This window comes from Frigoribacterium sp. AC759, from assembly GCF_979256015.1.
The window spans coordinates 365,948-479,316 of sequence record NZ_CEEDMT010000001.1 but is presented as its reverse complement, the minus strand read 5'-3'; the positions used below and the strand labels follow the sequence as shown (position 1 = coordinate 479,316).

Annotated in this window: 102 protein-coding genes, 1 tRNA gene and 3 pseudogenes (1 of these 106 cut by a window edge); 42 read left to right on the top strand and 64 right to left on the bottom strand. The window is 71.0% G+C overall.

Annotated elements, in window-relative coordinates; translation table 11 throughout:
* Together ACZ6JE_RS02225 and ACZ6JE_RS02220 are read right to left on the bottom strand one after the other, a co-directional pair.
* Positions 1–280: the 5' end (the start) of a metallophosphoesterase family protein gene (locus tag ACZ6JE_RS02225; RefSeq protein ID WP_464318073.1), read on the bottom strand. 560 nt of this gene lie to the left of the window's left edge; only the first 280 of its 840 coding nucleotides appear in the window; its start codon is at positions 278–280; its stop codon lies off the left edge, out of view.
* A gap of 235 nt (positions 281–515) precedes the next feature.
* Positions 516–1,034, bottom strand: coding sequence for a hypothetical protein (locus tag ACZ6JE_RS02220; protein WP_464318072.1), 519 nt, complete (start codon positions 1,032–1,034; stop codon positions 516–518).
* A 213-nt stretch (positions 1,035–1,247) separates the two neighbouring features.
* Between ACZ6JE_RS02220 and ACZ6JE_RS02215 the strand changes: the two genes are divergently transcribed.
* Positions 1,248–1,544 (top strand): helix-turn-helix domain-containing protein, encoded by a 297-nt coding sequence (locus tag ACZ6JE_RS02215; RefSeq protein ID WP_464318071.1) that lies wholly within the window; start codon positions 1,248–1,250, stop codon positions 1,542–1,544.
* A 654-nt stretch (positions 1,545–2,198) separates the two neighbouring features.
* On the opposite strand, the gene istB is transcribed toward ACZ6JE_RS02215, so the two are convergent.
* From istB to ACZ6JE_RS02180, 7 genes and pseudogenes are all read right to left on the bottom strand, one after another.
* Positions 2,199–2,978, bottom strand: coding sequence for an IS21-like element helper ATPase IstB (gene istB / locus ACZ6JE_RS02210; RefSeq protein ID WP_464318070.1), 780 nt, complete (start codon positions 2,976–2,978; stop codon positions 2,199–2,201).
* A pseudogene (gene istA / locus ACZ6JE_RS02205) lies at positions 2,978–4,196 on the bottom strand (IS21 family transposase). Before istA ends, istB begins: the two are co-directional and overlap by 1 nt.
* 1,098 nt (positions 4,197–5,294) lie before the next feature.
* A complete protein-coding gene (locus ACZ6JE_RS02200) occupies positions 5,295–5,513 on the bottom strand; it encodes a type IV toxin-antitoxin system AbiEi family antitoxin domain-containing protein (protein WP_464318069.1) in 219 nt (72 codons plus the stop codon).
* Between the two features lie 225 nt (positions 5,514–5,738).
* Positions 5,739–7,403: an ATP-binding protein gene (locus tag ACZ6JE_RS02195; protein ID WP_464318068.1), complete on the bottom strand. Its 1,665-nt coding sequence runs from the start codon at positions 7,401–7,403 to the stop codon at positions 5,739–5,741.
* A 5-nt stretch (positions 7,404–7,408) separates the two neighbouring features.
* Positions 7,409–8,545 (bottom strand): SIR2 family protein, encoded by a 1,137-nt coding sequence (locus tag ACZ6JE_RS02190; protein ID WP_464318067.1) that lies wholly within the window; start codon positions 8,543–8,545, stop codon positions 7,409–7,411.
* A 51-nt stretch (positions 8,546–8,596) separates the two neighbouring features.
* Positions 8,597–9,337 carry an FAD-dependent thymidylate synthase gene (thyX, locus tag ACZ6JE_RS02185; protein ID WP_464318066.1) on the bottom strand — a complete coding sequence of 247 codons (741 nt, stop codon included), beginning with the start codon at positions 9,335–9,337 and terminating at the stop codon, positions 8,597–8,599.
* A gap of 59 nt (positions 9,338–9,396) precedes the next feature.
* A pseudogene (locus ACZ6JE_RS02180) lies at positions 9,397–9,729 on the bottom strand (FAD-dependent thymidylate synthase); the annotation flags it as partial.
* A gap of 152 nt (positions 9,730–9,881) precedes the next feature.
* Here ACZ6JE_RS02180 and ACZ6JE_RS02175 point away from each other — a divergent pair.
* The gene (locus tag ACZ6JE_RS02175; RefSeq protein ID WP_192060129.1) at positions 9,882–10,787 is read left to right on the top strand and encodes a TIGR01777 family oxidoreductase; all 906 of its coding nucleotides are present in this window, start codon (positions 9,882–9,884) and stop codon (positions 10,785–10,787) included.
* A gap of 45 nt (positions 10,788–10,832) precedes the next feature.
* Here the strand turns inward: ACZ6JE_RS02175 and ACZ6JE_RS02170 are convergent, their stop codons facing one another.
* Both ACZ6JE_RS02170 and dapB read right to left on the bottom strand, forming a co-directional pair.
* Complete coding sequence (locus tag ACZ6JE_RS02170; protein WP_371740706.1) at positions 10,833–11,279, bottom strand: tetratricopeptide repeat protein; 447 nt, start codon at positions 11,277–11,279, stop codon at positions 10,833–10,835.
* A gap of 49 nt (positions 11,280–11,328) precedes the next feature.
* Complete coding sequence (dapB, locus tag ACZ6JE_RS02165; protein WP_243213780.1) at positions 11,329–12,060, bottom strand: 4-hydroxy-tetrahydrodipicolinate reductase; 732 nt, start codon at positions 12,058–12,060, stop codon at positions 11,329–11,331.
* A gap of 44 nt (positions 12,061–12,104) precedes the next feature.
* Here dapB and ACZ6JE_RS02160 point away from each other — a divergent pair, with 44 nt between their 5' ends.
* Positions 12,105–12,641: a GNAT family N-acetyltransferase gene (locus tag ACZ6JE_RS02160; RefSeq protein ID WP_464318065.1), complete on the top strand. Its 537-nt coding sequence runs from the start codon at positions 12,105–12,107 to the stop codon at positions 12,639–12,641.
* A gap of 55 nt (positions 12,642–12,696) precedes the next feature.
* Here ACZ6JE_RS02160 and ACZ6JE_RS02155 read toward each other — a convergent pair whose 3' ends face one another.
* Positions 12,697–13,299 carry a histidine phosphatase family protein gene (locus tag ACZ6JE_RS02155; protein WP_192060126.1) on the bottom strand — a complete coding sequence of 201 codons (603 nt, stop codon included), beginning with the start codon at positions 13,297–13,299 and terminating at the stop codon, positions 12,697–12,699.
* A 14-nt stretch (positions 13,300–13,313) separates the two neighbouring features.
* The gene (locus tag ACZ6JE_RS02150; protein WP_464318064.1) at positions 13,314–14,684 is read right to left on the bottom strand and encodes a M16 family metallopeptidase; all 1,371 of its coding nucleotides are present in this window, start codon (positions 14,682–14,684) and stop codon (positions 13,314–13,316) included.
* Between the two features lie 220 nt (positions 14,685–14,904).
* On the opposite strand from ACZ6JE_RS02150, the gene ACZ6JE_RS02145 reads away from it, so the two are divergent.
* A complete protein-coding gene (locus ACZ6JE_RS02145; RefSeq protein WP_320478023.1) occupies positions 14,905–15,519 on the top strand; it encodes a TetR/AcrR family transcriptional regulator in 615 nt (204 codons plus the stop codon).
* A gap of 290 nt (positions 15,520–15,809) precedes the next feature.
* Here the strand turns inward: ACZ6JE_RS02145 and ACZ6JE_RS02140 are convergent, their stop codons facing one another.
* From ACZ6JE_RS02140 to ACZ6JE_RS02125, 4 genes are all read right to left on the bottom strand, one after another.
* Positions 15,810–16,886: an aldo/keto reductase gene (locus ACZ6JE_RS02140; protein WP_464318063.1), complete on the bottom strand. Its 1,077-nt coding sequence runs from the start codon at positions 16,884–16,886 to the stop codon at positions 15,810–15,812.
* A 237-nt stretch (positions 16,887–17,123) separates the two neighbouring features.
* The gene (locus ACZ6JE_RS02135) at positions 17,124–19,397 is read right to left on the bottom strand and encodes a polyribonucleotide nucleotidyltransferase (RefSeq protein ID WP_192060123.1); all 2,274 of its coding nucleotides are present in this window, start codon (positions 19,395–19,397) and stop codon (positions 17,124–17,126) included.
* A 386-nt stretch (positions 19,398–19,783) separates the two neighbouring features.
* The gene (gene rpsO / locus ACZ6JE_RS02130) at positions 19,784–20,053 is read right to left on the bottom strand and encodes a 30S ribosomal protein S15 (RefSeq protein WP_192060122.1); all 270 of its coding nucleotides are present in this window, start codon (positions 20,051–20,053) and stop codon (positions 19,784–19,786) included.
* A gap of 93 nt (positions 20,054–20,146) precedes the next feature.
* Entirely contained in the window at positions 20,147–20,599 is a 453-nt protein-coding gene (locus ACZ6JE_RS02125) for a VanZ family protein (protein ID WP_192060121.1), read from the bottom strand.
* 150 nt (positions 20,600–20,749) lie between these two features.
* On the opposite strand from ACZ6JE_RS02125, the gene ACZ6JE_RS02120 reads away from it, so the two are divergent.
* Positions 20,750–21,484, top strand: a complete 735-nt coding sequence (locus ACZ6JE_RS02120; RefSeq protein ID WP_192060120.1) for a M50 family metallopeptidase — start codon at positions 20,750–20,752, stop codon at positions 21,482–21,484.
* Between the two features lie 80 nt (positions 21,485–21,564).
* Here ACZ6JE_RS02120 and ACZ6JE_RS02115 read toward each other — a convergent pair whose 3' ends face one another.
* Positions 21,565–22,104, bottom strand: coding sequence for an adenine phosphoribosyltransferase (locus ACZ6JE_RS02115; RefSeq protein WP_243213789.1), 540 nt, complete (start codon positions 22,102–22,104; stop codon positions 21,565–21,567).
* Positions 22,105–22,136: 32 nt separating this feature from the next.
* On the opposite strand from ACZ6JE_RS02115, the gene ACZ6JE_RS02110 reads away from it, so the two are divergent.
* The gene (locus tag ACZ6JE_RS02110; protein ID WP_320478757.1) at positions 22,137–22,742 is read left to right on the top strand and encodes a hypothetical protein; all 606 of its coding nucleotides are present in this window, start codon (positions 22,137–22,139) and stop codon (positions 22,740–22,742) included.
* Positions 22,743–22,761: 19 nt separating this feature from the next.
* Here the strand turns inward: ACZ6JE_RS02110 and ACZ6JE_RS02105 are convergent, their stop codons facing one another.
* A complete protein-coding gene (locus tag ACZ6JE_RS02105) occupies positions 22,762–23,751 on the bottom strand; it encodes a LacI family DNA-binding transcriptional regulator (protein WP_464318062.1) in 990 nt (329 codons plus the stop codon).
* Positions 23,752–23,979: 228 nt separating this feature from the next.
* Here ACZ6JE_RS02105 and ACZ6JE_RS02100 point away from each other — a divergent pair, with 228 nt between their 5' ends.
* The 5 genes from ACZ6JE_RS02100 (at position 23,980) to ACZ6JE_RS02080 (ending at position 28,915) form a co-directional block, all read left to right on the top strand.
* On the top strand, positions 23,980–24,804 hold the full coding sequence (locus ACZ6JE_RS02100) for an ABC transporter permease (RefSeq protein ID WP_464318061.1): 825 nt from the start codon (positions 23,980–23,982) through the stop codon (positions 24,802–24,804).
* Entirely contained in the window at positions 24,801–25,598 is a 798-nt protein-coding gene (locus ACZ6JE_RS02095; RefSeq protein ID WP_320478015.1) for an ABC transporter permease, read from the top strand. The genes ACZ6JE_RS02100 and ACZ6JE_RS02095 overlap by 4 nt, the downstream gene beginning before the upstream one ends.
* Complete coding sequence (locus ACZ6JE_RS02090) at positions 25,595–26,605, top strand: ABC transporter ATP-binding protein (protein WP_464318060.1); 1,011 nt, start codon at positions 25,595–25,597, stop codon at positions 26,603–26,605. Before ACZ6JE_RS02095 ends, ACZ6JE_RS02090 begins: the two co-directional genes overlap by 4 nt.
* Before the next feature lie 109 nt (positions 26,606–26,714).
* The gene (locus tag ACZ6JE_RS02085) at positions 26,715–27,782 is read left to right on the top strand and encodes an extracellular solute-binding protein (RefSeq protein ID WP_464318059.1); all 1,068 of its coding nucleotides are present in this window, start codon (positions 26,715–26,717) and stop codon (positions 27,780–27,782) included.
* Positions 27,782–28,915: an adenosine deaminase family protein gene (locus ACZ6JE_RS02080; RefSeq protein ID WP_464318176.1), complete on the top strand. Its 1,134-nt coding sequence runs from the start codon at positions 27,782–27,784 to the stop codon at positions 28,913–28,915. The genes ACZ6JE_RS02085 and ACZ6JE_RS02080 overlap by 1 nt, the downstream gene beginning before the upstream one ends.
* Before the next feature lie 15 nt (positions 28,916–28,930).
* Here the strand turns inward: ACZ6JE_RS02080 and ACZ6JE_RS02075 are convergent.
* From ACZ6JE_RS02075 to ACZ6JE_RS02065, 3 genes and pseudogenes are all read right to left on the bottom strand, one after another.
* A pseudogene (locus ACZ6JE_RS02075) lies at positions 28,931–31,222 on the bottom strand (HelD family protein); the annotation flags it as partial.
* Between the two features lie 107 nt (positions 31,223–31,329).
* The gene (locus tag ACZ6JE_RS02070) at positions 31,330–32,169 is read right to left on the bottom strand and encodes an aldo/keto reductase (protein WP_464318058.1); all 840 of its coding nucleotides are present in this window, start codon (positions 32,167–32,169) and stop codon (positions 31,330–31,332) included.
* Positions 32,169–32,543 (bottom strand): FKBP-type peptidyl-prolyl cis-trans isomerase, encoded by a 375-nt coding sequence (locus tag ACZ6JE_RS02065; RefSeq protein ID WP_192060110.1) that lies wholly within the window; start codon positions 32,541–32,543, stop codon positions 32,169–32,171. Before ACZ6JE_RS02065 ends, ACZ6JE_RS02070 begins: the two co-directional genes overlap by 1 nt.
* A gap of 179 nt (positions 32,544–32,722) precedes the next feature.
* On the opposite strand from ACZ6JE_RS02065, the gene ACZ6JE_RS02060 reads away from it, so the two are divergent.
* Complete coding sequence (locus tag ACZ6JE_RS02060; RefSeq protein ID WP_464318057.1) at positions 32,723–34,039, top strand: MFS transporter; 1,317 nt, start codon at positions 32,723–32,725, stop codon at positions 34,037–34,039.
* A 76-nt stretch (positions 34,040–34,115) separates the two neighbouring features.
* On the opposite strand, the gene ACZ6JE_RS02055 is transcribed toward ACZ6JE_RS02060, so the two are convergent.
* Positions 34,116–35,489 (bottom strand): PrsW family intramembrane metalloprotease, encoded by a 1,374-nt coding sequence (locus tag ACZ6JE_RS02055; RefSeq protein ID WP_320478753.1) that lies wholly within the window; start codon positions 35,487–35,489, stop codon positions 34,116–34,118.
* Between the two features lie 73 nt (positions 35,490–35,562).
* Here ACZ6JE_RS02055 and ACZ6JE_RS02050 point away from each other — a divergent pair, with 73 nt between their 5' ends.
* Positions 35,563–36,705 carry a YihY/virulence factor BrkB family protein gene (locus ACZ6JE_RS02050; RefSeq protein ID WP_464318056.1) on the top strand — a complete coding sequence of 381 codons (1,143 nt, stop codon included), beginning with the start codon at positions 35,563–35,565 and terminating at the stop codon, positions 36,703–36,705.
* Positions 36,706–36,839: 134 nt separating this feature from the next.
* Here ACZ6JE_RS02050 and ACZ6JE_RS02045 read toward each other — a convergent pair whose 3' ends face one another.
* The 4 genes from ACZ6JE_RS02045 to ACZ6JE_RS02030 form a co-directional block, all read right to left on the bottom strand.
* Complete coding sequence (locus ACZ6JE_RS02045) at positions 36,840–38,357, bottom strand: aspartate ammonia-lyase (RefSeq protein WP_192060104.1); 1,518 nt, start codon at positions 38,355–38,357, stop codon at positions 36,840–36,842.
* Between the two features lie 127 nt (positions 38,358–38,484).
* The gene (locus ACZ6JE_RS02040; RefSeq protein WP_463464575.1) at positions 38,485–38,694 is read right to left on the bottom strand and encodes a hypothetical protein; all 210 of its coding nucleotides are present in this window, start codon (positions 38,692–38,694) and stop codon (positions 38,485–38,487) included.
* Positions 38,691–39,971 (bottom strand): anion permease, encoded by a 1,281-nt coding sequence (locus tag ACZ6JE_RS02035; RefSeq protein ID WP_464318055.1) that lies wholly within the window; start codon positions 39,969–39,971, stop codon positions 38,691–38,693. The genes ACZ6JE_RS02040 and ACZ6JE_RS02035 overlap by 4 nt, the downstream gene beginning before the upstream one ends.
* A 91-nt stretch (positions 39,972–40,062) precedes the next feature.
* A complete protein-coding gene (locus ACZ6JE_RS02030; protein ID WP_464318054.1) occupies positions 40,063–41,604 on the bottom strand; it encodes a carboxylesterase/lipase family protein in 1,542 nt (513 codons plus the stop codon).
* 144 nt (positions 41,605–41,748) lie between these two features.
* Here ACZ6JE_RS02030 and ACZ6JE_RS02025 point away from each other — a divergent pair, with 144 nt between their 5' ends.
* From ACZ6JE_RS02025 to ACZ6JE_RS02015, 3 genes are all read left to right on the top strand, one after another.
* On the top strand, positions 41,749–43,497 hold the full coding sequence (locus ACZ6JE_RS02025; RefSeq protein ID WP_192060095.1) for a cation:proton antiporter: 1,749 nt from the start codon (positions 41,749–41,751) through the stop codon (positions 43,495–43,497).
* A 65-nt stretch (positions 43,498–43,562) separates the two neighbouring features.
* Positions 43,563–44,894: an ABC transporter permease gene (locus ACZ6JE_RS02020; protein ID WP_320478006.1), complete on the top strand. Its 1,332-nt coding sequence runs from the start codon at positions 43,563–43,565 to the stop codon at positions 44,892–44,894.
* An 11-nt stretch (positions 44,895–44,905) separates the two neighbouring features.
* The gene (locus tag ACZ6JE_RS02015) at positions 44,906–45,133 is read left to right on the top strand and encodes a hypothetical protein (protein WP_192060091.1); all 228 of its coding nucleotides are present in this window, start codon (positions 44,906–44,908) and stop codon (positions 45,131–45,133) included.
* Between the two features lie 10 nt (positions 45,134–45,143).
* On the opposite strand, the gene ACZ6JE_RS02010 is transcribed toward ACZ6JE_RS02015, so the two are convergent.
* Positions 45,144–45,653, bottom strand: a complete 510-nt coding sequence (locus tag ACZ6JE_RS02010; RefSeq protein ID WP_243215740.1) for an 8-oxo-dGTP diphosphatase — start codon at positions 45,651–45,653, stop codon at positions 45,144–45,146.
* A 56-nt stretch (positions 45,654–45,709) separates the two neighbouring features.
* Here ACZ6JE_RS02010 and ACZ6JE_RS02005 point away from each other — a divergent pair, with 56 nt between their 5' ends.
* Together ACZ6JE_RS02005 and ACZ6JE_RS02000 are read left to right on the top strand one after the other, a co-directional pair.
* The gene (locus ACZ6JE_RS02005; RefSeq protein ID WP_192060087.1) at positions 45,710–46,060 is read left to right on the top strand and encodes a hypothetical protein; all 351 of its coding nucleotides are present in this window, start codon (positions 45,710–45,712) and stop codon (positions 46,058–46,060) included.
* Between the two features lie 32 nt (positions 46,061–46,092).
* Positions 46,093–48,201 (top strand): S9 family peptidase, encoded by a 2,109-nt coding sequence (locus ACZ6JE_RS02000; protein WP_464318053.1) that lies wholly within the window; start codon positions 46,093–46,095, stop codon positions 48,199–48,201.
* Between the two features lie 79 nt (positions 48,202–48,280).
* Here ACZ6JE_RS02000 and ACZ6JE_RS01995 read toward each other — a convergent pair whose 3' ends face one another.
* Complete coding sequence (locus ACZ6JE_RS01995; RefSeq protein WP_192060082.1) at positions 48,281–48,919, bottom strand: CYTH domain-containing protein; 639 nt, start codon at positions 48,917–48,919, stop codon at positions 48,281–48,283.
* Between the two features lie 140 nt (positions 48,920–49,059).
* On the opposite strand from ACZ6JE_RS01995, the gene ACZ6JE_RS01990 reads away from it, so the two are divergent.
* Positions 49,060–50,415: a maltokinase N-terminal cap-like domain-containing protein gene (locus ACZ6JE_RS01990; protein WP_464318052.1), complete on the top strand. Its 1,356-nt coding sequence runs from the start codon at positions 49,060–49,062 to the stop codon at positions 50,413–50,415.
* Positions 50,416–50,821: 406 nt separating this feature from the next.
* On the opposite strand, the gene ACZ6JE_RS01985 is transcribed toward ACZ6JE_RS01990, so the two are convergent.
* A complete protein-coding gene (locus ACZ6JE_RS01985; protein ID WP_464318051.1) occupies positions 50,822–52,579 on the bottom strand; it encodes a pyruvate dehydrogenase in 1,758 nt (585 codons plus the stop codon).
* Positions 52,580–52,662: 83 nt separating this feature from the next.
* Between ACZ6JE_RS01985 and ACZ6JE_RS01980 the strand changes: the two genes are divergently transcribed.
* The gene (locus ACZ6JE_RS01980; protein ID WP_055794805.1) at positions 52,663–52,935 is read left to right on the top strand and encodes a mycoredoxin; all 273 of its coding nucleotides are present in this window, start codon (positions 52,663–52,665) and stop codon (positions 52,933–52,935) included.
* Positions 52,936–53,056: 121 nt separating this feature from the next.
* Here ACZ6JE_RS01980 and ACZ6JE_RS01975 read toward each other — a convergent pair whose 3' ends face one another.
* From ACZ6JE_RS01975 to ACZ6JE_RS01965, 3 genes are all read right to left on the bottom strand, one after another.
* Positions 53,057–53,452 carry a VOC family protein gene (locus tag ACZ6JE_RS01975; RefSeq protein WP_192060075.1) on the bottom strand — a complete coding sequence of 132 codons (396 nt, stop codon included), beginning with the start codon at positions 53,450–53,452 and terminating at the stop codon, positions 53,057–53,059.
* Positions 53,453–53,571: 119 nt separating this feature from the next.
* Entirely contained in the window at positions 53,572–55,704 is a 2,133-nt protein-coding gene (locus ACZ6JE_RS01970) for a DEAD/DEAH box helicase (protein WP_192060073.1), read from the bottom strand.
* A gap of 306 nt (positions 55,705–56,010) precedes the next feature.
* Positions 56,011–57,228 (bottom strand): phosphotransferase family protein, encoded by a 1,218-nt coding sequence (locus ACZ6JE_RS01965; protein ID WP_464318050.1) that lies wholly within the window; start codon positions 57,226–57,228, stop codon positions 56,011–56,013.
* A gap of 151 nt (positions 57,229–57,379) precedes the next feature.
* On the opposite strand from ACZ6JE_RS01965, the gene ACZ6JE_RS01960 reads away from it, so the two are divergent.
* Entirely contained in the window at positions 57,380–58,429 is a 1,050-nt protein-coding gene (locus ACZ6JE_RS01960) for an FUSC family protein (RefSeq protein ID WP_464318049.1), read from the top strand.
* Here the strand turns inward: ACZ6JE_RS01960 and ACZ6JE_RS01955 are convergent.
* On the bottom strand, positions 58,419–59,162 hold the full coding sequence (locus ACZ6JE_RS01955; protein ID WP_464318048.1) for an esterase/lipase family protein: 744 nt from the start codon (positions 59,160–59,162) through the stop codon (positions 58,419–58,421). The two genes, ACZ6JE_RS01960 and ACZ6JE_RS01955, sit on opposite strands and share 11 nt — an antisense overlap.
* A 34-nt stretch (positions 59,163–59,196) precedes the next feature.
* Positions 59,197–59,538: a hypothetical protein gene (locus tag ACZ6JE_RS01950; protein WP_192060067.1), complete on the bottom strand. Its 342-nt coding sequence runs from the start codon at positions 59,536–59,538 to the stop codon at positions 59,197–59,199.
* 299 nt (positions 59,539–59,837) lie between these two features.
* On the opposite strand from ACZ6JE_RS01950, the gene ACZ6JE_RS01945 reads away from it, so the two are divergent.
* Entirely contained in the window at positions 59,838–60,377 is a 540-nt protein-coding gene (locus tag ACZ6JE_RS01945) for a Dps family protein (protein ID WP_192060065.1), read from the top strand.
* Positions 60,378–60,463: 86 nt separating this feature from the next.
* Complete coding sequence (locus ACZ6JE_RS01940; protein ID WP_464318047.1) at positions 60,464–61,642, top strand: NAD(P)/FAD-dependent oxidoreductase; 1,179 nt, start codon at positions 60,464–60,466, stop codon at positions 61,640–61,642.
* Between the two features lie 148 nt (positions 61,643–61,790).
* On the opposite strand, the gene ACZ6JE_RS01935 is transcribed toward ACZ6JE_RS01940, so the two are convergent.
* Positions 61,791–62,666 carry an SMP-30/gluconolactonase/LRE family protein gene (locus ACZ6JE_RS01935; protein ID WP_244636933.1) on the bottom strand — a complete coding sequence of 292 codons (876 nt, stop codon included), beginning with the start codon at positions 62,664–62,666 and terminating at the stop codon, positions 61,791–61,793.
* A gap of 238 nt (positions 62,667–62,904) precedes the next feature.
* Here ACZ6JE_RS01935 and ACZ6JE_RS01930 point away from each other — a divergent pair, with 238 nt between their 5' ends.
* The 3 genes from ACZ6JE_RS01930 to ACZ6JE_RS01920 are packed head-to-tail and all read left to right on the top strand — an operon-like array spanning position 62,905 to position 67,441.
* Positions 62,905–64,725, top strand: a complete 1,821-nt coding sequence (locus tag ACZ6JE_RS01930; protein ID WP_464318175.1) for a glycoside hydrolase family 15 protein — start codon at positions 62,905–62,907, stop codon at positions 64,723–64,725.
* A complete protein-coding gene (locus tag ACZ6JE_RS01925; protein WP_464318046.1) occupies positions 64,722–67,121 on the top strand; it encodes a phosphoketolase family protein in 2,400 nt (799 codons plus the stop codon). The genes ACZ6JE_RS01930 and ACZ6JE_RS01925 overlap by 4 nt, the downstream gene beginning before the upstream one ends.
* Positions 67,122–67,162: 41 nt before the next feature.
* Positions 67,163–67,441 (top strand): DUF7218 family protein, encoded by a 279-nt coding sequence (locus ACZ6JE_RS01920; protein WP_192060057.1) that lies wholly within the window; start codon positions 67,163–67,165, stop codon positions 67,439–67,441.
* A gap of 9 nt (positions 67,442–67,450) precedes the next feature.
* On the opposite strand, the gene ku is transcribed toward ACZ6JE_RS01920, so the two are convergent.
* Entirely contained in the window at positions 67,451–68,461 is a 1,011-nt protein-coding gene (gene ku, locus ACZ6JE_RS01915; protein WP_192060055.1) for a non-homologous end joining protein Ku, read from the bottom strand.
* Positions 68,462–68,553: 92 nt separating this feature from the next.
* Between ku and ACZ6JE_RS01910 the strand changes: the two genes are divergently transcribed.
* From ACZ6JE_RS01910 to ACZ6JE_RS01900, 3 genes are all read left to right on the top strand, one after another.
* Positions 68,554–69,441: an SDR family oxidoreductase gene (locus ACZ6JE_RS01910; protein ID WP_464318045.1), complete on the top strand. Its 888-nt coding sequence runs from the start codon at positions 68,554–68,556 to the stop codon at positions 69,439–69,441.
* A 184-nt stretch (positions 69,442–69,625) separates the two neighbouring features.
* Entirely contained in the window at positions 69,626–72,307 is a 2,682-nt protein-coding gene (locus ACZ6JE_RS01905) for an ATP-dependent DNA ligase (protein ID WP_464318044.1), read from the top strand.
* 182 nt (positions 72,308–72,489) lie between these two features.
* Positions 72,490–73,917 (top strand): MFS transporter, encoded by a 1,428-nt coding sequence (locus ACZ6JE_RS01900; RefSeq protein WP_464318043.1) that lies wholly within the window; start codon positions 72,490–72,492, stop codon positions 73,915–73,917.
* A gap of 53 nt (positions 73,918–73,970) precedes the next feature.
* Here the strand turns inward: ACZ6JE_RS01900 and ACZ6JE_RS01895 are convergent, their stop codons facing one another.
* Positions 73,971–74,579, bottom strand: coding sequence for a MerR family transcriptional regulator (locus ACZ6JE_RS01895; protein ID WP_464318042.1), 609 nt, complete (start codon positions 74,577–74,579; stop codon positions 73,971–73,973).
* A 71-nt stretch (positions 74,580–74,650) separates the two neighbouring features.
* On the opposite strand from ACZ6JE_RS01895, the gene ACZ6JE_RS01890 reads away from it, so the two are divergent.
* On the top strand, positions 74,651–75,166 hold the full coding sequence (locus ACZ6JE_RS01890; protein WP_464318041.1) for a DUF4188 domain-containing protein: 516 nt from the start codon (positions 74,651–74,653) through the stop codon (positions 75,164–75,166).
* 63 nt (positions 75,167–75,229) lie between these two features.
* The gene (locus tag ACZ6JE_RS01885; protein ID WP_192060043.1) at positions 75,230–75,703 is read left to right on the top strand and encodes a 2'-5' RNA ligase family protein; all 474 of its coding nucleotides are present in this window, start codon (positions 75,230–75,232) and stop codon (positions 75,701–75,703) included.
* 67 nt (positions 75,704–75,770) lie between these two features.
* On the opposite strand, the gene ACZ6JE_RS01880 is transcribed toward ACZ6JE_RS01885, so the two are convergent.
* Positions 75,771–76,322 (bottom strand): gluconokinase, encoded by a 552-nt coding sequence (locus ACZ6JE_RS01880; RefSeq protein WP_192060041.1) that lies wholly within the window; start codon positions 76,320–76,322, stop codon positions 75,771–75,773.
* A 294-nt stretch (positions 76,323–76,616) separates the two neighbouring features.
* Between ACZ6JE_RS01880 and ACZ6JE_RS01875 the strand changes: the two genes are divergently transcribed.
* Positions 76,617–77,351 carry a FadR/GntR family transcriptional regulator gene (locus tag ACZ6JE_RS01875; RefSeq protein WP_192060039.1) on the top strand — a complete coding sequence of 245 codons (735 nt, stop codon included), beginning with the start codon at positions 76,617–76,619 and terminating at the stop codon, positions 77,349–77,351.
* A gap of 18 nt (positions 77,352–77,369) precedes the next feature.
* Here ACZ6JE_RS01875 and ACZ6JE_RS01870 read toward each other — a convergent pair whose 3' ends face one another.
* Positions 77,370–78,839 (bottom strand): fibronectin type III domain-containing protein, encoded by a 1,470-nt coding sequence (locus ACZ6JE_RS01870; RefSeq protein ID WP_464318040.1) that lies wholly within the window; start codon positions 78,837–78,839, stop codon positions 77,370–77,372.
* 178 nt (positions 78,840–79,017) lie between these two features.
* On the opposite strand from ACZ6JE_RS01870, the gene ACZ6JE_RS01865 reads away from it, so the two are divergent.
* Entirely contained in the window at positions 79,018–79,329 is a 312-nt protein-coding gene (locus ACZ6JE_RS01865; RefSeq protein WP_192060035.1) for a hypothetical protein, read from the top strand.
* Between the two features lie 58 nt (positions 79,330–79,387).
* On the opposite strand, the gene ACZ6JE_RS01860 is transcribed toward ACZ6JE_RS01865, so the two are convergent.
* The 13 genes from ACZ6JE_RS01860 to rplU form a co-directional block, all read right to left on the bottom strand.
* On the bottom strand, positions 79,388–79,873 hold the full coding sequence (locus tag ACZ6JE_RS01860) for a MarR family winged helix-turn-helix transcriptional regulator (RefSeq protein ID WP_464318039.1): 486 nt from the start codon (positions 79,871–79,873) through the stop codon (positions 79,388–79,390).
* Positions 79,870–80,130: a hypothetical protein gene (locus tag ACZ6JE_RS01855; protein WP_192060033.1), complete on the bottom strand. Its 261-nt coding sequence runs from the start codon at positions 80,128–80,130 to the stop codon at positions 79,870–79,872. Before ACZ6JE_RS01855 ends, ACZ6JE_RS01860 begins: the two co-directional genes overlap by 4 nt.
* Before the next feature lie 104 nt (positions 80,131–80,234).
* Complete coding sequence (locus ACZ6JE_RS01850) at positions 80,235–81,011, bottom strand: YflT domain-containing protein (RefSeq protein ID WP_464318038.1); 777 nt, start codon at positions 81,009–81,011, stop codon at positions 80,235–80,237.
* 145 nt (positions 81,012–81,156) lie between these two features.
* Positions 81,157–81,232: transfer RNA gene (locus tag ACZ6JE_RS01845), tRNA-Ala, on the bottom strand.
* Between the two features lie 219 nt (positions 81,233–81,451).
* Entirely contained in the window at positions 81,452–81,832 is a 381-nt protein-coding gene (gene rsfS, locus ACZ6JE_RS01840) for a ribosome silencing factor (protein WP_192060030.1), read from the bottom strand.
* A gap of 39 nt (positions 81,833–81,871) precedes the next feature.
* Positions 81,872–83,122: a DNA polymerase III subunit gamma/tau domain-containing protein gene (locus ACZ6JE_RS01835; protein WP_464318037.1), complete on the bottom strand. Its 1,251-nt coding sequence runs from the start codon at positions 83,120–83,122 to the stop codon at positions 81,872–81,874.
* Positions 83,119–83,769, bottom strand: a complete 651-nt coding sequence (gene nadD, locus ACZ6JE_RS01830) for a nicotinate-nucleotide adenylyltransferase (protein ID WP_464318174.1) — start codon at positions 83,767–83,769, stop codon at positions 83,119–83,121. Before nadD ends, ACZ6JE_RS01835 begins: the two co-directional genes overlap by 4 nt.
* Positions 83,770–83,807: 38 nt before the next feature.
* On the bottom strand, positions 83,808–84,026 hold the full coding sequence (locus ACZ6JE_RS01825) for a hypothetical protein (RefSeq protein WP_192060026.1): 219 nt from the start codon (positions 84,024–84,026) through the stop codon (positions 83,808–83,810).
* Between the two features lie 35 nt (positions 84,027–84,061).
* The gene (locus ACZ6JE_RS01820; protein ID WP_464318036.1) at positions 84,062–85,330 is read right to left on the bottom strand and encodes a glutamate-5-semialdehyde dehydrogenase; all 1,269 of its coding nucleotides are present in this window, start codon (positions 85,328–85,330) and stop codon (positions 84,062–84,064) included.
* Positions 85,331–85,340: 10 nt separating this feature from the next.
* The gene (gene proB, locus ACZ6JE_RS01815; RefSeq protein WP_320477988.1) at positions 85,341–86,165 is read right to left on the bottom strand and encodes a glutamate 5-kinase; all 825 of its coding nucleotides are present in this window, start codon (positions 86,163–86,165) and stop codon (positions 85,341–85,343) included.
* Complete coding sequence (gene obgE / locus ACZ6JE_RS01810) at positions 86,162–87,697, bottom strand: GTPase ObgE (RefSeq protein ID WP_192060019.1); 1,536 nt, start codon at positions 87,695–87,697, stop codon at positions 86,162–86,164. Before obgE ends, proB begins: the two co-directional genes overlap by 4 nt.
* Before the next feature lie 121 nt (positions 87,698–87,818).
* Positions 87,819–88,073 (bottom strand): 50S ribosomal protein L27, encoded by a 255-nt coding sequence (gene rpmA / locus ACZ6JE_RS01805; protein ID WP_243215165.1) that lies wholly within the window; start codon positions 88,071–88,073, stop codon positions 87,819–87,821.
* A 12-nt stretch (positions 88,074–88,085) separates the two neighbouring features.
* A complete protein-coding gene (rplU, locus tag ACZ6JE_RS01800) occupies positions 88,086–88,394 on the bottom strand; it encodes a 50S ribosomal protein L21 (protein ID WP_192060015.1) in 309 nt (102 codons plus the stop codon).
* Between the two features lie 199 nt (positions 88,395–88,593).
* Here rplU and ACZ6JE_RS01795 point away from each other — a divergent pair, with 199 nt between their 5' ends.
* A complete protein-coding gene (locus ACZ6JE_RS01795) occupies positions 88,594–88,872 on the top strand; it encodes a DUF4031 domain-containing protein (protein ID WP_192060013.1) in 279 nt (92 codons plus the stop codon).
* Between the two features lie 25 nt (positions 88,873–88,897).
* Here ACZ6JE_RS01795 and ACZ6JE_RS01790 read toward each other — a convergent pair whose 3' ends face one another.
* The 5 genes from ACZ6JE_RS01790 to ACZ6JE_RS01770 are packed head-to-tail and all read right to left on the bottom strand — an operon-like array spanning position 88,898 to position 95,903.
* Complete coding sequence (locus tag ACZ6JE_RS01790) at positions 88,898–90,328, bottom strand: WD40 repeat domain-containing protein (protein ID WP_464318035.1); 1,431 nt, start codon at positions 90,326–90,328, stop codon at positions 88,898–88,900.
* Positions 90,309–91,097 (bottom strand): TIGR03943 family putative permease subunit, encoded by a 789-nt coding sequence (locus ACZ6JE_RS01785; RefSeq protein WP_243215163.1) that lies wholly within the window; start codon positions 91,095–91,097, stop codon positions 90,309–90,311. The genes ACZ6JE_RS01790 and ACZ6JE_RS01785 overlap by 20 nt, the downstream gene beginning before the upstream one ends.
* Before the next feature lie 55 nt (positions 91,098–91,152).
* Positions 91,153–92,205 (bottom strand): permease, encoded by a 1,053-nt coding sequence (locus tag ACZ6JE_RS01780; protein WP_308196222.1) that lies wholly within the window; start codon positions 92,203–92,205, stop codon positions 91,153–91,155.
* Positions 92,202–92,966 carry a hypothetical protein gene (locus ACZ6JE_RS01775; RefSeq protein WP_464318034.1) on the bottom strand — a complete coding sequence of 255 codons (765 nt, stop codon included), beginning with the start codon at positions 92,964–92,966 and terminating at the stop codon, positions 92,202–92,204. Before ACZ6JE_RS01775 ends, ACZ6JE_RS01780 begins: the two co-directional genes overlap by 4 nt.
* 18 nt (positions 92,967–92,984) lie before the next feature.
* Positions 92,985–95,903 carry an Rne/Rng family ribonuclease gene (locus ACZ6JE_RS01770; RefSeq protein WP_464318033.1) on the bottom strand — a complete coding sequence of 973 codons (2,919 nt, stop codon included), beginning with the start codon at positions 95,901–95,903 and terminating at the stop codon, positions 92,985–92,987.
* Between the two features lie 399 nt (positions 95,904–96,302).
* Here ACZ6JE_RS01770 and ACZ6JE_RS01765 point away from each other — a divergent pair, with 399 nt between their 5' ends.
* Together ACZ6JE_RS01765 and ACZ6JE_RS01760 are read left to right on the top strand one after the other, a co-directional pair.
* On the top strand, positions 96,303–96,932 hold the full coding sequence (locus ACZ6JE_RS01765; protein ID WP_320478511.1) for a vitamin K epoxide reductase family protein: 630 nt from the start codon (positions 96,303–96,305) through the stop codon (positions 96,930–96,932).
* A gap of 73 nt (positions 96,933–97,005) precedes the next feature.
* Positions 97,006–97,926, top strand: a complete 921-nt coding sequence (locus ACZ6JE_RS01760) for a DsbA family protein (protein ID WP_464318032.1) — start codon at positions 97,006–97,008, stop codon at positions 97,924–97,926.
* Positions 97,927–98,016: 90 nt separating this feature from the next.
* On the opposite strand, the gene ndk is transcribed toward ACZ6JE_RS01760, so the two are convergent.
* The 4 genes from ndk to ileS form a co-directional block, all read right to left on the bottom strand.
* Positions 98,017–98,433, bottom strand: coding sequence for a nucleoside-diphosphate kinase (gene ndk, locus ACZ6JE_RS01755; RefSeq protein ID WP_243215317.1), 417 nt, complete (start codon positions 98,431–98,433; stop codon positions 98,017–98,019).
* A gap of 89 nt (positions 98,434–98,522) precedes the next feature.
* Positions 98,523–98,936, bottom strand: a complete 414-nt coding sequence (locus ACZ6JE_RS01750; protein ID WP_464318031.1) for a DUF4233 domain-containing protein — start codon at positions 98,934–98,936, stop codon at positions 98,523–98,525.
* A complete protein-coding gene (locus tag ACZ6JE_RS01745) occupies positions 98,933–100,333 on the bottom strand; it encodes a bifunctional folylpolyglutamate synthase/dihydrofolate synthase (RefSeq protein ID WP_463464531.1) in 1,401 nt (466 codons plus the stop codon). Before ACZ6JE_RS01745 ends, ACZ6JE_RS01750 begins: the two co-directional genes overlap by 4 nt.
* Positions 100,330–103,611 (bottom strand): isoleucine--tRNA ligase, encoded by a 3,282-nt coding sequence (gene ileS, locus ACZ6JE_RS01740; RefSeq protein ID WP_464318030.1) that lies wholly within the window; start codon positions 103,609–103,611, stop codon positions 100,330–100,332. The genes ACZ6JE_RS01745 and ileS overlap by 4 nt, the downstream gene beginning before the upstream one ends.
* 276 nt (positions 103,612–103,887) lie before the next feature.
* Between ileS and ACZ6JE_RS01735 the strand changes: the two genes are divergently transcribed.
* A complete protein-coding gene (locus tag ACZ6JE_RS01735) occupies positions 103,888–104,874 on the top strand; it encodes a cation diffusion facilitator family transporter (RefSeq protein WP_243215321.1) in 987 nt (328 codons plus the stop codon).
* On the opposite strand, the gene ACZ6JE_RS01730 is transcribed toward ACZ6JE_RS01735, so the two are convergent.
* Entirely contained in the window at positions 104,867–106,483 is a 1,617-nt protein-coding gene (locus ACZ6JE_RS01730) for a hypothetical protein (protein ID WP_464318029.1), read from the bottom strand. The genes ACZ6JE_RS01735 and ACZ6JE_RS01730 overlap by 8 nt on opposite strands.
* A 294-nt stretch (positions 106,484–106,777) precedes the next feature.
* Here ACZ6JE_RS01730 and ACZ6JE_RS01725 point away from each other — a divergent pair, with 294 nt between their 5' ends.
* A complete protein-coding gene (locus tag ACZ6JE_RS01725; protein ID WP_197981795.1) occupies positions 106,778–107,287 on the top strand; it encodes a GtrA family protein in 510 nt (169 codons plus the stop codon).
* A 22-nt stretch (positions 107,288–107,309) separates the two neighbouring features.
* Here ACZ6JE_RS01725 and ACZ6JE_RS01720 read toward each other — a convergent pair whose 3' ends face one another.
* A complete protein-coding gene (locus ACZ6JE_RS01720; protein WP_320478725.1) occupies positions 107,310–107,933 on the bottom strand; it encodes a TetR/AcrR family transcriptional regulator in 624 nt (207 codons plus the stop codon).
* 142 nt (positions 107,934–108,075) lie between these two features.
* On the opposite strand from ACZ6JE_RS01720, the gene ACZ6JE_RS01715 reads away from it, so the two are divergent.
* From ACZ6JE_RS01715 to ACZ6JE_RS01700, 4 genes are read left to right on the top strand one after another with little or no spacing between them, the layout of a single operon-like run.
* Positions 108,076–109,713 carry an ABC transporter substrate-binding protein gene (locus tag ACZ6JE_RS01715; RefSeq protein ID WP_192059985.1) on the top strand — a complete coding sequence of 546 codons (1,638 nt, stop codon included), beginning with the start codon at positions 108,076–108,078 and terminating at the stop codon, positions 109,711–109,713.
* Between the two features lie 55 nt (positions 109,714–109,768).
* Positions 109,769–110,704, top strand: coding sequence for an ABC transporter permease (locus ACZ6JE_RS01710; RefSeq protein WP_243215325.1), 936 nt, complete (start codon positions 109,769–109,771; stop codon positions 110,702–110,704).
* Positions 110,701–111,576, top strand: a complete 876-nt coding sequence (locus tag ACZ6JE_RS01705; RefSeq protein ID WP_464318028.1) for an ABC transporter permease — start codon at positions 110,701–110,703, stop codon at positions 111,574–111,576. The genes ACZ6JE_RS01710 and ACZ6JE_RS01705 overlap by 4 nt, the downstream gene beginning before the upstream one ends.
* Positions 111,573–113,279 (top strand): dipeptide ABC transporter ATP-binding protein, encoded by a 1,707-nt coding sequence (locus ACZ6JE_RS01700; protein ID WP_464318027.1) that lies wholly within the window; start codon positions 111,573–111,575, stop codon positions 113,277–113,279. The genes ACZ6JE_RS01705 and ACZ6JE_RS01700 overlap by 4 nt, the downstream gene beginning before the upstream one ends.
* Positions 113,280–113,369: the final 90 nt, after the last annotated feature.

The window sequence follows — 113,369 nt, the reverse complement described above, 5'->3', positions numbered from 1 at the left end:
GCGTAATGAGAATGCGCTTAATATTGAACTCGCGCATCAGGCCGGAAAGGGTCGCTTTATAGTCAGCCCAGGGCCGATTGGAGCCCAAGTTAAAGTCTCCGAGGTGCAGTATCGTGCGCACATCGGGTGCTTGCTGATGAAGTTTCTTGAAAACCGTTCGGACCCATGGTCGGTTGCTGTGCCAGTCGCCGGCGATGGCGACGCGCTCCTCATCGAGGCCCGTCGTCTGCAGCGCACTCGTTAGCGGTGGCGGCAGTTGGCTGTCGTCGATGGCTGTCACTTCGGGACCTTGACCGCATTGAGCATCTGAGCACCCACCGATGGGAAGTCAGTCGCGGAGTCTCGACTCATCTTCTCGCTCCATGACAAGTTCAAGGATGTGACCGACCCGCTCAGAGTCACGTACGGGATCGTGTCGGTGTCGTGCATGCGTAGGGTGCCCACTGCCCCCACCGTGAATCGAGGCCAGCCTAATTCGATGGGTTGGCAGTCCCGCGCGTGGTTAGGTTGCGGGTTCACAGGCCGAGGAACCGATCGAGCGACCCTTCAAGGAAGTAAGAGAGAGTAGCAGCAACGGGCCGGTAAGATCCGCCCTCCAAGAGGTGTTGGCGAGGGGACGCGGGCATACCCTTTCGTTTCGGAATCATGGGATTTTCGAGAGTCATCACTGCTCTGACCAGGCCTGGGACAGCCTCGACAGGGATCGAGGCGATGATTGGGGCGAGAGCGTCGCTGATTGGCGCGGCTCTGCTTCCAGAAGGGTCGACTGTGAACTGCCAGTCTGGGAAGACAAGCTCCCGACTCGTCTCGAATGCGTAAAGCGAACCTGCCGACGCCATGCCGCTTACGTCTGAGGTGCGCAACTTGAGCATGGCGGCTGTCTTCTCGGCGGTGTAGGCGGTTCCTCGGTCGATTATGGACATCCGGGCCAGAACAATTTGCAGCTCCTGCGTGGACAGGTGCATGCCAGTTTCAACTGGGCGATCCATCATGCCGAGACGTTCGAGCGCTAGAAATCGGTGGGTCGACTTCATGCGTGAGCGCTCTTGCATAGCCCTGACTACGGCTGCCACCTCGAGGACAAACTCGGCGGGGTTCTGCCATCCAGCGGTGGCTAGAGCGTCTTTCAAATCATCCGTGGACTGAGTCCAGCCAGTCGGGTCGATTGGGGGATCACTGGTTGCGACCATGCGCATGCCTTCCTTGCTTCGCGTTGCCGTTTTACCAACCTATTGGCAATTTAGCTAATGCTTTTGAGGCTCACCATAGACACGATGGATCGAGTGACGGTCCCCCCTCCGAACTTCCCGGCCATGGCGGCTGAAGCTCGGCGTCTCAGGGTGGCGCGGGCCCTGAGCTTCACGGATATGGCGCGAGAGTCCGGACTTGACGCGGCAAACGTTTTCCGACTTCTTAACGGCCAGGGGCGCGGGACGCTCAAGAGCTGGCATGCCGTTGCTCACGCTCTCGACTGTCCTCTCGGTGAACTAGTGGCCAGGCTTGACGACCCTTGGGTATCCGTCTCCGACGACGCAAGCACCTAGATCTACCATCACGCGGGTGCCAGTTGAGGCCTGAGATCGAAGCAGATGCAACTCGCGCACACTGTTTTGACGGCCATGCGAGTTCGTCCTTTTGAGTGGGGCATCGCGGGTATGACGCTCGTCGCTTTGGATCGCGTCAGGGCCCATGTCCTAGAAGGCTTCGCGACGGTGGAGGCCTGGAGTCGAGCGGTCCCTCTAGGGCTCCTCGATTCGACCCCAGGTTCACTACCTTCCAGGCGCGGATTCGGTTTGGACGCGCTCGGAGTGCTGGAGGTCTCGAAGCAGGCCTTTGAGGCCGAGCCGAAGACCCCTTTATGACCTTGTCTTTGATCTGGCCTGGCAGGCCCAGCAGGGGCGCAGGGCGCAGATCGCGTCTAATGGGCTGTCGAGGGCATCAGTCCAGGTTGCGGAACTTGGACCCTGACGCCGTGAACGGTCAAGGTCGGGGTTAAAATATTCGATGGCGGTGGCAGCTAGGAAGAACTAAGAAGAAGAAGAAGAAGACGGAACGGCGGTTGACCTGCTCCGGGTGGAACATAGAGACGCCGCAAAGGCGCGAAAGCTGGCGCGAGTCATCGCAGAGGTTGATGGTGTCAGCGCTCGTTCAATTTAGGCCAGTTTCGCTCGTCGAAAGTTAGGCCACGAGTTGTTTGTTTAGTGTGCCTGGTTCTCGGCTCGGGCTGAAGGCAGCGTCTCGATCTGGCTGTTCTTGAGCCGATAACTGGAGCCCTTGAGGGTGATGACGTCGGCGTGGTGGACGATGCGGTCGATCATGGCGGCGGCGACGACTTGGTCGGAGAACACGTCGGCCCATTTTGCGAACGGCAGGTTCGAGGTCAGGATCAACGACGCGTGCTCGTAACGACTCGAGACGAGTTGGAAGAAAAGGTTTGCGGCGTCTTGCTCGAAGGGGATGTAGCCGACTTCGTCGATGATGATCAGGCCGTAGCGTCGCAGCTTCGCCAGCTCTGCGGGAAGGCGGCCCTGGGTGTGAGCGGTCTGCAGTCGGGTCACCCATTCCGTCGCCGTGGCGAACAGGACTCGGTGTCCAGCGTTCGTGGCTCTGAATCCGAGAGCCATCGCGAGGTGCGTTTTGCCGGTTCCGGGAGGCCCGAGGAGGACCACGTTCCCGGCGTCAGCGAGATAGGCGCCTCCGGTGAGATGGGCGATGGTGTCCCGTTTCAGGGCGGGTTGGTGGTCGAAGATGAAGTCCTCGATCGTCTTCCGTGCTGGGAACCCGGCGGCGCGGATGCGGAGGTTCGCCCCGGACGCGTCGCGGGCTGAGACTTCCCGGTCGAGGACGGCTGCTAGGTAGTGCTCGTGCGACCAGCCGGCCTCTCTTGCCTGGGCAGCGAGGCGCTCGGCGGCGTCCTGGATGCGGGGCGCCTTGGGGACTCGGGCAAGGAACTGGATCTGTTTCAGGTCGTCGTCCATCAGGCGCTGATCCCGTCGATGTGAGCACCGAACGCGGTGTCGTAGTCCGTCGGGTCCCGCAGCAGGTCCGTGTCTGCAGGGACGGGCCTCGGGTTTTGGAACTGCTCGCGCAGGCGCCGCGCTTCGATGACGTGGCCGGGGTCGGTGATCTTTTGGGTCGAGCCCCAGGCGCGCGCATGAGAGGCGACTTGTCGGCCGTCGAGGGTGACGGCCACGTGCTCGAGGTCAGCTGCGACGGCCACCATCCGGCAGATCACGGTCGGGTCGACGGAGTAGTCGTTACCGAGGACACCGACGTAGTATTGCCCGCGGCAACCGCACCTGCTCGTCAAACCCGACCGCCGGCGCAACCGGCGGCAACGGCAGCATCCGGTCCCGGTCCAGGCCGATCAAAGACGTCGGCTTCGCCCACAACGCCCTCACCGCCCGGCTGTTCGCGGTGAGGAGCCAAGCCCGCAGCTGCGCGATAAAGTCAGCTGGAGAGGTGAAGGTCCGGCCGGGCAGGAACGACGTCTCCAGGAACTCGTTCGCGCGTTCGACAATGCCCTGGGACTCTGGATCGAGAGGCTTCAGCTGCACCAGCTTCGTCGCGAGCGTCCCGCAGAACTCGGGCACCCCGTGGGCGAGGCTGTTCCGCCGTCCGATGTCAGCTTCGTTGTCTCAGATCAGCCGGCGCGGGACCGCGCCGAGCTGCTCACGAAGCAGCGACCGCATTCCCGCCAACGAGTCTGCGGTCGTCCGTGACGGGATCATCCTCGCGGTAATGAACCGCGAATACGACGCCACGATCACCAGCACCGGAAACACCACCGGGCCCGCCGGCGTCATCACCGGTGTCGCCGGGAACCAGAGATCGCACTGCGCTTGGTCACCGGCCGCGAACGACAACCGGTCCGCGGGGTCCTTCGGCTCGTACTCGGGCCGCAGTAACGCGACCTTCTTCCGGAACCACGACACCGACCCCGACCAGCCGACCCGTTCCGCGATCACGGTCGCCGGCATCGCCGGGAACTCCGCCAGCAGCTGCCGCACCCGGACCTCGAACTCGTCGAACGCCGACGGGACCACGGGTCTCGAATACGACGGCGGACCCTCCAAGGCCAACGCCTTCGTGACCGTGTCCCGCGCGATTCCGAGATGCTTCGCGATCGCCCTGACCGACAGCCCCTCGCTGCCGTGCAGGTGCCGGATCTCCGCCCATTCCTTCACTGTGATCACCCAACCAATCTGTCTGGGTGGCCAAGTTATCGAAGAGCCTTACTGGCCTAGATTTCGAAGAGCGTAGACAGAATGCCTCGATTCGTCCGTGTCTCAGCACTGGTATGAACCGCTCGACGCTGCCCTGCACGGATTGGCGTCGACCAAGGATTCCGGTCTTCCGCGAGGAGAACGAGTGGCGCCCGTACGCACGTTCTCAAGGTACGTTCACGCTTGCGAAACACCGCGCTTTGCCCAACGGTGCCATCGCCCCGTACATCGAAGTGCCGTTACCGCTTACCGCCCTCAAGCGCATTGTCATAGGACCTGGGGCATTCAGCCCCGCCGACATCAGACCCCCGTTTACGTGGCACGAGCAGACCTTGAGTCGCGTCCATGCCCCGGACGACGCCATTCACAGGCTGGTTCGGCAGCACGGACTCAACATCTTTCCCGAACGATCTACCATCCCCTACCGGACCTAGACTTTGGGGCTTTTCGGCCCCAAGCTTCCCGCGGCTGGAGCAGACCGCATGGTCTGTTCCGGATCGCTGATCTTAAGGGGAATGGTCGCGGCCAAGGCCGGGACGCTCTTCGTCACCTTCGCGACGAACGCCTCGATTCCCGGCAGCCGGGTCTGAGATCGCAAGACCCGATCGAGTGCCCGGCTCGCGTCAGGCACAGCATCCGCGCCTGCCGTGACCATGAGGTGCGCAACCGCATTTGCCCCATCGCCGGGGGCCTGCCCGAGTCGCTTCGCATAGGGCCCAACAGGGCCGCTAGGCGCGTCTCGTCGAGGTCGTACGCGCCCCGCAGCGCATCGCGCAGGGCGTCTGCCGCGAGGAAGACATCGCCTTCGTCTGCAAGTAGATCGACGACCGTCCGCTCACGCGTAGTCACAGTCATGCCGTCGAGGATCTCCACGTCAAGCGAGTCCAGAACGCGCCAGGAGTAAGCAATGCCATCTCTCGTGCTCTGACGACGGGAAGGAACGATCATCAAGTAGGGGGCTGGGTAAACGTCCCCCATGCCGTGGACCACCGCTGCTGCCGCGGAGGCCACGACGACGTCGGGCTTCGGCGCTTGTGTACGATCTGGCGCGAGCGCTTCGGCGTTTGTCTACAACCATGCCGCTCGAAGATTATCTAGGTGGCTTGTCGGGGCGGCTGCGAGGCGGTAGACGCCATAGTGGTCGGTCCGCTCAAGCGTGCCCAAGCGCACGCGGTGAGCAAGGTTCGCCCGTGCGACACCGTGAACGCGTGCTTGCGCAGTCGTGATCATGCCCCACTGGCACGCTGCGATGTCAGCGAGGCGCTGGTCCACGGATGCACGATGCATGCTCTAAGAGTATCAAGCAGCGATCCGCTGGAGCATCGCCTGGTCTCAAGGACGAATCCGACGCTCCCACACAAGTCTTTAGAACGGTTGGATCTGTCGGACGGCCACGATGTCGTCTTACTCGCTCCGTATGGACTCGCCGACTGGAAAAGCGCCAACCGGGGGTCTCGAGGAAATCAGCCGTTAGCAGTGTCGCAGTGCGCCACAGGGACTACGTGCCCCGCGTCACCGTCCGATGCCCCACCCTGACGAATAATTTGGACCGTCGGATCGAGGCGGACAGTCTGGCCGCTGCATTCGAACGGCGACGGGAACAGGTAGATCGACGCCCATGACTACCGCCTCACCCTGACGCAGACCCGGAAGCAGCTGCAAGGAGGACACGTCCATCTCCGCGGCCGCCGCTGCGACCATCTGCCTGTCCTGCCCGTCGGCAATGCGGTGAATGATCATCATCCCGACCTGGCTCAACATGCCGGCGGGTAGGTCGGATGGGCGTTGCGTAGCGATGCAGAGGGTCAGCCCGTACTTCCTCCCTTCCTTGGCAATGAGTTCGAAGGCATCGAGCCGAGAAGAGGTGCTGTCATCCCCGATTGTTCGTCCGAGGAACTGATGCGCTTCGTCAATGGAGACGACCAGTGGAATGTCAGCAAAGAGTCCCTCGCGTGCTCGACGAAGGAGGTGGTGGCCCAAGATGTTGACCACTATCTCTCGCAGGTTGTATGAGGCGGGAACGTACTTGAGGGAGATGCAGAGGACATTTGAAGAGGCGTCCGCAAACCACTTTTCAAGCTCAGAAAGGACGTCTTCTTGAATCGTCGAGCCAATCACGTTCATGACCTCAGTGCTCTGGAGAACGTCGTCGATTCTCGTGATGAGCGACCCAACGTGCCCAACTGCCGAGGTGTCTACGGCTCCGAACCTGCTCCCCGTGCCCGGCTTCACACACTCGTGACGTATCTGAACGCTCAGCCTTGTCAGATCAAACGGGCCGTACGGGTCCTCGACGGCCTTGGAGTGGAGGGTGAAGGCGGCATCGAAGTCGGCGGACGATCCTTCGGGCGGCTTGACGATCGCACCGTCTTCGAGACAGTCCAATTCCGGGCTGTGTACTTCAGCATGGTGGGCAAGCCGTAAGGAGCGGACAGCAGCATGCATTTTAGGAAGCTGTGTTCCCGACGACGGCAGAAACAGTGCATTGCGATCTGTCTCGCGCATGAGGTGATGAGGAACACCCACCTGGAGGACGTCATGGTCGACTTTGCCTGACCCCACGGACAGGTGCGTGACACCTTCGTCCAGGCTTCGGAACTCCCCCGTGGGGTCGAGGACGATCATTTTGCCGCCTAGCGAGACGGTTGTCTCTGCCAGATGAGCTACCGTCCAGCTCTTCCCCGAGCCGGTGGCACCCACGACGGCCAGATGTCGACCGAACAGATCGTCCACATTCACGCGGGTATAGATTTCGCCCACGGAGAGCTTTCCAAGATGCGCAGTGTTCTTACCGCTCTGCACCGCGATGGCCTTCTTGACCGCGTCCTCGCTCGCATCGAAGATTCGATCACCGACGGTTGGGTATCGGGCGATGCCTCGGTCCGATGATCCGTTCCGATCGAGTGTGCCCAAGAGCTGCACGCGACCTTGTGCCATTGGCTCCGCCTGGGGGTCTCCAAGCTTGCGCAAATCGGCAGCGAGAACTGCGATGGAGATGAGCCGGCCCAGGACGGCTTCAGGCCCGACCTGGATGAGCAAAAATTGCCCCACTTCTCCCCTGCGCAACCTGCGCCCATGCAAGTTCGATGAACCCGCCGCGGCCATGGGCAGTGTCACCGAGACGCTCGAGCCATCGACCGCGTGGACAACACCCACGAACCTGTCCTCGGAAAACATGGCGTCTAGTCCTCGTCCAGGACCCGCTCGACACGACGAACGTGGTCTGCTAGCTCATCCCGCTGCCGGATGTCGGGGAGCAAAGCGATCCCGTCCTCAAACTTCCGCGCAATCAGGGCCACTCGCTCGTCCCCGTCCTCGACCAAGCTTGCGAGTTTTCCGCCGAATTCACTGCGGTCGGTGGTGTTTAGCGCCGGATCTATGACGGCCATCTTAAGACCGGTGTTCGCTCGCAGAGCAGCTTCAATGGGAGCCGTGATGTGGTTGTCGCGGAACCCAAACCCGATGACGAGGAGGCCAACATCGGTTCCTCTGAGCGCCATCTGAAATCGCGACATTATCTCTTGGTATGGCTGCGCATAAGACAATTCGTACTTGTTCTGAGCGGGGTAAATGAGGACAGGATTGTCTGGAATCTCGCTTGTGCGCACGATTCGGCCGTTCCGCTTCGACCAGTCAACAGAACCGTGCATCTTAAAGAGCTGCACGACGTTTGGTTCGGCAATAGTTGTTTCATTGGCCCGTCGTCGAACGAAGTCGATGTCGAACCAAGATCCATCGAAGAACGCCGAGCCCCCCAACCCAAAACCATCGACGATCGTGGTCCGCGTTGTCGCCGCCGAGACTTCGAAGGCCTGGTCGTAGTTGGTCGTGAAGATTTGGGCACGCCGTCCCCTGGGTGAACGCCGGGCCAGCTTGCGCATCAAACGCTCATGCGTAGGAAGCCTGCTGGTTGACTCGACAAATCGGCACTTGGCCAGCACCACCGCCTCCGCGGCTGTGATGAAATCTTCAAGTTGTGGCGCTGGGTCAAGACGTTGGCGGAGGATAGCCTCTGAAAGCAGAGCTTCTAGGTCGTTGTTGGCCGACTCGTTAGGAAGCAGGGGAGCTGCATAAGCAAATTCCGGCAGATGGGCAATTGCGTCCCACAGGTCCCGCATAGAGGGTGCTTTACCCAGGTCAGTCTGCACACCCAGGGACGTCCCGAGACCGGCAAGAACAATCAGTGTCTCGGCCTGCAGAACTTCACCTAGGAAGTCTTGAGCACGCGCGCGAACCGAAGACGCGTCCTCGTCCCCAGACAGGCTGTTCTCCCAACCCGTCGATCCCAGCAACACATCGCCATCACCCAAAGTCGGCACTTTCCCCCTGAAGCATCGATCACGCGGCCCCACCACTTACTGAGGCGCGTGCTACGGCGCGACTCGTCCCGAATCCACGAATGCCTGGTACGTGATCGGCATCAACTTTGCGAACTCTGCTTCCATTTGCTCAGCTACCATTTCGATCTCCCTCTGCGGGAAAGACGGGAACTTCGCATCATCGCTGTGGACCCTGAGCGACAGGAAAGACATGAGCGAGCGTGCGTTGCACGTCGCATACATCGAGCTGTAAGTGGCCACTGGGAGAACTCCTCGGGCGACTTCGCGTGCAACACCGGCCTCGAGCATCTGGGCATAGGCGTCATAGGCCGTAGAGCAAGCACGCCGCGTCGCTGAACTCACGAGGACAAACTGTTCCGCGGTGCCTTCAACGAACGTGTAGTGACCTGGCTTTCCCACCTGCACTAGCGGCCTCGAAGAGTTGGGCTCGTAGAAGATGGGAGCGAGGCGGCGGTAACGACCGCTCTCCTCATTATAGGACCATCCCACGCGATGACGCATGAACTCTCGGAAGACAAAAATCGGTGCCGTGATGAAGAAGGTCATGGAGTTGTGCTCAAACGGCGTCCCGTGGCGATCGCGCATCAGGTACCTGATGAGGCCTGCCGATCGCTCGGCATCGCTGTTGACGGCCTCGAGGGATTTCTCGCCTGCCGTCGACACTCGAGCCGCCCAGATGACGTCTGAGTCTTGCGCTGCTGAGCGAACAAGCTCGACGTCAACATCACTTCTGAAAACAGGACCAGAGTCCTGGGTCAACTCGTCAGCCATTAGCAAGCCCCCTTCAGAGACAGATTGAAGCAATTGAGGCGGTTCTCAACGGCCGGATAATCTTCGTTGTAGCTCGCCATGCGGTGCCGCATGAACTCGCGGAAGACGAAGATCGGCGCCTGGACGTAGAAGGTCATCGAGTTGTGCTCGAACGGCGAACCGTGGCGGTCGCGCATCAGGTAGTTGATGAGCCCGGCGCCCTTGGTCGCCTGGGCGCCGTCGGCGGACGCCTGCGCGCCGTCGAGGGTCAGCTCGCCCATGGTCGAGACGCGGGCGGCGAAGAGGACGTCGGAGTCGTGGGCGCTCGACCGGACCAGCTCGACGGTCACGTCGGAGCGGAACTCGACGGCGGATTCGGGGGTGGACGGGGCGAGGGGTTCGGCATCGGTCACGGCGTCGACTCTACAACCGGTGACGGGGTGCTCCGAGGGCGACCGACGGACCCGCACCGCGCCTCCTCGGCACCCGGTCGACACCGAGGAGGCGCGCCTAGGCTCTCGAGGAGGGCGCGGTCGCGCCTCGCCGCCGATCGAGAGCAGGACCCATGAACGACGCCCCCCGGACGGTCCTGATCGCCGGAGCATCCGGCCTGATCGGCACCGAGCTCTCGACCCAGCTGCGAGCCGCCGGTCACACCGTGCTCTCGCTCGTCCGCGGCGAGCCGCGCGACGACACGCAGTTCACCTGGATCCCCTCGGCCGGAGTCGTCGACACGACCCTGTTCGATCGGGCGGACGTCGTCGTGAACCTGTCGGGCGCCTCCTTGGGCCGTCTGCCCTGGACCCGCGGTTACAAGCGCGAGATCGTCGGCTCGAGGGTCGACGCCACCCGGACTCTCGTCGCGGGCATGCGCGCCGCGTCGACGCCGCCCACGGTGCTCCTCAGCGGCTCGGCCGTGGGGATCTACGGCGACCGCCCCGGCGACCGGCTCACCGAGTCGAGCCCGCGCGGCACCGGGTTCCTCAGCGATGTCGTCGCCGAATGGGAGCGGACCGCGCTGACCGCACCCGACGGCGTGCGGGTCGCGCTGATGCGGACCGGTCTCGTCGTGGGCCCCGGCGGCGCGCTCGCGCCCCTTCTCCCCCTCACCCGCTTCGGCCTCGGGTCTAGACTCGGCACCGGCGACCAGTTCTGGCCGTGGATCAGCCTGCACGACGAGGCGGCCGCGTTCGTCCACGTGATGGCCTCCGACCTCGACGGCCCGATCAACCTGGCCGGCCCCACCCCGGCGACGAGCGACGCCCTGACGCGTCGACTCGCGCACGACCTGTCGAAGCCGTACGCCCTCACCGTGCCCGAGTTCGTCATCTCGACCGCGATGCAGGAGGCCGGTCGCGAACTGCTGCTGCCGAGCCAGCAGGTCGTGCCCGAGAAGCTGCTCGCCGACGGCTTCGTGTTCCGTCACCGGACGGTCGACGAGGCCGTCGACGCGCTCGCCGCCGGTCTCTGACGAGCCGACCACGAGGCGCAGGCCGGAGAGCCGAGGAGGCGCGGGTCAGGCCCTGCCGCGCCGACGCAGCGTGATGGCCCAGCGGATCGCCTGTCGCGCCCGACGTCGATCACCGCAGGCGTCGTAGGCGAGACCTAGCCGGAACCAGGCGCGGTAGTCGTCGGGGGCCTGCTCGACCGCCTCGCGGTAGGCCGGGAAGGCCTCGTCGGCGGCGGCGCGGTCGTACCGGCCCGAGGGCCTGCGCGGCACGTCGTCGACGGGCAGCTGGTCGGCGGCGCCCAGCTCGCGCACGATCGCCTGGGTCGCCAGGCCGAAGCGGATCTCGGCCACGAGGGCGAAGACCCCGAGGAGCGGCAGGACCACGAGACCCACGCCGAGACCGACGGCGACCGCCTCGCCCGTGGCGAAGAGGGCCACGGCACGCTGACCGACGAGCACGATGTAGAGCACGAGCAGGGCGGCCATCACGAGGGCCGCGACACGGCCCTTCACGGGCAGGCGCGCATCGGTCGGCGGGCGCGCAGGGGTCGGCGGGCGCGCATCAGTCGAGGGGCAGGACGCTGTCGAGCCCCACGACGACACCGCTGACGGTCGGCGCGGCCGACATCGCGACGAGCAGCCCCTGCTCGTAGGCGCGCTGGGACAGCGTGTCGTGCGTGAGGGTGAGGGTCTCGCCCTCGCCGCCGAAGACGACCTCCTGCTTGGCGACGACCCCGCGGAGGCGGAGGCTGTGCACCGGCACGCTCGCCACCTGCTGCCCGCGGGCCCTCTGGTCGGACGAGGGGGCCGAGACCGGCCCGAGATCGCGACGCGCCTCGGCGATCAGCTCGGCGGTGCGCACCGCCGTGCCCGACGGGGAGTCGACCTTGCCCTGGTGGTGGGTCTCGACGATCTCGACCGACTCGTAGAACCGGGCGGCCATCGTGGCGAACCGGGTCGCGAGCACCGACCCGAGCGAGAAGTTGGGGACGACCAGGACACCGGGGCCGTCGACGTCGGCGACGATCGTCGAGAGGCGGGCGATGCGCTCGGCGCTCCAGCCCGACGTGCCGACGAGCACGGGGATGCCCGCCCGCACGACGTGCTCGACGATGCCGGGGCTCACGGCCGGGTGCGTGACGTCGACGACGAGATCGGCCCCGACGACGCGGTCGAGATCGTCTCGGGACGAGAGCCCGGCGTGGAGCTCGAGGTCGGGCGTGCGCTCGATGAGATCGACGATGAAGCCCCCGAGCGTGCCCGTGGCCCCGACGACGGCGATGCGGGAAGTCATTGGTCAAACCTACCGGGCGACGGACCGTCGAATACGATCGGGGGATGCCTCGATTCCGCGAGATGCCCGTGAGCTCGACCCCCGCCTCCTCGTTGCTGTCGGAGTACTTCGACGAGCGGGCCGCGACGTTCCCGGTCGCGCAGGGCAGCTATCACACGGCCACGCCGGTCGACGCGACCTTCACTCCCCCGGCCGGCGTGTTCGTCGTGGCCGTCGCCGACGGGGCGGCCGACGCGAGCGTCCGCGACGCGGGAGGCGTCGGCGACGTCACACCCGACGGCGACGACGCGCTGGCCTGCGGCGGTGTCCGCCGACTCGAGCCGGGCGCCGACGGTCGGGTCCGCTACGAGGTCAAGCACCTCTTCGTGCGACCCGTCGCCCGCGGTCGGGGTCTCGGTCGTCTCGTGCTCGCCGAGCTCGAGCGCCGCGCGATGGACCTCGGCGCCGAGCAGCTCGTGCTCGACACGAACGACAGCCTGGAGGCGGCCGGCGGCCTCTACCGCGCAGCGGGCTACTCGCTGATCGAGCCGTACAACGACAACCCGAACGCGACCGCGTGGTACGGCAAGACCGCCCGCTGACCGGTCGGTCGAGCGATCGGACCGAGGGCTCTGACCGACCGCTCGGACCGTTCGGTCAGATCGACTGGTCGACGGGCAGGCCCGTCCGCAGCTCGACGGGCAGGTGCCCGAGGTCGTTGTGGGTGACCAGCTCGGGCGGCTTCGCCGAGCGCACGCGGATGATCGTCAGACCGGCATTGGCCTGGTTGACGCCCATCCAGCGCCAGGCCGGCGCCCCGAAGACCTCGCGGACGAACCAGCCGATGACGAAGTTGTGGGTGATCAGCAGATCGTGCCGGTCGTCGCGCGCGGGCGTCAGCCACTCGGAGACGGCGTCGGCCATCTGCGCCTGACCGGCTTCGATCTCGTCTTCGGTGACTCCGCCGAAGAACGGCTTGTACGCCGCCGGCATGTCGGGGGTCGGCCCCGACGGCACGCAGTCGAAGAGCAGCGTCGACGGCTGGGATTCGAGGGCGGGCAGTCGCTCGGTCATGATGCGCGCGGTCTCGGCCGCCCGCTCGAGGGGCGAATGCCAGGCCGCGTCGAACGGCACGCCGCCGAGCCGCTCGGCGATGAGTCGCGCCTGACGCTTGCCGCGCTCGGAGAGCGGACCGTCGGGCAGCCCGTGCTCGGCGTCCTGCTGTTCGCCGTGGCGCACGAGGTAGAGGTAGTGGGACACCGTCGTCTCCTGGTTCATCGGATGGAGGACGACGTCGGGACCGTCGCCGCTCGGGTGGGGAGCGTCGTCTCGTCGACCTCGCCGACGACCACGGTCGACAGCGGGCCCGAGCGCAGGGCGGCGGCCAGGTCGCGGACGTCGTCGGTCGGCACGGCCGCGAGTCGGGCCAGCGAGGCGTCGAGATCGACGAACTCGCCCATCGACAGCTCGGCGCGACCGAGGCGGTTCATCCGGGTGTCGCTGTCTTCGAGAGCGAGAGCCGCGGCGCCGCCCAGCTGACCGAGCGCACGGCGGTGCTCGTCGGCCGTGATGCCGTCGGTCGCGACCTCGTCGAGCTGCTCGAGCATCAGGCGGGCCACGTCGCCCGCGTTGGCCGGCGCGCACCCCGCGTAGAGGCCGAACAGACCGGCGTCGGAGTAGCTCGGGGCGAACGAATACACCGAGTAGGCCAGACCGCGGCGCTCTCGCACCTCTTGGAAGAGCCTCGAGGACATGCCGCCGCCGAGCACGGAGTTCAGCACGGCCATGGCCGAGCGGCGGTCGTCGGTCACCGGGAGGCCCGGGAAGCCGAGGAGGAGCGTCGTCTGCTCGAGGGGTCGGCGCACGATGACGAGGGGCTCGCCCTGCTGCGGGGCCGTCTCGGCGCCGGTCGCCGGACGACGGGGCACAGGAGGCGCGGTGACGGTGGACCAGTCGGACCGCCCGATCGCGGCCTGGAGACGCTCGACGAGGTGATCGTGGTCGACGGCGCCCGCGACCGTCACGACGAGGTCGCGCGGGCGGTACGTGCGGAGGTAGTGCCGGTGGACCTCGTCTCGTGAGGCCCTCCGGATGCTGTCGGGCGACCCGCCGATCGGTCGACCGAGCGAGTGGTCGCCGAAGACCGACTCGAAGAGACGCTCGCCCCCGACGTCGCTCGGGTCGTCGTCGGCCATCGCGAGCTCGTCGAGGATGACGCCGCGCTCGGTCTCGAACTCGAGGGGATCGAGGACCGACGAGGTCACCATGTCGGCGAGGGAGTCGACCGCGTCGTCGAGGTCGACGTCGCGGACCCTGGCGTAATAGCAGGTGCTCTCTTTGCCGGTGGCAGCGTTGTGCTCGCCCCCGACGGACTCGAAGGCCACGGCGATGTCGAGGGCCGACCGGGTGGGTGTGCCCTTGAAGAGCAGATGCTCGAGGAAGTGGGTCGACCCCCGGTCGCCGTCGCCCTCGTCACGGCTGCCGACGGCGACCCAGAAGCCGACCGTGGCGCTGCGGGCCCCGGGCATGCTCTCGCTGAGGATGCGCACCCCCGTGGGGAGCACCGTCCGCCGCACGAGCGAGCCGCCCGCCGCCTCGAAGGAGAGCTCGACCTCGTCGAGGGGCAGTGCGACCGGTCCGTTCATCGTGGTGAGCCTACCGCCCGCCCCTGACACCCGAATTGGGGGACGGAATGCGGACAAACAGACGGGTTGGTCTGTCCTCATCGGTGTTACAGTCGTCACACCGCAGTCGACCCGTCCCCCCACGAGAGACGGCTGCGGCGGCTGGTCGGACATCATCGCAAGGTCCGGAGCGCGCGTCCCCCACGCGGCTCTAAGCCGATATGTTCCAAGGAGCCACGCTGTGACGGTCGATTCCCCCCAACCGGCCGTCCAGCGTCTCCCTGGCCGACCCCGCGCCGACCAGAAGACGCCCGGCGCCCGCGCCCGCGTCCTCACGACCGCCGATCGCCTCTTCTACGACGAGGGCATCCGCGTCGTGGGCGTCGACCGCCTCATCGCCGAGTCGTCGGTCACGAAGGCGACCTTCTACAAGCACTTCGGCGCGAAGGACACCCTCGTACTCCAGTTCCTCGCCGTGCGGCACGATCGCGACGTGGCCGCTCTCGCCGAGACCGTGTCGTCCGCTCCCGACGGCGTCGCCGCCGTCCGCAGCTTCGTCGACGCCTTCGCGACCCGACTCCAGGAGCCCGGCTTCAGAGGCTCCGCCTACGCCAACGCGGCGGCCGAGTTCAGCGACCCGACCCACCCCGTCCGCGTCGCCATCAGCGAGCACCGCGAATGGCTCACCGACGCGCTCGTCGAGCTCTTCAAGAACGCCGGCCACCCGATGCCGGGCGATGCCGCCGACGACTTCCAGCTCGCACTCGACGGCGCCGAGGTCGGCGCCTACGCCGGGGACGCCATCGCCGCCTCCGCGTCGTTGCGCCGCACCGCGGACCGCCTGCTCGACGCCTGACGCGCGCCGCACCTCCTCGGCCCTCTGCGAGCCGCTCCCCCGCTCACGGCACGCGATCCCGCGCCTGACCGGAGGCGTGTGCAGATCGCGACCGTTTCGCCTCGCGAGGGGGCTCAGGGCGCTGCTGGTCGGTGTTTTCGGCACGATCGGTCGGGTTCGGCACGCCGGAGCGAGCCGCGCCGGTCGGGTTCGGCACACCGAAGCGCCTGGCGAGGGTTCGCCTCTGTGAGCCGACGCCGGAACCGCCGGTGCACCCCGGGAGCGGACCGTGCCCGAGGTGGGCGGTCGTCTTACGCGGAGACCCGATCGAGGTCGAGCACCTGGAGGCGCGTCAACTGCACGCGGACGGCCTGCGCCAGCTCGTACACCTGCTTCGCATTCGTCGCGCTCGCGACCGGGGCCACGACGTTGGGCTTCGTGAGCAGCCAGGCCAACGAGATCGCGGCGGTCGACACCTCGTGCACCGAGGCGATCCGGTCGAGCTCGTGCAGGATGCGCAGCCCGCGTTTGGTCAGCTGCTTCGCGAGATCAGGACGACGCTGCGACCCGGCGAAGTCGGCACGGGTGCGGTACTTGCCGGAGAGGAATCCGCTCGCCAGGGCGAAGCGCGGCATCACACCGAGACCCAGCTGACCGGCCACTCGGGCGAGACCCTTCTCGTACTCGCCGCGGTTGAGCAGGTTGTACTGGTTCTGGAGCGCGACCATCGGCGCGACCCCGAGCATTCCCGCGGCGATCCGGGCCTCGTAGAGCCGGTTGCCCGAATGATGGGAACCGCCGAAGTACCGGACCTTGCCGGCGCGGATCAGGTGGTCGACGGCGAGGAGGGTGCGCTCGAACGCCACCTCGGTGTCGTCGACGTGGAGGTACAGCAGATCGATGCGATCGGTGCCGAGGCGCTCGAGCGAGGCCTCGACGGCGCGCTCGATCGCCTTCGGCGTGAGACCCGGGTTGTCGGCGCTCTTGCCGACCTTCGTCGAGACGACCATGTCGTCACGCGATCGGCGATCGCGCATCCAGGAGCCGATCATGATCTCGCTGCGCCCCCCGGCGTACGAGTCGGCGGTGTCGACGAAGTTGCCGCCGAGATCGAAGTAGGTGTCGAGGACCGCGCGCGTCTCGGTCTGGTCGGCCGTCCAGCCGAAGACGTTCCCGCCGAGCGCGAGGGGGAACACCCGGAGATCGGACGTGCCGAGTCGACGGCGCGGCTGGATGATGCCCAGATCCACCGGAACGGTGGCCTGGTCCAACGCCGAGGCGTGCTGCGACCCCGGGCGGACGGCACCGGAGGGGACGGCTCGCGAGCGGACGGCCGCGTCGGGCTCGGCGGCGGCCGCCTGTGCGGTCGTGGCCGTCGAGTCGGTCACCGACAGTCCTCCTCCGCTGGCGCACCCTCACCCGTCTGAGCTGGACGGATGCCAGGGTCTGCGCCTCATCGTCAGAATACGACCCCGGCCCTCGTCGCGCGCGCCGCCGCACCGAATCGTTACGTGAAGAATCGTCCTATTCCGATTCGAGCCTGAGACGACTCCCTCGCCGGCCCGGAACGCCGACGAGCCCGCCGCGACACGAGGTCGCGACGGGCTCGTCGGTTCAGGCGGGTGCTACGCGTCGACCGACTCGTCGGTCGACGTCTCGGTGGCGCCGCTCGAGTCGGTGTCGGCCGACTCGGCGACGACCGGAGCGAGCGAGAGCTTGCCGCGGTCGTCCGTCTTCGTGATCTCGACCAGGATCTTCTGGCCGACTCCGAGCACGTCCTCGACGTTCTCGACGCGCTTGCCACCGGCGAGCTTGCGGACCTCGCTGATGTGCAGCAGGCCGTCCTTGCCGGGGAGGAGCGAGACGAAGGCACCGAACGACGCGATCTTGACGACGGTTCCGAGGAACTGCTCGCCGACCTCGGGGTTGGTGGGGTTCGCGATCGCGTTCACCTGGGCACGAGCAGCCTCGGCCGACGGGCCGTCGACGGCACCGATGTAGACGGTTCCGTCTTCTTCGATGCTGATGTCGGCGCCGGTGGTGTCCTGGATGGAGTTGATCGTCTTGCCCTTCGGGCCGATCAGCTCGCCGATCTTGTCCTGCGGGATCTGGACCGAGATCACGCGGGGCGCGGTCGGGGCCATCTCGTCGGGAGCGTCGATCGCGGAGTTCAGGACGCCGAGGATGGCGGTGCGCGCCTCCTTGGCCTGCTTCAGCGCGGCGTCGAGGACGGCGGTCGGCAGACCGTCGAGCTTCGTGTCGAGCTGGATGGCCGTGACGAACTCGGACGTGCCGGCGACCTTGAAGTCCATGTCGCCCAGGGCGTCTTCGGCGCCGAGGATGTCGGTCAGCGCCGCGTAGCGCGTCTGGCCGTCGACCTCGTCGGAGACGAGGCCCATGGCGATGCCGGCGACGGGGGCCTTGAGGGGCACACCGGCGTTCAGCAGCGACAGGGTCGAGGCGCAGACGGAGCCCATCGACGTCGAACCGTTCGAACCGAGGGCCTCGGACACCTGACGGATGGCGTAGGGGAACTCCTCGCGGCTCGGCAGCACCGGCACGAGGGCGCGCTCGGCCAGGAAGCCGTGCCCGATCTCGCGACGCTTCGGCGAACCGACGCGGCCGGTCTCACCGGTCGAGTAGGGCGGGAAGTTGTAGTGGTGCAGGTAGCGCTTCTTGGTGACCGGGCTCAGCGAGTCGATCTGCTGCTCCATTTTGAGCATGTTCAGCGTGGTGACGCCCATGATCTGGGTCTCGCCGCGCTGGAAGATGGCCGAGCCGTGCACGCGCGGGATGACCTGGACCTCGGCGTCGAGCGGGCGGATGTCGGCCAGGCCGCGCCCGTCCATGCGGATCTGCTCGGTGAGGATGCGGTCGCGGACGACCTTCTTCGTCGCCGACTTGTAGGCGGCGCCCACCTGGCCGTTGGCCGTCTCGGGCAGCTCGCCCGCGGCGACCTTGGCCGCGATGGCGTCCTTGACGGTCGCCTTGAGGGCGTCGTCGGCGTCCTGGCGCTCGATCTTGCCGGCGATCTTGTAGACCTCGGCGAGCTCGGTGCCCGCGGCGGCCGTGACGGCCTCGAGGACCTCGTCGGTGTAGGGCAGAAAGACCGGGTAGTCGGCGATCTCCTTGGCGGCCTGCGCGGCCATCGTGGCCTGGGCCTCGACGAGCTGCTTGAGGAACGGCTTGGCGGCTTCGAGACCCTGGGCGACGACGGCCTCGTCGGGCTTCGTCGCGCCGCCCTGGATGAGACCCCAGGCGTGCTCGGTGGCCTCGGCCTCGACCATCATGATCGCGACGTCGTCGTTGCCGGCGGCGTCGGTGACGACGCGACCCGCGACCGTGAGGTCGAAGACGGCGTCGGCCAGCTGCGAGGCCTTCGGGAAGGCGACCCACTGGTCGCCGATCAGCGCGAGGCGCACACCGGCGATGGGGCCGGAGAACGGCAGACCGGAGATCTGGGTGGAGGCGCTGGCCGCGTTGATCGCGAGAGCGTCGTAGAACTCGTCGGGAGCGATGCTGAGCACCGTGATGACGACCTGGACCTCGTTGCGGAGACCCTCGACGAACGAGGGACGCAGGGGCCGGTCGATGAGACGGCAGACGAGGATGGCCTCGGTCGAGGGGCGGCCCTCGCGACGGAAGAACGAGCCGGGGATCTTGCCCGCGGCGTACGAGCGCTCTTCGACGTCGATGGTCAGCGGGAAGAAGTCGAAGTTGTCTTTCGGCTTCTTGCTGGCGCTGGTGGCGGACAGCAGCATGGTGTCGTCGTCGAGGTAGGCGGCGACGGCTCCCTGGGCCTGCTGGGCGAGACGACCGGTCTCGAATCGGATGGTGCGCTTGCCGAACTTGCCGTTGTCGAGCACGGCTTCGCCGAACTTGATCTCTGGACCCTCCATGTGGGGGTTTCTCCTCTTTGTTTTGAATCGATGCCCCGTGTGGGCCTCGATGTCGTACCGGGAGCGGGCGGCGTGGGCGGCATGAGGACATGCACGTGCAGCAACGCGACGGAGGCGGTGGCACGTCTGGCCAACAGTGAAGACGGTCGGACCCCGCCTCCGATCGCGACTCGATGCGTCGATCGGGGCATTCCGCCTGCCACCACCGGTGACCAGCAGCCGTACCGGCCTGCTCCGAGCGCGATCCTAGCACCCGGGTGTGATCGCCTCACGGAGCCGGAGCGGGCGGCGCGCCCCGAGGACGCGGAACGACCCGAGGACGAAGAACGGCCCCCGTCCTGCTGAGCAGGACGGGGGCCGTCGTCGAGACGTTCGGAGCGCGAAGACTAGCGGCGCAGGCCGAGACGACCGATGAGCGTGCGGTAGCGCTCGATGTCGACCCGGGACAGGTAGCCCAGGAGTCGGCGGCGCTGACCCACGAGGAGCAGCAGACCACGACGCGAGTGGTGGTCGTGCTTGTGCTCTTTGAGGTGCTCGGTGAGGTCGAGGATGCGCTGCGTCATCATGGCGACCTGGACCTCGGGGGATCCGGTGTCGCCGGGGTGGGTCGCGTATTCTTCGATGATCCGGGTCTTGACGTCAGGTGCGAGTGCCATAGGTGGATCCCCTTTCAGTTCGTTGCGCGGTGCCCGTCACCGGATGTGCGAGCTCTCTTATTCCGCGGCCGTTCAGACGGCAACCTGAGGAGCCTACCAGACAGGGGCGGCGGACCGGGCGCCCGCGGGTCGACGCCGGCGGCGACGGGGCAGGGCCAGACCCACGAACACCGCGCCGATGACCGCGCCCAGCGTGTTCATGACCAGGTCTTGCGGGTCGGAGAACCGGGTGGCCGACAGATAGGCCGCCTGGTACCACTCGATGCCCACGGTCGCCGCGAAGCCGACCACGATGCCGACCCACCAGAACCGCCTGGGCAGCAGCAGCGCCGGGAACATGCCCATCGGCACGAACATGGCGACGTTCGCCGCGGCCTCGACCCGGGCGAAGGTGATCCACGACGTCTCGTCGTGCCGGGCGAAGAGATCGAGGGCGCGCCAGAGCAGCTCGGTCGTGCCGGGCCCGTAGACGCTGGGGCGCAGCGTCATCCACGCGACACCCGCCAGATAGACGAGGGTGAGCAGGAGGAGGACGGCACGACGCATGACTCCATGGTGACGGACGCGACCTGGGGATAGGGGCCGCGCCGGCGGAGTTCATCCTCCAGGACGACGCCGGGCGGGCGGGTGCGGGGCCGGCGACCCGAGGAGGTGCGGTGCCAGGGAGCCGCGCACCGCGCCTCCTAGGCTCGTCGCGTGGACCTCGTCGCCGAACTCTGGAGCCGCGTCAGCCTCGTGGCGCAGCCGCTCCCCCTCCCCTGGCTGCTCGCCGCCGTCGCCGCCGGCCTCGCCGCCGTGCTCGTGCCGGGCGCCTGGCACACCGTGCGGCACGCCGTGACCGTCGTGCACGAGGGCGGCCACGGACTCGCCGCGGTGCTCACGGGGCGGCGGCTGTCGGGGATCCGCCTGCACTCGGACACCTCGGGGCTGACCGTGTCGCGCGGGCCGCGCACCGGCCCCGGCATGGTGCTGACGCTGCTCGCGGGCTACACCGCGCCGGCGATCGCGTCGCTCGGCGCGGCCTGGCTGCTGTCGGCCGGCTACGCCGCCGGGCTGCTCTGGGCGCTCCTGCTGCTGCTGGCGCTGATGCTCGTGCAGATCCGCAACTGGTTCGGACTCTGGGTGGTGCTCGTCGGGGCGGCCATCGTCGTCGCCGTCACCTTCTTCGCCTCGGCGCCCTGGCAGAGCGCCTTCGGCGTCGCCCTGACGGCCGTGCTCGGCTTCGGCGCCCTGCGGACCTCGCTCGAGCTGCAGCGGAGTCGCCGCCGCTCGCGCACGACGGGGTCGGACGCGGACCAGCTGGCCGCCCTGACCCGCGTGCCCGGGGTCGTCTGGGTCGGCGTGTTCGTGATCGTCGCCCTGGTCTGCCTGGCCGGCTCGGCCGGGCTGATCTTCCCCCAGACGATCGAGCTGGCGCGCTCGCTCGGCTGAGCCGGGTCTCCGGCGGCTGAGTCGGGTCTCGGCCGCTCGGGTCAGGCCGGGCGGGTCGGGCCGGGCCGGGCCGGCGCGGATCAGGCCGGGGCGGAGCCGAGCGCGTGGACGGGGAGGCGCGGCGCCAGGCGGTCGCGCCCGCCGAGACCGTCCAGCTCGAGCAGCACGGCCAGCCCGACGACCTCGTACCCGGCGCGCTCGAGCAGCGTGACGGTCGCCTCGGCGGTGCCGCCGGTGGCCAGGACGTCGTCGACGACCAGCACCCGCGTGCCCTTCGGCAGCTGACTGGGGCGCAGCTCGAGGGTCGCCTCGCCGTACTCGAGGGCGTAGCTCTCGCTCAGCACCTCGCCGGGCAGCTTGCCCGCCTTGCGGACGGTGAGGACGCCGACGCCCTGCTCGATCGCGATGCCGCCGGCGAGTGCGAAGCCGCGGGCCTCGATGCCGGCGACCGCCTGGAACGACCCGTCGAACGGTTCGCTGAGGGCCGTGGTGACGGTCGCGAAGGCGTCGGCGTGGGAGAAGAGCGGGGTCACGTCGCGGAAGAGGATGCCCGGTTTCGGGAAGTCGGGGACGACGGCGATCAGGTCGTCGAGGAGGGCGGAGACGTCGGTGGTGGACATTCACACGAATGTACCGGGCGTAGCATCGCGCCATGAATGTGGGACAGTCCCCCCGCCTGCTGGGCCTCGTCGCCGCCGCCGTCGTCATCGCCGGCGGCGTCGCGATCGTCGTCGTCCAGTCCGGCCTGCCGAACCGGGTCTCGGGTGCGGACACCGCGCCTCCCTGGCCGGTTCCCGCCGTGGCCGATCGACCCGCCCGCGCGGCGGCGGCCGGTCTGACGAACGTCTGGGGCGAGGACCTCGCGATGCACGTGCACAGCCACCTGTCGATCACGGTCGACGGCGAGCCCGTCACCCTGCCCGGCGACATCGGCCACGACGCCGATACGAAGTTCGCGGCGCCGCTGCACACCCACGACACGACGGGCATCGTCCACGTCGAGTCGCCCCGGCGGGAGACCCTCGTGCTCGGGCAGCTCTTCACCGAGTGGGACGTCGACCTCGACGCGACGAGCATCGGCTCGCTGGGCGCGGACGACGGGTACGCGCTGACGACATTCGTCGGTGGTTCCCGCTACCCGGGCGACCCGGCGGGCATCCCCCTCGGCGACTTCGACGACATCGCTCTGGTGCTCGCGCCGACGGGCGAGACCGTCACCGCGCCTCCCGCCTTCGACTGGCCCGACGAGTACCGCTGACGCCCGCCGCCGCCCGGCCTCACCCGGGGCCGGGAGCGCCGGGCCAGCGGACCGGGACGGGGAGACGGAGCGGCGTCGCCTCGGCGGGCGCACCGGAGGCGATCGCCGCGATGAGTCGTGAGGCGGCGACACGGCCGAGGTGCTCGCCGTCGACGTCGATCGCGGGGACGCCCTGCAGACCGAGGGCGTCGACGACCATCCGCTCGGAGCTGACGACGGGCGCCGCGGCGACGCCTGCCCCTCCGCCGCGGAGGACGAACATCACGCCGAGGCCGATGGCCGTGGCGTAGGGCACGACGGCATCGGCGCCCGAGGCCATGACGTCGGCCGCCGCCCGCACGCCGGCCTCGAACGTCGCCGGGTACGGACCGTGCACGGTCAGCTCGGCCCGGCCCCGGGCGGCCTCGACGACCGCGGCCGTCCGCTGCAGGTTCTGCCACGAGCCGTCGGGGCCGCCGAGGTAGACGATGCGCCGGCGGCCCTCGTCGGCGAACCGCGAGACGAGCGATCCGAAGGCCGTGGCCGTGTCGGCGACCACCGAGGAGGCGCCGGTCACCTCCCGATCGACCAGCACGGTGGGCTTGTGGGCGATCGCCGCCCGCACGACGTCGTCGGGCCCGCGGGGCGCCACGACGATGAATCCGTCGACCTGGTGCGACAGGCGCTCGAACGCCGTGAGCTCGGCGACCCCGGCGAGGGGGTGCACGGCCACCGTGAGCTGCAGGTCGGCCTCGCCCGCCTCGGCCTGAGCCCCGGCGATGATGGGGGTGAAGAACGCGTTGTCGAGCGTGGGCACGACGACCGCGACGACGCCCGTGCGACCGCGGGCGAGCTGGCGGGCCGCGCGGTTGGGCACGAACCCGAGCTTCTGGGCCGCCGACAGCACCCTGGCCGCGGTCTCGGGGGCCACGAGCTCGGGGCGGCTCAGCACCCGCGAGGCGGTCGCCTTCGAGACCCCGGCGAGCGTCGCGACGTCGGCGAGCGTCGCCAGTCGCCCCGGGCCGCTCATCGCCCGCCCCCGCCGCTCGCGCGCCACCCCGTCGTCATGCCGTCAGCCTAGGGCGTCGGCTGAAACCGGTCTCGCAGGGTGCGTCGCGGGTTTTACACGTTGTTTACACGGACGGGACGGTTCGGGCGCCGCACGCCCCTAGGGTCGATGTAACCGGTTGCATCGCTCGAACGCCCGAGCGGCGAGCCTGACACCGGCCGCACCCGCCACACCGATCGGAGGCACCCCGTGACGTCCCGCAAACCCGCGCTGCTCCTGCTGCTGCCGGGTCTCCTCCTGCTCGTCGTGGGGTTCGCCGTGCCGTCCCTCGCGATGCTGTTCGCGCCTCCCGGGGTCACCGCCGTCGAGATCGTCGGTCGCCTCGGCGGGATGCTCACCGACCCCTACGATCTCCGCATCATCGGTCGCACGGTCGGGCTCGGCCTGATCGTCACGGCGATCTGCGTCTCGCTCGGTTTCCCGATCGCGTACCTGCTCACCCGCTCGACGTCGCGCTGGTCGGGCGTGCTGCTGGCCCTCGCGATCTTCCCCCTGCTGCTGAGCAACGTCGTCCGCACCTTCGGCTGGCTCGTGCTGCTCGGCAAGAACGGTGCCATCGGGCAGCTGCTGACCACCCTCGGACTCGTCGACGAGGCGCCGCAGCTGCTCTACACCGAGCTCGCCATCGTGCTCGGCCTGACGCAGCTCTTCCTGCCGCTCGCGATCATCTCGTGCTACTCGGCGGTGGCCCAGGTCGACCCCGGTCTCGACGACGCCGCGCGCGGTCTCGGCGCGAGCCGCATCCGCACCTTCTGGAGCATCGTCGTGCCGTTGTCCCTGCCGGGGGTCGTCGTCGCCGCGACCCTCGTCTTCGCCGGTTCGGTGACGGCGTACACGACGCCCTACCTGCTCGGGGGCTCCGGTCAGCGGATGCTCGCCACCCAGCTCTTCTCGTACTCGAGCGTCACGATCGACTGGGCCGGCGCCTCCGCCACCGCCCTGATCATGACCGTGCTCGTCTTCGCCGTCTCGGGGCTGTCGACCCTCGTCGCCCGGAAGGGAGCCACCTCGTGAAGACCCGCCGCCCCGTCGCCGGTTCGCTCGCCGTCGCCGGCTACGTCGTCATGATCGTTCCGATCCTGTTCGTCGTCGCCACCGCCTTCACCTCGGGCAGCACGCTGAGGTTCCCGCCGCAGGGCTTCTCGCTGCGCTGGTTCGAGGCCGCACTCGGATACGACCCGTTCGTCTCGGCGCTGCTGTCGAGCCTGCAGCTCGCCCTCGTCGCCACCGTGCTCGCGCTCGCCGTCGGCGTGCCCGCGACGCTGGCGATCCACCGCGGCCGACTGCCCGGCAAGGGGCTGGTCGAGGGGCTGTTCCTGTCGCCGCTGATCGTGCCCGAGCTCGTCGTCGGGCTCGCGCTCTACCAGCAGCTCGTGATCGGGTTCCGGCTCGACAACTTCCCGGTGCTGCTGATCGGGCACACCGTGCTGATGCTGCCCTACGCCGTGCGGGTGACCGGGGCCTCGCTCGCCCTCGCCGACCCGGCGCTCGAGGAGGCCGCCCGCGGTCTCGGCGCCTCGCCCCTCCGCGCCTTCTTCACCGTGACGCTGCCCCTGCTGCGACCCGGCATCTTCTCCGCCGCGCTGCTCAGCTTCGTCACGTCGTTCAACAACGTGCCGCTGTCGCTGCTGCTGCAGAGCCGCGACTTCCGCACCCTTCCCGTCACGATGCTCGACTACGTGCAGCAGAGCTACGACCCCATGGTCGCGGCGATGGCCACGCTGATCCTCGCGGGCACCGTCGTCATCGCCGTCATCGCCGAACGCACCGTCGGCTTCGCCAAGATCTTCGGAGGCATCAACAGATGAGCACCGCAGCAGAATTCGTCGCCGTGAGCCAGGTCTTCGGCGACTTCACCGCCGTCGACTCGATCGACCTCGCCATCTCCGAGGGCAGGCTCACCACGCTGCTCGGCCCGAGCGGCTGCGGCAAGACCACGAGCCTCCGCATGCTCGCCGGCTACTCGGCGCCGACGTCGGGCACGATCAGGATCGGCGGGGTCGACAGCACCCGCACCCCGCCCGAGAAGCGCGACCTCGGCATGGTGTTCCAGTCGTACGCGCTGTTCCCCCACCTGTCGGTCGCCGAGAACGTCGGGTACGGCCTCAAGCTGCGCGGCGTCGACACCGCTGAACGCCGTCGGCGCGTGATGGAGACCCTCGACCTCGTCGGGCTCGCGCACCTCGCGGGCAGCAAGCCGAAGAAGCTGTCCGGCGGTCAGCAGCAGCGCGTGGCGCTGGCCCGGGCCATCGCGATCCGCCCGAAGCTGCTGCTGCTCGACGAGCCGCTCTCGAACCTCGACGCCCGGCTGCGGGTGCAGATGCGGGCCGAGATCCGCCGCATCCAGGGCGAGACCGGTCTCACCGTCGTGCTCGTCACCCACGATCAGGACGAAGCGCTCGAGATGAGCGACGACATGGTGCTGATGCGCGCCGGTCGCATCATGCAGCAGGGCGCCCCGCAGCAGGTGTTCCCGAACCCCGCGAACCGCTTCGTCGCCGAGTTCCTCGGCTACGAGAACTTCGTCACGGCCGCCGACGGCACCTCGCTCGCCGTCCGGCCCGAGCACCTCGCGGTCACCCCCGGCGGCCCTGCAGGAGGCGCGGCGCACGACGGTCTGCAGCTCGCCGGCCGCGTCACCGACGTCGCGTACCGCGGGGTGGACGTCCTGGTGACCGTGCAGGCCGTCGACGCCGCCGGAGCGGACGTCCGACTCGTCTCCGACGTCCGCAGCACCGGGGTGGAGACGATCGCGATCGGCGACCCGGTGACCGTCTCGGCGCCGGTCGGGCGACTCGTCGCGGTCGCCGACTGACACCCGGGGCTGCGGGGCCGACCCGCGCCTCCTCGGCTCCCCCTCCCTCTGCTCTTCAGCGTTCCCCTCCCGACCGGTCTCACCGAGACCGCCCCGAAAGGACACGACCATGACCACCACCATCCGCACCCGCCTGGCGCTCGTCGCCGGCGTCGCCGTCACCACCCTCGTGCTCGCCGGCTGCTCGTCGAGCGGCGACGAGCCCGACGCGAACAGCATCACCGTCAGCACCTTCCCGTTCGGGGTGGAGGAGTTCCAGGAGGCGGTGATCGACCCGTTCACGGAGGAGACCGGCATCGAGGTCGTCGTCGACACCGGATCGAACTCCGACCGCCTGTCGCAGCTGCAGCTCGCCGGCGGCGAGCCCGAGGTCGACGTGATGCTGATCTCGGACTACTACGCGGCGCTCGGGCAGGAGGACGAGCTCTTCCAGCAGGTCGACGCCTCGGCCGTCCCGTCGCTCGACGAGATCGCCGACTTCGCGACGGAGGAGGAGTACGTCGGGCCGGCCTACAGCTACCAGCTGAACGGCACGATGTACTCGACCGACGAGCTGACCGCCGACGAGGCCGCCTCGTGGGGCCTCTACGGCGACGACGACCTGTCGGGCCGGGTCGCCCTGCCCGACATCTCGGTCACCGCCGGCCAGCTGATGGTCTCGGGCGTCGCCGACGAGTACGGCGACGGACCCTACGACATCGACGCCGCCCTCGAGCAGCTCGGCGAGTGGGCCCCCGGCGTGCTGCAGTTCTACAGCTCGTCGACCGAGGTCACGAACCTGCTGACCCAGGGCGAGATCGTCGCGGCCGACTCGCTGAGCGGGTTCGCGACCGACCTCGTCGCCTCGGGCGAGCCCGTCGCCTGGACCGCCCCCGAGACAGGGCGCTACATGGCGACCAACCGCGCGATGATCCCCACCGGCGCCGAGAACGTGGACGGCGCGAACCGCTTCATCGACTACCTGCTGTCGGAGGAGGCGCAGACCGCGTCCGCCGAGATCGTCGGCGACCTGCCCGTCAACCCGTCGGCCACGGTGCCCGACTCGATCGAGGCCGTCGTGGGCGACATCGCCGCCGACCCCGTCGCCGCCGGCTACTCGACCCTCGACCCCACCGAGCTGGTGCCGACCCGCTCGGAGTGGGTCGACCGCTTCGCCCGCGAGGTGACGTCGCGCTGATGGGTGAGACCGCACTGCCCGGACGCGACCTGCCCGGGGCCTACCTCGACCGGCTGCCGAAGACCGATCTGCACTGCCACCTGATCGGCACGGTGCGGGCCGGCACGTTCGCCGAGCTCGCCCGTCGCGAGGGGCTCGCCCTGCCGGCCGAGCCCGAGCGCATCTTCGCCGACATCAACTCGCTGCCGCCCGACCCGGCCCTGTACCGCGACACCCGCATCCCGGTGCCGCAGGGGCGGAGCGCCGACGAGCCCGAGGTGTCGTACTCGCTGTTCCAGGCGTCGAACTGGGTCGTCGAGGTGCTGCGCGATGCCGACGACCTGACGCGCATCGTCTACGAGGCCTTCGAGGACGCCCACCGCAGCAGCTCGACGCGTCATCTCGAGCTGTTCTTCGACGCGGTGCCGCCGCACCTGGAGTCGCTCGGGTACGCGGGCTCGGTCGAGGCGTACGCCGAGGGCATCCGGATGGCCGAGCGCGACTTCGGCATGACCGGGCGGATGATCCAGGGCATCGACCGCAGCCGGAGCGGCGAGCACGCGCTCGCCCTCGTGCGGCAGGTGGTCGACAACCCGCACGAGTACGTCGCGGGCATCGGTCTCGACAACCTCGAGACCTCGGGCCCGCCCGAGCGGTTCGTCGACGCCTACCGGCTCGCGGGCGAGGCCGGGCTCGGCCGGACGGCGCACTCGTCGGAGCACTCCCCCACGGCCGTCAACACCCTCACCTGCCTCGATCTGCTCGGCTGCGACCGCATCGACCACGGGTACTACGTGCTCGAGGACGACGACGTCGTGGCGCGGATGCGCGACGAGCAGGTGGCCTTCACCGTCGTCTCGACCACGTCGCGTCGCTCGTGGCGACCGTGGCGACGCGCCTCGATCGAGGCGATGCTCGCCGCGGGCCTGAACGTCGTGCCCGCGTCGGACGACCCGGGCATGTTCCCGACGACCCTCGCCGCCGAGTACCGCATCGTGCACGAGCAGATCGGCGCCACCGCCGACCAGGTGCGGGCCATGGCCCTCGCCGGGGTCGACGCGAGCTGGCTGCCCGCCGCCGAGAAGAAGACGCTGCGCGCGGACTTCGAGCGCGACATCGCCGCGCTCGACAGCGAGTTCGCGCTCGTCGGCTGACGAGGCGAGCGCTCGTCGGCTGACGACGGTCAGACGCTGGGTGGGGCGCGTCATCGCCACGTACAGGCTGGCGTTGCCCCGCTCGGCACCGGTCCGGATGCGCTCGGGGTCGACGACGACGACGGAGTCGAACTCGAGGCCCTTCGCGGTCGCCGGGCTGAGCACCGAGACCGGCTTGGTCAGCGAGGCCGTGCCCGCGGCGACCAGGCCGGGCAGCGCCGCCGACAACGCGTCGACGAGCGTCGCGACGGCCTGCGCGGGGGCGACGACCGCGAGGGTCCCGTCGCCGTCGATCTCGCGGTCGGCCCGGACGGCGTCGACCGTGGCGCGGACGAAGTCGTCTCTCGAGGAGGCGCCGGTCACCTCGAGCACCGGCCACTCGCTCGAGCGCACCGACCTGCTCGGGGTGATGCGCAGACCGGTCGCCTTCGCGACGTCCTCGGCGTACTGCACGATCTGCGTCGGGGTCCGGTAGTTGACCGTGAGCTCTTCGAGAGTCCATGGGGCGCTGGTCGGGGCCTCGGTACCGCGACGACGACGACCCAGGAGGCTCTGCAGGGCGCGGTCCCACGAGTCGGCCGACGCCGGGCTCGACGCCTGCGCGATGTCGCCGACGACGGTGAACGACCGCAGCGGGCACCGACGCGACAGCAGACGCCACTGCATCGGCGAGAGCTCCTGCGCCTCGTCGACCACCACGTGGCCGAAGGCCCAGGTGCGGTCGCCGGCCGCACGCTCGGCCGTGGTCATCGAGGCGGCCCGTTCGGCGAACCCGCCCGCGATCTGCTCGGCCGACACCATGCCCTCGACGCCCATGTTCTCGATCGCGCGCTCGGCGTTCTCGATGTCGCGCTTGCGCTGCTGCTTGCGCGCCAGCTTGTCGGGGTCCACGCCTGCCTGGAACTCGCCGAGCAGCTCGGCCGCCTCGTCGAGGAGGGGGACGTCGGAGATCGTGAACTCCGAACCCCGGGGGCGCTGCAGCAGGGCGCGCTCGGCGGGGCTCCAGCGCGGGGTCAACGACGCCAGCCAGTTCGGCCGGGCGTAGAGGTCTTCGACGAGCTTCTCGGCCGAGAGCGGCATCCACGCCGTGTTCAGCAGCACCCGCACGTCGTACGACTGGCGGATGTCCTCGCGGAGCACCGCCTCGTCCGATTCGTCGACGGTCGTGCCGTGCTCGCGCATCTGAGCGACGAGCAACCGGGTGAGGGCCGACAGGGCGCCCTTGTTGAACGTGACGCGAGCCTCGTTGTGCGGCTTGCCCCGTTCTTGGGCACGACGCATCGCGTCGCCCACGAGATCGGGCTGGACGACGAGGCGCTCGCCGTTGATGTCGATCGTCGTCGACTCGGTCGGGCGCACCTGCCGCGACCGGACCGCACGGCGGATCAGATCGGCCATCTCGGCGCGGCCCTTGACGGCCGCCGTCTCGGGCGCGTCGTCGAGCTGGGTCTCGAGACCCGGGTAGAGACCGCCGAGGCTCGACAGCACGACGCCGCTCTCGCCGAGCGACGGCAGCACCTGCTCGATGTACCGGAGGAACGACCGCGACGGGCCGACCACGAGCACACCCGAGCCGCGGAGGCGCTCGCGGTGCGAGTAGAGGAGGTACGCGGCGCGGTGCAGCGCGACGGCGGTCTTGCCCGTGCCCGGTCCGCCCTGGACGACGAGCACGCCGTCGAGCGGTGCGCGGATGATGCGGTCCTGCTCGGCCTGGATGGTCGCCACGATGTCGGTCATGCGCCCGGTGCGCTGCGCGGTGAGGGCGGCCATGAGCGCGCCCTCGCCCTGCAGCTGCACGTCGTCGCGGTCGAGCAGGTCGGGGTCGAAGACCTCGTCCTCGAGCCGGGTCACGGTGCGCCCGTCGAGGGTCAGGTGACGCCGGGCCCGGACGCCCTGCGGCGTCGCCGCGGTCGCCTGGTAGAAGGCGGCCGCACCCGGCACGCGCCAGTCGAGCAGGATCGGGTGGTGCGACCGGTCGCGGAGGCCGATGCGGCCGATGTAGCGGTACCGACCGCCCTCGCCGGCCTCGGCCGGGGCGTCGACGTCGCCGCTCTGACCGAGCTCGTCGGGCTCCTCCAGCTCGAGGCGCCCGAAGGCGAGCCGCTCGTCGACGGCGCCGAGCTGGGCGATCGTGTCCTCGTAGAGCCGCGCGTACGAGTCGCGCTCGCTGCGGCTCTGGTGATTGCCCCCGACGGTCTCGCGCCGCACGGTCTCGAGACGCCCTCGGGCGTCGGCTTTCAACTCGTCGAGTCGCGAGTAGAGCGTGCCCACGTAGGCGCGTTCGCGGTCCAGCTCAGAAGACAACAGTCACTCAACCCTTCGGGAAAGTCGGCGTGTCAGTCTACCTGCCGCCGGACGACCGAACGCCCCCGCCGGGTGGCTGGGGGCGCTCGGTCGACACGGCGTTGTGCCGGTCAGAACTCCTCGTGGGTCTCGGGGTCGCCGTCCCACAGCCGACCGCGCTCGAGGCCGCTGATGGCCTCGACCTCGGCCGCCGACAGCTCGAAGTCGAAGACGTCGAGGTTCTCGCGCTGGCGACCGGGGTCGGCCGACTTCGGCACCGGGACGGCGCCGAGCTGGACGTGCCAGCGGAGCACGACCTGCGTCGGGGTCTTCCCGTGCGCGGCAGCGATGTCCGTGATGACCGTCTCACTGAGCAGCTCGCTCTGCTTCGCGAGGGGGCTCCAGCTCTCGGTCACGATGCCCATGCGCTCGTGGACGGCCCGGAGGCCGGCCTGCGGGAAGTACGGGTGCAGCTCGATCTGGTTGACCGCCGGCACGACGCCGGTCTCGTCGGCCAGCCGCTGGAGGTGAGCCTCGGTGAAGTTCGAGACGCCGACGGACGAGACGAGGCCGTCCTCCTGCAGCTTCACGAAGGCGCGGAACGAGTCGACGTACTTGTCGACCCGCGGCAGCGGCCAGTGGATCAGGTAGAGATCGACCCGCTCGAGACCGAGGGTGCCGAGGCTCTCGTGGAAGCTCGCGATGGTCTCGTCGTAACCGTGGTGCCGACCGGGCAGCTTGGTCGTGATCACGAGCTCGTCGCGGGGCACGTCGACCCGACGGACGGCCTCGGCCACGGCGTCTTCGTTGCCGTAGTTGAGCGCCGTGTCGATCAGGCGGTAACCCGAATCGATGGCCGTGGCGATCTGCCCGGCGCCCTCGGCGCCGTTCATCCCGTACGTGCCGAGCCCGATGCTCGGGAGGGTGCGACCGTCGTTCAACCCGACGGAGGGTGCCGAGGCCGCCGTCATCAGCTGACGCCGAGCAGGTCGATCACGAAGATGAGGGTCTTGCCCGAGAGCGAGTGACCGCCGCCGGCGGGGCCGTAGGCGAGGTGCGGGGGGAGGACGAGCTTGCGACGTCCGCCGACCTTCATGCCGGGGATGCCCTCCTGCCAGCCGAGCACGAGCGCCGCGAGCGGGAAGTTGATCGGCTCGCCGCGGCTCCACGACGAGTCGAACTCCTCGCCGGAGTCGTACTCGACGCCGAGGTAGTGCACGTTGACGGTCGAACCGGCCGTCGCCTCGTCGCCGTCACCGACGGTGATGTCGACGATCTGCAGCTCGGTGGGGGCGGGGCCCTCGGGGGCGTCGATCTCGGGCTTGATGCTGGGGTCGTGAGTCATACCGACCATCCAACCACCGACGGACCCGACCAGACGAAGGAGGGTCGACCGCTCGTGTCCTCCCTGCGAGGCTCGAGTGGTCGACCCACCGTCCGTTCGCACCGAGATCTGCTCATCGATGCGAACGAATGGACGATACCTCCGCTCCCGGGCCGCGCAAAATCGACGATGATGGAGTCTTGTCCACTCCTCCCGGCGCACCGCGACGACCGCTCTTCGTCGACCTGACGCCCCTCCGCGCGAGCCCCGCCTTCGCCCGGCTCTTCGTCGGCAACACCGTCAGCGGCATCGGCACGCAGCTCACCGTCGTCGCCGTCGGCCTCGAGGTCTACGACATCACCCGCTCGACCTTCGCCGTGGCCCTCGTCGGCGTGTTCTCGCTCGTGCCGATGATCGTGGCGGGCCTCTACGGCGGGATGCTCTCCGACGCGTTCGACCGCCGGAAGGTGGCCCTCGTCGCGGCCGTCTTCGCCTGGCTGTCGACGGCGGCGATCGCCCTGCACGCCTGGCTCGGGGTCCGCGAGGTCGCGCTGCTCTACCTGCTCGCCTGCGTCAACGCCGTCGCCGGGACGATGATCGCGACCTCGCGGGCGGCGATCGTGCCCCGCCTGCTGCCCACGCGCCTCCTGCCGGCCGCCGCGGCCCTCGGCGGCATCGGCACCGGCCTGATGCTGACGGTCGGCCCCGCTCTGGCCGGGGTGCTGGTCGCAGGGGTGGGGTTCCCGCTCACGTACAGCGTCGACGTCGTGCTCTTCTCCTTCGCCTTCGTCGGCATCCTCACGCTGCCGCCCATCCGACCCGAGGGCGAGACCAGCCGACCCGGCCTGTCGTCGCTCGCCCAGGGCCTGCGGTTCCTGCGGAGCTCGCCGAACATCCGCACCACGTTCGTCGTCGACCTGATCGCCATGACCTTCGGACAGCCGCGGGTGCTGTACCCGGTCGTCGGCACCCTGGTGATCGGAGGAGGCGCGGTGACCGTCGGAGCCCTCACCGCCTCCTACGCCGTCGGCTCGCTGCTCAGCAGCGTGTTCTCCGGCCGTCTGGGGCAGGTGCGGCTGCAGGGCCGGGCGGTGAACCGCTCCATCGCGGTCTACGGCGCGTTCATCGCGGCCTTCGGGGTCGTCCTGGCGCTGACGCCGATGCGAGCCGGCGGCGGTCTCGGCGACGGTCTGGCCGACGCCCGACCGGTCGCCCTCGTCGCGGCAGCGATCGCCTTGGCCGGGGCGGGTGCGGCCGACAACGTCAGCTCGATCTTCCGCTCGACGATCCTGCAGGCCGCGGCGCCCGACTCGATGCGCGGGCGCCTGCAGGGGATCTTCATCGTCGTCGTCACCGGCGGGCCCCGCCTCGGCGACCTGTTCGTCGGACTCGTCGCCGCCGTCGGCGTCGCCTGGCCGCCGCTGCTCGGCGGAGCGCTCGTCGTCGTCCTGCTCGGGGTGGTGGCCCGGCTGACGCCGTCGTTCCGCCGTTACGACGCGACCGCGCCGACGCCCTGATCGCGCGCCCGGCGGGACGACGGGCAGGACGCCCGGAGGGACGACGGGCGCGGTCGGCGAGGGAGGTGCGCGGTCGTCACCACTGCGGAGGCAGCGGACGCCCCCACTGGTCGTAGTACACCGGCTGCCGCCCCCGGCCCGCGCCGTCGTAGCCGCTGCCCATCGGGCGCCCCGATCCGTCGACCCAGGGCGTGCCGTCGGGCCGCGGCGCGTGATCGGCGAACGCGGTGGCAGGCGCCTGCAACGCGGCCCGGCTGGCGCCGAGCGCCTGCAGCAGCTCGGCCTCGTCGCGGCCGGCGACCGCGTCGAGCTCCCGGCGCCCCTTCAGCATCCGCTGCCGGGTCGACGCCAGCCGGGTGGCGTCCGACACGAAGCGCTTCATGGCGGGGCCGAGGCCGTTCGCCGCGGCCCAGCGGCGTGCTCGGCGACGCCCGGCGGAGGTCGAGAGCATGGCGACCTCGTCGGCGCTGAACCAGCCGACGGCGGCGTACTCGGCGAGGCGGGCGTGCGTGGTGCGGCGCTCGCTGCGGCGCAGGAAGATGACGAGCCCCACCATCGCCGCGAAGATCGGCACCTGCACGAGCAGGTAGTAGGCGAAGAACGCCCCGCCGACGACGACGAGCGCGCCGTTCCAGAGGGCGTGCAGCGCGATGGCCGGGACGAGACCCGCGAAGAAAAAGCCGATGGCGCCGAACGGGCCCGTGCGACGGACGGCGTAGCCGAGGGCGACGCCGGTGCAGGCCGTGTACATGACGTGGGCGAAGGGCGACATGATCGCCCGCACCAGGAACGTGAACACGAGCCCCTGGCTGCCGGTCGCGAGGTCGTCGGCGACCTGCACGGCGAAGTACTGGATGTTCTCGACGAAGGCGAAGCCGGCCGCGACCGTGGCGGCGTAGACGATGCCGTCGACCGGGCCGTCGAAGTGTCGGCGGAAGATCCAGAGCACCAGCAGCACCCCGAAGCCCTTGGCGGCCTCCTCGACGACGGGCGCCTGCACGACCGCCCCGAAGAGATCGGCGGAGTCGCCGTCAGCGAGACCGAAGACGGCCCGGACGTTGCCGACGACGATGTCGACCACGAGCGCGGTGCTCACGGCGACGGCTGCACCCCAGAGGAACGCGAACAGCAGCGCGACCCGGGGCTCGGGCTCCCATCGGTCGACGAGCCAGATGCCGACCAGCACGATCGCGAGCGGCACGAAGGCGAGCAGCGCGCCGGCCGCGATCAGCGACGGGCGGAGGAAGATCAGGAAGTACACGACCACGGCGAGCGCGAACACCCCGATGACGGTGAACCCGACCGCGAGCGCCACCGTGCTCGCGACGCGGGGCCGAGGAGGCGCGGGTCGGCTGAACACCGGCTGCACCGGGTACCACACCGGCTGCGGGTTCGGCGTGACGGTCGACGACCTGGGGTGGTCGTGGCCGCGGGGATCGTTCCAGGTCATGCCTCGACCTTAGGGGCAGCCGGGATCGGCCGAGCGGCCGGGGCGGGCGTCGGGCCGACGGTATCCTCGGGGGATGTCGTCGACCCGGTCCCTGCCCGAGGACCCGACGATGCTCCGCTACGTCGTCATGCGGGTCTGGCACGACTTCCTCCGGCACCGCACGATCGATGCGGCGGCCTCGCTGACGTTCTTCGCCCTGCTCGCCCTGGTGCCCACGGCCCTGGCGCTCGTGTCGGGCGTCGCCCTGTTCGTCGACGACGGGCGTGACGCGGTCGAGGAGATCCTCGTGGTCGCGAGGTACATCCTCACGCCGAACGCGGTCGAGTCGCTGCGCAGCCCGCTCGAGCAGATGCTGAGCCTGTCGAGCCCGGGGCTCGCGTTCGGCATCGGCCTGTGGTTGACCCTCTGGTCGCTGTCGGCCTACGCGACGGCGTTCGGTCGGGCGATGAACACCGCCTACGAGGTCGAGGAGGGGCGACGCATCTGGAAGTTCCGCGGCCACATGATGATCGTGACGCTCGTGCTGATGGTCTCGCTCGCGCTGATCGCGGTGATCCTGCTGGTGACCCCGACCCTCAGCGATGCGGTCGCCGGTCGTCTCGGCATCGGCCGCCCCTGGACGGACCTCTACAACGTGCTCAAGTGGCCGGTGCTGGTCGCCCTCGCCGTGCTGTCGGTGGCCGTCCTCTACTTCTTCACGCCGAACGTCCGACCGCCTCGCCTGCGCTGGGTGTCGTACGGCGCCATGGTCGCGCTCGGCGGCTGGGCGCTCGCGACCGCGGGCTTCGCGACCTACGTGCTGACGGTCTCCAACTACGACCGCTTCTACGGCTGGGTCGGCGGCGTCGTCGTCGTGCTGCTCTACGCGTACATCAGCAACTTCGTGCTGATCATCGGGGGCGAGCTCGACAGCGAGATCCTCCGCATGCGTCAGCTGCGGCGCGGGGTGAAGGCCGAGGAGGTCATCCCGCTGCCGATGCGCGACACGGCGCGCAATCACATCCTGGCGCGCAACCTCGCCTGGGACATCCGGGTCGGCCGCGCCATCCGCGAGCGGTCGCTGCGCGAGAACGGCGGGGTGCTCGATCCGGACGAGCTGCGGCGGCTGCACCTGCGCTCCGAGCACGAGCAGGCGGCGGCCGACGCCGAGCGGGAGCACGCGGCGGAGCGCTCCGAGCAGACCGACACGACCAGCCACGCGCCCTCGACCCCCTGATCAGGAGGCTCCGGTCAGGAGGCTGCGGTCGGGAGGCTGCGATCGGGAGGCTGCGATCTGCAGGAGGCGCGGTGCCGGTCCGACCGGCACCGCGCCTCCTTCGCCGCCGTCGCCTCCGGCCTGCCGCGCCCGCCTCAGCCGGCGGTCTCGTCGGCGGGGTTGCGCGCCCCGGCCGAGTTGGCCGCCCGGGCCACAGCCGCGGCGGGGTCGTCGACGTCGATGATCGGGATCGAGCTCGTGACGGCCTCGAGCCCCGAGAGACGCGCGGGCGACAGGACCTTCTGCACCTGCGCCTCGCTCATGAGGCCCGCGGCGACGACGAGCGCCGAGATGGAGCCGTTCGTGGTCAGCGCCGTGTGGGCGATCGCCGCGGCGGCCGCGTAGCCGATGTAGGGCGTGAGCGCCGTGACGCTGCCGACGTTGGTGTCGACCTGCTGGCTGAGCCGCGCGCGGTTGGCCTCGATGCCGTCGACGCAGTTGACCCGGAGCGTGCGGCAGGCGTAGGTCATCCACTGCAGGCTCTGCATCACCGAGTGCGTGATGACCGGTTCGAAGGCGTTCAGCTGCAGCTGACCGGCCTCGGCCGCCATCGTGACGGTGAGGTCGGCCCCGGCCACCGAGAACGCCACCTGGTTGACGACCTCGGGGATCACGGGGTTGACCTTGCCGGGCATGATCGACGAGCCCGCCTGGCGGGGCGGCAGGGTGATCTCGCCGAGGCCCGCCTGCGGCCCGGACGACAGCAGCCGCAGGTCGTTGCAGATCTTCGAGAGCTTGATGGCGCTGCGCTTGAGGGCGCCCATCAGCGTCATGAAGACGCCCGTGTCGCTCGTCGCCTCGATGAGGTCGGGTGCGGTGACGAGGTCCATGCCCGACAGCTCGCCGAGGTGGCGGCGGACGGCCTCGGCGTACTGCGGGTCGGCGGTGATCCCGGTGCCGATGGCGGTCGCGCCCAGGTTGATCTCGCCGAGCAGCGGCACGACGTCGCGCAGCCGCTGCACGTCTTCGCCGAGGGTGTGGGCGAAGCCGACGAACTCCTGGCCGAGGGTCATCGGCACGGCGTCCTGCAGCTGGGTGCGACCGACCTTCAGCACGTCGTGGAACTCGGCGCCCTTCGTCGCGAACGACGTCGCCAGCAGGTCGAGCTCGTCGAGCAGGCGGCGGAGCGTCAGCACCATGCCGATCTTGATCGACGTCGGGTACGTGTCGTTCGTGCTCTGGCTGCGATTGACGTCGTCGATCGGGTGCAGCCGCGCGTAGTCGCCCTTCGCGTGACCGAGCAGCTCGAGCGCCCGGTTCGCGATGACCTCGTTGCTGTTCATGTTGGTCGACGTGCCGGCGCCGCCCTGGATGACCCCGACCGCGAACTGGTCGTGCAGCGCCCCGCCGCGGATCTCGACGCACGCGCGTTCGATGGCCTCGGCCTTGGTGCGGTCGAGCACGCCGATCTCGACGTTGGCGCGGGCCGCCGCCTGCTTGACGAGCGCGAGGGCGATGACGAGGTCGGGGTAGACCGAGATCGGCCGTTGCGAGATCGGGAAGTTCTCGAGCGCGCGAGATGTGTGGATGCCCCAGTAGGCGTCTGCGGGGACCTCCCGACTGCCCAGCGAATCGGTCTCGGTGCGGGTGGCTGCTGCTGTCTCGTGCGTCACGGGTGGTGCGCCTCCGGTCGTCAGTCGGGCCCGGTCGTCGTCGATCGGGCGGTGACCACGACTGTACCGGCGCGGGCCCTCGCGGGGCGGCGGGCCGAGGAGGCGCGGGGCGGCTCCGCCCGACGGTTCAGCTGTGGAGGGCGGGCACGATCAGGTAGATGCCGAACAGGACGCCGAGCGCGCAGACCACGAAGCAGGCGTATCCGCCGATCGTGCGCACCCGTGTGCGGTCGTCGACGGCGAGCAGGCGCAACCCGAATGAGTAGAGCGACACCAGGGCGGCGGCGGAGAAGAGCGCGACGAGCGCGACCACGACGAAGGCGGACCAGTCGATCATGAGCGCACCTCGTCGTCGGGGGTGGAGCCGCCACGCGTCGCGGCGGGGGCCGGTGGATCGTCCATGCGGACGAACGGCGCCTCGACACCGGCCGCCGGCGTGTCGACGCGTCCGCGGCGGTCGGCCCGGCGGGCCCGACGCCGCGAGAGGACGGACGTCGCGGCGACGTCGACCTCGATGGCCGAACCCTGGTCGTGCGGCCGACGGCGCGAGACGATGAAGATGCCGGCGATGACCGCCGCGCCGACGACGGCGTCGATCACGAGGCCGGGGAGACCCCACGACGCGACGAACGCGGCGACGGCGCCCACGGCGGCGGACGCCGGGAGCGTGATGAACCAGGCGACGACGATCTTGCCGGCCGTGCCCCACTGGATCTTCGAGCCGCGGCGGCCGAGACCGGCGCCGATGATGGAGCCGCTGGCGACCTGCGTCGTGGACAGGGCGAAACCGAGGTGGCTCGACGCGAGCACGGTGGCCGTCGTGGACGCCTCGGCCGAGAAGCCCTGCGTGGGCTTGACCTCGGTGAGACCGCCTCCCATGGTCTGGATGATGCGCCAGCCCCCGGTGTACGTGCCGAGCGCGATGGCGAAGGCGCAGACCACGACGACCCAGAACGGCGGGCCCGAGTCGGGGGCGAGCAGACCGCCCGCGATCAGCGTCAGGGTGATGACGCCCATGGTCTTCTGCGCGTCGTTCGTGCCGTGCGCCAGAGCGACAAGCGACGAGGTGAAGATCTGGCCGTAGCGGAACCCGCCCCGCTCGCTCTTGTCGTCGCGCCGTCGGGTGATCGTGTACGCCAGGCGCGTCGCCGTGTACCCGACCACCCCGGCGATGAGCGGCGCGAGCAGCGCCGGCAGCACGACCTTCGACAGGACGACGCCGAAGTCGACCGAGCCGAGCCCGGCGCCCACCAGCGCGGCTCCGATCAGGCCGCCGAAGAGCGCGTGCGACGAGCTGGACGGCAGACCGCGCAGCCAGGTGAACATGTTCCAGACCACGGCGCCAATCAGCCCGGCGAAGATCATCTCGGGGGTGATCAGGACTCCCCCGTCGCCCTCCCGGATGATGCCGCCCGAGACGGTCTTGGCGACCTCGGTGCTGAGGAACGCGCCGACGAGGTTCAGCACCGCGGCCACGCTGACCGCGACCCGGGGCTTCATCGCCCCGGTGGCGATCGGCGTCGCCATCGCGTTCGCGGTGTCGTGGAACCCGTTGGTGAAGTCGAAGAAGAGGGCCACCGCGATGACCAGGACGACGATGAGCGTGATATCCACCGGCTGAGTGTCACAGCTGGGTGAACAGCGGTCAACTCGGAGGTGGCCGGGAGGTGTCTCGCGCGCGCTGCCGAGCGGTGGTCGTCGGTCGTCAGACGTGCGGCACGAACTCCTGCCAGGCACGGCGGCGCTCGCCCCGGGGATCGTGCTCGACGCGGTCGCGCACGTCGATGATCAGGGTCCGACGCCGGAACGGGTCGTAGGTGGGCCAGCCCTCGACCGACCCCGTGCGGACGAACTCGAGCCACCGTGCGCGGGTCCGGGCCGAGGCCCGCACGAACGCACGACGCCCGCCGAGCAGGCTGAGCGCCCAGCCGAACGGGGAGCGCATCCGGTCGTACACGCCCCAGAGCTCGAGCCCGTGGAACGCGTCGAGACCCGCGACCCGCAGGATCCGCGTGGTCGCGTCGAACCGGTAGAAGCGGACGGGCTGGTGCACCGCGTGCCGCTCGGCCACCTTGACGCTCGGGAACCAGAACGCGAAGTCCCCGCCGAAGTCGAGGGCGGCGGGGCGCGACGGGAGCCCCGGGTAGTGCTTCTTGATCTCGCGTCGCGACTTCTTCTTCGTCGCCGCGAAGATCGCCCGGATGCGCGGCTTGGTCGTGGCGAGGATGTCGCGTCGCCCCGTGAAGACCGAGCCCTCGCGGTCGTTCGTCCCGATGATCAGCGGCACGGGATGCGCCCGCCCCGCCTTGAACGCGTCGAGCGGGCGTTCGGGCAGGAACCCGCCGTCGATGACGGGGCTGAAGCAGATCGTGCCCGGGTCCTCGTCGGGGATCCTCAGCTGCAGCTGACTCGCGGCCCGGACGATCGCCCCGGTCGGCGCGACGGCGAGCAGCTCGGCCGCGTCGTCGACCGAGGTCGACTCGAGGTCGTCGTCCCGCAGGGCGTGGGTGAGGATCTCGAGGAACTCCCCCGCCCAGCGCCGGGTGACCTCGGGCGGGTAGACGGCGTTCGGCGGCGAGCTCTGAGCGATCACCCCGGCGAACAGCCCGCGAGCGCGCGGCACCGTCATGAGGGTCGTGACGGCGTTGCCGCCCGAGCTCTCGCCGGACAGCGTCACGCGATCGGGGTCGCCGCCGAACGACCGGATCGTGTCGCGGATCCACTCGAGGGCGGCCACCTGGTCGCGCAGCCCGAGATTGGACTCGAGCGGGCGCTCGGGGGTGGCCCAGTGCGTGAAGTCGAGGTAGCCGAACGCGCCCAGCCGGTAGTTGAAGCTCACGTAGACGACGCCGCCCTCGCGGACCAGCGTCTCGCCCTGCCTCGGGTGCTCGCGCGACGAACCGACGCTGTACGCGCCGCCGTGCACGAAGACCAGCACGGGCAGGTCGTCTCCCGCGGCGCTACCCTCGGGCGCGATCACGTTGATAGTGAGGCAGTCCTCGCTGAGCGGCGTCGTCGCGTCGACGCCGACGAACTGCACTCTGTCCTGCGGGGCGGCGGGCCCGAACCGGGTCGCGTCGCGGACGCCCGCCCAGCCCGGGGCGGGCTCGGGGGCTCGGAACCGGAGGGGCCCGACAGGAGGCGCGGCGTAGGGGATCCCGCGCCACGCGACGACGCCGCGCTCGCGGAGTCCGCGGACGGACCCCTGCGGGGTCGTTCGGACGAGGTCCTCGGCGGGGGCGCTCACCCGACGATGCTACGAGGGCGGAGGCGCCGGTTCGGCCGCGTTCATCCGACGTTCTCCTAGCGGCGCGCTGACAGGATGGAGGCATCTCCTTGCAGTCGCTGCATCCGACGCGGCTGCCCGACACGACGGGACGGTCGCCTCCGCATGGAACTCGCCGAGCTGCTGATCATCCTCACGGGCTCTCTGATCGTCACCGCCTTCGCCCGCTGGCGCGGCCTGCCGGCCCCGTTGCTGACCGTCGGCGTCGCACTGCTCGTCTCGTTGATCCCCGGTGTGCCCGACGTCGAGATCGACTCGGAGCTGATCCTGACCGTGGTGCTGCCGCCGCTGCTCTACTCCGCCGCCCTCGACGTCTCGCTGCTCAACTTCCGCGAGAGCCGGGCCCAGATCGCCCGGCTGGGCGTCGGCGCCGTCGTCGTCACCGCCTTCGCCGTGGGCGGCGTCGCGTACCTGATGATCCCCGACATGACCCTGCCGGCCGCACTGCTCGTCGGGGCCGTGGTCGCGCCTCCTGACGCGGTGTCGGCCGCCGCCATCGGGCGGAGACTCGGTCTGCCCCGCAAGGTGATGACCGTGCTGTCGGGCGAGAGCCTCATCAACGACGCGGCGTCGCTGACGCTCGTGAAGGTGTTCCTCGCCATCGTCGGCGGGGCCAGCCTCACGGTGTGGGACGACCTCGGCATCTTCGCGCTGGCGATCGGGGTCGGGGTGGCCGTCGGTCTCGTGCTCGGCTTCGTCGCGCACCGGGTGCGGATGCGCATCGACGACCCGGTCATCGAGAACGTCATCGGACTGCTGCTGCCGTTCGTCGCCTACATCACGGCGGAGGAGCTCGGCGGGTCGGGCGTGCTCGGCGTCGTCGCCGCCGGGCTCTACGTCGGCTTCAACTCGCCGCGGACGGGCTACGCGACCCGGCTGCAGGAGCGCCCGTTCTGGTCGGCGGCGGACGTCGTCCTCGAGGGCTTCGTCTTCGCCCTCATCGGGCTGCAGCTGCGGGCCGTGGTGCTCGACGTGGCCGACAGCGAAAGGGGTCTCGGGCAGAGCGTCGGGGTGGCGCTCGCCGTGCTCGCGGTCGTCGTGCTCGTCCGCCCCGTGTTCGTCTTCGGCAGCCACTACGCCGCGCGCGCCGCCCGCTACGTGTTCCTGTCGCCTCTGCTGCGGAGGCTCCGCAGGGTGCCCGCGCTGCGGAGGGCCCGGGCTGCGCCCGCTCTCCGCGCGGTCCGCTACCGGCCGCAGCCTCGCATGGACTGGCGGCAGCTCACGGTCATCTCGTGGACGGGCATGCGCGGCGTCGTGACGCTGGCCGCGGCCGTGTCGATCCCCGCCGTCACCCAGTCGAGCATCGCGGTGCCGGCCCGCGACACGATGTTCCTGATCGCGTTCATCGTGACCGTGGGGACCCTGCTGATCCAGGGGCTGACCCTGCCCGTCGTGATCCGCGCCCTCGGGGTCCGCGACGAGACCCAGCGCGACCGCGACCTCGCCGCCGAGCTCGAGATCTTCGCGACCAGCACGGAGGAGACGATGGCGTACGTCGAACGCCGCCGACCCGTGTGGGAGGAGCGCTGGGGCGCGGAGCTCACCGACCGCGCCGTCCGCTCGACCACCACGCGTCTGCTGCGTCAGAACGAGGCCCTGCAGCGCACCGCGGTCGACGACGCCGACGAACGCGAGGCGAACGGCCCGACGGACGACCAGGCCCGCAGGAGGCGCGAGGCACCGCACGCGATCGGCACCATCCGTCGGGAGCTGCTGGCCAAGCGTCGCGAGGTCGTGCTCCGCGAACGCGACGCGGGCAACCTCGACGAGGAGGTCATGCGGCGGGTGCTGCTCGGGCTCGACGCGGAGGAGCTCGCCATGGACACCTCGGCGCTCGCCAGCACGAGGTCCTGAGGGGTCGACGGGCGGAGACCGCGGCGTACCCTGGAGGACGGCGGACGAGGCGAGAGCAGGCGGCAGTGACGGACACGACGGCGGGATCGACGACGGGCGGATCGGCGGGAGGCGCGGCGGACGACGGCGCGGGCGGCGCGGATCGAGCCGGTCGGACCGGGCCCGGCCGCTTCCGTCGGTGGTACTCGACCCTCCACCCGTCGCTGCAGCTGATCGGGCTGCAGCTCTGGCTGCCGCTGTTCTTCATCGTCGGCTTCTGCCTCTGCTACATCGCGGCGTTCCATGCGCCGCATCCGCACGACGTGCCGGTGGCGATCGTCGGCTCGTCGTCCGAGCTGCAGACGACCCTCGACGAGCGGCTGCCCGGCGCGATCGAGCTGCGCTCGTACGACGACGTGGCGGAGGCGCGGTCGGCGGTCACGAGCGGTCGCGTGGCGGTCGCCTACGATCCGGGCGACGACGCCCTCTACACGGCGAGCGCGCACCAGTACCAGGTCGCCGCCCTGATCCCGGCCATGCTGACGCCGGTGATCGAGGCGGAGGGGGCGGCGGCGCCCGCGGTGACCGACCTCGCCCCGCTGCCCGCCTACGACGAGTACGGCACGGTCTCGCTCTACCTGATGCTCGCCTGGTGCATCGGCGGCTACATGGTCGCCATGTTCATCGGGCTGATGGGCGCGCCGCTGCGTCACCGCACCCGCACGACCGTGATCGTCGTCGGCGGGGCGGTCATCTCGCTGATCACGAACGTCCTGGCCGGGCCGGTGGTCGGCGCCGTGCAGGGTCACTTCCTCGAGCTCTTCCTGCTGGGCTGGGGATGGATCATCGCGATCGGCCTCGCCGTCAACGGCATCAGCTACTTCGTCGGTCGGTTCGTCGCCCTGCCCGCGATGATCGTCTTCGTCTTCCTGTCGATGCCGGCCTCGGGCGGGGCCTACCCGTCGTGGTTCATGCCCCAGCCGTTCGCCTGGCTGAACAACGTCGTGGTGGGCAGCGGCATCACCGAGATGCTGAAGCGGGCCCTCTACGACGTCGGCCCCGGCTACGGTCGCGGACTCACGATGATGCTGGCCTACGCGGTCGCGGGGGTCGTGCTGATGGTCACCGGCAAGAAGTGGTGGGAGCGACGTCGGATCCGCCGCATCGTGACGGGTCGCACGACCATGTTCGCGGACGCCCAGAACGCGAACCGCGACTTCCTGGTCGCCGAGCGCGACGAGGTGCTGCGACGCCACGGGCTCGTCTCGACCGACACCGGCACGATCAACACCGTCGGCGTCGACGAGCGCGGCGACCTGGACGACGGCACGTCGGGCGACATGTTCCTCGGTTCGCCCGGCGGCCTCGAAGACGACACCCTCGACACGCGGCCGATCCCGACGAGACCCCGCCGGTAGGCTGACCGGTCGTGAACCGATCCGCCCTGCACCGCCTGCTCGTCGCGGTCGTCGTCGTCCTGCTGGTCGCCGCCGCCGCCCTCTACGTCCTGAGCGTCACGCTCGCACCGGGCGGCCGTGACGTCGCCGGTCTCTTCGTGGGCTACGCGTGGGGCGCGGTCGTGCTGGCCGTGCTGGTCGGCGTGGTCGACTTCTTCGTCCGCTCGAGCGGCTCCCGGTCGCACCGCGGCGAGCGCTGACCCCGGCCGATCAGGCGGACGGAGCGCCGACGGGCGGCATGCCGTCGGGCAGAGGCCGATCGGAGGCGACGCTCGCGAGGTCCTCGCCGAAGGTGAACTCGTGCGAGACGGCGCCGCCGGCGAGCACGGCCGGGAGCCACACGCGCGCGTCGCTCCACATCTCGTCGAGCGGCAGATCGTCGAGCGCGAACCAGGCGGGGGCGAGCTCGTCGCTCTCGACGGGCTCGCCCGACCAGCGCGTCGTGACGAACACCGTCGAGCGCTGACTCCACGACTCGCGGTGCGGGAACAGATAGAGCAGATCCCCGCGGCGGTCGAGGTCGCCCGGCTGCACGACCACGCCCGCCTCCTCCGCGATCTCGCGGACGATCGCGTCGAGCGCCGACTCCCCCGCCTCGAGCTTGCCGCCGAGACCGACGTACCGCCCCGTGCCGAGACCGCGCTTCTTGCGACCGAGCAGCACCTCCGTCCGCCCCTCGACCCTGCGGAGGAGGTAGGCGACGCACACTCGGTAGACCATGCGCCGAGGGTAGCGGCCCCGCGACCGTCGAGGCGCTCGCGCGTAGGCTCGTCCGCATGCCCGAGACACCCGACGCGCCCCGAGGGGGCGTGCCCGAGTTCCGTGGGGCCGGTCGCAGCCTCGAGGTGCTGCGGGCCGAGGCGCACGACGAGCTCGCGGCCCTGATCGAGCTCCGGTGCCGCAACGGCGAGGACCCGTGGGACGTCATCCCCGGTCTGCCCACCGTCGACGAGCAGGTCGTCATCTCGATCCGCGCCGCGGCGCGAGGCGTCGACGGGGTGCCCGTCGCGGGCGGGCTGGGCACGACCGACGAGCTGAGGTTCCTCCGGACGGTCGCGCTCTGGCACCCCGAGCTGTCGCGTGCCGTGTGGTCGCTGATGGGCCGGATCGACGCCGCTTCGCACTGAGCGCGCATCGCGGCCTTCAGTAGGGTTGGCGGATGGCTTCCGTCCCCGCGCCCCGCGCTCCGAAGAGACCCGTCACTCGCAGCCACCACGGCCACGACTTCGTCGACGACTACGAATGGCTGAGGGCGAAGGAGGACCCGGAGGTCCTCGCGCATCTCGAGGCCGAGAACGCCCACACGACCGCGGAGACCGCGCATCTCGCGGGTCTCCGCGAGACCGTGTTCGACGAGATCAGGAGCCGCGTCCAAGAGACGGACCTCGGCGTCCCCGTCCGTGAGGGCTCGTGGTGGTACTACTCGCGGACGGCCGAGGGCTCGCAGTACGGCATCCACTGCCGGGCGCGCATCGCGGGCCCCGACGACTGGACTCCCCCGGTCTTCGGCGCCGACCGCCCCGCCGAGGGCGAGCAGGTCCTCCTCGACGGCAACGTCGAGGCCGACGGACACGACTTCTTCTCGCTCGGCAGCTTCGACGTCTCCCCCGACGGCCGACTGCTGGCCTACGCGGTCGACACCGAGGGCGACGAGCGCTACACCCTGCGGATCCGCGACCTCGAGTCCGGCTCCGACCTGGACGACGAGATCGCCGACACCGCCCCGGGCGCCCTCTTCGACGCCACCGGTCGCTACGTCTTCTACCCCACGGTCGACGAGTCGTGGCGCCCCGACACCATCTGGCGTCACGAGGTCGGCCGGGCGGGCGACGACGTCACCGTCTTCACCGAGCCCGACGACCGCTACTGGATCGGCGTGGGCCTGACCCGCAGCCGCCAGTACCTCGTGATCGACATCGGCTCCAAGATCACCAGCGAGACCTGGCTGCTCGACTCGAGCGACCCGACGGGCGAGTTCCGCGTCGTGTGGCCGCGCCGCGAGGGCGTCGAGTACGAGGTCGAGCACGCGATCGTCGCGGGCAGCGACCGCCTCCTCGTCGTCCACAACGACGGCGCCGAGAACTTCGAGCTGGTCGACGTGCCGGCCGACGACCCCACCTCGACCACCGACCGCCGCGTGATCATGCCGCACCGCGCCTCCGTCCGGCTCGAATCGGTCGACGCGTTCGCCGGCCATCTGGTCGTCGAGTACCGTCGCGATGCGCTGCCCCGCTTCGCGGTCGTCCCGCTCGACGCCGACGGCTACGGCGACGTGACCGAGGTCGCGTTCGACGAGCCGCTCTTCGCCGCGGGCGTCGGCGGCAACCCCGAGTTCGCCCAGCCCACCGTCCGATTCGGCTACACCTCGTTCGTCACCCCGTCGACCGTGTACGACCTCGACGTGCGCACCGGCGAGCGTCGCCTGCTCAAGCGGCAGAACGTGCTCGGCGGCTACGACCCCGCCGACTACGAGCAGTCGCGCGAATGGGCCACCGCGGCCGACGGCACGCGCGTGCCCGTGTCGCTGGTCTGGCGCCGCGACGCCGTGCCGACCTCGGGCCCCTCGCCCGTCCACCTCTACGGCTACGGCTCGTACGAGCACAGCATCGACCCCGGCTTCAGCGTCGCCCGTCTGTCGCTGCTCGACCGTGGCGTCGTCTTCGCCGTGGCGCACGTGCGCGGCGGCGGCGAGCTGGGTCGCGCCTGGTACGAAGGGGGCAAGACGCTGACGAAGAAGAACTCGTTCACCGACTTCGTGGACGTCGCCGACCACCTCATCGCCGAGGGCCGCACCACGCCCGAGCTGCTCGTCGCTGAGGGCGGCAGCGCGGGCGGCCTGCTGATGGGCGCGGTCGCCAACCTCGCGCCCGACCGCTTCGCGGGGATCGTCGCCGCCGTGCCCTTCGTCGACGCGCTCACGAGCATCCTCGACCCCGATCTGCCCCTCACGGTGATCGAGTGGGACGAATGGGGCGACCCGCTGCACGACGCCGAGGTCTACGAGTACATGCGCGGCTACAGCCCCTACGAGAACGTGCGCGAGGGCGTCGCCTACCCGCGCATCCTCGCCGTGACCTCGCTCAACGACACCCGCGTGCTCTACGTCGAACCCGCCAAGTGGGTCGCCCGGCTGCGCGACGTCGGCGCGCCCGTGCTGCTGAAGACCGAGATGTCGGCCGGGCACGGTGGCGTGAGCGGGCGCTACGAGTCGTGGCGCGAGCGCGCCGTCGAGATCGCGTGGATCCTCGACGTGCTCGGTCGCGCCTAGGCGGCCGACCCGAGCGGGCCGGCCCGACCCGCGGACTCCGAGGAGGCGCGGGTCGGCCGGGCGGGCGGCCGTCGGCAGGTCAGCCCTCGGCCCCGAGGCCCCTCGCCAGCTTCGACCGCGACGACGAGACGACGGCCCCGGCGGCGAGGACACGCTGCTCGACCGCGTCGAGCAGACCCTCGCCCGGCTCGCCGTCGACACCCGGCGCGAGCTCGACCTCCCACTCGCGCCAGCGACGCTCGGCGCCCGACGCGAGTCGCGTCGCGGTGACCACGTCGTCGGCGACCTCGGCGAGGGCCGAATCGTCGTCTGCCAGCAGCATCAGCACCGAGCGGTTCGTCGCCAGCCGGAGCACGGGGCGCACCGAGCGCCCGTCGAGCACGCCGGCGACGAGTGCCAGCAGGTCAGCGGGCACCGGCTCGTCGGCGGATCCGAGCGGCCAGTGCACCTCACGACGGCCCGTCGTGCCGGCCTGCGGCGGCAGCTTGAGGTGCCAGCCCTCGTCGCCTCCTCCCTCGCGCCTCCTCAGGGTCGTCCGGGCGGCGACGAGCGCGTGGTCGTCGGTGTCCCAGTAGGTCGCCACCAGCTCGACGGCGGGTCGCGGCTCGGTGCGGCCGACGACGAGCCCTCCCCCGGCGACCCCGCCCAGGTCGGGGACGACGGCCGTCTGGTCGACGTCGTACTTGCGCTCGATCTCGGTCTGCTCGGTGCGGCTCATGCCTCCAGTTGTAGCCGGTCGCCGGGTGCGGGGCGAGCGGCCCGGCCCGTGAGGGAGGCGGGACGACGTCGTCGAGCCGCGCGCGCCGCCTCGGGGGCTCGCGCCGCGCCTCCTCGGCCGGGCGGGCGTAGGGTCGTCGCATGAGCGACGTGGCACCGAGTCTGGCCGGATGGATGGCGCGACAGCGCTGGTACGCGACGAAGGGGCGGACGCCCGCGTTGCGGGTCATCGGGTCGTACGAATCGGATCTCGGCGACGCGCTCGCCCTGACGCTGCTGATCATCGACGAGGCCGGCGACACCCCCGTGCTGTACCAGGTGCCGCTGGTGAGCCGCGACGCCCCGCTTCCCGGCGGCGACGCGGCCTTCATCGGCTCGGCCGACGGACGCTACCTGTACGACGGGCCGCACGACCCCGCCTACGCCCGCGAGCTGCTCCGCACGATGACCGACGAGGCCCGCATCGACGGCGCCGACGTGGCCGTCGAGGGCACCCGCATCGTCGACCCCGGCACGGTGCGGCGCTCGCGCGTGCTGTCGGGCGAGCAGTCGAACACCTCGATCATCTACGACGTCGAGGGCGGGCCGGTCGAGCACGTGATCGCCAAGGTCTTCCGCGTGCTGCACCACGGTGACAACCCCGACGTCACCACCCAGGCGTCGCTGACCCGCGGCGGCTCGACGCACGTGCCGTCGTCGTTCGGCTCGCTGCGCGCCACCTGGACCGACCCGGGCCGCGACGGCGGGACCGCCACCGGGCACCTCGCGTTCTCGCAGGAGTTCCTGCCCGGGCTCGACGACGCCTGGCGCGTCGCGCTCGCGGCCGCGGCGGCCGGGACCGACTTCACCGCCGAGGCGCACGACCTGGGCGTGGCCGTCGCCGAGATGCACGCCACCCTCGCCGTCGAGCTCGGCAGCGTCGCCGCTGGGCCCGACGAGATCGACGGCGCCCTCGTCAGCATGCGCCGACGCATCGCCACGGCGGCCCGAGAGGTGCCCGAGATCGCCGAGCATGAAGCCGCCATCTCGCGCGTCTACGACGCGGCCGGTCATCTCGCCTGGCCCGACCTGCAGCGCATCCACGGCGACCTGCACCTCGGACAGGCGCTGCTGTCGCCCGAGCGCGGCTGGATGCTGATCGACTTCGAGGGCGAACCGCTGCGCCCCATGCCCGAGCGCTCGCGCCCCGACCTGCCGATCCGCGACATCGCCGGGATGCTGCGCTCGTTCGACTACGTCGCCGGGTCGCTCGCCCACGAGTCGACGCCGGTCGACGCCCGCGACTGGGCCCACGACGCCCGCAAGGCCTTCGTCGACGGCTACATCGCATCGTCGGGTGTCGACATCCGCGCGGCCCGCGCACTGCTCGACGCCTTCGAGATCGACAAGGCCGTGTACGAGGCGATCTACGAGAGCCGCAACCGGCCCGACTGGATCAGCATCCCGCTGACCGCGGTCGCCCGCCTGGCCGCGCGGAGCACGCCCGCCGCCGGCTGACGGTCGCGCCTGCCGAGCCGAGCCGAGGAGGCGCGGTGCCGGCCGTCGAGCACCGGCACCGCGCCTCCTGACGTAGCAAACGAAGTGACGCGAAGCGGCGCCTCGGCTCACCCGAAGGGGCCCTTCGAGTCACCTCGATGCACAGGGGGCCGCGGCCCCTGCAACGAAGTGACGCGAAGAGGCGCCTTTGAGTCCCGAAAGGGCCGTTTCGAGTCACATCGATGGGGGGCGGACGCGGGGCGCGGGGCGGCGCGGCGCCTGGGCTCGCCAGAGCGCCCGTTCGAGCCACCTCGATGCGCTCGGGCCACCTCCCCCGAAACGAGGTGACTCGAAACAGCGCTTCGACGCCCCGGAGGGGTCGTTTCGAGTCACCTCGACGCTCCGCGGCGCGGCGCGCCGCGCTCGCCTACGGCCGGGGGATGTTCCGCAGGTTCGACCGGGCCATCGCGACGGCCTCCCCCGCGCCGCCGTTCATGACGATCTTCGACAGGGCGAGCGAGAACCCCTTGACCTGAGAGCCGCTGATCGTCGGCGGCAGAGACAGCGCCTTCGGGTCGGTGGCGATGTCGACGAGGGCGGGGCCGTCGTGCTCGAACGCCGCCTCCAACGCCGTGCGGAGATCGCGCGGGTCGTCGACGTGCGCCGCGTGGATGCCGATCGCCCTCGCGACGGCCGCGTAGTCGGTGTACGGCACGTCGACGCCGAAGTCGGGCAGCCCGTCGACGAGCATCTCGAGCTTGACGAGCCCCAGCGTGCTGTTGTTGAACACGACGATCTTCACCGGCAGCCGGTACATCTGCGCCGTGACCAGCTCGCCCATCAGCATCGACAGCCCGCCGTCGCCCGAGATCGACACCACCTGCCGCTCGGGGAACGCCATCTGCGCTCCGAGCGCATGCGGCAGCGCGTTCGCCATCGACCCGTGCAGGTACGAGCCGAAGATGCGTCGCTCGGGCGTCGGAGTGATGTACCGGGCGGCCCAGACGTTGCCCATGCCGGTGTCCGCGGTGAAGATCGCGTCATCGGCCGCGACCTCGTCGAGCAGCGAGGCCGCGTACTCGGGGTGGATCGGCCGCATCCCCTCGACGTCCTTCGTGTAGGCGCCGACGACGCCCGACATCAGCCGGTCGTGCTTCTTGAGGGTCTTCTCGAGGAACCTCCGGTTCCTCTTGCGGCGGACGAGGGGCATCAGCGCACGGAGGGTCGGCGCGATCGCCCCGTGGACGGGCACGTGCACGTCGGCCCGACGACCGATCACCTCGGCCTTGACGTCGACCTGCGCGATCGTCACCTTCTCGCCGTCCGGCAGGAACTGCGGGTACGGGAAGTCCGTGCCGAGCAGCACGAGCAGGTCGGCGTCGTGGATGCCCGCGTGGGCCGCCCCGTAGCCGAGCAGCCCGGTCATGCCGACGTCGAACGGGTTGTCGTACTGGATGACGTCCTTGCCGCGCAGACTGTGCCCGATCGGCGCGCCGATCAGGTCGGCGAGCTCGATGATCTGGTCGTGCGAACCCCGACCGCCCTCGCCGACGAACAGCGCCACCGTCTTCGCCCGGTTGATGGCATCCGCCAGAGCCTCGACGTCCGCAGCGGCGGGGACGAGCTCGGCGGCCCCGACGGTCACGGGGGCGGGCACGCGACCGGCGGCGTCCAGCTCGGCGATGTCCCCGGGCAGCGTGATGACGCTGACTCCCTCGCCCGCCAGGGTGTGGCGGATCGCCGACGCGACGACACCGGGCGACTGCGGCGCCGTCGAGATCATCTCGCTGTAGCCCGAGCACTCGACGAAGAGCCGGTCGGGGTGGGTCTCCTGGAAGTACCCCGAGCCGATCATCGTGCTCGGGATGTGACTCGCGATCGCCAGGACCTTCGCCCGACTGCGATGGGCGTCGTAGAGGCCGTTGATCAGGTGCAGGTTGCCGGGGCCGCACGACCCCGCGCAGACGGCCAGCTCGCCGCTCATCTGCGCGTCGCCGGAGGCCATGAACGCGGCGGCCTCCTCGTTGCGGACGTGCACCCAGTCGATGCCGCCCTTCGCCGACCCCCCGGTCCGCCGGACGGCGTCGACGATCGGGTTGAGGCTGTCGCCGACGATGCCGTAGATGCGCCGGACCCCCGCGGAGACGAGCTGGGCGATGATCTGATCGGCGACCGTGTCGGCCATGGGGTTCCTCCTCGTGGTGTGCCTGATGCGGCTCCCAGCCAACTCCCCCGCCGCTCACCGCCGACCAGGCTTAGGCTCGGGTCATGAGTGACACCGCCACCGCCTACGTCCCTGCCGCCGGATCGATCACGATGTTCAGCACCTCGTGGTGCGGCTACTGCGCCCGCCTCAAGCAGCAGCTCGGCAAGCAGGGCATCGCCTACACCGAGGTGAACATCGAGGAGGTCCCCGGCACCGCCGAGATCGTCCAGAGCGTCAACGACGGCAACCAGACCGTGCCGACGATCATCTACCCCGACGGCTCGACGGCCACGAACCCGTCGCTCGCCGACGTGCAGGCGAAGCTCGGACTCTAACCGCGCCTCCTTCGCCATCCCGACGAACCGACGGCTGCCTCGCATCGATGCGAGGCAGCCGTCCGTCATGCCGCGGGCGGACCCGACCGGAGCCGAGGAGGCGCGGTGCGGGCCCTGCGGATCAGCTCTGCGCGCGCGGGGCGAAGAACTCGATCTGGTTGCCGTCCGGGTCCTTCACCATGAGGGCGTGACCGAAGTCGGCGTCCTGCAGGTCGGACTCGATGCCGGCCGCCGTGGCCTGCTCCTGCCAGGCGACGACGCCGTCGCGGTCGGCGACGGCGAGACCGATGTGGTCGAGCCCGGGGGTGGTCGGGTTCGAGACGTCGGCCGAGCCGTGCGTGTAGGCGGTCACGCCGAGGATCTGCCCGTTGCCCACCGGGAACAGGTGGCGGTCGAGGCCGTCGAGCTGGATGCGGCCGACGGGCTCGGCGCCGAGCAGCTTTTCGTAGAACGGCAGGCTCGCGTCGAGGTCGGACACGGTGATGGCGACGTGGGCGTAGCCCTGGATCTCGGGCATGGTGTGCTCCTAGGGGTCGAGTGCGGGTTCAGGATCCACTGAACCCGCGCTCTCTGGGAGGCGACCCCCGCACTGCGCGCAGGGGACAGCGGCCGGCTCGCTGCCGGTCGCGCCGCGCGTCAGCCGCCGAGGGCCTCGGTCAGCAGCGCGATCAGGGCGTCGAGCTGCACGTCGGTCGACGCCGCGAGCTCGCTGTCGTCGCCGTCGAGTGCCCGGGCGGCGAGCCCCGCCTTGCTGTCGATCAGCTCGGCGATCTTGGTGTCGATCGTCTGGGCGGCGATGACGCGCCACGCGGTGACCGGCTCCTCTTGGCCGATGCGGTGCACGCGGTCGATGGCCTGCGTCTGCTCGGCGTCCGTCCACGACAGCTCGGCGAGCACGACGTTCGAGGCGACCTGCAGGTTGAGCCCGACGCCGGCCGCGGTCAGCGAGCAGACCACGACGGCGACCTCGGGGTCGTTCACGAAGGCGTCGATCTGGCGCTGGCGCACCGCCGGCGTCTGGTCGCCGCGGATCGACGCGTACTTGATCCCGCGCTTGGCGAAGGTCGCCTCGGCGGTGTCCATGACGTCGATGTGCTTGGCGAAGAAGACGACCTTGCCGACGTTCCGTGCCAGCTGCGCGGTGTAGTCGGCGGCGAGCCCGGCCTTCGCCTGCCCGATGCGGCGCACCATGCTGAAGACGTTCTCGCCCGACGACGACGAGCGGCTGTCTTCGAGCTCCCATCGGGCGACCTGGCGGACGAGGTCGTGGTCGACGCCGTCGACGCGGACGCCGGAGGTGCGGGTCGACAGGGCGGACCGGTACCGCTCGACGAGGCGGCGGGCCAGCTCGCGCTCCGCCTCGCGGATCGAGCGGCCGACCTCGTCGTCGAGCTCGACGGGCAGGTCGGCGACGCGGCGGGCCGGGATGTCGGCGGCGACGTCGACCTTGCGGCGGCGGACGATGCCCATGTCGATGACGATCTCGCGGGCCGACGAGAAGAAGCCGGGGTCGGCCGGGGTGAGACCGGCGTCTTCGAGGCGTTCGAGCAGCTCGGCGTTCGGCTTCTTCTCGCCGATCCAGCCGAGGAACTCCCAGATGGCTCTGAAGTCTTCGATGTCGTTGATCAGCGGCGTGCCGGTGAGGGCCATCAGCAGCGGGTGGGCCGTGCGCTGACGGATGCGCTGCGACAGCTGCATCACGTGGCGGGACCGCTGCGACTCCTTGTTCTTGATGAAGTGGGCCTCGTCGACGATCATGCCCTTGAAGCCGAGCTCGCCGAGCCAGCCGACGTGGCGGTCGAGCACCTCGTAGTTGACGATGACGACGTCGGCGAACGCGTCGAGGTTCTCGCCGTCGCCGTGGATGACGGTGGCGCTGCGCGTCGGGGTCCAGAGCTGGACCTCACGGGCCCAGTTCGTCTTCACGACGTTGGGGACGACGACCAGCAGCGGGTAGGCGTCCGCCGCCTGGGCGGCGAGGAGGGCCTGGGCGGTCTTGCCGAGACCCGGCTCGTCGGCGAGCAGGTAGGTGCGGTGACCCTGTCGGGCCGACTCGACGAGCTGCGCCTGGTGCTGCATCAGCGTGGCGCCGGCCGGAGCGTCGACGGTGGTGGGGTCGGGCAGCGGCATGCAGGCGGGCCCGCCGCCGGCGCCGTACTCGAACGACTTGAAGAGGGGGCCGAAGAGCTCCCAGTTGGCGAGTCGCACGGGGTGCGCCTCGCGGGCGACCTCGGCCAGCGAGAAGTCGGGCGGCAGGAACGGGTTGGCCAGCTGACGCGAGATGACCGACTGCGGCACGACCTGACGCTCGGAGGCGACGGGGGCCGGGGCCTTCTCGGTGACGATGACCAGCTCTTCGGGGGCGAGCTCGAGACCGGCCGACATCTGCAGATCGCGCTTCAGCGCCTTCGCGGCCTCGGAGACGACGGCCTCCTCGGCGAGGAGCGCGATCAGCGACGTGTCGCGGGCCGCGGTCTTGGCGAGGATCTGCGCGACGCCGTCGAGGCGCTTCATCTGCTCGGCGCGCTCGGAGTCGCTGATCGCCTTGTCGACCTTGACACGCGCGCGCTCCTCTCGCATGAGCAGCGCGACGACCTGGAACTTGGTGCGCGACGAGGGCTTCACCTGGCCCCGCTGGGCCGCGGCCTCGACCTCGCGCACGGCGCGGGCCAGGACGGGGATCAGCCCGTCGTTGTCGACCTCGCGGCGACGGTTCGAACGGGTGGCGGTGCGTGTTCCGCCCGATTGACGTTGGCCTGGTCGAGCCAAGGCTCCTCCTCGTGGTCGACGCGGGCGTCGACGGTGCTGTGTCGTCGTGGCGACGACGGTGCGAGCAGGTCGGCGCCCGATGCGCGCGACCGTGCCCGCGGTGGGGCTGGACGTGGATGCAGCTGTGGTGTCCGTAGAGAGACGGGTCACCACGCCCCGACGGGACCGACGGGCACGAGCGGACCGGACGAGGGCGGGGCCTCGTGGCGGGCCGGGTCGGTCGACGACGCGGGCGGTGATGCTGCGGTCAGTTTACGCGCACGCGGGCGACCGACGCCACCCGCGCCTCCTCGTGTGTCGCGACGGTCAGTCGCCGGCGTCCGACTGGCCGACCGGCAGCCGCAGAGCGCCGACGGCGGCGGCGATCAGCTGCACGGCCTTGCGGCGACCGGTCTCGGTTCCGAGGGTCGCCTGTCCGCCGGCGTGGGCGAGCAGCTGCGAGGCGACGGCCGGCGCCAGGCGCTCGGCCCACTGCGGCACGCGGTCGCTCCAGACGCGGGCGACCTCGTCGGCCAGGCGCTCGCAGGCGCGCGCCTCGGGGTCGTCGCCGTTGCCGCGGTGCCACTGGCCGGTGACGACGAGATGCGCGACGAGGGCCGCCGCGTCGCGGGCCGGGTGACCCACCCCCGCCGTGTCGATGTCGAGCACGCCGGTGACGCGCCACGGCTCGGCCGGGTCGACGAAGAGCTGCTCGAGATGGAGGTCGCCGTGGATGACGGTCAGCGGGTCGCCGACCCAGCTGGCGCGGCGCCGGTCGATCTCGGCGTAGACCGCGTCGATCTCGGCGGCCCGCCGCGGCAGCTGCCCGAGCAGCGTGGCGCGGTGCCAGCCGCCGTGGTCGAGCGCGTCGGACTGCGCGGGCGCCACCACCGGCACGGTGGCCGTCAGGCGCCCGATCTCGACGAGCTGGTCGACGAAGCGCGGGTCGTCGGCGAGGGCGAGCACGTGCCGCCCCGCAGGCTCGCCGGGCACCCGCTCGAGCACGAGCAGCCCGTCGGCGCGTGAGGCGAGCACGGCCGGCACCGGGACGCCGCTGCTGCGGAACGCCGTGTGCAGGTCGACGATCGGGGCCACGCGATCGGGGCGGATCACCTTGAGGAACAGCGTCGCCTCGGCGGAGTCGAGCCGGATGACGGCGCGCTTGCCCGGTCGGTAGGCCGCGACCGTCAGCGTCGGCGACGTCACGACGATGCCGAGGGCGGCGAGCGACTCGACCACGCGGTCGGGGAACGTGACGCCGGCGAGCGCGGGCAGCATCGGGTCGGCCGGGTAGGCCCAGACGGCGAGGGGCCGCCCGGTGCCGGGGTCGGTGGCGATCACCGACGAGCCGTCGGCGGCGCGGGCGTCGGTGTCGATGAAGGTCAGCACGGTGGCGGTCGCACCGAGGGCGTCGACGGTGTCGACCTCGTAGCCGTAGAGGAACCCGGCGCCGGAGGGCTCGACGGAGTGCGGTCGGAACGAGACGACGGTCACACCGGAGTTCGCGAACGCTGCAGGGAGGATCTCAGCCGAGTTGGGCCACACCCCGTCAGTGAACCAGCCCGCGCGACGGGCACCGTGCGCACAGGGCCGCGGGGTGACCGAATCGTGATGGACCGCTCACGGCGATCGGTAGTCTGGGCCCGTGCCGTCCCGTCGCGTGAGACCCCTGCCGAGGGGGTTGCCGCGCATTGGAGTGGCGTCGCGCATCCGCCAGTCGAAGCGGACGCCCCTGCTGCAGGTCGTCAAGACCTCGGCGGCGGTCATCGCGGCCTGGTTCGCCTCGGTGGCCCTGCTGCAGCAGCCGCTGCCGATCTTCGCCGCCATCGCCGCGCTGCTCGTGGTGCTGCCGAGCGTCAACCAGTCGTTCGTCCGCGGTCTCGAGCGGAGCGTGGGCGTCATCGCGGGGGTGCTGATCGCCTTCGCCGCCGGTCTCGTCTTCGGCGACGCGACCTGGATCGTGCTCGTGATCGTCGTCGTCAGCCTGCTGGTCGCGTGGGCGTTCCGGCTCACGCCGAGCTCGGCGAACCAGGTGCCGATCTCGGCCATGCTCGTGCTCGCCATCGGCGCGCAGACCCCCGACTACGCGCTCGACCGGGTGCTCGAGACGATCATCGGCGCGGCGATCGCCCTCGCGGTGAACGCCCTGATCGTGCCGCCGGTGCTGCTCGCGCCCGCGCATCTCGCGGTGGGCCGTCTCGCCCGCGACATCGCGTCGGTGCTCGACGAGACCGCCGCCGTGCTCTCTGAGCCGGTCGACGCGGCGCGGCTGCGGGCGGGACTCGACGATGCCCGTGCGCTGCGCGCAGCCCAGGCCCGCGCCTCCTCGGCGGTCACGGCCGGTGTCGAGAGTCTGCAGCTGAACCCCCGGGCCAGCCGCAACCGCTCGGTGCTCGAGGCCGACGGGGCGCTGCTCGACCGCCTGACCGTGCTGGTGAACCGCGTGGTCGGCATGGTCCGCTCGGTGCACGACAACTACGACCCGGGGCTGGCGGACGACCCCGTGGTGCAGAGCATCGCCGAAGACCTCCGTCGTGCGGCGCACGACGTCCGCCTCCTGGCCTGGACCACCGAGGAGGCGCGCCCGGCCGACACGGGCCGGCCCGCCTCGTCGACGCCGTCGCCCGACGACACCCCGGCACTGACCTCGCCGGTGCAGGTGCTCCGCCCCGACCCCGACAACTGGGTGCTGGTCGGGTCGCTGCTCGAGGACCTCCGCCGTGTTCGCGAGGAGATCATCGGCTGACCGGCCCCGCGCCTCCTTCGGGCCCGCCCTGCACCGCTCGGATGAGGAGCGCCTGGCAGCGCGCGTTCCCGAGCGGGCGGAAGTGCCCGTCGACCGGGAACTCGAGATTGGTCGCACCGGGCAGCACGCTGCCCTCGGTGACGTGCGCGTCGAACCGCGACGCCATCGAGGTGATCCGCGCGTTCGCGTCGACCTGGTCGGCCAGGCGGAGGAGGGCCGCGTCGCGCGGCGAGAACGCCCGCAGCGCCGGGTTCGGCAGCACCGTCGACCACCGCGTGCCCGAGAACGGGCTGTTGACCGTCACCATGCGGGCGATGCGCCGGTCGACGTCGGTCGAGACCATCATGGTCTTGCCGATGAGACCGCCCTTGCTGTGTCCGAGCACGATGACGTCGCGGAGGTCGTGCGCATCGAGCACCGCCTGGGCCGCCTCGGCGGTCGTCGCGATCGGGCGCCGGTTGTGGCGCATCCCCGGCACGACCACCACCGGATGCCCCAGGGCGTTCAGCCGATCGGCGATCGGCCGGAGGAACCGCCACGTCTCGTAGACGCCCGGCAGCAGCAGCACGGGGGCGCGATCGCCCTCGCGGTAGGCCCGGGGGACGGATCGCTTCGACGGCGGGTCGAGATGGACCCGCCAGACGAAGGCGTAGTCGAGCACGAGGCACCGGACGAACCGGCGGAGACCGACCCGGCGTCGCCCCGGCCGTTCGCGGGAGGGGGCGTTCGTCATGACCTCAGGCTAGGCGCGGCGGTGGGTCTGTGCCTCAGAGCTGGCCGAGCAGTTCGCTCTCGGAGCAGGCGAGGCTCTCGACGATCTCGACCGACATGGCCAGGGCGGCGTCCCATTTGCTGCAGATGCTCGCCCACGGCGGCGGGAAGAGCGCGGCGTCGTGCAGCAGCTGCAGCGCGAAGTCGCCGTGCCCGGCCCGGGCGGCAGCGCTCGCGGCGTCGGGCAGCGACCCGACGATGCTCCGCACGACCAGCACGCGGTGGTCCCACTCCATCAGCTCGATGTCGTCGAAGGCGCCCCAGGCGCTCTCGATCTCGCGCCGCAGTCGGACGATCTCCGTCGACTCCGCGGCCGTGACCGTCGTCCTCGCAACCATGCGCCCCCCTCAAGGCCTGACCGACCCGACTCCGCGGGCCCATCGATGTCGTCCGATGCCGACGGGTATCGACTCGTCCGCTATCGAGAAGCTATCACCCGCGCACGCAGCAGGGAACCGGTTCCCTCGCCGCCCCTCCCCCCAGAACTGGGAGCACGCCGCCCATTACCCCCGGGGTCGTCCCCCGCAATCTGAGAGGACCCGGCCCCGGGGGTCTATCGTCCACGACGCACCCACCGGTGCGACGCACCCGCCGGTGCACAGACTCCGAAACGAACCCACGACGAACGGGAGACATCATGTTCCAGGGATCCGACACACTCCGCGACAACATGCAGAAGGTCCTCGTGGACCTCATCGAGCTGCACCTCCAGGGCAAGCAGGCCCACTGGAACCTCCTCGGCTCGAACTTCCGCGACCTCCACCTGCAGCTCGACGAGATCGTCGACGCAGCCCGCGAGTTCTCCGACGAGGTCGCCGAGCGCATGCGCGCCGTGTACCTCATCCCCGACGGCCGATCGGCCATCGTCACGAAGAACACCAGCCTCGAGGAGTTCCCCGCCGGGCCCGTCGAGACCACCGCCGTCGTCGACCTCATCGTCGACCGTATGTACGCCGTCACCGAGACGATGCGCACCGTGCACGACGACGTCGACGACGAGGACCCGACGACGGCCGACGTGCTGCACGGCATCCTCGAGCGCCTCGAGCAGCTCGCGTGGATGACCGGCGCCGAGAACCGTCACCCCGAGAAGGACGCCCGCTCGCCCAAGACCCGCGATCGTGACGAGTCGGCCGCGGCCGAGGGTCTCGACCGCGTCGGCGCCATCGCCAACTGACCCGACCACCCCCTGACGGCACCGTCCTGGACCGCGCGACCCGCGCCTCCCGGGCGGTGCCGTCTCTCGTCCAGAGGATCGACACCATGAGCACGAGCTACGACCACGTCATCGTCGGCGGCGGCATGACCGCAGACGCCGCGGCGAAGGCCATCCACGAGACCACCCCCGAGGCGACGATCCTGATCGTCAGCGCCGACGTCGACGCCCCCTACACCCGACCCGCGCTGTCGAAGAAGCTCTGGATCGACCCCGACTACACCCCCGCCGACAACGACCTGGGAACCGTCGAGGCGTCGGGCGCCGAGCTGCGCCTGGGCACCATGGTCGAGTCGATCGACCGCGAGGCGCGCACCGTCACGACGAGCGACGGCGACACGGTCGGCTACGGCCGTCTGCTGCTGGCCACCGGCGGCAGTCCGACCGCGCTCGACCTGCCCGACGACGACCGCGTCGTGTACTTCCGCACCGCCGCCGACTACCGGAGGCTGCGCGAGCTGTCGGGCGACGGACGCCACGTCGCCGTGGTCGGCGGCAGCTACATCGGCACCGAGATCGCCGCCGCCCTCGCGCGGAACGACACGCGGGTCACCCTCGTGTTCCCCGACGACGTGCTCGGCGGGTCGATCTTCCCGGCTCCGATCGCGGCGACCTTCGAGAAGGCGTTCGAGGAGGCGCGGGTCGAGCTGGCCCGCGGTCGTCGCGTCGAGAGCGGCACGGCCGACGACGCCGGGGTGCACCTCGTGCTCGACGACGGGTCGACCCTCGACGCGGACGCCGTGGTGGTCGGACTGGGCATCTCGCCCGACGACTCGCTCGCGGCCGACGCCGGTCTCGACACCGACGACGGCGTCGTGGTCGACGAGAGGCTCCGGACCTCGGACCCGAACGTGTTCGCAGCCGGCGACGTCGCGGACTACCCCGACGCCATCCTCGGTCGGCGCCGTGTGGAGCACGTCGACAACGCGAAGTCGCAGGGCGCCGCGGTGGGCCGCATCATGGCCGGTTCGGACGAGGTCTACGACCACACGCCGTACTACTACTCGAAGGTGTTCGACATCTCGTACGAGGCCGTCGGCACCCTCGACGCCTCGCTCGAGACGGTGCTCGACGACAAAGGCGAGGGGAGCGCCGTGGCCTACTACCTCGGCGACGACGGCGTCGAGGGCGTGCTGCTCTGGAACGTCGAGGGCGCTCGGGACGCCGCCCGCGAGGTCGTGCGCGAGTGCACGCCCGGCGACGTCGAGCTGGCCGGCCGCATCTGACGGTCGCGCACCCGGCAGGCGGGCGGCCCGGTCGACACGGGCCGTCCGTCTCCTGACGGGCCGTCCGTCCCCTGACGGGCCGTCCGCCTCCTGACGGGCCGTCCGCTCGGCCTGACGGCTCGTCCCCTTCGGCCGGTGGGCCGTGCGCTCAGCCGAACAGGAAGCTCTCGCGACCGCGGCGGTCGAGCTCGACGGTGAAGAGGCCCCCGCTCAGCGGAGCACGGGCCAGCTCGTCGTCGCTCATGTTCTCGCGGGCCGAGCCGACGAGGAGCGTCGACATGTCGGGGCCGCCGATCGCGATGCCGGTCAGCTGCGGCGCCGGGAACTCGATGCGGTCGATGAGATCGCCGTCCTGGTCGAGGTGGACGACGACGCCCTCGCCGTAGATCGCACCCCAGAACTCGCCTCGCTCGTCGCGTACGAGACCGTCGTGCATGCCGCCGCTCGTGAACGGCACGACCTCGGCCAGGTCGCCCTCGGGGCCCCACTGGGCCTGGAAGATGGTCTTCACGCCGGTGTCGGTGAACCACATGGTGCGGCCGTCGTCGTTCCATTCGAGCCCGTTGAAGGTCGTGAAGCCGCCGCGGAGGCGCGTCACGGCCTCGTCGGGGCCGATCCGGTACATCAGGCCGTCGGGGGCCTCGTCGGTGACGTCCATCGCGCCGACGACGAAGGCGCCGAACGGGTCGCACTTGCCCTCGTTGAAGCGGATGCCGTCGTGCCGGTGCGGCAGGTGCGCGATCTCGTGCAGGTCGCCGCCCTCGTCGTCGGTCGTGACGATGCGGTCGCCGAGCGCCATGATCAGTCCGCCACCCCGGCGACGCTGGAAGCTCGCGAGGGGCGCGGGCAGCTGCGTCGTGCGGTCGCGCGTCCCGTCGGCGCTCGTGCGGTGCAGCACGCCGGGCGTGATGTCGCACCAGATCCACTCCGCGGCGTCGGCGTCCCAGACAGGGCTCTCGACGAGCACCGCCTTCGCGTCGAGGAGGAGGCGGGGCTCGGTCGTCGTTCCGGTGGGGAGGGCCATCCCTCCGGTCTATCAGGCGACCGCCGACCGCGGCGCCTTCTGTCCCCCACAGGGCCGCCCGATCACCCCCCGGCTCACAGATGGCTGCGAGGTCGAGCACGAGGAGGCGCGCCGGGCCACCGTAGACGACGTGACCGATCTCCTGGACAGACCCGACGACACCGCCGCCACCACCGACCCCGGAGCCGCGCGCGCCGCCGGCGAGTGGCACCGACCCGAGCCCCGAGAAGACGGCTACATCGCCCTGCGGTCGTACGGGGCGATCGGCGACGGCCGGACCGTCGCCCTCGTGGCCCGAGACGGGCAGATCGACTGGCTCCCGATGCCCGAGCTGAACTCCGACCCCGTGTTCTCGGGCATCGTCGATGCGGGGAAAGGCGGTCGCATCGAGCTGCGGCCGGTCGACGACGACTTCGAGGTGCAGCGCCGGTACGTCGCGAACACCAACGTCCTCGTGACCCGCTTCCGCACCTCCACGGGCGTCGTCGAGGTGACCGACGCCCTGGTCACCGGCATCGCGGGTCGACTCCCCTGGGCCGAGCTCGCCCGACGGATCGACGGGGTCGAGGGCTCGGTCGACATGCGCTGGGCCGTCGTGCCCGGCAACACGTTCGGCACGCATCCGATCCGACGGTTCGACACGCTTCACGGGCCCGTCCTCCGCGCGGCCGACATCAACATCGCCCTGGTCGGCTTCGGCCACGGTCGCATCGACTCGACCGAGCCGGGCGACGGCGAGACGCACGGGGGCCCGCACCGCTTCTGGGGCGAGTTCACGACGGAGCCGGGGTCGCGCTCGCTCCTGTGCCTCTGCGGCGTCGAGGACGAACCCCTGCACCTGCCCGATCCGCACGTCGTCGACCAGGGGATCGACCGCACCATCGGCAACTGGCAGACCTGGTCCGACGAGTTCAACTGGGACGGCCCCTGGGCCGAGCAGGTCCAGCGCAGCGCCCTCGCCCTGAAGCTCCTCATCTACAGCCCCTCCGGCGCGATCGCTGCGGCGGCGACCGCCGCGCTGCCCGAGAACTTCACCGGCGACAAGAACTGGGACTACCGGTTCGCATGGGTGCGCGATCTCGCCTACACGGTGAACGCCCTCGTCCGATTCGGCCTCCGCGAGGAGACCCAGGCGGCCGTGTCGTGGATGCTCTCGGCTCTCAAGGCCAACGGCCGCACGATGCACATCTTCCTCAACCTCGACGGCACCGTGCCCGACGGCACGCACGAGACCGGATCCGAGGGCTGGCGCGGCATCGGACCGGTCTACAAGGGCAACCCGGCCGGTGAGCAGCTGCAGCTCGGCACCTTCGCCGACATCCTGTCGATCATGAGCCAGTACGCCGACGACGGGAACATCCTCGACGTCTCGACCGGCGACCTCCTCGCGAGCTTCGCCGACGACGCCTGCCGTCGCTGGCAGGAGAAGGACTCGGGCATGTGGGAGCTCGGCGACGAGCAGCACTACGTCAGCAGCAAGATGGGCTGCTGGCAGGCGATCGACTCGGCGCTGCGGCTGACCGAGATCGGTCAGATGCACCCCGACCCTGACGACCTCGAGCACTGGAAGAAGAACCGCGACCTCATCGTCGAGTGGATCGACGAGCACGGCTGGTCGGAGGAGCTCGGGGCGTACGTGATGTACCCGGGCAGCGACAAGCTCGACGCCTCGGTGCTGCTGCACGCCCCCAGCGGCTTCGACCGCGGCGAGCGCATGTCGAGCACCATCGACGCCATCCGCCGCGAGCTCGGGGCGGGGCCGCTGGTGTTCCGCTACAGCGACGTCCACGAGGAGGAAGGCACCTTCGTGGCCTGCGCCTTCTGGATGGCGAGCGCCCTCGCCTGCGTCGGCCGACAGGAGGAGGCGGTGGCCCTGATGGACGAGCTCGTCGACCAGACCAACGACCTCGGTCTCATGACCGAGATGATCAGCGCCGACGACGGCCAGTTCCTCGGCAACATGCCGCAGGGGCTCAGCCACCTCGCGCTGGTCAACGCCGCCATCACCATCCACGAGCTGAGCACCGATGCGACCGACGACCAGAAGGAGGCCACATGAGCAGCCCCGCACCCGCCCCCGTCCCGACAGCCGCCGAAGACGAGCTCGCTCTCGTCGACGCGTGGTGGCGGGCCGCCAACTACCTCACCGTGGGGCAGATCTACCTGATGGAGAACGCGCAGCTCACGCGGCCGATCGCGCGCGACGACATCAAGCCGCGCCTCCTCGGTCACTGGGGCACGTCTCCGGCGCTGAGCTTCGTCTACGCGCACCTGAACCGCGTCATCCGCCGGGACGACCGCGATCTGCTGTACGTCTGCGGCCCGGGGCACGGCGGGCCGGCCATGGTGGCGAACACGTACCTCGAGGGCACGTACTCCGAGCTGTTCCCCGAGATCACGCCCGACGCGCGGGGGCTGCAGCGGCTCTTCAAGCAGTTCTCGTTCCCGGGCGGCATCCCGTCGCACGCGGCTCCCGAGACGCCCGGTTCGATCAACGAGGGCGGCGAGCTCGGCTACTCGCTGAGTCACGCGTACGGCGCCGTGCTCGACGACCCCGATCTCGTGGCCGTCTGCGTGATCGGCGACGGCGAGGCCGAGACGGGGCCGCTGGCCACCAGCTGGCATGCGAACAAGCTGCTCGACGCCCGCCACGACGGCGCCGTGCTGCCGATCCTGAACCTCAACGGCTACAAGATCGCCAACCCGACGGTGCTCTCGCGCATCCCCGAGAGCGAGCTGCTCGAGCTGATGCGCGGTTACGGTCACGACCCGATCGTCGTCGCGGGCGGCTTCGACGGCGAGGATCCGATGCGGGTGCACGAACGGATGGCGGCGGCCCTCGACCGGGCCTTCGCCCGCATCGACGAGCTGCAGCAGGAGGCGCGCACCGGCGACGGCGGCGAGCACCCCCGCTGGCCGATGATCGTGCTCAAGACCCCGAAGGGCTGGACGGGGCCCGCGGTGGTCGACGGAGAGCGCATCGAGGGCACCTGGCGCGCGCACCAGGTGCCGCTGAGCGGAGTCCGCGAGAACGACGAGCACCGCGAGCAGCTCGACGCGTGGATGCGCTCGTACCGACCGGACGAGCTCTTCGACGACGACGGGCGCCCCGTCGCGTGGCTCGGCGATCTCCGGCCCGAGGGCGAGAAGCGGATGAGCGCGATCCCGGTCTCGAACGGCGGGCTGGTGCGTCGCGATCTCACCCTGACCGACTACCGCCGGCACGCCGTCGAGACGTCGGACGACCGCCGGACGCAGGCCGAGGCCACGCGCGTGCTCGGCCGGTGGCTGGCCGAGATCGTGCGAGACAACCCCTCGACGTTCCGGCTGTTCGGGCCCGACGAGACCGTGTCGAACCGACTCGACCCGGTGTTCGACGTGACCGACCGGGTCTGGTCGGCCGACGTCTGGCCCGACGACGAGCACGTCGCCCGCAGCGGGCGGGTGATGGAGGTGCTGAGCGAGCACCTCCTGCAGGGGCTCATGGAGGGCTATCTGCTGACCGGGCGGCACGGGCTGCTGAACACCTACGAGGCGTTCGTGCACATCGTCGACTCGATGTTCAACCAGCACGCCAAGTGGCTCGAGAGCGCCGACGAGATCGACTGGCGCGCCCCCATCTCGTCGTTCACCTACCTGCTGTCGTCGCACGTCTGGCGGCAGGATCACAACGGGTTCTCGCACCAGGACCCGGGGTTCCTCGACGTGGTGGTCAACAAGCAGGCGCACCTCGTGCGCATCTACCTGGCACCCGACGCGAACACCCTGCTGGCCGTCGCCGACCACGCCTTCCGCACCACGGACACCGTCAACGTCATCGTGGCGGGCAAGCAGGAGTCGCCCGCGTGGCTGTCGCTCGCCGAGGCGGAGGAGCACGTGCGCCGCGGCGTCGGCATCTGGGAGTGGGCCGGCACCGAGGGCACCCCGGTCGACGGCGTCGACCCCGACGTCGTGCTGGCCTGCGCCGGCGACGTGCCGACCCTCGAGACCGTCGCCGCCGCCGATCTGCTGCGTCAGGTGCTGCCGTCGCTGCGCACCCGCGTGGTCAACGTCGTCGACCTCATGCGTCTGCAGGACGTCCGCGAGCACTCGCACGGGTTGACGAGCGACGACTTCGACGCGCTCTTCACGACCTCGAAGCCGGTCGTCTTCGACTTCCACGGCTACCCGTCGCTCGTGCACCAGCTGACCTACCGGCGCACGAACCACGACGAGCTGCACGTGCGGGGTTTCCAGGAGAAGGGCACCACGACCACGCCCTTCGACATGGCCATGCTCAACGACATCGACCGGTACCGGCTGGTGCTCGACGTGCTGCACCGCGTGCCGGGGCTGGCCGACGAGCACCCCGAGCTGGTGGCCGACTTCGAGTCGCGCCGCGAGGCGGCCCGGGCGTACGCGTACGAGCACGGCGAGGACCACCCCGACGTCACCGGTTGGCAGTTCGGCGCCTGAGGCGTGAGACAAGCCGCCGCGCCGGGCGTACGGTCGGGCGCATGACGCCGAAGGACGAGACTCCCCCGCAGCTGAAGAACCCCGACATGTACGAGGCGCTCCGCGACGAGGGGGCGTCGAAGGAGAAGGCTGCGCGCATCTCGAACGCCGCCGCCCAGAAGGGCGACAGCGAGAAGAAGGTGGCCGCCAGGGGCGGGAAGTCCGGTTCGTACGACGACTGGACGGTGGAGGAGCTCAGGGGACGCGCGAAGGAACTGGGCGTGACCGGCTACTCCGACCTGAAGAAGGCCGACCTGATCGAGGCGCTCCGCGAACACTGACCGTCGCGGTCAGCCGGCCTTCTTCTTCGGGGCCGCCTTCTTGTCGGAGGTGGACGAGGCGGGCTTCTTCCTCGCCGCGGAACCCGCCCCTCCGGATGTCGACCCCGAGGTCGCCTTCTTCGCGGACTGCTTCTTCGCAGGCGACTTCTTCGCCGCGGGCTTCGATGTCGACGACGAGGCGGCCGGCTTCTCGGCAGCGGCGGGCTTCTTCGCGGGCTTGCGATGTCCGCCCGACCGGTTCTTCTCGACCGACTGGCGCAGCGCCTCCATCAGGTCGATGACCTCGCCGCCCTCGTCGTCGTCCTCCGGCTTCTCGCCGAAGGTGGCGTCGGTGTCGAGCGACTCGCCCTCCTCCAGCTTCGCGTCGATCAGCTGGCGCAGCTCCTCCTGGTAGTCGTCGCTGAAATCCGCCGGCTCGAAGTCGTCGCTGAGCGAGTCGACGAGCGACGACGACATGTCGAGCTCCTTGTCGCTGATGCGGGTCTGCTTCTCGAGCGCCGGGAACCGCGCCTCCCGCACCTCGTCGTCCCAGAGCAGCGTCTGCAGCATCAGCACGTCGCCGCGGACGCGCAGGGCCGCGAGCCGGGTCTTCTGCCGCAGCGAGAAGTGGACGATGGCCGTGCGGTCGGTCTCCTCGAGGGTCCGGCGCAGCAGCACGTAGGCCTTCGGTGACGTGCCGTCCGGTTCGAGGAAGTAGCTGCGGTCGAACATGATCGGGTCGAGCTGATCGCTGGGCACGAACTCGAGCACGTCGATCTCGCGCGACTTCTCCTCCGGCAGCGACTTCAGGTCGTCACCCGTGATCACCACGGTGCGGTCGCCGTCGTCGTACGCCTTGTCGATGTGCTCGTAGTCGACGACCTTGCCGCAGATCTCGCACTTCCGCTGGTACCGGATGCGGCCACCGTCGGCGTCGTGAACCTGGTGCAGCGAGACGTCGTGGTCCTCCGTGGCGCTGTACAGCTTGACGGGCACGTTCACGAGCCCGAACGTGATCGCGCCCTTCCAGATCGATCGCATGCCCGACATCTTTCTCCGCATGGCCTCCGAATGCCCGTCTGCGGGGTACACCCCGTGAGCGCGGGAGGCTCGGTGCGAGCACCGTGGACGGCATGAGCCAATACGACAAGAAGAACCCGGTCGACCTGTACCCCGCCCCGCCGTTCCCGAAGCAGGAGCAGTCGCTGCCGGGCGAGGCCTGGAAGATGGACCCGAAGCCAGACCACGGCGAGACCAGCTACGTCGGCAAGGAGCGCCTCACCGGCTTCCGCGGCATCGTCACCGGCGGCGACTCGGGCATCGGTCGCGCCGCCGCGATCGCGCTCAGCCGCGAGGGCGCCGACCTCGTGCTCAGCTACCTGCCCAGCGAGCAGGAGGACGCCGAGGAGGTGCGCGACCTGCTCGAGGGCGAGGGCCGCCGCGCCGTGCTCGTGCCCGGCGACATCTCGGACGAGCAGTACTGCCGCGACCTCGTGCAGACCGCCGTCGACGAGCTCGGCGGACTCGACACTCTCGTCATGGTCGCCGGCCGGATGAAGAGCAACGACGACATCCTCACGCTCACCACGGACGACATCGACTCGACCATCAAGACCAACGTCTACTCGCTGTTCTGGCTGACCCAGGCGGCCATCCCCCACCTCGAGCCCGGTTCGTCGATCGTGACGACCGGCTCGGTGCAGGGCACGCAGCCGAGCCCCGACAAGATCGACTACGCACTGACGAAGGGCGCCATCGGCGTCTTCACCGCCGGTCTCGCCCAGCAGCTGGCGCCCAAGGGCATCCGCGTCAACCAGGTCTCCCCCGGCCCGGTCTGGACCCCCCTGCAGCCCGGCTCCGACGACGCCGAGACGGTGTCGGAGTTCGGCGGCCAGGCGCCGTTCGGCCGCCCCGGCCAGCCGGCCGAGCTCGCCGCCGCCTACGTGCACCTGGTCAGCCCCGAGTCGAGCTACACCTCGGGCGCGACCATCACGATCGCCGGAGCGATGCCGGCGGTCTGACACTGCGCCTCCTCGGCTCCGTCGTTCCACCACGGCCCGTCCTCCCGCTCGCGCGGGGTGGCGGGCCGCGGTCGATGGGGCGGGTCCCCGTGGTCGGCGGCGGGGCGGCGCCGACCCGCCGCCGACGACACGGACCCGCCGCAGCCGGGTAGAACGAGAACCACACGACACGAGGAGGCGCGCGATGGCGGGCAAGGGACGCGGCGAGACGGTCGAGGTCGGCGGGCACCGGTTGCAGCTGACGAACCTCGACAAGGTGCTCTATCCCGACGCCGGCACGACCAAGGCCGACGTGCTCGGCTACTACGCCGCAGTCGCGGAGTGGATGCTCCCGCACGTCGAGGGTCGACCGGCCACCCGCAAGCGCTGGGTGAACGGCGTCGACGGCGAGGTGTTCTTCGAGAAGAACCTGCCCGACTCCGCGCCCGACTGGGTCGCTCGGCACACCATCGAGCACAAGGACCACGCCAACGTCTACCCGATGGTGAACGACGTCGCGACGCTCACCTGGCTGGCGCAGGTCGCCGCGCTCGAGGTGCACGTGCCGCAATGGCGGTTCGGCCCGAAGGGGGCGCAGCGGAACCCCGACCGGCTGGTGCTCGACCTCGACCCGGGCGAAGGCGTCGGCCTCGCCGAGTGCGTCGCCGTGGCGAAGCTGCTGCGGCCCATCGTCGAGGGCATGGGACTCGAGCTGATGCCCGTGACCAGCGGCAGCAAGGGCGTGCACCTCTACGCCCGGCTCGACGGGAAGCAGACCAGCGCCCAGGTCGGCGAGGTCGCCCACGAGCTGGCCCGCGCGATGGAGGCCGATCACCCCGACCTCGTGCTGAGCACGATGGGCAAGGCCGACCGCCGGGGCAAGGTGCTGCTCGACTGGTCGCAGAACAACGGCAACAAGACGACGGTCGCTCCGTACTCGCTCCGTGGGCGGACGCGGCCGACCGTCGCGATGCCGCGCACCTGGCGCGAGCTCGCCTCGAAGTCGCTGGTGCAGCTCGAGTACACCGACGTGCTCTCGCGGCTGAAGCGGCGTGGCGACCCCCTGGCCGACGTGTCGGCGCACGTGCCGGTGCCGTCGGGCGAGCTGGGCGAGGACTTCCGCAACACCGAGGCCCCCGACCACGACCCGTCCGAGAAGACCCGCGACCGCCTCGAGGTCTACCGCTCGAAGCGCGACGCGTCGAAGACCGCCGAGCCCGTGCCCGCCGAGGCCCCGGCCTCGACCGACGGCACGAGCTTCGTCATCCAGGAGCACCACGCCAGCTCGCTGCACTGGGACTTCCGCCTCGAGCACGACGGCGTGCTGGTCAGCTGGGCCCTGCCGAAGGGCGAGCCCGACGACCCGGGCACGAACCACCTCGCCGTCCAGACCGAGGACCACCCGCTCGAGTACGGCACCTTCGAGGGCACCATCGCGAAAGGCGAGTACGGCGCGGGCGAGGTCACGATCTGGGACTCGGGCGAGTACGACCTCGAGAAGTGGCGGGAGGGGAAGGAGGTCATCGTCGTGCTGCACGGCGAGCAGCGCGGCACCCGCCGCGTCGCGCTGATCCACACGGGCCACGGCGGCGGGCGGGCCGAGTCGAACTGGCTGATCCACCGCATGAAGGACGACGCCGACGGCAGCGGGAAGAGCGGCGGCAAGAGCGGTGGTGGCGGCAGCGGCAAGAGAAGCGGCGGAGGCGGCGGCAGCGGCAGCGGCAACGGTAAGAGCGGCAGCCGCAGCGGCGGCGGCGAGAGCAGCGGCGGCGGCGAGAGCAGCGGCGGCGGCTCGCCCGTCGGCAACTCCTCACGGGTGTCGCGTTCGCGCGGCGACTCCCCCGGGAAGTCGGGCCGCGCCTCCTCGGCTCGCGACGGGAAGCAGGAGTTACCCGCACCCGAACACGCACCCGGAACCGCAACCGCACCCGACCCGGTCGCACCGATGCTCGCGACGACGGGCGACGCGCACGACCTGGCCGACGGCGACTGGGCCTTCGAGATGAAGTGGGACGGCATCCGCGCCGTCGCGATCGTGCACGACGGAGCCGTCACGCTCACCAGCCGAAACGGCAACGACCTCACCCCCGCCTACCCCGAGCTGCAGGAGCTCGCCGAGCGGGTCGACAGCGAGGGAGGCGCGGTCCTCGACGGCGAGATCGTGGCCGTCGACGAGAAGGGTCGCCCCGACTTCGGCCTGCTGCAGCGCCGCATGGGGCTGAGCCGCCCGCGCGACATCGCCCGGGTCGCCGCAGACGCGCCCGTCCGGTACCTGCTCTTCGACGTGATGCGGGCCGAGGGCCGGTCGCTCGTGCGAGACCCGTACGACGATCGGCGCGAGGTGCTGACGCGCATCGTCGACGCGGGCGGGGCGATCGACGTGCCCCCGGCGTTCGACGGCGATCAGGAGGCGGCGGTCGCCACGTCGAAGCGGCTCCGACTCGAGGGGGTGGTCGCCAAGCGCCGCGACGCCGCGTACAGCGTCGGGCGGCGCTCGCGGGCCTGGATCAAGATGAAGCACCACCAGACGCAGGAGGTCGTGATCGCCGGGTGGCGGCCCGGTGCCGGGCGTCGGGCCGACGGGGTCGGCTCGCTGCTGATGGGGGTCCCCGGCGACGAGGGGCTGATGTACGTCGGGCGCGTCGGCACCGGCTTCACCGACCGCGAGCTCGACGAGCTGCTGCCGTCGTTGCGCGCAGCGGAGCGCAAGACCAGCCCGCTGGTCGGCGTGCCGGCGGCCGACGCGCGCGACGCCCACTGGGTGACGCCGTCGCGGGTCGGCGAGGTGTCGATCGCCGAGTGGACGTCGACCGGGCGGCTGCGTCAGCCCTCGTGGCGCGGCTGGCGCCCGGACAAGTCGCCGGAGGACGTCGTCCGCGAGGGGTGAGTGGCGCGGCGTGCGGTCTGCGCGACCCGGCCCGCGCCTCCCGCCGCCGCCACACCGCCACACCGCTACACCGCCACGAACTCGACATCCCGCCGCCGAATCGCGTGGCGGCATGTCGAGTTCGTGGCGGCGTACGGTGACGGCGGGGTATCACTCGTGGTCCTCCGGGTGTTGAGTGCAGCATGAGCACACCTCCCCCGGCCCCGAACGACGACGCCGCGACCCTGCGCGGCCGGCGCGTCGTCCTCGTCGTGGCGGTGCTGGCGTCGTTCGTGGCGTTCCTCGACGGCTCGATCGTGACGGTGGCGCTGCCCGCCATCGCGCGAGAGCTCGCGGGCTCGGGCACCGGGGCCACCGCCGGCGCCGACCTCGCCCTGCAGCAGTGGGTGGTCGACGCCTACCTGCTGGCTCTCGGCTCGCTGATGCTCGTGGCCGGCTCGCTCAGCGACACCTTCGGCCGAGTGCGGGTGCTTCGGGCCGGGCTGATCGCGTTCGCCGTCACGAGCGTGCTCGCCGCCCTCGCGCCCGACCCCGGTCTGCTGATCGCCGCGCGCGCTCTGCAGGGCGTGGCGGCGGCGTTGCTCGTCCCGAGCAGTCTCGCGCTGATCACGTCGACGTTCAGCGGCCCGGCGCAGGGCCGGGCCATCGGCAGCTGGACGGCCTGGACGGGCGTCGCGTTCCTGATCGGCCCGCTGACCGGCGGGGCCCTCGTCGACACGATCGGCTGGCGCTGGGTGTTCGCCGTCGTGGTCGTGCCCGTCGTGCTGACCCTGCTGCTGATGACGCGCCTCCCCGGCGATGCGCACCGCGGCTCGGTCGGTGCTCCCCCGCGCGTGGACGCGATCGGCGCCGTGCTCGCCGCGGTCGGTCTCGCCGGCCCGGTCTTCGCGCTGATCGAGGGGCAGCGGGTCGGCTTCGGCGCCTGGTTCGTCGTCGTGCCGCTGGCCGTCGGCCTCGCCGCGCTGGTCGCCTTCGTCTGGTGGGAGCGCCGCGCCCCCGCCCCGATGATGCCGCTCTCGCTCTTCCGCACCCGCGCCTTCACGGTCGGCAACCTGGCCACCGTGGGCGTCTACTCCGCCCTGAACCTCGGCACGCTGACCATCCCGCTCGTCGTGCAGGAGCTCGCGGGGCTCTCGGCCACGCTCGCCGGGCTGGTGACCCTGCCCACCACGATCGTGTCGCTGCTGTTCTCGACCCTGTTCGGCACCCTCGCCGCCCGGCACGGCCCGCGCCCGTTCATGACCGTCGGGCCCCTGATCACGGCGGCGGGGTTCCTCTGGATGCTGCTCGTCCGCGAGCCGATCGACGTCTGGTGGCAGATCGTGCCGGGCGTCGTCCTGTTCGGATTCGGTCTCGCGGTGACGGTCGCGCCGCTCACCTCGACGGTGCTGTCGCAGATCCCGGCCGCGCAGTCGGGGATCGCCTCCGCCGTGAACAACGCGATCTCGCGGGTCTCCGGGCTGGTCGCGGTCGCGTTCCTGGGCGTCATCGCCGGAGGCGCGCTGACGGTCGACGGGTTCCATCGCGTCGTCGTCGTGGTCGCCCTGCTGCTCGGGGCGAGCGCGGTCGTCTCGTTCATCGGTCTGCGGGGCGGGGCCCGCACCTCCTGACATCCCGCCCGGTCGACGGACGAGCCGCCCCACGCCCGGCAGGAGGCGCGGTGTCAGACCCCGAAGCGGCGCCAGGAGGCGTCCTGCTGGGCCAGGCGACGGAGCGCGAGCAGCAGCGGCTCGACGAGCACCGTGCCGAGCACGACGTACTGCACGGCGGCGTCGACCGAGTCGACCGGGATGCCGGCGATCTCGGCCTCGGCGACCGTCGCCATGGCCTCGGCGTAGCCGTCCAGCCGGCCGTCGGGCAGATCGAAGCCGGCCGCCTCCAGCCCGGAGATCGCGACCTCGAGGGCCGCGAGGACGTCGTGCGAGCCGGGGTCGATCGTCCACCCCCAGCCGTCGACGAGGGCACGGGCGCGACCGACGTCGAGCCCGTCGACGGCGGTCGGGGTCACCGACCCCTGGGCGACTCCGAGCATCTCGGCGACCGAGTCGTGCTCGGCGTCGAGCTGCTCGAGCACGCTGCGCGCCGTCGCGACGCTGAGGCCGCCGACGCCCACGAGGGCCCGGACGAGCCGGATGCGGCGCACGTGGTCGTCGCCGTACTGCGCCTGGGTGGCGCTCGTGCGCTCGCCCTCGGGCAGCAGACCCTCGCGCAGGTAGTACTTGATCGTGGCGACCGGCACCCCGGTCGTCTCGGCCAGCTGGGAGATGCGCACGGTTCCCCTTGACATTGGATAGCGGGACTCTCCATTATTGGAGAGCCGCACTATCCATCTAAGGAGAGACCATGACGAGAGTCAAGCCGAAGCCGAGCCGCACGACGCACGAGCACGACGGCGAGCTCGTGGTGTTCCTGATCGGCATGACCGTCAACCGCTGGTGGCGACCCGACCGCTGGCTGCCCGTCTTCGGCGCCATGACGCCCATGCTCACGGAGCTCATGCGCGACCCCGACAGCGGCCTCGCCGGCTTCCGCGTCACGATCGGCCGCGGCGGGCCGGTGCTCGTCCAGTACTGGACGTCGCTCGAGAAGCTCTACGCCTACGCCAGCTCGCCCGATCAGGCGCACCGCCCGGCCTGGACGGCCTTCAACCGTCGCGCCCGCTCGGCCCCGGGCGCCGTCGGCATCTGGCACGAGACGTTCGTGGTCGACCGCGCCGAGAGCATGTACGTCGACAGCACCGTGTCGGGTCTCGCGCAGGCGATGCGTTCGGTCCCGGTCGGTCCGCGCAGCGACACGGCACGGGCCCGCGCGGCGAGCGGTCGCACGCCGGGGTCGACGGGCCCGGCCCGCGCCTCCTGACGTGTCCCCCGACGGCGCCGCCGTCGGCGATCCGCGCAGGGGCCCGCGCGTAGCGTGACGGACGTGCCGCACTACGCCATCATCGCCCCGATCGACGCCCTCGTCGTCGGAGACCGCCACACCGTCGGGCGCCTGCCGCTGCACGCCACCGTCGTGCCGCCGTTCACCGCCCTGTCGGGGCGCCACGCGGTCGAGGAGGCCGTCGCGGGCGTCGCCGCGGGCACCCAGCCCATCCCCACGGCGATCGGCGCCACGGCCCGGTTCGGGCGCGACAGCGACACGCCGGTCGCCCTGGTCGAGCCCGAGCTGCTGACCGCGCTGCACACCAGCCTGCTCGCCGCGCTCGAGTCGATCGGCTGGGCCGCGGACGACCCCGATCGGAACGGCGCGGGGTATCGACCGCACGTCACGGCGACCCGGCAGGCGGCGTTGTCGGTCGGCGCCGTGCTCATCCTCGATCACCTCGCGGTCATCGACCTCGACCGCGACCAGGCCACGGTCGTCTCGGTGGCGGCGCTGGCCGGCGCACCCGCCTGACCCCGAGGGGGCCGACGACCAGCCGGTCCCCCGCGCGGGCGGACGCCTCGGCCCCGCTCGGCCCCGCTCAGGCGCGCGTCAGACCCAGCAGCCGGATGACGTCGTCGACCTCTTCGGCGGGTGCGCGCCCGGCGTCGACGACCACGTGCCGCTCGTCGGCCTGCGGCGGCTCGAGCGTGGCGACCTGCGAGTCGAGTAGAGCGCTCGGCATGAAGTGCCCCTCGCGCGACGCCATGCGGTCGCCGAGCATCTCGCGGGTGCCCCGGAGGTAGACGAAGACGACGTTGTGCTCGCGCAGCACGTCGCGGTACTTGCGCTTCAGCGCAGAGCAGGTGATGACGCCCGGCACGCCCGCCATGGCGTGCTCGATGATCCACGACGACACCGTGTCGAGCCAGGGGGCCCGGTCGTCGTCGTCGAGGGGCGTGCCCGCGGCCATCTTGGCGACGTTCTCGTCGGGGTGCAGGTCGTCGCCCTCGTAGAAGTCCCAGCCGAGCTGCTCGGCGAGCATCGCGGCGAGCGTCGACTTGCCCGAGCCGGAGACGCCCATCACGACCAGCACGGGATCGGTGGCGTACGGCCCCGAGGAGGCGCGGCCCGCGTTCTCGACGACGGCCATCAGACGGCCCCGCCTGCCGACACGGGCGTCTCGCTGCTCGGAGTGGTGGGGGCGGCGGGTGCCGCGGCGCTGGGGGTCATGCTGTCGCGTCCTTTCGAGGACGCGTCGTCGCGACCTCGTCGTCAGGGGGATGGTGCGGGTTCGAACGGGCGGGGCCTCGCGCCGGCCACCCGTCGATCTGGCAGTCTTGAGGCGCGAGTCGATCTGATCGATGCTGATAAATCAGATTTATGGAGTCTGCCACAGGGCGACCCACCCGGCAAGGCGCCCTCGCCCCGATCCCAGGAGCTGACGATGACGCCCGGACTCCAGTCATCCCGTGAGCGCGGTCTGCACGCTCAGGTGGTCGACGTCCTCGGTCAGGAGATCGTCGACGGTCGACTCGGTCCGGGGTCCATCGTGAACCTCGACGAGCTCGCCGTCCGATTCTCGGTCTCCCGCTCGGTGCTCCGCGAGTCGCTCCGGGTGCTGCAGTCGCTCGGCATGGTCGAGCCGCGCCAGCGGGTCGGCACCCAGGTGCTCCCCCGCGCCTCGTGGGATCTGATGAGCCCGCAGATCATCGTGTGGCGCGGCCGCGGGCCCGAGTACCACACGCAGATGCGCGAGCTGCTCGAGCTGCGACTCGGCCTCGAACCGGTGGCCGCCCGCCTCAGCGCGGGGCGGCTCGACCCCCTGCAGGCGGCGCTCGTCCGCCAGGCGGCCAGCGCGATGGTCGAAGCCGGCGTCGAGGGCGACGGGCGGAAGTACCTCGAGGCCGACATCGCGTTCCATTCGGCGATCCTGCACGGCTCGGGCAACGCCGTCATCGGCCACTTCGCCACGACGGTCGAAGCGCTGCTGCGCACCCGCACCGAGGAGCGACGCTTCACCATCACCGAGTACACCCCCGCCAGCGCCGCCCGGCACCACGCCCTGGCGGACGCCCTCGCCGACGGCGACGCCGACGGGGCCTTCGCCGCCGCGCAGGCGCTGATCACGGCCACCGTGGCCGAGTTCGACGACGAGCGCGAAGCGGCCCCTGGCCTCTGAGACGACGCGCCGGAGGGGTCAGTCGATCACCTGCACGTCGGTGAAGGCGCCCTCCTCGACCAGCTGCGCCGCGCCTCCTGCGGGGGCGATGCTCCACAGCCCGGGGGTGGCACCGCTGGCGAGCCCGACGAAGAGGACCCCGTCGGCGTCGGCAGCGATGCTGCCGGGTCGCGTCTGGCTCTGCAGGGCGAGACCGGTGGCGGGCACCACCGTGCGGACGCCGCTCGGCGAGGTGACGGCGACGTCCTTCGTGGCGAGGTCGGCCGTGCACGGCGGGCGGTTCGCGCCCTGCGGCAGGCAGAACGTCGTCGCCTGCAGCGAGTAGAACGAGCCGTTCAGACCGTAACCGCCCGCGGCGTAGATGGTGCGGTCGGTGAGCGACGGGCTGCCGCCCGAGGTGCCGGAGCCGTCGTCCGTCGACCAGAACTGGAGACCCACGGCGCCGCCGCTGTTGGCCTCGAAGTAGTTCGTGCGACCGGCGCCGGCGACGAGGTCGGCGAGACGGGTGGTGCCCTGCGAGAAGGTGCTCTCGACCGGGGCGCCGCCGCCGGCCGGGTAGGTGCGCAGCACGCTGGTGTACAGCACGACGACGTCGCCGTTCGCCCGCACCGTCAGCTGCAGGGGCGCCGAGGGGAACGACGCGGCGACCGTGCGGCGGGTGCCGTCGACGCCGAACTCGACGAGCGAGCCCGAGGCGGTGAGCAGGTACGCGACGCCCTTCGGCGACACATGCAGCTCGTCGGCGCCCGCCAGCCCGGTGGCCAGGGTGACCGGGGCCGCCCGGGTGGAGGGGTACCGGACGAGAGTGCCGGCCGTCGAGTCGAGCACCGTGACGTCGCCGTTCGCGGCCACGTCGTAGCCGCCGGGTGCGGCCGGCGCCGCAGCGACGTCGAGGGGCGCCGAGTCGACGGTCGGGAACACAACGATGCGTCCGTTCGTCACGGCGAAGACGGCGGTCCCCTCGTCCACGGGGGTGACGGGCGCGGTCGCGGGCGTGAACGACACCGCGGCGGCGACGCTCGAGACCGACGCGTTCCGCGCCCTGACCTCGAGACGCGCGCGACTGCCGGGGGTCAGCCCGGTGATGCGAGCGGTCCGCACCGTCGGGCCGACCCGGATCGTCCGCCCGACGGCATGCCCGCCGACCGAGACGAGGGTGACCGAGTAGCCCGCGAGGGCCGGCGAGCCGGTCGACGCCGGGGCCTTCCAGCCGATGTCCACGGAGGTCGCCCCGACTGCGGTGGCCGTGACCGACCGCGGGGCGGAGGGGGCCCTGACGACGGCCTTCTTCTTCGGGCCGGTCGCGGTCTTCGGGCCGGTCGCGCCCTTCGGGCCGGTCGCGGTCTTCGGGCCGGTCGAACCCTTCGCACTGCTGGTGCTGCTCGTGCTGCTGGTGCTGTTCGTGCCCGAGGGGGCTGCGACGGCCGGGGCCGCCACCCCCAGAGACAGGATCGCTGCCACGGCGACGATGCCGGTGAGTCGGTTCATGGGGGGTGTTCTCCTGACGGGTGGCGGGTTCGGGTTCCGCCAGAGGCGACGATATCGCCCGCGGAGCCGGTCCCCCAAGAAGGGGACCGGGTGACTCCCGCCCACCCGCGGATGACTCTCGGCCGGCCCGACACGTCCCGTTCACCCCGTGGACGCCTCGGCAGGGCAGCATGCCCGCATGATCGCGATGAGCGCCCGTGTGACGCCGACCACCGGCAGCGACTCCGTGCGCCTGCTCGAGCGCAGCCTCCGCAGCCACTACGAGAGCCTCCCGATCGCCGCGCACCAGTACCTCGTGCGCTTCTCCGACGGCCCCGTGCTCGTGACCGACGAGGTCGGCTCGCTGCGGCTCGACGTCGTCGTGGCCGACGAGCGATCGGCGCGTCACTTCGAGGACTCCCTCCGCTCCGAGCTCGCCATCCGCACGCTCGACGACTCGCTCGCCGTCAGCTGGTCCCGCGACGCGCACGCACCGCTGCCCCTCCGCTGAGCCCGTCGCCGAGACATCCCCGGAGGCACCGACAGAGCACCCGCCGAGGAGGCGCGGGTCAGCCCTCCGCCGCGGCGATCAGCTTCGACATGGTCCGGTGCAGCACCACCAGCTCGTCGCGCTCGACCCCGAGGCGCTCCATCATCCGCGCCGGGATCGACTCGGCCTCGGCCCGGAGGGCGGCACCGGCGGGGGTGAGTGCGATGGCGAGCGTGCGCTCGTCCGTCGACCCGCGCCTCCTCGTCACGAGCCCCTGCGCCTCGAGCCGCTTGACCAGCGGCGAGAGCGTGCCGGGGTCGAGACGCAGCGCCGTCGCCAGGTCTTTGAGGGCGAGCGCGGGGCCCTGCCAGAGGGCGAGCATCACGAGGTACTGGGGGTGCGTCAGCCCGAGCGGCTCGAGCACCGGGCGGTAGGCGGCGACGACGCTGCGGGACGCGACGGAGAGCGCGAAGCAGATCTGACTCTCGAGGGCGAGCGGGTCGACCTCCGGACGCTGGGCCGCGGGCGGGCCGGTCGGCACCGCCTGAGCGATGGGCGTGGTCACCGCTCGGCCTGCGGTGCCGGGCAGTGCAGCATCGTCCGCACACCGGAGCGGTCGACGACGTGCTCGTCCATCGGGTGGCCGCAGAGCGGGCAGGCTCCCCCGTGGACGGGCGGCACGAGGGGCGCCTCGTTCTTGAGCCCGAGCTGCGCCCCGCCGATGTACGGACGCAGACGCCGGTTGAGCCCCTCGATCAGGTCGCCGAAGCGGCTGCCGTGCTCGTAGCTGCGGGGTTCGCGGTCATCTCGTCTCGGGCTCACGATCAGTTAGTGTACCAATGATTCGCACACCAAGCGATGTCCTGACGCACGAGCGGCCCGCCGCACGGATGCGACGGGCCGCCCTGTGGTGCCGATGGGTCGGACTACGGCGTCATGCCCCGACCTTGAGACAGCAGCTGGTGCGCCTGCGTCGCGAGCTCGCCGCGCACGAGCACCTCGTAGCTGCCGGCCTCCATGGTCTTGGTCGACGCGAAGTCGCGACGTCCCCGCAGGGCCGCATGCCCGACGAAGCCCCAGAGGGCACCCCAGAGGGCGCCGCCGCCCACGGCGATCAGCAGGATGCCGATGAAGGCGACGTTCGTGGCGAAGAGACCGAAGAGGAGACCGAGGAAGAGCCCGAACCAGGCACCTCCCCCGGCGCCGCGTGCGGCGGCCCCTCCCTTGGTGAGACGACCGGAGACGTTCTCGACGGTGCGGATGTCGTGACCCACGATGGAGACGCTCTCGACCGGGAACCCCTGGTCCGAGAGCAGATCGACCGCGGACTGCGCGTCTTCGTAGCGGGAGAACGTCGCGAGCGTCTGCGGGTGACCGGCGCCGGCGAACGCCCCGGTGCCGCGCGGGCCCGGGGTGCCCTCGGTGGTCGTCGGCCGCCCGGCGACGGGAGCTGCAGCAGGGCCCGCAGGGGCGGATGAACCGGGCACCTGGGCCTGACCGGGCTGCGGCGTCGTCGGAGTCCGCCCGGGCTGCGGCTCGGAACCGGCCGCGGGCGTCGGCGCGTACTCGCCGTAGGCCGGTCGCGGACGGGAGTCGGGGGCGGGCGCGGTCACCTCGGGTCGCGCCTGGGGGTCCGGCTCGTGGGAGGCAGGGGTCGCGTGCTGTTCGGGTGTGCTGCCGGTGCCGGGCTGGTCGTTGCTCATGCATCAGTTCTACCGTCGCGCCCTGAGGCGTGGAGCGGATATGCAGAGCGCTCCCAGAAAGAGATCGGGGGCGACGCCGGCTGCGCAATGGTGACGCCGTGGTGAAACGACGAAAGGCACCCGCTGAGCGGATGCCTTTCGGTGTTGGTGGATCTGAGGGGACTCGAACCCCTGACCCCCTGCATGCCATGCAGGTGCGCTACCAGCTGCGCCACAGACCCATGTTCAATTGTCTTGCTTGTCGCGCCCCTTGCGAAGCAACTCGTCAACCCTACTACAGAAATCGAGCGGTGCTGAACACGGCCCTTCTCGACCATCGCCCCGCGCCTCCTCGGCGCGCTCCGCCCGTCGCGGATTCGGCCCGCGACATGCGAGAGGTGAACGACACGCCGCGATGCGGTGTCTCGTTCACCTCTCGGTGTTCGACGGGACGGGGCGCGTCACGCCTCGTTCTGAGCGGGCTCGGGCAGCTCGATCGGAATCGTGGGGCAGTCGCTCCACAGACGCTCGAGCGAGTAGTACTGACGGTCTTCGTCGTGGAACACGTGCGCGACGATGTCGCCGAAGTCGAGGAGGATCCACCGGCCTTCGGCGCGACCCTCGCGACGGAGCGTCTTGACGCCGGCCTCGAGCATCTTGTCTTCGATCTCGCCGGCGATCGCGACGACGTTGCGCTCGCTTCGACCGGAGGCCAGCAGGAAGATGTCGGTCAGAGGCAGCGGCTCGGAGACGTCGAGCGCGACGAGGTCGTCGGCCTGCTTGTCGTCGGCGGCGCGGGCCGCGATCTGCAGGAGCTCGATGGCGCGAGGAGTGGCTGTCACGGATGCCTTACGTGTCGGTGGTGCGGAGGATGACGAGGGTCACTGACCCAGGATGCCGGTCGCGAAACCCGCGACGACCACTCCGATGATACCTGCTCCGATGATGCCCCCGCCGATGCCGAGGAACAACGGCAGTCGACTCGACTTCGGCTGCGACGCCGCGAGCACGACGGCCCGGGTCGAGGTATGGGTGCTGATGGCCCGACTGGCCCGCACGGGCACGGCGTCGGTCTCGGCGTTCTCGGCGTCGCCCTGCTCGAGGAGGCGGTCGATGTCGGCGTTGTCGACACGGGCCTGCGACCCCGTCGCGCCGAGGCTCCGCGGCAGGTCGATCGACCCGGTGATGATGATCTCGCCGGTCGCGTTGAGCGCCCCGGTGACGTCGGCGATCTGCTGATCGGTGAGGATCAGCGCGTTCGTCTGCCCGGTGTGCGTGCCGAGCGCGCGACCGGGAGCCGTCTCGTCGTCGGGCGCTGCGCTCTGACTCGTCCAGTGGCCGACGGGCGGCACGAGGCCGTTCGACTCGGGCGCCGACGCGGGGACGGTCGGGACGATCGGGCGCACAGCGGCGGGAGCCGCCGGCGCGGAGTCGTCGCGGCGTTCGAACGACGCGGGCCGCAGCGCGGGGGTCTGCCCCGAGGAGGCGCGGGTCGAGTCGTCGGCATCGCCGTCGGTCGCCCCGTCGACGGGCCCCGACGGGTTCTGACCGGCGGGCGTGGGGAGCGGGGACGAGTCGGCGACGGAGGAGTCGTGGTCGCCACCGACACCCGATGCGCCACCCGGCGCGATGAACTCGTCGACGGTGCTGAGCGCCTCGGAGAGTGGTCGGCGCGGCTCGGGCCCGGGAGCCTGGAGCGGCACGGGCTCGGCGGACCGGCCCGACTGCGACTCGCGGAGCGCCCGCAGCTCGCGACGTGTGAGTCCACGCTCGGGCGACGAGACGGAGCCGGGGGCCGGGACGGAGGCCGGCGCCTGGTCGGCTGACGACACGGGGTCGGGAGCCGACGCCGGCGCGACTGCGGGCTCGGGAGCCGAGTCCGGGCTGGGAGCCGACGCGGGCTCAGGAGCCGATGCGAGCTCAGGAGCCGATGCGGGCGCCGCCGGACTCGGAGCCGACGAGGGCTCGGGAGCCGAGGCGGGCGTCGGCATCGACGCCGGAGCGGCGGTCGGAGACGACGACGGGGCGCCGACGGGGACGGCGCCGGTGATCGCCTGGCCCGCCTCGCGCGCACGCTCGAGGTCTCGAACCTGCCGTCGGGTGAGAGGCGGCTGGCCGTCGGACGAACTCATGCAACGCTCCGATACAGGTGGTGCTTGGAGATGTACTGGACGACCCCGTCGGGGACCAGGTACCAGACCGGGGAGTCTCGGGCGACCCGAGCGCGGCAGTCGGTCGACGAGATGGCCAGCGCGGGGACTTCGAGCAAGCTTACGTCGCTCTCGGGCAATCCGGAAACGGTGAGGTCGTGACCCGGCCGGGAGACCGCGACGAAGTGCGCGAGGTCCCAGAGCTCCTGGACGTCCTTCCAGTCGAGGATCTGCGCCACGGCGTCGGCGCCCGTGATGAAGAAGAGCTGCGCGTCGGGTCTTCGGGCCCGGACGTCGCGCAGGGTGTCGATCGTGTAGGTGGGCCCGTGCCGGTCGATGTCGAGTCGGCTGACGGTGAACATCGGGTTCGACGCGGTCGCGATCACCGTCATGAGGTACCGGTGCTCGCCGTCGGTGACACCCGTCTTCATGTAGGGCTGACCCGTGGGGACGAACAGCACCTCGTCGAGGTCGAACGACGACGCCACCTCGCTGGCGGCGACGAGGTGGCCGTGGTGGATGGGGTCGAACGTGCCGCCCATGATGCCGACGCGGGGTCGACGGACCGACTCGGTCGCGCCTCCGTCCGACGGCTCGTCACCGGTCGACGTCGCGCCCGACGACGACATCGGGCTGTCCGCCGCGACCATGGTGTCCGTCTCTCGCGTCAGTGCGATTCGGGGTGGCCGTATTCGTCGATGGGCCCGGCCTTGTGCTCCTGCGTCTTCGCCTTGCGGGGGCTTCGGTTCGCGACGTCGCGGTAGCTCCACACGACGTAGCCGAGGAACAGGAAGAAGACGCCGAACACCAGCGAGATCACGACCGGGGGCGCCAGCAGGGGCGCGAGTTCTTCGTGGGCCGCGGCGAGCAGTGTGACGTCGAGCATGGGTACTCCGTTTCGAGAGGACGATCCGGGACAGTCTAGCCGCGCACCTGGCCGCTGCCGCGCACGATCCATTTGGTGCTCGTCAGCTCGCCGAGTCCCATCGGCCCTCGGGCGTGCAGCTTCTGGGTCGAGATGCCCACCTCGGCGCCGAAGCCGAACTCGCCGCCGTCGGTGAACCGCGTCGAGGCGTTGACCATCACCACCGCGCTGTCGACCTCGGCCAGGAACCTCTCGGCGTTGGCGTGGTCGTTGGTGACGATGCTCTCGGTGTGACGCGTCGACCAGCGGTCGATGTGCGCCATGGCCGCGTCGAGGTCCGCGACGACGGCGACGGCGAGGTCGAGGCTCATGTACTCGGCCGCCCAGTCGTCGTCCGTCGCGGGCACGACGCCCGCGACGAGCGCGCGGGTCCGCTCGTCGCCGTGCACGGTGACGCCGGCCTCGCGCAGGGCGGCGACGATCGACGGCAGCAGCCGTTCGGCGGCGGACTCGTGCACGAGCAGGGTCTCGAGGGCGTTGCAGACGCTCGGCCGGCTCGTCTTGGCGTCGAGCACGATGTCGATGCTCATGGCGGCGTCGGCCGTCTCGTCGAGGAACACGTGCACCACACCGGCCCCGGTCTCGATCACGGGCACCGTCGAGCGTTCGACCACCGTGGTGATCAGCTGCGCGCTCCCCCGCGGGACGAGCACGTCGACCAGGCCGCGCGCCGTCATCAGCCAGCCGGCGCCGTCGCGTCCGAATTCGTCGACGGTGACGACCGAGTCGGCGGGGAGACCCGACCCGACCAGCGCCTCCTGCACGATCTCGACGAGGGCCGCGTTCGTGTGGAGCGCCGCACTGCCGCCCCGGAGGACCGCCGCGTTGCCGCTCTTCAGCGCGAGGGCGGCGATGTCGACGGTGACGTTCGGCCGGGCCTCGTAGATGGCGCCGACCACCCCGAACGGGACGCGGACCTGGTCGAGGCGGAGGCCGTTCGGCAGCACGCGCCCGCGGACGGTCTCGCCGATCGGGTCGACGAGGGTCGCGACGAGCACGGTGGCCGCGGCGAGCGCCCCGAGGCGATCGCCGTCGAGGCGGAGACGATCACGCAGCGACTCCGACAGACCGGCCTCGGCGGCCGCCTCGAGGTCGAGGGCGTTCGCGGCGACGATGCGAGGCTCGGCCGCCACGAGCGCACGGGCGATGGCCCGGAGGGCCGCGTTCTTCGCGTCGGCCGTCGCCGTGGCCAGCACGCCGGACGCGGACCGGGCCGCGGTCAGCTTGTCGACGAACGCGGGGGCGACGACTTCGGAGGGCGACATGCCCCTGATCTTACGGTCGCGCAGCCTCGAAGAACGTGCCGACGTCGTCGCCCGACAGCGCCCGCGAGACGTTCGCCGTCGAGGTCACGAGCACCGGGGTGCCCGCCTCGGCGGCGTAGCGCGCGGCGGCCACCTTGGTGCCCGCCCCGCCCGTGCCGACGCCCGCGGCGCCGACGTCTCCGAAGGTCACGCCGGTCAGCTGATCACCGAAGGGCACGTCGGTGATCTTCACCGCTCCGGGCTCGTGCGGCGGCCGGGTGTAGAGGGCGTCGACGTCGCTGAGCAGCACGAGGGCGTCGGCGGCGATCAGCTTCGAGACGAGGGCCGCGAGGCGGTCGTTGTCGCCGAAGCGGATCTCCTGGGTGGCGACGGTGTCGTTCTCGTTGACGATCGGCAGGATGCGCAGGTCGAGCAGGCGCGACATCGCCCGCTGGGCGTTGCTCCGGTGGGTCGGGTTCTGGATGTCGCCGGCCGTCAGCAGCACCTGTCCGGCGACGATCGAGTACCGCCGGAGGCTCTGCTGGTAGCGGTAGATCAAGACGTTCTGCCCGACGGCGGCCGCGGCCTGCTGGGTCGCGAGATCGGTCGGTCGCGAGTCGAGCCGCAGATGCGGCATGCCCGTGGCGATCGCCCCCGACGAGACGAGCACGATCTCCGCGCCCCGCCCGTAGGCGGCCGCGAGGGCGTCGACGAGCGGCTCGATCTGACCGGCGTTGTCGCCGCTGATCGACGACGAGCCGACCTTGACGACGATGCGCCGAGCCGACGCGATGCCGGCCCGGTCGGTCACCCGGGGGCCCTCACGGCGGTCCGCCGACGACGCCGTGTCGCTCATGCCTTGTCGTCGCCCTCTTTCACGAGGAAGCCCTCGTCGTCCGTCCAGATGCCCGACGCGCGCTCGCGCTGCAGCTCGGCGCGGGCCTCGGCCTTGGCGTCCATCCGCTCGAAGTACTCCTCGCGGCGCTGGTTGCGCGTCGGGCGGTCGTTCTTGATCAGACGCGGGTCGGTGCCGCGCGCGCTGGTCATCAGCTCGGCGGTCGACGTGAGGGTCGGCTCCCAGTCGAAGACGATGCCGCCCTCGGGCCCGATGACGACCGTCGAACCGGCCTGAGCGCCGGCCTTGAACAGGGCGTCCTCGACGCCGATCGTGTTGAGCCGGTCGGCCAGGTAGCCGACGGCCTCCTCGTTGTTGAAGTCGGTCTGCACCACCCAGCGCTGCGGCTTCTCGCCCAGGATGCGGTAGACGTTGCCGTACGTGCCGCCCTCGACCCGGATGACGAACGGCTTCTCGTTGACGGCGCGCGGTCGCATGACGAGCCGCGGAGGCGCGGGTCGGGCGGCGATCTCGGCCCGGCTGGTCTCGACCACCTCGGCCAGCGCGAACGAGAGGTTGCGGAGACCCTCGTGGCTCACCGCCGAGATCTCGAAGACCTTGTAGCCGCGCGCCTCGAGCTCGGGCGTGACGAAGTCGGCGAGCTCGCGGCCGTCGGGGACGTCGACCTTGTTGAGTGCGATCAGCTGCGGGCGCTCGAGCAGGGGCAGCTGCCCCTCGGGCACCGGGTACGCCTCGAGCTCGCCGAGGATGATCTCGAGGTCGGTCAGCGGGTCGCGGCCGGGGTCGAGGGTCGCGCAGTCGAGCACGTGCAGCAGGGCCGAGCAGCGCTCGACGTGGCGGAGGAACTCGAGACCGAGCCCCTTGCCCTCGCTCGCGCCCTCGATGAGACCGGGGACGTCGGCGACGGTGTAGCGCGTCTCGCCCGACTCGACCACGCCGAGGTTCGGGTGCAGCGTCGTGAACGGGTAGTCGGCGATCTTGGGCTTCGCCGCCGAGAGCGCGGCCACGAGGCTCGACTTGCCGGCCGACGGGTAGCCCACCAGCGCGATGTCGGCCACGACCTTGAGCTCGAGCAGCACGTCGCCCTGCCAGCCGGGCGTGCCGAGCAGCGCGAAGCCGGGGGCCTTGCGCTTGGTCGACGACAGCGCCGCGTTGCCGAGGCCGCCGATGCCGCCCTGCGCGGCGACGAAGCGCATGCCGGGCTCGACCATGTCGATCAGCTCGGTGCCGTCTTCGGACTTGACCACCGTTCCGACCGGCACGGTCAGCTCGAGCAGCTCGCCGTTCGTGCCGCTTCGGTGGTCGCCCATGCCGAAGCCGCCGTTCTCGCTCGAACGGTGCGGCGCGCGGTGGAAGCCGAGCAGCGTCGTGACGCCGGTGTCGCTGACCAGCACGATGTCGCCGCCGTGCCCGCCGTTGCCGCCGTCGGGGCCGGCGAGGGGTTTGAACTTCTCGCGCTTGACGGAGACGCAGCCGTTGCCGCCGTTGCCGGCGCGGAGGTGCAGGGTGACGTGGTCGACGAATGTGGCCATGGGTGTGCAGTCATTTCAGTTCTCGGGGGCCGGGGATGGACTCCCGGGTCGAACACGTATGGGCGAGCAACGCTCGCCCATACGGTGTGTCGCAGCTGGTGCCGCGCCTCGCGGAGGAGGCTCAGGCGCCGGCGACGATGTTGACGACCTTGCGGCCGCCCTTGTTGCCGAACTCGACGGAGCCGGGTGCGAGGGCGAAGAGGGTGTCGTCGCCGCCGCGGCCGACGTTGGCGCCGGGGTGGAAGTGGGTGCCGCGCTGGCGGACGATGATCTCGCCGGCGAGGACGACCTGGCCGCCGAAGCGCTTCACGCCGAGGCGCTGAGCGTTCGAGTCGCGTCCGTTACGGGTGGACGATGCGCCCTTCTTGTGTGCCATCTGCGGGGCCCCTTACTTGATCGAGGTGATCTTGACGCGGGTGAGGTCGGCACGGAAGCCCATGCGACGCTTGTACCCGGTCTTGTTCTTGTAGTTCTGGATGACGATCTTCGGGCCGCGCAGATCGCCGAGGACCTCGGCGGTCACCGTGATCTTCGACAGGGCGTCGGCGGTCGAGAGGATCGTGTCGCCGTCGACGTGGAGGACCGGGGCGAGGGTGATGCTGTCGCCGGTGTCGGCCTTCAGTCGATCGAGGGTGACGATCGTGCCGACCTCGACCTTCTCTTGCCGACCACCGGCGCGCACGACTGCGTAGACCATGTGTGTTCCTTAATGTCTCAGGGGATGTACGAGGGGCCGCCTCGTCGCACGGTTCGTGCGGTGGCGGACGGCGGAGCCTGAGCCCGGCGGCCGTTCGTCGCGGAGGGCCGACGACGTGGTCGTGGGCCGATGCGTACCAACCGCTTAGATTACACGGCGGCTTCGGCCGCCGTCAACGCACTCGGACTACCGTGTGCCTGTGACCATCTTGATCGACGACCCCGTGTGGCCGGCCCACGACACCGTCTGGGCCCACCTCGTCAGCGACGAGTCGTACGACGAGCTGCACCGCTTCGCCGCCGCGAACGGCATCCCCCGGCGCGGCTTCGACCACGATCACTACGACGTCCCCCTCTCGCGCTGCGCCGACCTGATCGAGGCGGGCGCCCGTCCGATCAGCGGTCTCGAGCTCGCCCGGCGCCTCGAGAGCAGCGGGCTGCGTGTGTCCCAGCGCGTCAAGCGGGGCCTGACCGCCTGAGGGACCGACGGCTCGACCGACCCGGTCACCAGGCGGTGGAGTGCCCCGCGAAGCTCGCCACCACGCCGCCCGTCGAGATGTCGACGATGGTCGTCGTCACCGTGGTCGGCACGGGATCGATGGTGTAGCTGAAGTCGGTCTCCGCCGTCGCCTCGGCCGTCTCGACCGCGAGGTACTGCCCGTTGGGCGAGACGGAGAAGCCCTCGATGGTCGTCCCGACGGCCGACGGCTCGTACAGGGCCCGCGCGTCCTTCAGGTCGTCGACGACCACGATGTTGCGATACGAGCTCCCGTCGGCGGCCGGGACCGCGACCTGCTGCACGTAGGTCGTCTCGCCCACGGCGACCAGCTCGCCGCGGAACGGCGTGCCGCCCTCGACCGCCGAGAACGGGATCGGCGTCTGCTCACCCGTGTCGAGGTCGACCCGCGACGACTGCAGCGCCGTCGCCGCCACGAAGGTGCCGCCGTCGAGCGCGACGCCCTGCAGCGAGACGAAGGTGCCGTAGGGCCGAGGAGGCGCGGCGCCGGTCAGATCGAACGCCGCGACGGTCTCGTCCGCCGACTGGACCACGACCGTGGCCCGGCCCGGCACGAAGAACCAGTCGAGCACGGTGATGGGCTCCCCGGCGATGGACTGCACCGGGGTCACGGCGCGCTGGCCCTGGAGGGGCAGCGTGTACAGGGTGTCGGTCTCGGAGCCCTGCGGCCGCCACGAGAAGGCGATGGTCGTGGAGGCGGCGTCCGCGCCGAAGCGGGTGATCAGCCCCGGGCCGTCGGGCAGCGGAAGGGTCTCCACCGCCACCCCGTCGGGAGAGACCAGGCTGAGCGTCGAGGTGGTGCCGTCGTCGGTCACGACCGCGACCGCCGTGTCGAAGACCTCGAAGGCCTGGATGCGCGCGGCCTGATAGACGATGGTGCGATCGGCGCCGCCGGTCAGCGGGGCCCGCTCGATGCGGTCGTCGGCGCCGTCCGCCCCGTGGACGATGCGATAGGTCTGGGCCGCCGCGGTGCTGAAGGTCGTCGTCAGGGTCGACGGCTGGGCCTGGTAGACGCTCGAGACGCCGTCGACCGTCACGGTGTACTCGGTGCCGTATCTCAGCCGGTCGGTGAACTGCACCGCGATGACGTCGCCCGAGGTCGAGACGGTGTGCGGCGCGGCCGGAGACACCTCGACCTGGTCGGCGTCGACGTGGGCCAGCACCTGGTTGGCGAACAGGCGCAGCTGCTGACCCGACTGCGCCACCACGGCGGTCTCGTCGATCTGCGTCTCGGTCAACTTCGGACCCTGCAGGTGGGTCAGGACGCCGAAGATCGTGCAGACGACCGCGAGCACGATCACGACGGCGACGAATCGACGCCCCTGCCGTCGCGAGAGGTCGGCCTGGTCGAGACCGGCGCCCTCGTCGTGGGCCCGCTCGCGCTCCGCCGACCAGCGGTCAGTAGAGGTAGGGGTCACGCGGTTGGCCGACCTTCTCGAGTTCGTCGGGCACGAGGGCGATCGGGTCGTCGGTCGCACCGCTCTGGTTCGCCTGGAATCCGCCGGAGACGTCGATCCAGTCGTCGGCGTCGACCTGCTCGCGCCAGTCGGGGAGGTACACGGGCACGCCCACGGGCTGCGCGTCGACGGCGCAGCAGGTGATGATGAACCGCGACACGTAGAACACGTCGGGGTCGTCGCCCGACGGCACGACGAAGCCGACCAGGTCGGCGGTCTTGCCCTGGTAGAACGAGAGATCGGTGGTCTGCCGCAGCAGACCGGCCCAGTCGAGGATCGAGAACGACGCGTAGGTCTCGTCGGAGGCGCCCGTCGCGTCGTCGACGCTGGTGCCGTCGAGCGCGGCGGTCGACGAGTTCACGTCGCGCTGCCCGGCCGTGGCGCTGGTGAGGGTCGCCGGGGGCAGGGCGACGAGGGCGACGGCCATGACGATCGTCACGAGCGCGCCCGCGCCGACGGCGATGCCGCGGGCCGCGGCGCGACCACGCCGTGGCCGGCGGGGGCGCAGGGCCGCAGCGGGATCGTCGTCGTGGTCGTGCCCACCCGGGTGGTCGTGATCGTCGTCGTCGCCCCGGGCGGGGGCGAGCGCGAGCACGCCGATCGACAGCACCATGCCGATGGCGATCATGATGACCGTGAAGACGACGTACCGCGGGTGGATGTACAGGATGAGCTGCCCCGTGGCCGCGAGCCACAGGGTCGCGACGCCCACGACGAGGGTCAGGAGCACGCCCTGCCATCGGTCGGCCAGACGAGCCGGAGAGCGTCGCAGGGACGGGAGTCGATCACGCAAGGAAGTTCACCACCAGTCCGATGGCGGCGCTGGTGAGCGCCACCACGAGGGTCAATTGGGCCAGGACGCGGGGCCGGTACGTCGTCCGCAGCAGCGCGAGCATCTTGACGTCGATGATCGGCCCGAAGACGAGGAACGCGGCGATGCCGCCCGGCATGAAGGTCGAGGCGAAGGGCAGGACGAAGAAGGCGTCGACGTTGGAGCAGATCGAGATCACGAAGGCCAGCAGCATCATGGCCAGCACCGACCAGACGGGGTTGCTGCCGAGGGTGACGAGCACCGAGCGCGGCACCGCCGTCTGGATGGCCCCCGCGATCGCCGCCCCGATGAAGAGCGCCGGCATCATGGTCGACATCTCGCGACGGAACAGGTCGACGCTCTGCGACAGGCGGCTCACCCCGTGACCGTGGTCGTCGGCGACGGCGCACTCGGCCGCGAACGACGAGGTCAGGAGGCTCTCGGGATCGGGGTGCTTGCTGAACAGCCAGCCGATCAGGTTCGCGATCACGAAACCGCCGACGAGACGTGCGACGAGGATCCCGCCGTCCCAGCCGAACGCCTGGTGGGTGGTGATGATCGTGATGGGGTTGAGGATCGGCGCCGCGAGGAGGAAGGTCATCGACTCGGACACCGTGAAGCCCTTGAGCACGAGACCACGGGCCAGGGGCACGTTGCCGCATTCGCAGACCGGCAGGAACATCCCGAGGAACGAGATGACCGCCCGACGCGGCAGCGGACGCTTCGGCAGCCACGACGTGAAGAACGCCTGAGGCAGCCAGACCTGCACGACGATCGACAGGACGATGCCGAGCAGCACGAACGGCATCGACTCGACGATGACCGAGATCGTGAGCGTGACGAAGTCCTGCAGGGTGTTCGGCAGGAGGCCGGGGCCGAGGGCCGGTGTGACCAGGCGGACGGCGACGAGGACGAGCGCGACGGCCGCGCCGACGGCGAGCAGACGACTGCGTGGAGAGCGGCGACGACGGACCGGACCGTCGACCGTGTGGTCGACGAGATGGCGTTCGCGGAGGGGAGCCGTCACCGGCCGGACTCGTCACGGGCGGGCGGAGGCGCGTAGCGCGTCCAGTCGTCGGACGAAGGAGGCGCGGTGGGCGCGGCCGGGACGACCCGCCCCGGTGCGGACCCGTCGACGGGCAGGGCCGCCTCGGCGGGAGCGGCCGCCGAGCGATCGACGTCGACGTCCGTCTCGTGGTCGGTCGCGCGGGCGTCGCTCTCGCCATCGCGCGACGGGGATGCGGGGTCTCCCCCACGCAGCCACGACCGGGCCAGCACTCCGCCGAGCACGAGAACGGCCGTGTCCACCACGCCCGCCGACAGCGGGATGGTCGTCAGGTACAGGGCCAGATTGACCCAGGTTCCGCCCTCCCGCGACAGCGCCACGCCCGGCGCGACGCCCACCAGGATGAGCGCGGCCGTGCCGGCGAGACCGGCGACGAGCGTGCTGCGCAGCACGACGTCGAGGCCGTCGCGCGCCCTGATCGGCCGCACGAGCACGAGGACGGCGAAGGCGGCCAGGTAGAACGGGAACGGGTAGAGGACGAAGCCGCCGAGGAACTGCCCCACGGGGGTCGCCGCGAAACCGCTCGGGAAGGCCGTCGCCGAGAAGCCGATGGCCGACCCGACGAGGGCGAGCAGACCGAGTGCGAAACGGACGACGAGCAGCACGCCGAGAGCGGCCGCGGCGATGAGGAACGACTCGCGGCCCTCGGCGCTGCGGGTCGAGACGACGACAGCCCGGAACCTCGACCTGACGGTCGGGGTTCCGGGCTGGGTCGGAGTCACGCAGACACCCTAGACGACTCAGAGGTCGTCGGAGCTGACACCCACTCCGAGGATGAACGGGCCCGACTCGGTCGGCGCGGCGGTCGGCGCCGACGCCGGTGCCGTGCCCGAGCTGGAGGCGCGGCGCGAACGACCGCGCCCCTGGCCGGGCTGCTTCGGCTCGGGCAGCGCGCCGAGGACGGAGTCGAGCAGCTGCTCGGCGTCGTCCTTGCTGATCCGACGCGGCTCGCGTCGGGTCGTCGCGACCGGGATGTCGAGGATCGCGACGGTCGCGTCGGGCGTCGACACCGTGGCCCGCGACCGGCGGGGCTCGGTGCTGCGCTCGACCTTGTCGGCGGCGGGGGCCTGGGGCTCGGGCGCCGTGGCGGGCGGCACCACGACCGTGGCGCGGACGGTGCTGTCGACCTCGACGATCGGCGACGAGCCGGCGTCGGTCGAGGCCTCGTCGGGCGAGGCGGCGGACGACTCGGAGGTCGTCGCCTCGTCGCGGGACGACGCGCGTCCGCCGCGTCGACCCTTGCGGGCGCCTCGACCGCGCTTCGGCTCGTCTCCCGAGGTCGACGAGTCGTCGGTGGACGACTCGTCGCCGGCCGGCGGCGTGACCGCCGCGGAGGCCGCTGCGTCGATCGCGGCCTCGACGGCCGCAGCCGCCTCCGTCGCGGAGTCGGTGCTGCGGTCGCCGTCCTCGGCGTGGGCGATGGTCGACGCCGCGATGCGCGACAGGGCGTTCTTGACGTCCTCGGTGATGGCGTGGGTCCCCGTCGAGGGCCCGGACGCCGCCGGCGCAGCCGAGCCGCCACGACCCGCGGCGCCGCCGTTGCCCTGGTTCTGGCCGCCGCCACCCGACTTGGCGGGCTGCGCCGCGCCTCCTCGGCGACGCTGCTGGTCGTTCTTGCCCCGGCCCTGCGGCTGCTGCTCCTGGACGCGAGCGGCGCTGCCGGCCTCGGAGAACGACTCGGCCAGACCGAGGCCCAGCTTCTTGCGCGTCATCTGGACGAGACCCAGCGAGGTGACCTCGGCCACCTGGTGCTTCGTGCGGTCGCGGCTCAGGCACTCGACCAGTCGACGCAGCACGAGGTCGCGGTTCGACTCGAGCACCATGTCGATGAAGTCGACGACGATGATCCCGCCGATGTCGCGCAGACGCAGCTGGCGGACGATCTCTTCGGCCGCCTCGAGGTTGTTCTTCGTGACCGTCTCTTCGAGGTTGCCGCCCGAGCCCACGAACTTGCCGGTGTTGACGTCGACGACGGTCATGGCCTCGGTGCGGTCGATGACCAGCGAGCCGCCGGAGGGCAGCCAGACCTTGCGGTCGAGCGCCTTCTCGATCTGCTCGTTGAGGCGGTACTCGTCGAAGGCGTCCTTCTCGCCCTCGTAGCGCTTGACGCGGTCCATCAGGTCGGGCGCGACCGCCGCGAGGTACGACTGCAGGGTGTCGAACGCCTCGTCGCCGTCGATGACCATCTCGTGGAAGTCCTCGTTGAAGACGTCGCGGACGATCTTGATCAGCAGGTCGGGCTCGGAGTGCAGCTGGTTCGGCGCGTTGCCGACCTCGACCTTCTTCTCGATGTCGGCCCACTGGTTCAGCAGGCGCTTGACGTCGAGGGTCAGCTGCTCTTCGGTGGCGCCCTCGGCGGCGGTGCGCACGATGACGCCGGTGTTCTCCGGCAGGGCCTCTTTGAGGATCTTCTTCAGGCGGGCGCGCTCGGTGTCGGGCAGCTTGCGGCTGATGCCGTTCATCGAGCCGTTGGGCACGTAGACCAGGTAGCGGCCGGGCAGCGAGATCTGGCTGGTGAGGCGGGCTCCCTTGTGGCCGACCGGGTCTTTGGTGACCTGGACGAGCACGCGGTCGCCGGGCTTGAGGGCCAGCTCGATGCGGCGGGGCTGGTTGCCGTTCGAGAGGCTGTCCCAGTCGACCTCGCCGGAGTAGAGCACGGCGTTGCGCCCGCGTCCGATGTCGACGAACGCGGCCTCCATCGAGGGGAGCACGTTCTGCACGCGTCCGAGGTAGACGTTGCCGATCAGCGACACGTTCTGCGCCTTGGCGACGTAGTGCTCGGCGAGCGTGCCGTCCTCCATCACGCCGATCTCGATGCGGTCGCCCGACGAGCGGACGATCATCTTGCGGTCGACGGACTCGCGACGGGCGAGGAACTCGGCCTCGGTGATGACCGTGCGGCGGCGACCGGCGTCGCGACCATCGCGGCGACGCTGCTTCTTGGCCTCGAGACGGGTCGAGCCCTTGATGCGCTGCGGCTCGGTGATGAGCTCGGCCTGGCGCTGCGGGCGCTCGCGCGGGGCGCGGTCGGACTGCTGACGCTGCTCGGAGTCGCGCTCCTCGCGGTCGTGCGAGCGGCCACGCGACCGGCGGCGCGAACTCGGCTGCTGCGGCTCGTCGTCGCCGTCGTAGCCGTCGTCGTCGGACTCGTCCGCGTCGTCGTAGCCGTCGTAGCCCTCGTCGTCGCGGTCGGACCGACGTCGACCGGGTCGTGCCGGCAGCGGCACGATCTCGGGGGCGTGGAAGATCAGGCTGGTGGTCGTCAGCTGCGCCGGGATGGGCGACGACGGGGCCTCTTCGCTCTGGCGCACCGCCTCCGCCGCGGCGACGGCCGCGTCGGCGCGCTCGACCGGGGTGGTCTCGGTGGGGTCGTCGACCGCGGTCGGGTCGACCAGGGACTCGATCGGGGTGTCGGTCGTGGTCTCGGGCTGGGTGGTCGCCGGCTGCACCGGGACCTCGTTCTCGTTGGTCACGGCTGATGCCTCCTGGGCGTCGTCTCGTCGGGTGGTCCGGAGGGTGCTGTCGGCGGCGGGCGGCGAGGCCGCCAGGGCGCGTCGCTCCACCGGTGCGGCGGCCTGGCGGGCGCGGAGCCCGCTGAACAGGCCGCGTCGCTTCTTCGGACCGGTCTCGTTGCTGGTGTCGTCTCTGTTGTTCACCACGGGTGGTGCGCTCCTCGCCCCGCCGAGGTCGAGCCGTCGGCGGGTGGTCTCATGTCGTGATCGGGCGGCGCCCTGCGCCTGCCCCGGTCACCGCGTCCTCTCACGACGCGCGGTGTCGGTCACGCGGCGTTCGGTCACGGGGCCGATCGTCTCTGCGATCGCGGCCGTCGTGTCGTTCGTCGTCGTGCGGTTCTTCGTTGCTGTTCGGAACTGGCCATCCGACGAGGGGCGACTGCGCCCCGGCCCGGTTTCCGTCGCACCCGCACGATCGCCCCGGAGGGGATCGCGGGGTCGACACGGCCCGGCAAGTCTCGATCGCGAGGCTGTCACCCTGCGACTGAAGCGATTATCGCATGCTCAGCCCGTGACCACCCATCGGAGCGTGGAATGATTCCCGATGTGACGACCTCGCAGACCCCACCGCGCACCCTCCCCACCGGCCGGACGCCCGTCGTGACGGCCGTCCTGCTGATCGTCGCGGGCGTCGTCGGACTGATGGGCGCCTTCGCCCTGACTCTCGACAAGTTCCGACTGCTCGAGAACCCGACCGAGGCGCTCGGCTGCGACGTCAATCCCTTCGTCGGCTGCTCCCCCGTCATCGAGAGCGCCCAGGCGTCGCTGTTCGGGTTCCCCAACCCGATCATCGGCCTGATCGGCTTCGTCGCCCCGATCGCGGTCGGCGTCGCCCTGCTCGCCGGTGCGCGGTTCGCCCGCTGGTTCTGGATCGCCTTCACGGCCGGCACGTTCCTGGCCTGGGTCTTTATCACCTGGCTCTTCACCCAGACGGTCTTCGTCATCGGCGCGCTCTGCCCCTGGTGCATGCTCGTCTGGTCGGTGACCATCCCGCTCTTCTGGATCACGACGGTGTGGGGTCTGGCCCGTGGCGTCACCGCTCCGACGGGCAGCGGCGTGCAGAGGGCCGCAGCGCGCCTCCTGCCGTACTCGTGGGTGCTGCCCGCCCTGAACTACATCGTCGTCGCGACCGTGATCGTGGTGCAGTTCCCCCTGCTGCTGTCGACGCTCTTCTGACCCGCTCCGCTCTCAGCCTCCTCTTCGACGCGCGAGCGAGACTCGCCGGTACCCGAACGAGAATCGAGGAGCGATGACGCCGTCACCCGGCACCGGAGACACCAAGCGCGAGCGTCGTGACGCCGCGCGCGAGAAGGCGCGGATCACCCGCGAGACCGAGGCGAGACGCCGCCGTCGCAACAGGTGGTTCGCCCAGGGCGGTCTGGTCGTCGGGGTGCTCGCCGTCATCGGGGTCATCGCCCTGGTGATCACCCGGTCGCTCGCGCCCGCCGGCCCCGGTCCGCTCAACATGGCGAGCGACGGCCTCGTCCTCTCGGGCGACGGCACGAGCGTCTCGGCCGTCACGACCGACGCGCTCGAGGCCGACGCCGAGCCCGTCGCCTCGACGGCGGGCACGGCCGAGAAGCCGAGCATCGTCGTCTACCTCGACTACCTGTGCCCCTACTGCGGTCAGTTCGACACCGCCAACGCCGAGCAACTGACGACCTGGGTCTCGCAGGGCGACGTCGACCTCGAGATCCACCCCCTGGGGTTCCTTGACAACGCCTCGCTCGGCACCAAGTACTCGACCCGGTCGGCCAACGCGTTCGCCTGCGTCGCGAACTACGACCCCGACGCCGCACTCGACGTCAACACGGCCCTCTTCGCGCAGCAGCCCGCCGAGAACACCAGCGGGCTGACCGACGCCGAGCTGGTGTCGCTGGTCGAGGGGGCCGGAGCCGACGACCCGGGCATCGCCGGCTGCATCACCGGCGGCGAGTTCGACGACTGGGTCGCCTCGGCCACCGAGCGGGCGCTGAACGACCCGCTGCCGAACTCCGACGAGCCGAAGGTGACGGGCACCCCGACCATCCTGGTCAACGGTCAGAAGTACGGCGGGTCGCTGACCGACCCGACCGTCTTCGCGCAGTTCGTCGCCGAGGTCGCGAGCGGCGCCTCCACGGCGGACACCTCGACCGGCGGCACGGAGTCGACGGCCACGCCGACCCCCTGACCACCGCACCCGGCACGGACGACGGGCCCGCGCCTCCTCGATCAGGAGGCGCGGGCCCGTCCGTTCACGCTCGGTGCGTTCTCGGGGTCGTCAGAACCAGAGCGCCAGCTCGCGCGCGGCCGACTCGGCCGAATCGCTGCCGTGCACGAGGTTCTGCTGCACCTTGAGGCCCCAGTCGCGGCCGAGGTCGCCGCGGATGGTGCCGGGTGCTGCGGTGGTCGGGTCGGTGGTGCCCGCCAGCGAGCGGAAGCCGGCGATGACCGAGTTGCCGGCGACGCGGATCGCGACGGTGGGTCCGCTCTGCATGAACTCGACGAGGGGCTCGTAGAACGGCTTGCCGACGTGCTCCTCGTAGTGGGCGGCGAGCAGGTCGCGGTCGGCCTGCACGAGTCGGATGTCGACGAGGGCGTAGCCCTTCGCCTCGATGCGGCGGAGGATCTCGCCGGTCAGGCCGCGGGCCACGCCGTCGGGCTTGACGAGGACGAGGGTTTCTTCGAGGGCGGTCACAGGTGCTCCTTCATGTCGGGGACGGGGGAAGTCGGGGGGGGTCGGCTCGCTGGGTCGCGGCCGAGGCGCGAGGGCCGAGGAGGCGCGGGTCAGGCCGTCCCGGCGGGGTCGCCGTAGCGCGCCGCGTTCAGCCGGTCGAGCTGCGTGCCCTTCACCAGGCAGTACGTCCACAGGGCGACGAACACGCCCGCGACGACGTACATGACCGGGTCGAGCAGCCCGCAGGCGATGAGACCCGCCTGCACGATCCAGCCGAGCACGATGCCCCAGCGGTGGCGCAGCACGCGCGAGACGAGCAGCATGACGACGATGGCGGCCAGACCGCCGCCGAAGGCGACGCCCGTGGGCAGCAGATCGCGGCCGTTGACCACGAGCATGACGAAGAACATCGACATGGCCTCGAGCACCAGCACGATCGAGAGCAGGCTCTCGGCCGCACCGCGTCGGCGGCGGGCGCGACCCGGGGCTGCGGCGCCCTCGTCGGGAGGCGGCACCGTGGTCATGAGAGCCCCTCCGGGCCCTGCGCGAGCGCGAGGACGTCTCCGACCAGGGTGATCGACCCCGTCACGACGACGCCGCCGGGGCGGTCGCCCTCGGTCTCGTCGGCGAGGTCGCGGGCGGTGCGGAGCGCGGCCGCGAGATCGGTCTCGACGACGACCCGGTCGGCGCCCACGACCTTGACGGCGACGGCCGCGAGCTCGTCGGCGGGGACGGAGCGGTCGGAGTCGGACTGGGTGACGACGAACTGCTGCACCGTGCCCGACAGCGCCCGGATGATGCCGGTCGCGTCCTTGTCGGTCAGCACGGCGAGGACGGCGACGACGCGACCGAACGGGAAGTACGCCTCGATCGCCTTGGCGAGGGCTCGGGCGCCATGGGGGTTGTGAGCCGCGTCGACCAGGATGGTCGGATCGTTGGCGACGATCTGCAGTCGACCCGGCGACGTCACCTGGGCGAGCCCGTCGGAGAGCACGTCGAGGTCGAGCGCCTGGCTGCCGCTGCCGAGGAACGACTCGACCGCCGCGACGGCGACGGCGGCGTTCTGAGCCTGGTGGTCGCCGAAGAGCGGCAGCACGAGGTCGGGGTACCGCCCCGCGAGACCGCGGATCGACACGACCTGTCCGCCGACGGCCACGGTCGTCGACTCGACGCCGAAGCCGACGCCCTCGACGGCCAGCGTCGACTCGGTCAGCTCGACCGCGCGCTCGAGCTCGGCCAGGGCCTCGGGCACCTGCGAGGCGCTGACCACCGACGCGGAGGGCTTGACGATGCCCGACTTGGTGCGGGCGATGGCCTCGACCGTCGAGCCGAGCCGGTTCTGGTGGTCGAGTGCGATGGGCGTGAAGACGGCCACCTGACCGTCCGCCACGTTCGTGCTGTCCCACTCGCCGCCCATGCCCACCTCGAGCACGACGACGTCGGCCGGCGCGTCGGCGAAGCAGGCGAAGGCGAGCACCGTGAGCGCCTCGAAGAACGTCAGCGCCTGGTCGCCGGCGGCGCCGAGCTCGGCGTCGACCATGGCGAGATAGGGCTGGATGTCGTCCCAGTTGGCGACGAGCCGCTCGTCGCTGATCGGCTCACCGTCGATCATGATGCGCTCGTTCAGCCGGACGAGGTGCGGGCTGGTCAGCAGGCCGGTGCGCAGACCGTACGAGCGGAGGATGCTCTCGATCATCCGCGAGGTCGACGTCTTGCCGTTCGTGCCCGTGATGTGGATCACCGGGTAGGCGCGCTGCGGGTCGCCGAGCAGCTCGGCGGCCCGGCGGGTCGCACCGAGCCGGGGCTCGGGCGCCTGCTCGCCGACCCGCGCGAGCAGCTCGTCGTGGACGCGGGCGGCCTCGGCGGCGAACTCGCCGCCGTCGTCGGCGGGCTCGGGGTTCTTGCTCTTCTTCGGGGTCATGCGCGTCGCACCTCCACGGTCACGGCCGAGCCCGCGCCGACGGCGACGGCGTCGACGCGGTCGGCGAGGTCGCTCCGTCGGTCGATCACGAGCTCGGTGGTCAGGGTCTCGGCCTGGATCAGGTCGCGATGGGTCTCGACGGCGTCGGCCCCGGCGTCGTCGACGCCCAGGGTCGTCACCACGCGGTCGCTCACGTCGAGCCCGGTGTTCTTCCGGGCCTGCTGCACGGCGCGGACGACGTCGCGGGCGAGCCCCTCCGCCTCGAGCTCGGGCGTCGTCGCGGTGTCGAGCAGCACGAAGCCGCCGTCGCCGACGAAGCCGATGGCCGCGGCCGCGTCGGCGACCGCCAGCTCGAGCGTGAACTCGCCCGGCAGCAGTTCGATGCCGCCCACGACGACGTTCTCGCCGACGGGCTGCCAGTCGCCCTTCTTGGCGGCCGGGATGACCTGCTGCACCTGCTTGCCGATGCGGGGGCCCGCGGCGCGGGCGTTGACCGTCAGCTTGCGGGTCACGCCGTAGTCGCCGAGGCTCTCTTCGGTCAGGGGGGTGAGCGCGACCGACTTGACGTTCAGCTCGTCCCGGAGGATCGACGCGAACGGCTCGAGGGCGGCGGGGTCGAGTGCCACCACCGTGAGACGCGCGAGAGGCAGACGCACCCGCAGACCGGTCGACTTGCGGAGAGCGAGACCCGACGAGGCGATCTCGCGCACCGAGTCCATGGCCTCGACCAGGGCGTCGTCGGCCGGGAACGCCGACGCGTCGGGCCAGTCGGTCAGGTGCACGCTGCGACCCCCGGTGAGACCCTTCCAGATCTCCTCCGCGACCAGCGGGGCCAGGGGCGCGGCCACCCGGGTGACCGTCTCGAGCACCGTGTACAGCGTGTCGAACGCGTCGTGGTCGTCGCCCGACCAGAAGCGGTCGCGCGAGCGGCGCACGTACCAGTTGGTCAGCACGTCGGCGAAGTCGCGGAGCGCCGCCGCCGCGAGAGGCGAGTCGAGCGCGTCCAGGTGCCGCTCGACGTCGGTGACGAGGAGGCGCGTCTTCGCGAGCAGGTAGCGGTCGAGCACGTCGCGCGAGTCGGTGCGCCACTTCGCGACGTAGCCGTCGGCGACGTGGCGACCCGCACCTCCTGAACCGTCGGCGTCGGCCGCGTTCGCGTAGAGGGTGAAGAAGTAGTAGGTGCTCCAGAGCGGGAGGAGGAACTGCCGGACGCCCTCGCGGATGCCCTCTTCGGTCACGACGAGATTGCCGCCGCGGATCACCGAGCTCGACATCAGGAACCACCGCATGGCGTCGGCGCCGTCGCGATCGAAGACCTCGTTGACGTCGGGGTAGTTGCGGAGGCTCTTCGACATCTTCTGACCGTCGGAGCCGAGCACGATGCCGTGGCTGATGACCTTCGAGAAGGCGGGCCGATCGAAGAGCGCCGTCGACAGCGCGTGCATCACGTAGAACCAGCCGCGCGTCTGGCCGATGTACTCGACCACGAAGTCGGCCGGGGCGTGCGTCTCGAACCAGCTCTGATTCTCGAACGGGTAGTGCACCTGCGCGAAGGGCATCGAGCCAGAGTCGAACCAGACGTCGAAGACGTCGTCGATGCGACGCATCGTGCTCTGACCGGTGGGGTCGTCGGGGTTCGGACGGGTGAGGTCGTCGATGTAGGGGCGGTGCAGATCGGGCTCGCCCTGCTCGTTGAGCGGCAGACGACCGAAGTCGGCCTCGAGCTCGGCGAACGAGCCGTAGACGTCCACCCGGGGGTGGGCCGGGTCGTCGCTCTTCCAGACCGGGATGGGCGAGCCCCAGTAGCGGTTGCGCGAGATCGACCAGTCGCGGGCGCCGCCCACCCACTTGCCGAACTGACCGTCCTTGACGTTCTCGGGCACCCAGGTGATCTGCTGGTTGAGCTCGCTCATGCGGTCGCGGAACTCGGTCACGCGGACGAACCAGCTCGACACGGCCTTGTAGATGAGCGGGTTGCGGCAGCGCCAGCAGTGCGGGTAGCTGTGCTCGTAGCTCGCGAGACGGACGAGGCGGCCGTCGGCACGGAGACGCTGCACGAGGGTCTTGTTGGCGTCGAACACCTGCTGACCCGCGACGCCGAGCTCGTCGAACAGCGGCAGGAACCGGCCCGCGTCGTCGACGGAGACCAGCACGGGGATGCCGGCGGCGGCGCAGACCTGCTGGTCGTCCTCGCCGTAGGCGGGCGCCTGATGCACGATGCCCGTGCCCTCGCCGGTCGCGACGTAGTCGGCGACGAGCACGCGCCAGGCGTTCTCGGTGCCGTAGGTCTCGGTGTCGGCGTAGACGTCCCAGATGCGGTCGTACTCGACGCCCTCGAGCTCGGCCCCGGCGAAGGTCGCGCTGACGGCGGCCTGGGCGGCCTCGGGCGAGTCGTAGCCGAGGTCGCGCGAGTAGGCGGCGAGGGTGTCGGCCGCGAGCAGGAACACGCTGCCGGTCAGCAGCTGCTGGTCGCCGGTGCGCTCGCCGGGCAGAAGGGCGTGGGGCACGGTCACGTAGTCGATCGACGGGCCGACCGCGAGCGCCATGTTCGTCGGGAGGGTCCAGGGGGTCGTCGTCCAGGCGAGCGCCTCGACGCCGGTCAGCCCGAGAGCCTCGGCCTTCGCCCCGACGAGGGGGAACGAGACCGTGACCGTCTGGTCTTGACGCATCTTGTAGACGTCGTCGTCCATCCGCAGCTCGTGGTTCGACAGCGGCGTCTGGTCGTGCCAGCAGTAGGGCAGCACCCGGAAGCCCTCGTAGGCCAGCGACTTCTCGTGCAGCTGCTTGAAGGCCCAGATCACGCTCTCCATGAAGGTGGAGTCGAGGGTCTTGTAGTCGTCGTCGAAGTCGACCCAGCGCGCCTGGCGGGTCACGTAGCCCTGCCACTCGTCGGTGTACTTCAGCACCGAGCTGCGGGCGGCCGCGTTGAAGGCGCCGATGCCCATGTCGTCGATCTCGTGCTTCTCGGTGATGCCGAGCTGCCGCATCGCCTCGAGCTCGGCGGGCAGACCGTGGGTGTCCCAGCCGAAGCGACGGTGCACCTGCTTGCCGCGCATCGTCTGGTACCTCGGGAACACGTCTTTGGCGTAGCCCGTCAGGAGGTGGCCGTAGTGCGGCAGCCCGTTGGCGAAGGGCGGGCCGTCGTAGAAGACCCACTCGTCGCAGCCCTCGCGGGCGCGGATCGACTCGCGGAAGGTGTCGTCGCCCTTCCAGAACGCGAGGATCCCCTGTTCGACGTCGGGGAATCGGGGCGATGCGGGTACCGGCTGGTAGGCCATGGGAACTCCAGGTGGTGCGGATGTCCGTTCACGAGGACGCCTGCCGAGGGTTCTCGGTCGGCGCGGTACCACCCCGCTTGCCGCCCCTGCGGGCGACCGCTCTGCTGCGGCTGTCACGGGCCTGCCCCGCTCGGGTCTACTGACGCCTCGTGCCCTGACGGGCCGGTCGACGCGTTCTGCCGAGAGCTCCCCGGTGATGGCCGGATCACAGCGGGTCCATCGTACAAGGCGAGGAGGCGCGGCGCGATCATCTGCAGAGAGTGCAGAATCGAGATCATGACCGCCGAGAGCACCGCCGACCCCCAGAGCACCGCGCAGCCCGAGGGGACGGCGAAGCCGGAGAGCTTCACCACCGTGCTGGTCGCGTTCGTGGCGAACCTGCTGATCGCCGTCGCGAAGACGGTGGCGGCTCTTCTCACGGGGTCGGCCTCGATGGTGGCCGAGTCGGCGCACTCGTGGGCCGACACCGGCAACGAGGTGTTCCTCTTCATCGCCGACAAGCGCGGGGTGAGGCGACGCGACGCCTCGCACCCTCTCGGCTACGGCAAGGAGACCTACGTCTGGTCGATGTTCGCGGCCTTCGGGCTCTTCACGGTCGGCGCCGTCGTCTCGATCCAGCACGGCATCTCGCAGCTGGGCGCCGCCGAGGCGGCCGAGGACTACCTGGTCAACTACATCGTGCTCGGAGTGGCCTTCGTGCTCGAGGGCACCTCCTTCTTGCAGGCCCTCCGTCAGGCCCGAGGCAGCGCTCGCGACCGCAGCCAGCCGACCCTCCGGTTCGTGCTGCGCAGCTCGAACCCGACGTTGCGCGCCGTCTTCGCCGAGGACGCCGCTGCGCTCGTCGGCCTGGTGATCGCGTTCCTCGGCATCCTCCTGCACCAGATCACCGGTTCAGCAGTGTTCGACGCCGTCGGCTCGATCGCGGTGGGCGTGCTGCTCGGGGTCGTCGCCCTCGTGCTGGTCGACCGCAACAGGAGGTTCCTGGTCGGCGAGAGCCCGAGCGACGAGCTCGAGTCGATCGTGCTCGCGCGTCTGCTCGACCGCCCCGAGATCGCCCGGGTGACCTACCTGCACACCGAGTTCGTCGGTCCGGGGCGTCTCTACCTGGTCGCGGCGGTCGACATGTCGGGCGACGAGACGGAGGGGCACGTCGCCGTGGCCCTCCGTCGCGTCGAGCGGGAGCTCGAGGAGCACGACGCGGTCGAGGAGGCGGTGCTCACCCTGTCGACGCCCGACGAGCCGAGCCTCCTGCCGATCAGCTGAGGCGACGCGTTCGGCGACGCGCGTATCCGACGGCGACGAGACCGAGACCGATCACGACCAGCGCAGCGACCGACAGCGGGCCCGATCCCTCGGCGCCCGTGTAGGCCAGTGCCGACGTGCCGGAGGTCGAGGAGGTGCCCACGACGGCCGTCGGGGCGACCAGGGTGAAGGTCACGACGTTGCTCGGACCCGACATGAACGATTGGTCGGGGTTGTCGAACAGCGTGAAGACGGCGAACGAGTAGGTGCCCGGCTTCAGGCTCTCCGTCATGGACCAGGTGCCGTCGGCCCCGACGATCGTCGGGTCGATGCCCGCGATGAGCGGCTCGAACTCCCCTTCGCCGCCGCCTTCCCCTTCGCCCCGGGCCGCCGCCGCGTAGCGGTCGATCGCGGCGCGCCCCTCGGGGAAGAACCCGTAGAGGGCGATGACCGTGCCCGGGGTGCCCGTGCCCGCGATGGTGAAGACCTGCGAGCCGTCGTGCCCCTGGCTGCGATCGGGCCGACCGACCACCGTGCCGCCCTGCGCGGGCGAGGTGACGACCGGAGCCGCGGGCAGGAGATCGACGCGACGGAGCACGCTCACGACGACCGAGGCCTCACGGGACGGGAGCGTGGTCGCGAAGCCGTCCGCATCGAACGCGCCCTGACGTGCGGAGATGCTCCACTGGCCGTAGGGCATGAAGACCTCGTCGCTCCACGTCCCGTCGGCGGCCACCACCGGCGGCTCGTCGTCGTATCCCCAGGGAGTCGCCGGGACGATCGCGAGCAGGTCGATGTCGATGACGGAGCCGGGCGTGCCCGTTCCGGTCACGTCGATCGCACCCGTCTCGTAGTCCCCCGACTCGTAAGGTCGTCCCTCGACGCGGCCGCCCTCGCCGGGCGTGGAGATCGTCGGTGCGGAGCTCGTGGGGAGCCCGGCGACGACGAACTCGCGATCGATGGTGCCGAGGTCGACCCCGTCCGCACCCGAGACCTGCAGCACGACGGTGTACGTGACCGCCGCCGTGGATCCGTCGAGGGAGATCGCTTCGGAGAACGCTCCGTCGGCGACCTGCGACAGGCCGCTCTGTCCGTCGGAGATGCTCCAGCGGACCGTGCTCCCCGTCGGCACCGACGCCTCGAGGCGGACGCCGGCGGAGGTCAGCCGCTGTCCGACCAGGGGGCTGGTCACGGTGAAGCCGGGGGCCGCGGCGGCTTCGACGGCCGGCGGAGCGGCCGGCGAGGGGGATGCGGACGAGTTCGCGACGACGTCCGAGCCGGGCGCCGTGGGCTCGACCGCGACGGGAGTCTCCACAGGAGCGCCGGAGCCGGGCTGATCGGCGGGGACATCCTCGACCGGCGCCTCGCCGGGTACCGGCGCGCCGTCGACGGGGTCGGCTCCGACGGTCGGCGCCGGAGACGCGGCCTCGTCGGCAGCGGACCCGTCGACGACCGTCCCGTCGACGACGGTCCCGTCGACGACCGTCCCGTCGGCGGGTCGCGCGAGCCCGACGCTCTGCTCCGTCGGGGCCGGAGCGGCGGAGGCCGCGGGCACGCCGATCAGGAGTCCCCCCAGGGCGATGACGACGGCGGTCGGCAGCGCGACGGCGGCCGACAGGGTGTTCTTCATGGTGATCTCTCTCGCGTGGGCCGAGCTCGACGCGGTGCTCTCGACCCACCCCCGGGCCCCGCGAGACGGCCTCAAGTCGACCGTGTGACCTCACCGTACGGAGTCGAGGCGGCCGGTCGTGCGGCCGTGATCGTTTCGTCACCCGATGTCATCCGAACGATTGAGGTTCCGTCATCTCGACGGACGACACCGGGCCTCCGATGGTGTGGCGAGCGTCCATCGGATCGCACGAGTCGTCTGTCCGTTGGCGGGTCTGTCAGGTGGACGGAGGCGCCGGCGTCTACCGTGATGCTCGTGCGTTCAGTGATCCGGTTGGCCAGGGCCAACCCCTCAGCCATCCGGTTCCTCGTGGTCGGCGGCATCGGGTTCGTCATCACCATGGTGATCAACTACGGGCTGAAGCTCTTCGTCATCCCGCAGCACCCGGTCACGGCCCTCGCCGTCGGCACGATCGTCGCGACCGTCGTGTCGTACTGGATGAACAAGAAGTGGTCGTTCGACGATCGCGGCGACCGCCACACGGCGCACGAGATGCTCCTGTTCACGGCGGTCAGCATCGTGGGCATCGGTCTGAACTCGGCCCCCCTCTACCTCTCGCGCTACGGCTTCGGCCTCGGCGTGCCGAACGTGTCGTTCGCCACGCAGGAGGTGGCGGACTTCATCAGCGGCCCGATCATCGGCACGCTCATCGCCATGGTGTTCCGCTACTGGGCCATGAACAAGTGGGTGTTCCCGAAGAGGGCCGACATCGTCGACGTCCTCTCGCCGACGTCACCGTCGACCGGGTCGACGCCGACGCACTGACGAGGACGCGCCTCCCGGGTCGTCAGGAGGCGGTCGACGGGCGTGCGACGGCGTCGAGACCGTCGGCGACCGGCCCCAGGGCGTCGGCCATCACATCGCCGAGCGGGCGACGGCCGACTCCCGATCTCGCCCAGTGGGTGATCGCGGCCACCGCGGCGGCCACCAGGGATGCCGCCGCGGCCTCATGACCGAGCTCGCCCCGTCGCCCGCCGGAGGCCTCGGCGAGATGGGCGGCGACGACCGACTGCAGCCGCACGACGCGGACGGCCGCCGATGCGACGAGCTCGTCGCCGAGACCCATCGCCTCGGACTGCGTCAACGCCCAGGGCACCCGGGCCGGGTCGTGGGCTCGGCCGACGGCGACCAGCGCCGCCTCGACGCTGCGCACGGGAGATGATCCCGAGGAGGCGCGGAGCAGCTCCCCGAGACCCGCCAGACTCACGTCGAGGTCGAGCCAGAAGAGGTCGGCCTTCGAGTCGAAGTAGTTGAAGAAGGTGCCCCGACTGACCCCGGCCCGCTGGGCGATCTGGTCGACGGTCGTCCCCGACCAGCCGTTCTCGAGGAACAGCTCGGCGGCGGCGTCGGCGAGCATCTCGGCCGACGAGCGGCGAGGGCGGCCGATCGGGCGCCGTGACGGGTCTGACATGCCCACCATCATGGCGGTACACTCGATCGGTGCACTTGTTGGACTCCGTCCATAAACGTGTTCCGCCGTCCCGGAGTCAGCGTCGACGACCGTGACGGCGTCATCCTCACCCGGCCCGCCCCTCCCGATCACCCGGAGTCCCATGCGCACCCGTCTGCCCGCCCTCCTCGCCCTGACCACCGTCGGCGCCCTCCTGCTCGCCGGGTGCACGACCGGCGGCGAGGCCACGGGGTCCGCCACCCCGCGCTCGGGCGGCACCCTCACCTACGCGACGGGCGACGCCGAGCCGACCTGCCTCGACCCGCACGTCGGCGGCAACTACCCCCAGGCCCTGGTCTCCACCCAGTACCTCGAGTCGCTCGTCTCGAAGAACGGGTCGGGCGAGATCGTCCCCTGGCTCGCGACCTCATGGGAGGAGTCCGCCGACGGCCTCAGCTGGACGTTCGACCTCCGCGACGACGTCGTCTTCAGCGACGGCACACCGTTCGACGCCGCCGCGGTCGCCGCCAACGTCGCCCACCTGCAAGACCCGGAGACCCTGTCGTCGACGGGCTACCTCGCCCTCGGCAAGGTCACCGGCGTCGAGGTCGTCGACGCGCAGACGGCGCGCTTCGACCTGAGCGCCCCCGACAGCGCGCTGCTCGAATCGCTGACGCAGCCCTGGGTCGCGATGGAGTCGCCCGCGGCGCTCGAGCGCAGCCAGGAGGTCAACTGCGAGTCACCCGTCGGCACCGGTCCGTTCGTGGTCGAGTCGTGGACGAAGCAGGACCGCATCGTGCTCACCCGCAACGACGACTACTCGTCGCCGCCCGCCGACGCCGACCACGACGGCCCCGCGTACCTCGACGAGGTCGTCTGGCGGTTCATCCCCGACTCGGCGGCGCGCTACTCGGCGCTGCAGGCCGGGCAGGTCGACGTCATCGACAACGTCCAGCCCGACACCCTCGTCGCCGCCGAGAAGGACGACGCCCTGGCCGAGATCGACGCGCCCCGCCCCGGCGCCGTGAACCGCATCGAGCTGAACTCGGGCAAGGCGCCCTTCGACGACGAGCGCGTGCGCGAGGCCTTCGTCACGGGCGTCGACGTCACCGACGGCATCGACTCGCTGTTCTTCGGCACCGCCGAGCGCTCGTACTCGCCCCTGTCGAGCGTCGAGCCGCTCGCCTACTCCGACCCGTCACTGTTCGAGGTCGACGTCGACGCGGCCGGAGCCCTCCTCGACGACGCCGGCTGGACGGAGCGCGACTCCGACGGCTACCGCACGAAAGACGGCGAGCGCCTCTCGCTCGAGTTCCCGGTGAGCACGAACCAGTCGATCCCCGCCGAGCAGTCGCTCTTCGAGCAGGTGCAGGCCGGCGCCCGCGACCTCGGCTTCGAGGTGACGCTCTCCCCCCTCGACCTGTCGAGCTGGTACGGCGCCCTGGCCGCGAACGACTACGACCTCGTGAGCGCGCCGTACACGAAGGTCGGCCCCGACGTGCTGCGGATCCTCTACGACACCGACGGCATCACCCCGGCTCCGAGCGGCTACTTCGCCAACCTCGCCCAGCTGAGCGACCCCGCCCTCGACGACCTGCTGACGCGGGCGTCCGAGACCTCCGACGCCGACGAGCGCGCCGACCTCTACGAGCAGGCGCAGAAGATCGTGCTCGAGAGCTACACCGTGCTGCCCCTCTACGACCAGCAGAACCACTACCTGGCCCGTTCGGCGGTCGCCGGCGTGCGGGCGCTGCCGCCGGTCTCGGCGGTCACGCTGTATGACGCGTACACCGTCGGCTGAGGGTCGGGCCGTCATCCGGTCGTCGACCGGGCAGGAGCCGAGGAGGCGCGGGGTAGTGCCCGCACCCGTCCGGTGGCTGGTCGGTCGCCTGGTCGGGGCGCTCGTCGTGCTCTGGGCCGTGGCCACGCTGATCTTCTTCGCGATCCGGCTCGTGCCCGGCGACCCGGCCGAGGCGATCCTCGGCGGCCCGGGGTCGCAGGCCTCAGCGGAGGCGATCGCCCTGGTCCGCGAGCAGTACGGACTGGACGACCCGCTCCTCCTGCAGTACCTCGCGCAGCTGGGTCGGCTGGCCGTCGGAGACCTGGGCACCTCGTACTCCCTGCGCACCGACGTGGCAGGTCTGCTGCTCGACCAGCTGCCCGGCACGCTGCTGCTCGCCGTGCTGTCGCTCGTGGTCGCGTGGCTGCTCGCCCTGGGCACGGCCTGGTGGGCGACCCTCGGCGGGCGCGTCGCCGGGGCGGTCTCGTCGTCGCTCGAGATCGTCGCCTCGGCGGTGCCGCACTTCTGGCTGGCGGGTGTGCTCGTGCTGGTCTTCAGCACGCAGCTGGGCTGGCTGCCGCCGGTCAGCACCGGCACGCCCCTCGGCATCGTGCTGCCGGTCGTCACCCTGGCCATCCCGGTCGCCGGGTTCCTCGGGCAGGTGACCCGCGACTCGCTCCTCGACGCGTCGACCGCGCCGTTCGCCCTGACGGCACGGGCTCGCGGCGAGTCGCGGTCGGGACTGTTCCGCCGTCATCTGCTGCGTCATGCGGCTCTGCCGGGGCTCGCGCTCTCGGGCTGGGCGTTCGGCTCGCTGCTGAGCGGCGCCGTCGTGGTCGAGTCGATCTTCGCCCGGCCCGGGCTCGGTCGGACCCTGCTGCAGGCCGTGACGCTGAGAGACATCCCCCTGGTGACGGGGGTGGCGCTCGCCTCGGCCCTCGCGTACGTCGTGGTGGTCGCCCTCGGCGACCTTGCGGAGCGCGCCGTCGACCCCCGGGAGCGTGCCGCATGACCGTGCTCGCCGAGCTCCCCCGACGCCGAGGCCGTGAGCGGGCGGGCGGCGGCTCCCGCGTGAGACCACCGGAGGCGGTGGCCGCGATCGTGCTGACCCTCGTCGTCCTGGCCGCGGTCGCCCCGCAGCTGCTCGCACCGGGCGATCCCCTGGCGATCTCCCCCGCCGACGCCTTCGCTCCGCCGTCGCCCGCCCACCCGTTCGGCACGGACGAGTCGGGGCGAGGGATCTGGACGCGCGTGATCCACGGCACCGGCGCCTCCTTGTCCATCGGGGCCGTCGCCACCCTGATCGGCACCGGACTCGGCGTGGCCCTCGGGGTCGCGGCCGGCTTCGGCGGCGGTCGACTGCCGGGGCGTCTCGCAGACGCCGGGGTCAGCCGCCTCCTGGAGGTCCTGTTCGCCCTGCCCGGTCTGCTGCTCGCGCTCGTCGTCATCGCCTTCACCGGGCCGGGCGCCGTGCCCGCGACGATCGCCGTCGGGCTCGCCACCGCACCCGGCTACGCGCGCATCGTGCGCAGTCAGGTCGTGCGGGTGCGCCGCTCGGCGATGGTCGAGGCGGCCGTGGTGCTCGGGAGGCGACCGGGCACCGTCCTGCTGCGGCACGTGCTGCCGAACGCGCTGGCGCCCGTCGTCGTGCTCGCGACGCTGGGTCTCGGGCAGGCCGTCGTCTGGGCGTCGTCGCTCAGCTACCTGGGGCTCGGTGCTCCCCCGCCCGCCCCGGAGTGGGGCGCCATGCTCTCGGCCGGTCGCACCTACTCGACGACCGCCTGGTGGATGACCGTGTTCCCCGGGCTGGCCGTCGTCGTGACGGCCGCGGCCGCGACGGTGCTCGGCCGCGGGCTCGCCCGACGAGGGAGGGACTCCTCATGACCACCGCAGCGCGAGACGGCACGGCGGCGGACGGGCTGGTGGTCGACGGTCTGCGCGTCTCGTTCGGGTCGGCGACCGTGGTCGACGGCGTCTCGTTCTCGGTGGCGCCCGGCGAGTGCGTGGCCCTCGTCGGCGAGTCGGGTTCGGGCAAGAGCGTCACCGCGCGCTCGCTGCTCGGGCTGAGCGGCGGCCGGGTCGACGTCGATCGGCTGACCCTCGGCGACCGCGACCTCTCGACCCTCGACGACCGCGCCTGGCGTCGGGTCCGCGGTGCGCGCATCGGTCTCGTGCTGCAGGACGCCCTCGTCTCGCTGGACCCGCTGCGCCCGATCGGACGCGAGATCGACGACGCCCTCCGGCTGCACACCGGCCTAGGACCCCGGCAGCGTCGAGAGCGCGCCCTCGACGTCCTCGCCGAGGTCGGCATGCCCGACCCCGAGACCCGTCTCGGTCAGCGATCCGGCGAGCTGTCGGGCGGACTGCGGCAGCGGGCTCTCCTCGCCGCCGCGCTCGTCCTGCGACCCGACGTCGTCGTCGCCGACGAGCCGACGACGGCCCTCGACGCCGAGGTGCAGCGCCTCGTCGTCGACCGTCTGGCCGCCCTCCGCGACGGCGGCACCGCCGTCCTCGCCATCAGTCACGATCTGGGCGTCGTGCGGCGCCTGGCCGACCGGGTGCTCGTGATGCGACACGGCGTCGTCGTCGAGCAGGGGCCCACCGCCGACGTGCTCGACTCCCCGCAGGCCGACTACACGCGGCGGCTCGTCGCGGCACTGCCGGGCGGCGTGCCCCGAGGGCGACGCCTGTCGCGGGGCGACGTCGGCGAGGAGCAGGAGGCGCAGGCTCAGGAGGCGCGGGAGGCGGCGATGCAGGAGGCGCGGGAGGCGGCGGCGCAGGAGGCGCGGGAGGCGGCGGCGCAGGAGGCGGCGGCTCCGGTCGACGACGTCGTGCTCTCCGCGGAGGGCCTCCGACGCGTCTTCCCGGCGACCCGCGGGCGGGCGGCCCGGCTCGCGGTCGACGACGTGTCCCTCGAGCTGCGCGCGGGCGAGACGCTCGGCCTGGTGGGCGCCTCCGGAAGCGGCAAGACCACGACCGCGCGCCTCCTCCTAGGGCTCGACGATCCCGACGGAGGTGCGGTGCGCCTCCTCGGGGAGCCCTGGTCGCCCCTGCGAGAACGCGATCGCCGCGCCCGCCGCGCCTCGCTCGGCGCGATCTACCAGGACGCGGCGAGCTCCTTCGACCCCCGCCTGACCGTCGAGCAGCTGCTCGCCGACGCGATCACCGCGGGTCGGAGCCTGCGGACGGCGCCCGTCCGGGCCGAGATCGAGGCGCTGCTCGAACGGGTGGGGCTGCCCCCAGGGCTCGCGCCCCGTCGCCCCGCGTCGCTCTCGGGCGGGCAGCGGCAGCGCGTCGCCATCGCCCGCGCGCTCGCCCCGCGGCCCCGCGTCGTCGTCTGCGACGAGCCCGTCTCGGCCCTCGACGTGTCGGTGCAGGCCCAGGTGCTCGATCTGCTCGACGACCTGCAGCGCGACGACGGCCTGTCGTACCTCTTCATCTCGCACGACCTCGACGTGATCGGGCACATGGCCGACCGCGTCGCCGTGATGCACGAGGGGCGCATCGTCGAGCAGGGGCCGACGGCCGACGTCTTCGCCTCGCCGCAGCACCCCCACACGCGGGCGCTGCTCGCCGCCCGCCCCTAGCGCTCGCCGCCCGCCCCTAGCGCTCGCCCAGAGGGGTGGGGGGGGGGGGGGGGGGGGGGGGGGGGGGGGGGGGGGGGGGGGGGGGGGGGG

Bases quoted from the DNA above. Each gene is read 5' to 3' on its own strand.
- ACZ6JE_RS02220 (WP_464318072.1), bottom strand. From the start codon at position 1,034: ATGAAGTCGACCCACCGATTTCTAGCGCTCGAACGTCTCGGCATGATG.
- ACZ6JE_RS02215 (WP_464318071.1), top strand. From the start codon at position 1,248: ATGCTTTTGAGGCTCACCATAGACACGATGGATCGAGTGACGGTCCCC.
- istB (WP_464318070.1), bottom strand. From the start codon at position 2,978: ATGGACGACGACCTGAAACAGATCCAGTTCCTTGCCCGAGTCCCCAAG.
- ACZ6JE_RS02200 (WP_464318069.1), bottom strand. From the start codon at position 5,513: ATGCATCGTGCATCCGTGGACCAGCGCCTCGCTGACATCGCAGCGTGC.
- ACZ6JE_RS02195 (WP_464318068.1), bottom strand. From the start codon at position 7,403: ATGTTTTCCGAGGACAGGTTCGTGGGTGTTGTCCACGCGGTCGATGGC.
- thyX (WP_464318066.1), bottom strand. From the start codon at position 9,337: ATGGCTGACGAGTTGACCCAGGACTCTGGTCCTGTTTTCAGAAGTGAT.
- ACZ6JE_RS02175 (WP_192060129.1), top strand. From the start codon at position 9,882: ATGAACGACGCCCCCCGGACGGTCCTGATCGCCGGAGCATCCGGCCTG.
- dapB (WP_243213780.1), bottom strand. From the start codon at position 12,060: ATGACTTCCCGCATCGCCGTCGTCGGGGCCACGGGCACGCTCGGGGGC.
- ACZ6JE_RS02160 (WP_464318065.1), top strand. From the start codon at position 12,105: ATGCCTCGATTCCGCGAGATGCCCGTGAGCTCGACCCCCGCCTCCTCG.
- ACZ6JE_RS02150 (WP_464318064.1), bottom strand. From the start codon at position 14,684: ATGAACGGACCGGTCGCACTGCCCCTCGACGAGGTCGAGCTCTCCTTC.
- ACZ6JE_RS02135 (WP_192060123.1), bottom strand. From the start codon at position 19,397: ATGGAGGGTCCAGAGATCAAGTTCGGCGAAGCCGTGCTCGACAACGGC.
- rpsO (WP_192060122.1), bottom strand. From the start codon at position 20,053: ATGGCACTCGCACCTGACGTCAAGACCCGGATCATCGAAGAATACGCG.
- ACZ6JE_RS02125 (WP_192060121.1), bottom strand. From the start codon at position 20,599: ATGCGTCGTGCCGTCCTCCTCCTGCTCACCCTCGTCTATCTGGCGGGT.
- ACZ6JE_RS02115 (WP_243213789.1), bottom strand. From the start codon at position 22,104: ATGTCCACCACCGACGTCTCCGCCCTCCTCGACGACCTGATCGCCGTC.
- ACZ6JE_RS02110 (WP_320478757.1), top strand. From the start codon at position 22,137: ATGAATGTGGGACAGTCCCCCCGCCTGCTGGGCCTCGTCGCCGCCGCC.
- ACZ6JE_RS02105 (WP_464318062.1), bottom strand. From the start codon at position 23,751: ATGAGCGGCCCGGGGCGACTGGCGACGCTCGCCGACGTCGCGACGCTC.
- ACZ6JE_RS02090 (WP_464318060.1), top strand. From the start codon at position 25,595: ATGAGCACCGCAGCAGAATTCGTCGCCGTGAGCCAGGTCTTCGGCGAC.
- ACZ6JE_RS02085 (WP_464318059.1), top strand. From the start codon at position 26,715: ATGACCACCACCATCCGCACCCGCCTGGCGCTCGTCGCCGGCGTCGCC.
- ACZ6JE_RS02080 (WP_464318176.1), top strand. From the start codon at position 27,782: ATGGGTGAGACCGCACTGCCCGGACGCGACCTGCCCGGGGCCTACCTC.
- ACZ6JE_RS02070 (WP_464318058.1), bottom strand. From the start codon at position 32,169: ATGACGGCGGCCTCGGCACCCTCCGTCGGGTTGAACGACGGTCGCACC.
- ACZ6JE_RS02065 (WP_192060110.1), bottom strand. From the start codon at position 32,543: ATGACTCACGACCCCAGCATCAAGCCCGAGATCGACGCCCCCGAGGGC.
- ACZ6JE_RS02055 (WP_320478753.1), bottom strand. From the start codon at position 35,489: ATGACCTGGAACGATCCCCGCGGCCACGACCACCCCAGGTCGTCGACC.
- ACZ6JE_RS02050 (WP_464318056.1), top strand. From the start codon at position 35,563: ATGTCGTCGACCCGGTCCCTGCCCGAGGACCCGACGATGCTCCGCTAC.
- ACZ6JE_RS02040 (WP_463464575.1), bottom strand. From the start codon at position 38,694: ATGATCGACTGGTCCGCCTTCGTCGTGGTCGCGCTCGTCGCGCTCTTC.
- ACZ6JE_RS02025 (WP_192060095.1), top strand. From the start codon at position 41,749: ATGGAACTCGCCGAGCTGCTGATCATCCTCACGGGCTCTCTGATCGTC.
- ACZ6JE_RS02010 (WP_243215740.1), bottom strand. From the start codon at position 45,653: ATGGTCTACCGAGTGTGCGTCGCCTACCTCCTCCGCAGGGTCGAGGGG.
- ACZ6JE_RS02005 (WP_192060087.1), top strand. From the start codon at position 45,710: ATGCCCGAGACACCCGACGCGCCCCGAGGGGGCGTGCCCGAGTTCCGT.
- ACZ6JE_RS02000 (WP_464318053.1), top strand. From the start codon at position 46,093: ATGGCTTCCGTCCCCGCGCCCCGCGCTCCGAAGAGACCCGTCACTCGC.
- ACZ6JE_RS01995 (WP_192060082.1), bottom strand. From the start codon at position 48,919: ATGAGCCGCACCGAGCAGACCGAGATCGAGCGCAAGTACGACGTCGAC.
- ACZ6JE_RS01990 (WP_464318052.1), top strand. From the start codon at position 49,060: ATGAGCGACGTGGCACCGAGTCTGGCCGGATGGATGGCGCGACAGCGC.
- ACZ6JE_RS01985 (WP_464318051.1), bottom strand. From the start codon at position 52,579: ATGGCCGACACGGTCGCCGATCAGATCATCGCCCAGCTCGTCTCCGCG.
- ACZ6JE_RS01980 (WP_055794805.1), top strand. From the start codon at position 52,663: ATGAGTGACACCGCCACCGCCTACGTCCCTGCCGCCGGATCGATCACG.
- ACZ6JE_RS01975 (WP_192060075.1), bottom strand. From the start codon at position 53,452: ATGCCCGAGATCCAGGGCTACGCCCACGTCGCCATCACCGTGTCCGAC.
- ACZ6JE_RS01955 (WP_464318048.1), bottom strand. From the start codon at position 59,162: ATGACGAACGCCCCCTCCCGCGAACGGCCGGGGCGACGCCGGGTCGGT.
- ACZ6JE_RS01950 (WP_192060067.1), bottom strand. From the start codon at position 59,538: ATGGTTGCGAGGACGACGGTCACGGCCGCGGAGTCGACGGAGATCGTC.
- ACZ6JE_RS01945 (WP_192060065.1), top strand. From the start codon at position 59,838: ATGTTCCAGGGATCCGACACACTCCGCGACAACATGCAGAAGGTCCTC.
- ACZ6JE_RS01940 (WP_464318047.1), top strand. From the start codon at position 60,464: ATGAGCACGAGCTACGACCACGTCATCGTCGGCGGCGGCATGACCGCA.
- ACZ6JE_RS01935 (WP_244636933.1), bottom strand. From the start codon at position 62,666: ATGGCCCTCCCCACCGGAACGACGACCGAGCCCCGCCTCCTCCTCGAC.
- ACZ6JE_RS01925 (WP_464318046.1), top strand. From the start codon at position 64,722: ATGAGCAGCCCCGCACCCGCCCCCGTCCCGACAGCCGCCGAAGACGAG.
- ACZ6JE_RS01920 (WP_192060057.1), top strand. From the start codon at position 67,163: ATGACGCCGAAGGACGAGACTCCCCCGCAGCTGAAGAACCCCGACATG.
- ku (WP_192060055.1), bottom strand. From the start codon at position 68,461: ATGCGATCGATCTGGAAGGGCGCGATCACGTTCGGGCTCGTGAACGTG.
- ACZ6JE_RS01910 (WP_464318045.1), top strand. From the start codon at position 68,554: ATGAGCCAATACGACAAGAAGAACCCGGTCGACCTGTACCCCGCCCCG.
- ACZ6JE_RS01905 (WP_464318044.1), top strand. From the start codon at position 69,626: ATGGCGGGCAAGGGACGCGGCGAGACGGTCGAGGTCGGCGGGCACCGG.
- ACZ6JE_RS01900 (WP_464318043.1), top strand. From the start codon at position 72,490: ATGAGCACACCTCCCCCGGCCCCGAACGACGACGCCGCGACCCTGCGC.
- ACZ6JE_RS01890 (WP_464318041.1), top strand. From the start codon at position 74,651: ATGACGAGAGTCAAGCCGAAGCCGAGCCGCACGACGCACGAGCACGAC.
- ACZ6JE_RS01880 (WP_192060041.1), bottom strand. From the start codon at position 76,322: ATGGCCGTCGTCGAGAACGCGGGCCGCGCCTCCTCGGGGCCGTACGCC.
- ACZ6JE_RS01875 (WP_192060039.1), top strand. From the start codon at position 76,617: ATGACGCCCGGACTCCAGTCATCCCGTGAGCGCGGTCTGCACGCTCAG.
- ACZ6JE_RS01870 (WP_464318040.1), bottom strand. From the start codon at position 78,839: ATGAACCGACTCACCGGCATCGTCGCCGTGGCAGCGATCCTGTCTCTG.
- ACZ6JE_RS01865 (WP_192060035.1), top strand. From the start codon at position 79,018: ATGATCGCGATGAGCGCCCGTGTGACGCCGACCACCGGCAGCGACTCC.
- ACZ6JE_RS01850 (WP_464318038.1), bottom strand. From the start codon at position 81,011: ATGAGCAACGACCAGCCCGGCACCGGCAGCACACCCGAACAGCACGCG.
- ACZ6JE_RS01835 (WP_464318037.1), bottom strand. From the start codon at position 83,122: ATGAGTTCGTCCGACGGCCAGCCGCCTCTCACCCGACGGCAGGTTCGA.
- nadD (WP_464318174.1), bottom strand. From the start codon at position 83,769: ATGTCGTCGTCGGGCGCGACGTCGACCGGTGACGAGCCGTCGGACGGA.
- ACZ6JE_RS01825 (WP_192060026.1), bottom strand. From the start codon at position 84,026: ATGCTCGACGTCACACTGCTCGCCGCGGCCCACGAAGAACTCGCGCCC.
- ACZ6JE_RS01820 (WP_464318036.1), bottom strand. From the start codon at position 85,330: ATGTCGCCCTCCGAAGTCGTCGCCCCCGCGTTCGTCGACAAGCTGACC.
- proB (WP_320477988.1), bottom strand. From the start codon at position 86,165: ATGAGCGACACGGCGTCGTCGGCGGACCGCCGTGAGGGCCCCCGGGTG.
- obgE (WP_192060019.1), bottom strand. From the start codon at position 87,697: ATGGCCACATTCGTCGACCACGTCACCCTGCACCTCCGCGCCGGCAAC.
- rpmA (WP_243215165.1), bottom strand. From the start codon at position 88,073: ATGGCACACAAGAAGGGCGCATCGTCCACCCGTAACGGACGCGACTCG.
- rplU (WP_192060015.1), bottom strand. From the start codon at position 88,394: ATGGTCTACGCAGTCGTGCGCGCCGGTGGTCGGCAAGAGAAGGTCGAG.
- ACZ6JE_RS01760 (WP_464318032.1), top strand. From the start codon at position 97,006: ATGACGCCGTCACCCGGCACCGGAGACACCAAGCGCGAGCGTCGTGAC.
- ACZ6JE_RS01750 (WP_464318031.1), bottom strand. From the start codon at position 98,936: ATGACCACGGTGCCGCCTCCCGACGAGGGCGCCGCAGCCCCGGGTCGC.
- ACZ6JE_RS01745 (WP_463464531.1), bottom strand. From the start codon at position 100,333: ATGACCCCGAAGAAGAGCAAGAACCCCGAGCCCGCCGACGACGGCGGC.
- ileS (WP_464318030.1), bottom strand. From the start codon at position 103,611: ATGGCCTACCAGCCGGTACCCGCATCGCCCCGATTCCCCGACGTCGAA.
- ACZ6JE_RS01735 (WP_243215321.1), top strand. From the start codon at position 103,888: ATGACCGCCGAGAGCACCGCCGACCCCCAGAGCACCGCGCAGCCCGAG.
- ACZ6JE_RS01730 (WP_464318029.1), bottom strand. From the start codon at position 106,483: ATGAAGAACACCCTGTCGGCCGCCGTCGCGCTGCCGACCGCCGTCGTC.
- ACZ6JE_RS01720 (WP_320478725.1), bottom strand. From the start codon at position 107,933: ATGTCAGACCCGTCACGGCGCCCGATCGGCCGCCCTCGCCGCTCGTCG.
- ACZ6JE_RS01715 (WP_192059985.1), top strand. From the start codon at position 108,076: ATGCGCACCCGTCTGCCCGCCCTCCTCGCCCTGACCACCGTCGGCGCC.
- ACZ6JE_RS01705 (WP_464318028.1), top strand. From the start codon at position 110,701: ATGACCGTGCTCGCCGAGCTCCCCCGACGCCGAGGCCGTGAGCGGGCG.
- ACZ6JE_RS01700 (WP_464318027.1), top strand. From the start codon at position 111,573: ATGACCACCGCAGCGCGAGACGGCACGGCGGCGGACGGGCTGGTGGTC.